This window comes from Micromonospora sp. NPDC007230 (assembly GCF_042869115.1).
Classification (GTDB): Bacteria; Actinomycetota; Actinomycetes; order Mycobacteriales; family Micromonosporaceae; genus Micromonospora.
Genome location: NZ_JBIAFE010000007.1, coordinates 1 through 114,199, shown reverse-complemented (window position 1 = coordinate 114,199; position 114,199 = coordinate 1). Strand labels below are relative to the sequence as shown.

General features: G+C 71.5%; 102 protein-coding genes, 6 tRNA genes and 1 pseudogene (1 of these 109 cut by a window edge). 58 read left to right on the top strand and 51 right to left on the bottom strand.

Annotated elements, in window-relative coordinates; all coding sequences use genetic code 11:
• On the bottom strand, positions 1–241 hold the 5' portion of the coding sequence (locus ACFYML_RS12455; RefSeq protein ID WP_387420662.1) for an LPXTG cell wall anchor domain-containing protein. The gene continues 572 nt to the left of window position 1, outside the view; 241 of the gene's 813 nt are visible here — the first part of the coding sequence; the start codon lies at positions 239–241; the stop codon falls past the left edge of the window.
• Positions 242–471: 230 nt separating this feature from the next.
• Between ACFYML_RS12455 and ACFYML_RS12450 the strand changes: the two genes are divergently transcribed.
• The gene (locus ACFYML_RS12450; protein WP_387420661.1) at positions 472–993 is read left to right on the top strand and encodes a DUF488 family protein; all 522 of its coding nucleotides are present in this window, start codon (positions 472–474) and stop codon (positions 991–993) included.
• 1 nt (position 994) lies between these two features.
• Here ACFYML_RS12450 and ACFYML_RS12445 read toward each other — a convergent pair whose 3' ends face one another.
• The 4 genes from ACFYML_RS12445 to ACFYML_RS12430 are packed head-to-tail and all read right to left on the bottom strand — an operon-like array spanning position 995 to position 2,911.
• Positions 995–1,501 carry a GNAT family protein gene (locus tag ACFYML_RS12445; RefSeq protein ID WP_357433231.1) on the bottom strand — a complete coding sequence of 169 codons (507 nt, stop codon included), beginning with the start codon at positions 1,499–1,501 and terminating at the stop codon, positions 995–997.
• Between the two features lies 1 nt (position 1,502).
• Positions 1,503–1,712: a hypothetical protein gene (locus tag ACFYML_RS12440; RefSeq protein ID WP_073836389.1), complete on the bottom strand. Its 210-nt coding sequence runs from the start codon at positions 1,710–1,712 to the stop codon at positions 1,503–1,505.
• A 22-nt stretch (positions 1,713–1,734) separates the two neighbouring features.
• Positions 1,735–2,730 carry a biotin synthase BioB gene (gene bioB, locus ACFYML_RS12435; protein WP_387420659.1) on the bottom strand — a complete coding sequence of 332 codons (996 nt, stop codon included), beginning with the start codon at positions 2,728–2,730 and terminating at the stop codon, positions 1,735–1,737.
• A 10-nt stretch (positions 2,731–2,740) separates the two neighbouring features.
• Positions 2,741–2,911: a hypothetical protein gene (locus tag ACFYML_RS12430; protein WP_387420658.1), complete on the bottom strand. Its 171-nt coding sequence runs from the start codon at positions 2,909–2,911 to the stop codon at positions 2,741–2,743.
• A 132-nt stretch (positions 2,912–3,043) separates the two neighbouring features.
• On the opposite strand from ACFYML_RS12430, the gene ACFYML_RS12425 reads away from it, so the two are divergent.
• From ACFYML_RS12425 to ACFYML_RS12410, 4 genes are all read left to right on the top strand, one after another.
• Positions 3,044–4,180 (top strand): 8-amino-7-oxononanoate synthase, encoded by a 1,137-nt coding sequence (locus ACFYML_RS12425; protein WP_387420657.1) that lies wholly within the window; start codon positions 3,044–3,046, stop codon positions 4,178–4,180.
• A gap of 175 nt (positions 4,181–4,355) precedes the next feature.
• The gene (bioD, locus tag ACFYML_RS12420; protein WP_387420656.1) at positions 4,356–5,084 is read left to right on the top strand and encodes a dethiobiotin synthase; all 729 of its coding nucleotides are present in this window, start codon (positions 4,356–4,358) and stop codon (positions 5,082–5,084) included.
• A gap of 54 nt (positions 5,085–5,138) precedes the next feature.
• Positions 5,139–6,776, top strand: coding sequence for a sensor histidine kinase (locus tag ACFYML_RS12415; RefSeq protein WP_387420655.1), 1,638 nt, complete (start codon positions 5,139–5,141; stop codon positions 6,774–6,776).
• The gene (locus ACFYML_RS12410; protein WP_387420654.1) at positions 6,773–7,450 is read left to right on the top strand and encodes a response regulator; all 678 of its coding nucleotides are present in this window, start codon (positions 6,773–6,775) and stop codon (positions 7,448–7,450) included. The genes ACFYML_RS12415 and ACFYML_RS12410 overlap by 4 nt, the downstream gene beginning before the upstream one ends.
• A gap of 16 nt (positions 7,451–7,466) precedes the next feature.
• On the opposite strand, the gene ACFYML_RS12405 is transcribed toward ACFYML_RS12410, so the two are convergent.
• The 5 genes from ACFYML_RS12405 to ACFYML_RS12385 form a co-directional block, all read right to left on the bottom strand.
• Complete coding sequence (locus ACFYML_RS12405; protein WP_387420653.1) at positions 7,467–8,291, bottom strand: ABC transporter permease; 825 nt, start codon at positions 8,289–8,291, stop codon at positions 7,467–7,469.
• Positions 8,288–9,223: an ABC transporter ATP-binding protein gene (locus tag ACFYML_RS12400; protein WP_387420652.1), complete on the bottom strand. Its 936-nt coding sequence runs from the start codon at positions 9,221–9,223 to the stop codon at positions 8,288–8,290. The genes ACFYML_RS12405 and ACFYML_RS12400 overlap by 4 nt, the downstream gene beginning before the upstream one ends.
• Before the next feature lie 127 nt (positions 9,224–9,350).
• Positions 9,351–10,520, bottom strand: a complete 1,170-nt coding sequence (locus tag ACFYML_RS12395; protein WP_387420651.1) for a cytochrome P450 — start codon at positions 10,518–10,520, stop codon at positions 9,351–9,353.
• A gap of 1 nt (position 10,521) precedes the next feature.
• The gene (locus tag ACFYML_RS12390) at positions 10,522–11,190 is read right to left on the bottom strand and encodes a class I SAM-dependent methyltransferase (RefSeq protein WP_387420650.1); all 669 of its coding nucleotides are present in this window, start codon (positions 11,188–11,190) and stop codon (positions 10,522–10,524) included.
• Between the two features lie 161 nt (positions 11,191–11,351).
• Complete coding sequence (locus ACFYML_RS12385) at positions 11,352–11,954, bottom strand: TetR/AcrR family transcriptional regulator (protein WP_073836381.1); 603 nt, start codon at positions 11,952–11,954, stop codon at positions 11,352–11,354.
• Positions 11,955–12,221: 267 nt separating this feature from the next.
• On the opposite strand from ACFYML_RS12385, the gene ACFYML_RS12380 reads away from it, so the two are divergent.
• The 3 genes from ACFYML_RS12380 (at position 12,222) to ACFYML_RS12370 (ending at position 12,485) form a co-directional block, all read left to right on the top strand.
• A tRNA-Gly gene (locus ACFYML_RS12380) sits at positions 12,222–12,294 on the top strand.
• A gap of 35 nt (positions 12,295–12,329) precedes the next feature.
• Positions 12,330–12,400, top strand: a tRNA-Cys gene (locus tag ACFYML_RS12375).
• Between the two features lie 13 nt (positions 12,401–12,413).
• Positions 12,414–12,485 (top strand) — tRNA-Val (locus ACFYML_RS12370).
• 74 nt (positions 12,486–12,559) lie between these two features.
• Here the strand turns inward: ACFYML_RS12370 and ACFYML_RS12365 are convergent.
• Positions 12,560–13,540: a helix-turn-helix domain-containing protein gene (locus ACFYML_RS12365; protein ID WP_387420649.1), complete on the bottom strand. Its 981-nt coding sequence runs from the start codon at positions 13,538–13,540 to the stop codon at positions 12,560–12,562.
• A gap of 69 nt (positions 13,541–13,609) precedes the next feature.
• On the opposite strand from ACFYML_RS12365, the gene ACFYML_RS12360 reads away from it, so the two are divergent.
• The gene (locus tag ACFYML_RS12360) at positions 13,610–14,428 is read left to right on the top strand and encodes an isocitrate lyase/phosphoenolpyruvate mutase family protein (RefSeq protein WP_387420648.1); all 819 of its coding nucleotides are present in this window, start codon (positions 13,610–13,612) and stop codon (positions 14,426–14,428) included.
• A 94-nt stretch (positions 14,429–14,522) separates the two neighbouring features.
• Here the strand turns inward: ACFYML_RS12360 and ACFYML_RS12355 are convergent, their stop codons facing one another.
• Positions 14,523–14,762 carry a DUF6458 family protein gene (locus ACFYML_RS12355; protein ID WP_387420647.1) on the bottom strand — a complete coding sequence of 80 codons (240 nt, stop codon included), beginning with the start codon at positions 14,760–14,762 and terminating at the stop codon, positions 14,523–14,525.
• A gap of 174 nt (positions 14,763–14,936) precedes the next feature.
• Here ACFYML_RS12355 and ACFYML_RS12350 point away from each other — a divergent pair.
• Together ACFYML_RS12350 and ACFYML_RS12345 are read left to right on the top strand one after the other, a co-directional pair.
• Positions 14,937–15,009 (top strand) — tRNA-Gly (locus ACFYML_RS12350).
• A 58-nt stretch (positions 15,010–15,067) separates the two neighbouring features.
• A tRNA-Val gene (locus ACFYML_RS12345) sits at positions 15,068–15,142 on the top strand.
• Positions 15,143–15,164: 22 nt separating this feature from the next.
• On the opposite strand, the gene ACFYML_RS12340 is transcribed toward ACFYML_RS12345, so the two are convergent.
• Positions 15,165–15,728, bottom strand: a complete 564-nt coding sequence (locus tag ACFYML_RS12340; protein WP_387420646.1) for a hypothetical protein — start codon at positions 15,726–15,728, stop codon at positions 15,165–15,167.
• A 90-nt stretch (positions 15,729–15,818) separates the two neighbouring features.
• The gene (locus ACFYML_RS12335; protein ID WP_387420645.1) at positions 15,819–18,062 is read right to left on the bottom strand and encodes an MMPL family transporter; all 2,244 of its coding nucleotides are present in this window, start codon (positions 18,060–18,062) and stop codon (positions 15,819–15,821) included.
• Positions 18,063–18,962: 900 nt separating this feature from the next.
• Between ACFYML_RS12335 and ACFYML_RS12330 the strand changes: the two genes are divergently transcribed.
• On the top strand, positions 18,963–19,970 hold the full coding sequence (locus ACFYML_RS12330) for an NAD-dependent epimerase/dehydratase family protein (RefSeq protein WP_387420644.1): 1,008 nt from the start codon (positions 18,963–18,965) through the stop codon (positions 19,968–19,970).
• 63 nt (positions 19,971–20,033) lie between these two features.
• On the opposite strand, the gene ACFYML_RS12325 is transcribed toward ACFYML_RS12330, so the two are convergent.
• Complete coding sequence (locus tag ACFYML_RS12325) at positions 20,034–21,008, bottom strand: Acg family FMN-binding oxidoreductase (protein ID WP_387420643.1); 975 nt, start codon at positions 21,006–21,008, stop codon at positions 20,034–20,036.
• 188 nt (positions 21,009–21,196) lie between these two features.
• Here ACFYML_RS12325 and ACFYML_RS12320 point away from each other — a divergent pair, with 188 nt between their 5' ends.
• Positions 21,197–21,835 carry a response regulator gene (locus ACFYML_RS12320; protein WP_387420642.1) on the top strand — a complete coding sequence of 213 codons (639 nt, stop codon included), beginning with the start codon at positions 21,197–21,199 and terminating at the stop codon, positions 21,833–21,835.
• Positions 21,836–21,883: 48 nt separating this feature from the next.
• Here the strand turns inward: ACFYML_RS12320 and ACFYML_RS12315 are convergent, their stop codons facing one another.
• From ACFYML_RS12315 to ACFYML_RS12290, 6 genes are all read right to left on the bottom strand, one after another.
• On the bottom strand, positions 21,884–23,557 hold the full coding sequence (locus tag ACFYML_RS12315) for a GAF domain-containing protein (RefSeq protein ID WP_387420806.1): 1,674 nt from the start codon (positions 23,555–23,557) through the stop codon (positions 21,884–21,886).
• 80 nt (positions 23,558–23,637) lie between these two features.
• Complete coding sequence (locus ACFYML_RS12310; RefSeq protein ID WP_387420641.1) at positions 23,638–24,645, bottom strand: Acg family FMN-binding oxidoreductase; 1,008 nt, start codon at positions 24,643–24,645, stop codon at positions 23,638–23,640.
• 177 nt (positions 24,646–24,822) lie between these two features.
• Complete coding sequence (locus tag ACFYML_RS12305; protein ID WP_387420640.1) at positions 24,823–25,749, bottom strand: universal stress protein; 927 nt, start codon at positions 25,747–25,749, stop codon at positions 24,823–24,825.
• Complete coding sequence (locus ACFYML_RS12300; RefSeq protein WP_387420639.1) at positions 25,701–28,103, bottom strand: phosphoketolase; 2,403 nt, start codon at positions 28,101–28,103, stop codon at positions 25,701–25,703. Before ACFYML_RS12300 ends, ACFYML_RS12305 begins: the two co-directional genes overlap by 49 nt.
• Positions 28,104–28,229: 126 nt before the next feature.
• A complete protein-coding gene (locus ACFYML_RS12295; protein ID WP_387420638.1) occupies positions 28,230–29,057 on the bottom strand; it encodes a universal stress protein in 828 nt (275 codons plus the stop codon).
• 122 nt (positions 29,058–29,179) lie between these two features.
• Positions 29,180–29,977, bottom strand: a complete 798-nt coding sequence (locus tag ACFYML_RS12290) for a PP2C family protein-serine/threonine phosphatase (RefSeq protein ID WP_387420637.1) — start codon at positions 29,975–29,977, stop codon at positions 29,180–29,182.
• Between the two features lie 111 nt (positions 29,978–30,088).
• On the opposite strand from ACFYML_RS12290, the gene ACFYML_RS12285 reads away from it, so the two are divergent.
• The 7 genes from ACFYML_RS12285 to ACFYML_RS12255 all read left to right on the top strand — a co-directional run bounded on the left by ACFYML_RS12285 (position 30,089) and on the right by ACFYML_RS12255 (position 36,492).
• Positions 30,089–30,325, top strand: a complete 237-nt coding sequence (locus ACFYML_RS12285; protein ID WP_073836364.1) for an HTH domain-containing protein — start codon at positions 30,089–30,091, stop codon at positions 30,323–30,325.
• On the top strand, positions 30,325–30,903 hold the full coding sequence (locus tag ACFYML_RS12280) for a Clp protease N-terminal domain-containing protein (RefSeq protein ID WP_387420636.1): 579 nt from the start codon (positions 30,325–30,327) through the stop codon (positions 30,901–30,903). Before ACFYML_RS12285 ends, ACFYML_RS12280 begins: the two co-directional genes overlap by 1 nt.
• A gap of 125 nt (positions 30,904–31,028) precedes the next feature.
• Complete coding sequence (locus tag ACFYML_RS12275) at positions 31,029–32,036, top strand: diacylglycerol kinase family protein (protein ID WP_357433179.1); 1,008 nt, start codon at positions 31,029–31,031, stop codon at positions 32,034–32,036.
• Entirely contained in the window at positions 32,029–33,018 is a 990-nt protein-coding gene (locus ACFYML_RS12270; protein ID WP_387420635.1) for a YihY/virulence factor BrkB family protein, read from the top strand. The genes ACFYML_RS12275 and ACFYML_RS12270 overlap by 8 nt, the downstream gene beginning before the upstream one ends.
• Positions 33,019–33,099: 81 nt before the next feature.
• On the top strand, positions 33,100–34,590 hold the full coding sequence (locus ACFYML_RS12265) for a phosphatase PAP2 family protein (RefSeq protein WP_387420634.1): 1,491 nt from the start codon (positions 33,100–33,102) through the stop codon (positions 34,588–34,590).
• Between the two features lie 10 nt (positions 34,591–34,600).
• A complete protein-coding gene (locus ACFYML_RS12260; RefSeq protein ID WP_387420633.1) occupies positions 34,601–35,404 on the top strand; it encodes an endonuclease/exonuclease/phosphatase family protein in 804 nt (267 codons plus the stop codon).
• Positions 35,405–35,445: 41 nt separating this feature from the next.
• Positions 35,446–36,492, top strand: coding sequence for a hypothetical protein (locus ACFYML_RS12255; protein ID WP_387420632.1), 1,047 nt, complete (start codon positions 35,446–35,448; stop codon positions 36,490–36,492).
• Positions 36,493–36,654: 162 nt separating this feature from the next.
• Here ACFYML_RS12255 and ACFYML_RS12250 read toward each other — a convergent pair whose 3' ends face one another.
• Positions 36,655–37,617, bottom strand: coding sequence for a TIGR03557 family F420-dependent LLM class oxidoreductase (locus ACFYML_RS12250; protein ID WP_387420631.1), 963 nt, complete (start codon positions 37,615–37,617; stop codon positions 36,655–36,657).
• Between the two features lie 289 nt (positions 37,618–37,906).
• On the opposite strand from ACFYML_RS12250, the gene ACFYML_RS12245 reads away from it, so the two are divergent.
• On the top strand, positions 37,907–39,265 hold the full coding sequence (locus ACFYML_RS12245; RefSeq protein WP_387420630.1) for a cellulase family glycosylhydrolase: 1,359 nt from the start codon (positions 37,907–37,909) through the stop codon (positions 39,263–39,265).
• A gap of 197 nt (positions 39,266–39,462) precedes the next feature.
• Here the strand turns inward: ACFYML_RS12245 and ACFYML_RS12240 are convergent, their stop codons facing one another.
• From ACFYML_RS12240 to ACFYML_RS12215, 6 genes are all read right to left on the bottom strand, one after another.
• Positions 39,463–40,704 carry an RNA polymerase sigma factor gene (locus tag ACFYML_RS12240; protein WP_387420805.1) on the bottom strand — a complete coding sequence of 414 codons (1,242 nt, stop codon included), beginning with the start codon at positions 40,702–40,704 and terminating at the stop codon, positions 39,463–39,465.
• Between the two features lie 12 nt (positions 40,705–40,716).
• Entirely contained in the window at positions 40,717–41,109 is a 393-nt protein-coding gene (locus ACFYML_RS12235; RefSeq protein WP_198940385.1) for a YciI family protein, read from the bottom strand.
• Positions 41,110–41,221: 112 nt separating this feature from the next.
• Positions 41,222–43,441, bottom strand: coding sequence for an alpha-galactosidase (locus ACFYML_RS12230; RefSeq protein WP_387420629.1), 2,220 nt, complete (start codon positions 43,439–43,441; stop codon positions 41,222–41,224).
• Positions 43,438–44,346 carry a carbohydrate ABC transporter permease gene (locus tag ACFYML_RS12225; RefSeq protein ID WP_387420628.1) on the bottom strand — a complete coding sequence of 303 codons (909 nt, stop codon included), beginning with the start codon at positions 44,344–44,346 and terminating at the stop codon, positions 43,438–43,440. Before ACFYML_RS12225 ends, ACFYML_RS12230 begins: the two co-directional genes overlap by 4 nt.
• Positions 44,343–45,299, bottom strand: a complete 957-nt coding sequence (locus tag ACFYML_RS12220; RefSeq protein ID WP_387420627.1) for a carbohydrate ABC transporter permease — start codon at positions 45,297–45,299, stop codon at positions 44,343–44,345. The genes ACFYML_RS12225 and ACFYML_RS12220 overlap by 4 nt, the downstream gene beginning before the upstream one ends.
• A gap of 22 nt (positions 45,300–45,321) precedes the next feature.
• Positions 45,322–46,650: an ABC transporter substrate-binding protein gene (locus tag ACFYML_RS12215; protein WP_387420626.1), complete on the bottom strand. Its 1,329-nt coding sequence runs from the start codon at positions 46,648–46,650 to the stop codon at positions 45,322–45,324.
• Between the two features lie 274 nt (positions 46,651–46,924).
• On the opposite strand from ACFYML_RS12215, the gene ACFYML_RS12210 reads away from it, so the two are divergent.
• The 3 genes from ACFYML_RS12210 (at position 46,925) to ACFYML_RS12200 (ending at position 50,883) form a co-directional block, all read left to right on the top strand.
• Positions 46,925–48,985, top strand: coding sequence for a beta-galactosidase (locus tag ACFYML_RS12210; RefSeq protein ID WP_387420625.1), 2,061 nt, complete (start codon positions 46,925–46,927; stop codon positions 48,983–48,985).
• Positions 48,986–49,014: 29 nt separating this feature from the next.
• A complete protein-coding gene (locus ACFYML_RS12205; RefSeq protein WP_357433154.1) occupies positions 49,015–49,791 on the top strand; it encodes a DeoR/GlpR family DNA-binding transcription regulator in 777 nt (258 codons plus the stop codon).
• Between the two features lie 132 nt (positions 49,792–49,923).
• Positions 49,924–50,883 carry a sporulation protein gene (locus tag ACFYML_RS12200; protein ID WP_387420804.1) on the top strand — a complete coding sequence of 320 codons (960 nt, stop codon included), beginning with the start codon at positions 49,924–49,926 and terminating at the stop codon, positions 50,881–50,883.
• A gap of 60 nt (positions 50,884–50,943) precedes the next feature.
• Here the strand turns inward: ACFYML_RS12200 and ACFYML_RS12195 are convergent, their stop codons facing one another.
• Complete coding sequence (locus ACFYML_RS12195; RefSeq protein ID WP_387420624.1) at positions 50,944–51,321, bottom strand: hypothetical protein; 378 nt, start codon at positions 51,319–51,321, stop codon at positions 50,944–50,946.
• Between the two features lie 168 nt (positions 51,322–51,489).
• On the bottom strand, positions 51,490–51,801 hold the full coding sequence (locus ACFYML_RS12190; RefSeq protein ID WP_387420623.1) for a glycerophosphodiester phosphodiesterase family protein: 312 nt from the start codon (positions 51,799–51,801) through the stop codon (positions 51,490–51,492).
• A gap of 230 nt (positions 51,802–52,031) precedes the next feature.
• Between ACFYML_RS12190 and ACFYML_RS12185 the strand changes: the two genes are divergently transcribed.
• Positions 52,032–52,454, top strand: coding sequence for a hypothetical protein (locus ACFYML_RS12185; RefSeq protein WP_387420622.1), 423 nt, complete (start codon positions 52,032–52,034; stop codon positions 52,452–52,454).
• 84 nt (positions 52,455–52,538) lie between these two features.
• On the opposite strand, the gene ACFYML_RS12180 is transcribed toward ACFYML_RS12185, so the two are convergent.
• A complete protein-coding gene (locus ACFYML_RS12180; RefSeq protein ID WP_387420803.1) occupies positions 52,539–54,758 on the bottom strand; it encodes a HelD family protein in 2,220 nt (739 codons plus the stop codon).
• 289 nt (positions 54,759–55,047) lie between these two features.
• A complete protein-coding gene (locus ACFYML_RS12175) occupies positions 55,048–56,196 on the bottom strand; it encodes an outer membrane lipoprotein carrier protein LolA (protein ID WP_387420801.1) in 1,149 nt (382 codons plus the stop codon).
• 95 nt (positions 56,197–56,291) lie between these two features.
• Here ACFYML_RS12175 and ACFYML_RS12170 point away from each other — a divergent pair, with 95 nt between their 5' ends.
• Positions 56,292–56,948 carry a response regulator transcription factor gene (locus ACFYML_RS12170; protein ID WP_387276748.1) on the top strand — a complete coding sequence of 219 codons (657 nt, stop codon included), beginning with the start codon at positions 56,292–56,294 and terminating at the stop codon, positions 56,946–56,948.
• Positions 56,949–56,995: 47 nt separating this feature from the next.
• Entirely contained in the window at positions 56,996–58,414 is a 1,419-nt protein-coding gene (locus ACFYML_RS12165) for a sensor histidine kinase (protein ID WP_387420799.1), read from the top strand.
• A gap of 1 nt (position 58,415) precedes the next feature.
• On the opposite strand, the gene ACFYML_RS12160 is transcribed toward ACFYML_RS12165, so the two are convergent.
• Both ACFYML_RS12160 and ACFYML_RS12155 read right to left on the bottom strand, forming a co-directional pair.
• Positions 58,416–59,954, bottom strand: a complete 1,539-nt coding sequence (locus tag ACFYML_RS12160; RefSeq protein ID WP_387420621.1) for a tetratricopeptide repeat protein — start codon at positions 59,952–59,954, stop codon at positions 58,416–58,418.
• A gap of 57 nt (positions 59,955–60,011) precedes the next feature.
• Entirely contained in the window at positions 60,012–60,473 is a 462-nt protein-coding gene (locus ACFYML_RS12155) for a MarR family winged helix-turn-helix transcriptional regulator (protein ID WP_387276752.1), read from the bottom strand.
• Between the two features lie 50 nt (positions 60,474–60,523).
• Between ACFYML_RS12155 and ACFYML_RS12150 the strand changes: the two genes are divergently transcribed.
• Entirely contained in the window at positions 60,524–61,045 is a 522-nt protein-coding gene (locus tag ACFYML_RS12150; RefSeq protein WP_387420620.1) for a VOC family protein, read from the top strand.
• Between the two features lie 25 nt (positions 61,046–61,070).
• A complete protein-coding gene (locus ACFYML_RS12145) occupies positions 61,071–61,967 on the top strand; it encodes a hypothetical protein (RefSeq protein ID WP_387420619.1) in 897 nt (298 codons plus the stop codon).
• Here the strand turns inward: ACFYML_RS12145 and ACFYML_RS12140 are convergent.
• Both ACFYML_RS12140 and ACFYML_RS12135 read right to left on the bottom strand, forming a co-directional pair.
• Entirely contained in the window at positions 61,939–62,454 is a 516-nt protein-coding gene (locus tag ACFYML_RS12140; RefSeq protein WP_387420618.1) for a potassium channel family protein, read from the bottom strand. The two genes, ACFYML_RS12145 and ACFYML_RS12140, sit on opposite strands and share 29 nt — an antisense overlap.
• 110 nt (positions 62,455–62,564) lie before the next feature.
• The gene (locus tag ACFYML_RS12135; protein ID WP_073836337.1) at positions 62,565–62,744 is read right to left on the bottom strand and encodes a DUF4236 domain-containing protein; all 180 of its coding nucleotides are present in this window, start codon (positions 62,742–62,744) and stop codon (positions 62,565–62,567) included.
• Positions 62,745–62,986: 242 nt separating this feature from the next.
• On the opposite strand from ACFYML_RS12135, the gene ACFYML_RS12130 reads away from it, so the two are divergent.
• Together ACFYML_RS12130 and ACFYML_RS12125 are read left to right on the top strand one after the other, a co-directional pair.
• Positions 62,987–63,064, top strand: a complete 78-nt coding sequence (locus tag ACFYML_RS12130; RefSeq protein ID WP_355097166.1) for a putative leader peptide — start codon at positions 62,987–62,989, stop codon at positions 63,062–63,064.
• 185 nt (positions 63,065–63,249) lie between these two features.
• A complete protein-coding gene (locus tag ACFYML_RS12125; RefSeq protein ID WP_387420617.1) occupies positions 63,250–63,804 on the top strand; it encodes a flavin reductase family protein in 555 nt (184 codons plus the stop codon).
• Positions 63,805–63,847: 43 nt separating this feature from the next.
• On the opposite strand, the gene ACFYML_RS12120 is transcribed toward ACFYML_RS12125, so the two are convergent.
• Positions 63,848–64,303, bottom strand: a complete 456-nt coding sequence (locus ACFYML_RS12120; RefSeq protein WP_387420616.1) for an RrF2 family transcriptional regulator — start codon at positions 64,301–64,303, stop codon at positions 63,848–63,850.
• Positions 64,304–64,310: 7 nt separating this feature from the next.
• A complete protein-coding gene (locus ACFYML_RS12115) occupies positions 64,311–65,183 on the bottom strand; it encodes a helix-turn-helix transcriptional regulator (RefSeq protein ID WP_387420798.1) in 873 nt (290 codons plus the stop codon).
• 202 nt (positions 65,184–65,385) lie between these two features.
• Here ACFYML_RS12115 and ACFYML_RS12110 point away from each other — a divergent pair, with 202 nt between their 5' ends.
• Positions 65,386–66,162 carry a RhlG family 3-oxoacyl-ACP reductase gene (locus tag ACFYML_RS12110; RefSeq protein ID WP_387420615.1) on the top strand — a complete coding sequence of 259 codons (777 nt, stop codon included), beginning with the start codon at positions 65,386–65,388 and terminating at the stop codon, positions 66,160–66,162.
• Between the two features lie 87 nt (positions 66,163–66,249).
• On the opposite strand, the gene ACFYML_RS12105 is transcribed toward ACFYML_RS12110, so the two are convergent.
• Complete coding sequence (locus tag ACFYML_RS12105) at positions 66,250–66,681, bottom strand: SsgA family sporulation/cell division regulator (protein WP_007457244.1); 432 nt, start codon at positions 66,679–66,681, stop codon at positions 66,250–66,252.
• Between the two features lie 273 nt (positions 66,682–66,954).
• Here ACFYML_RS12105 and ACFYML_RS12100 point away from each other — a divergent pair, with 273 nt between their 5' ends.
• The 3 genes from ACFYML_RS12100 to ACFYML_RS12090 all read left to right on the top strand — a co-directional run bounded on the left by ACFYML_RS12100 (position 66,955) and on the right by ACFYML_RS12090 (position 69,174).
• A complete protein-coding gene (locus ACFYML_RS12100; protein WP_387420614.1) occupies positions 66,955–67,521 on the top strand; it encodes a TIGR02611 family protein in 567 nt (188 codons plus the stop codon).
• A gap of 51 nt (positions 67,522–67,572) precedes the next feature.
• Positions 67,573–67,644 (top strand) — tRNA-Val (locus ACFYML_RS12095).
• A 522-nt stretch (positions 67,645–68,166) separates the two neighbouring features.
• Complete coding sequence (locus tag ACFYML_RS12090) at positions 68,167–69,174, top strand: RNA polymerase subunit sigma-70 (protein ID WP_387420613.1); 1,008 nt, start codon at positions 68,167–68,169, stop codon at positions 69,172–69,174.
• Between the two features lie 317 nt (positions 69,175–69,491).
• Here the strand turns inward: ACFYML_RS12090 and ACFYML_RS12085 are convergent, their stop codons facing one another.
• Entirely contained in the window at positions 69,492–70,055 is a 564-nt protein-coding gene (locus tag ACFYML_RS12085; protein WP_387420612.1) for a dihydrofolate reductase family protein, read from the bottom strand.
• A gap of 904 nt (positions 70,056–70,959) precedes the next feature.
• On the opposite strand from ACFYML_RS12085, the gene ACFYML_RS12080 reads away from it, so the two are divergent.
• Complete coding sequence (locus ACFYML_RS12080) at positions 70,960–71,694, top strand: phosphotransferase enzyme family protein (protein ID WP_387420611.1); 735 nt, start codon at positions 70,960–70,962, stop codon at positions 71,692–71,694.
• Between the two features lie 225 nt (positions 71,695–71,919).
• Positions 71,920–72,843 carry a phosphotransferase gene (locus ACFYML_RS12075; protein WP_387420610.1) on the top strand — a complete coding sequence of 308 codons (924 nt, stop codon included), beginning with the start codon at positions 71,920–71,922 and terminating at the stop codon, positions 72,841–72,843.
• A 235-nt stretch (positions 72,844–73,078) separates the two neighbouring features.
• Here ACFYML_RS12075 and ACFYML_RS12070 read toward each other — a convergent pair whose 3' ends face one another.
• Complete coding sequence (locus tag ACFYML_RS12070; protein ID WP_387420609.1) at positions 73,079–73,216, bottom strand: hypothetical protein; 138 nt, start codon at positions 73,214–73,216, stop codon at positions 73,079–73,081.
• A gap of 1,429 nt (positions 73,217–74,645) precedes the next feature.
• Complete coding sequence (locus ACFYML_RS12065) at positions 74,646–75,149, bottom strand: hypothetical protein (protein ID WP_387420608.1); 504 nt, start codon at positions 75,147–75,149, stop codon at positions 74,646–74,648.
• Positions 75,150–75,470: 321 nt separating this feature from the next.
• Between ACFYML_RS12065 and ACFYML_RS12060 the strand changes: the two genes are divergently transcribed.
• The 3 genes from ACFYML_RS12060 to ACFYML_RS12050 all read left to right on the top strand — a co-directional run bounded on the left by ACFYML_RS12060 (position 75,471) and on the right by ACFYML_RS12050 (position 78,438).
• Complete coding sequence (locus ACFYML_RS12060; protein WP_387420607.1) at positions 75,471–75,875, top strand: ribonuclease E inhibitor RraB; 405 nt, start codon at positions 75,471–75,473, stop codon at positions 75,873–75,875.
• A gap of 422 nt (positions 75,876–76,297) precedes the next feature.
• Positions 76,298–77,401, top strand: a complete 1,104-nt coding sequence (gene mraY / locus ACFYML_RS12055) for a phospho-N-acetylmuramoyl-pentapeptide-transferase (protein WP_387420606.1) — start codon at positions 76,298–76,300, stop codon at positions 77,399–77,401.
• Positions 77,402–77,787: 386 nt separating this feature from the next.
• Entirely contained in the window at positions 77,788–78,438 is a 651-nt protein-coding gene (locus ACFYML_RS12050) for a hypothetical protein (RefSeq protein WP_387420605.1), read from the top strand.
• A gap of 18 nt (positions 78,439–78,456) precedes the next feature.
• Here the strand turns inward: ACFYML_RS12050 and ACFYML_RS12045 are convergent.
• Positions 78,457–78,614, bottom strand: a pseudogene (locus tag ACFYML_RS12045) (site-specific integrase); the annotation flags it as partial.
• Positions 78,615–78,896: 282 nt separating this feature from the next.
• On the opposite strand from ACFYML_RS12045, the gene ACFYML_RS12040 reads away from it, so the two are divergent.
• From ACFYML_RS12040 to ACFYML_RS12015, 6 genes are all read left to right on the top strand, one after another.
• A complete protein-coding gene (locus ACFYML_RS12040) occupies positions 78,897–81,845 on the top strand; it encodes an ATP-binding protein (protein ID WP_387420604.1) in 2,949 nt (982 codons plus the stop codon).
• A gap of 80 nt (positions 81,846–81,925) precedes the next feature.
• Positions 81,926–82,159 carry a hypothetical protein gene (locus tag ACFYML_RS12035; protein ID WP_387420603.1) on the top strand — a complete coding sequence of 78 codons (234 nt, stop codon included), beginning with the start codon at positions 81,926–81,928 and terminating at the stop codon, positions 82,157–82,159.
• 15 nt (positions 82,160–82,174) lie between these two features.
• Positions 82,175–88,348, top strand: a complete 6,174-nt coding sequence (locus ACFYML_RS12030; protein ID WP_387420602.1) for a S8 family serine peptidase — start codon at positions 82,175–82,177, stop codon at positions 88,346–88,348.
• Positions 88,349–88,906: 558 nt separating this feature from the next.
• Positions 88,907–89,413 (top strand): low temperature requirement protein A, encoded by a 507-nt coding sequence (locus tag ACFYML_RS12025; protein WP_387420601.1) that lies wholly within the window; start codon positions 88,907–88,909, stop codon positions 89,411–89,413.
• Positions 89,298–90,197 carry a low temperature requirement protein A gene (locus ACFYML_RS12020; protein WP_387420797.1) on the top strand — a complete coding sequence of 300 codons (900 nt, stop codon included), beginning with the start codon at positions 89,298–89,300 and terminating at the stop codon, positions 90,195–90,197. The genes ACFYML_RS12025 and ACFYML_RS12020 overlap by 116 nt, the downstream gene beginning before the upstream one ends.
• Positions 90,198–90,502: 305 nt before the next feature.
• Positions 90,503–90,808 carry a hypothetical protein gene (locus ACFYML_RS12015; RefSeq protein WP_387420600.1) on the top strand — a complete coding sequence of 102 codons (306 nt, stop codon included), beginning with the start codon at positions 90,503–90,505 and terminating at the stop codon, positions 90,806–90,808.
• Between the two features lie 101 nt (positions 90,809–90,909).
• On the opposite strand, the gene ACFYML_RS12010 is transcribed toward ACFYML_RS12015, so the two are convergent.
• From ACFYML_RS12010 to ACFYML_RS11995, 4 genes are all read right to left on the bottom strand, one after another.
• On the bottom strand, positions 90,910–91,053 hold the full coding sequence (locus ACFYML_RS12010; RefSeq protein ID WP_387420599.1) for a hypothetical protein: 144 nt from the start codon (positions 91,051–91,053) through the stop codon (positions 90,910–90,912).
• 76 nt (positions 91,054–91,129) lie between these two features.
• A complete protein-coding gene (locus tag ACFYML_RS12005; RefSeq protein ID WP_387420597.1) occupies positions 91,130–92,164 on the bottom strand; it encodes a Brp/Blh family beta-carotene 15,15'-dioxygenase in 1,035 nt (344 codons plus the stop codon).
• Positions 92,161–92,859: a bacteriorhodopsin gene (locus tag ACFYML_RS12000; RefSeq protein ID WP_387420596.1), complete on the bottom strand. Its 699-nt coding sequence runs from the start codon at positions 92,857–92,859 to the stop codon at positions 92,161–92,163. The genes ACFYML_RS12005 and ACFYML_RS12000 overlap by 4 nt, the downstream gene beginning before the upstream one ends.
• A gap of 433 nt (positions 92,860–93,292) precedes the next feature.
• Entirely contained in the window at positions 93,293–93,754 is a 462-nt protein-coding gene (locus tag ACFYML_RS11995; RefSeq protein WP_387420595.1) for a hypothetical protein, read from the bottom strand.
• 507 nt (positions 93,755–94,261) lie between these two features.
• On the opposite strand from ACFYML_RS11995, the gene ACFYML_RS11990 reads away from it, so the two are divergent.
• From ACFYML_RS11990 to rph, 10 genes are all read left to right on the top strand, one after another.
• Positions 94,262–94,705, top strand: coding sequence for a hypothetical protein (locus ACFYML_RS11990; protein ID WP_387420594.1), 444 nt, complete (start codon positions 94,262–94,264; stop codon positions 94,703–94,705).
• Positions 94,706–95,435: 730 nt separating this feature from the next.
• Complete coding sequence (locus ACFYML_RS11985) at positions 95,436–96,875, top strand: LVIVD repeat-containing protein (RefSeq protein WP_387420592.1); 1,440 nt, start codon at positions 95,436–95,438, stop codon at positions 96,873–96,875.
• A gap of 85 nt (positions 96,876–96,960) precedes the next feature.
• Positions 96,961–98,127 carry a branched-chain amino acid ABC transporter substrate-binding protein gene (locus tag ACFYML_RS11980; protein ID WP_387420591.1) on the top strand — a complete coding sequence of 389 codons (1,167 nt, stop codon included), beginning with the start codon at positions 96,961–96,963 and terminating at the stop codon, positions 98,125–98,127.
• A gap of 5 nt (positions 98,128–98,132) precedes the next feature.
• Positions 98,133–99,926 carry a copper resistance protein CopC gene (locus ACFYML_RS11975; RefSeq protein WP_387420590.1) on the top strand — a complete coding sequence of 598 codons (1,794 nt, stop codon included), beginning with the start codon at positions 98,133–98,135 and terminating at the stop codon, positions 99,924–99,926.
• Between the two features lie 73 nt (positions 99,927–99,999).
• Positions 100,000–100,695, top strand: a complete 696-nt coding sequence (locus ACFYML_RS11970) for a hypothetical protein (protein WP_387420589.1) — start codon at positions 100,000–100,002, stop codon at positions 100,693–100,695.
• Between the two features lie 101 nt (positions 100,696–100,796).
• Positions 100,797–102,602 carry an LVIVD repeat-containing protein gene (locus ACFYML_RS11965; RefSeq protein WP_387420588.1) on the top strand — a complete coding sequence of 602 codons (1,806 nt, stop codon included), beginning with the start codon at positions 100,797–100,799 and terminating at the stop codon, positions 102,600–102,602.
• Between the two features lie 138 nt (positions 102,603–102,740).
• Positions 102,741–103,949 carry a branched-chain amino acid ABC transporter substrate-binding protein gene (locus tag ACFYML_RS11960; protein ID WP_387420587.1) on the top strand — a complete coding sequence of 403 codons (1,209 nt, stop codon included), beginning with the start codon at positions 102,741–102,743 and terminating at the stop codon, positions 103,947–103,949.
• Positions 103,950–104,023: 74 nt separating this feature from the next.
• On the top strand, positions 104,024–104,734 hold the full coding sequence (locus ACFYML_RS11955) for a hypothetical protein (protein WP_387420586.1): 711 nt from the start codon (positions 104,024–104,026) through the stop codon (positions 104,732–104,734).
• Positions 104,735–104,821: 87 nt separating this feature from the next.
• Positions 104,822–105,538, top strand: a complete 717-nt coding sequence (locus ACFYML_RS11950) for a YcnI family protein (RefSeq protein ID WP_387420585.1) — start codon at positions 104,822–104,824, stop codon at positions 105,536–105,538.
• A 394-nt stretch (positions 105,539–105,932) separates the two neighbouring features.
• Positions 105,933–108,530, top strand: coding sequence for a rifamycin-inactivating phosphotransferase (gene rph, locus ACFYML_RS11945; protein WP_387420584.1), 2,598 nt, complete (start codon positions 105,933–105,935; stop codon positions 108,528–108,530).
• A gap of 106 nt (positions 108,531–108,636) precedes the next feature.
• Here the strand turns inward: rph and ACFYML_RS11940 are convergent, their stop codons facing one another.
• Together ACFYML_RS11940 and ACFYML_RS11935 are read right to left on the bottom strand one after the other, a co-directional pair.
• Positions 108,637–109,386 carry a DUF6069 family protein gene (locus tag ACFYML_RS11940; RefSeq protein WP_387420583.1) on the bottom strand — a complete coding sequence of 250 codons (750 nt, stop codon included), beginning with the start codon at positions 109,384–109,386 and terminating at the stop codon, positions 108,637–108,639.
• 5 nt (positions 109,387–109,391) lie between these two features.
• The gene (locus ACFYML_RS11935) at positions 109,392–110,405 is read right to left on the bottom strand and encodes an RNA polymerase subunit sigma-70 (RefSeq protein WP_387420582.1); all 1,014 of its coding nucleotides are present in this window, start codon (positions 110,403–110,405) and stop codon (positions 109,392–109,394) included.
• Between the two features lie 525 nt (positions 110,406–110,930).
• On the opposite strand from ACFYML_RS11935, the gene ACFYML_RS11930 reads away from it, so the two are divergent.
• The gene (locus tag ACFYML_RS11930) at positions 110,931–111,116 is read left to right on the top strand and encodes a hypothetical protein (protein WP_387420581.1); all 186 of its coding nucleotides are present in this window, start codon (positions 110,931–110,933) and stop codon (positions 111,114–111,116) included.
• 83 nt (positions 111,117–111,199) lie between these two features.
• On the opposite strand, the gene ACFYML_RS11925 is transcribed toward ACFYML_RS11930, so the two are convergent.
• Both ACFYML_RS11925 and ACFYML_RS11920 read right to left on the bottom strand, forming a co-directional pair.
• The gene (locus tag ACFYML_RS11925; RefSeq protein ID WP_387420580.1) at positions 111,200–112,276 is read right to left on the bottom strand and encodes a sensor histidine kinase; all 1,077 of its coding nucleotides are present in this window, start codon (positions 112,274–112,276) and stop codon (positions 111,200–111,202) included.
• Between the two features lie 10 nt (positions 112,277–112,286).
• Entirely contained in the window at positions 112,287–112,982 is a 696-nt protein-coding gene (locus ACFYML_RS11920; RefSeq protein WP_387420578.1) for a response regulator transcription factor, read from the bottom strand.
• A 75-nt stretch (positions 112,983–113,057) separates the two neighbouring features.
• On the opposite strand from ACFYML_RS11920, the gene ACFYML_RS11915 reads away from it, so the two are divergent.
• Positions 113,058–113,687 (top strand): D-alanyl-D-alanine carboxypeptidase family protein, encoded by a 630-nt coding sequence (locus ACFYML_RS11915; RefSeq protein ID WP_387420577.1) that lies wholly within the window; start codon positions 113,058–113,060, stop codon positions 113,685–113,687.
• Positions 113,688–114,199: the final 512 nt, after the last annotated feature.

Below are 114,199 nucleotides of genomic sequence, written 5' to 3'. Positions count from 1 at the left end.
CGCCGTTGCCGGGCCAGATGAAGACCCAGATGTCCTCGCCGGCTGCCTGCTGCTCCGCGCCGGCGCACTCGCCGAAGCCCTGGTTGAAGCCCCCGGCTGAGGCCAGGATGTGCTGGCCGGCCTGACGCAGGGTGGGGTTGGTGACGGTGGCCGACGCCCAAGCCGGGGTGGCCAGTGCGAGGCAGGCCGCGGCCGCGGACGCGGTCACAGCCGCGCGCGCCACGTGCCGACGCTGTGGCATGAGGAATCCTCCGAGATGGGGAGAGGTGACGGCACATGATCGCACGCCGGCCCGGAACCGGCGACATCGGACGTTCGGCCTGAGCTGCAAGACCACTTCGGGCGCGTGTCGAGGTAACGCGGATCGAGGCTCCGGCGCAGGACCAGCCACCGCTCCCAGCCACCGATTTCGGACACCTGCCGTTCGTGTTCGAACGGTAAGCGCCCAAGATTCGGGGCAACCTGGGGTACGTGTTGCTGACGGTGGGGCACGGGGCGGCCGACCGGGAGCGGTTGGGGGAACTGCTGACCGGCGCGGGGATCGCCCTCGTGGTGGACGTCCGGCGGTACCCGGCCAGCCGGACCAACCCGGACGTCCGACGGGAGGCGCTCGAGCGCTGGCTGCCGGAGCGGGGCATCGCCTACCGCTGGGAGCCCCGCCTCGGCGGTCGCCGGCACGTGCGCGCCGGGGAACCGGAGCCGGACACCTGGTGGACGGTCGCCGCGTTCCGGGCGTACGCCGCCTACACCCGGACGCCGGAGTTCGACGCGGCGCTGGACGAGGTGCTGGCCGACGCGGCCCGGCGGACGACGGCGGTGATGTGCAGCGAGAGCGTCTGGTGGCGCTGCCACCGGCGGCTCATCGCCGACGTGGCGGCACTCGGTCGGGGGGTGCCGGTGCGGCACCTCATGCCGGACGGCCGGCTCAGTCCGCACCGCCCCGCGGCGGGTGCCCGCCGCCTACCCGACGGCCACCTGGTCTGGGACGGCTGACTCAGTCGGGCAGTTCGTGGGCGAGGAGGTCCATGAGGAGACCGTCGTGCCAGCGCCCGTCCGCGCCGCGCTCGTACCGCCGCATGATGCCCACCGGGCGGAAGCCCACCTTCGCGTACGCGCGGATCGCCGCCGTGTTCGCCGCCGCCGGGTCGATGGTGAACCGATGATGGCCGTATTCGTCGACCAGGTGCCGGGTCAGGGTGCGGATGGCGTCCCCGCCGAGGCCGGCACCGCGTACCGCCGGGTCGAGGAAGATGTCCAGGCTGGCGTGGCGGTAGTCGGGGTCCGTCTCGGCGTACCACTGGATGGCGCCGACCACCCGGCCGTCGTGCTCGATGGCATACACGGTCAGGTCGTCGTCGGCCAGGTCGGCGCGGACCGCCTCGGCGAGGTCGTCGCCGCCGCGCCACCAGCGCCTCACCTCGGGGGTGGCGCGGATCGCGGCGAGGGCGGGCACGTCGGCGTCCGTCGCCGGTCGTAACGTCACCGCCCGCCCCTGCAGCACGTCAGCCCCGGCTCTCGCCGTGTTCGACGCAGACCGCCGACCAGCCGGTCGGCACGACCTGCACCTTCATCCGGCGGCGGCAGTGGGCGCAGTAGCGCGGCGGCTCCAGCTCGCGCGCCGCCTGGCAGGCCGCGTGCGCGCCGGCGTCGGCCGGCTCACCACAGCGGTCGCACCAGCGCCGCGCCGTCGCGGGCTCGACAAGCTCGGTCACGTCGTCCTCACCGGGTGGGTCTCTACAGGGTCGCCGACAGCGCCTTGACCGGCATCTTCAGCTCGTCCAGCAGCTTCAGGTCGTCGGTCGCCGACCGGCCCAGCGTGGTCAGGTAGTTGCCGACGATGACCGCGTTGATGCCGCCGAGCAGGCCGTCCCGGGTGCCCAGGTCGCCGAGGGTGAGCTCCCGGCCGCCCGCGTACCGGAGGATGGTGCGCGGCATGGCCAGCCGGAACGCGGCGATGGCCCGCAGTGCGTCCTTGCCCTCCACCACCGGACGGTCGCCGAGCGGGGTGCCGGGGCGGGGGTTGAGGAAGTTGAGCGGGACCTCGTGCGGGTCCAGCTCGGCGAGCTGCGCGGCGAACTCGGCCCGCTGCTCCACCGACTCGCCGAGGCCGAGGATGCCGCCGCAGCAGACCTCCATGCCGGACTCGCGGACCATCTTCAAGGTCTCCCAGCGCTCCTCCCAGGAGTGCGTGGTGACCACGTTCGGGAAGTAGGAGCGGCAGGTCTCCAGGTTGTGGTTGTAGCGGTGCACGCCCATCTCGACCAGCTCGTCGACCTGCTCCTGGGTGAGCATGCCCAGCGAGGCGGCGACCTGGATGTCCACCTCCGCCTTGATGGCGGCCACGCCCTCGCGCATCTGCTTCATCAACCGGGCGTCCGGGCCGCGCACCGCGGCCACGATGCAGAACTCGGTCGCCCCGGTCGCCGCGGTCTGCTTCGCCGCCTCGACCAGCGCCGGGATGTCCAGCCAGACCGAGCGGACCGGCGAGGTGAACAGTCCGGACTGGGAGCAGAAGTGGCAGTCCTCGGGGCAGCCGCCGGTCTTCAGCGAGACGATGCCCTCGACCTCGACCTCCGGGCCGCACCAGCGCATCCGTACCTCGTGGGCGAGTTGGAGCGCGGCGGGCAGGTGCTCGTCGGGCAGGTTCAGCACGGCGAGGACACCGGCCTCGTCGAGGCCGACGCCGTTCTCCAGCACCCGGGTGCGGGCCTGGTCGAGGATCTCTGGCATGGCTCGTACCCTACAAGGCCGGTGGTCGGGGAGAAATCGGCTCCGCGTCCGGGCTGACCAGCGCGTCAACCAGCAGCGCCCGGGCCGGCGGTGGCAGGCTCGGGTCGGCGGCGGCCAGCGACAGAGCAACTTCGACCCCGCGGCGCAGCAGTGCGGCCATCCGGCGCGTCGGATTTCTCATCCGAGGAGCATCGAAGCTGAAGCGAGGTTGAAGTCAACCGCGGAGCGGATCCGCCGGGGCCGCCGAGCCGGGTGGTAATTTCGCCCGGCGGAAGCGCCCGAGGGGCGACGAACGGCGGGAAGGGGCGGGACGGTGGCGGACTGGCTGGCGGCGCTCGACCGCCGCGCCGAGCTGCGGGCCAAGGCGGGGCTCACCCGTACGCTGCGCCCGCGCGCGGCCGACGACGCGGTGGTCGACCTGGCCGGCAACGACTACCTCGGCCTGGCCACCCACCCGGAGGTCACCGCCGCCGCCGCGGCGGCGCTGACCGCGTACGGGCTGGGGGCCACCGGGTCCCGGCTGGTGCGCGGCTCCACCGACCTGCACCACGCGCTGGAGGACGCGCTGGCCGACTGGCTCGGCGCCGACCGGGCGCTGGTCTTCTCCTCCGGCTACCTGGCCAACCTCGCCGCCGTCCGGGGCCTGGTGCAGCCGCGTACGCTGCTCGTCTCCGACGCCCACAACCACGCCTCGCTGATCGACGGGTGCCGGATCTCCGGCGCAGAGACCGTGGTGACCCCGCACGCTGACGTCGACGCGGTGGCCGCTGCGCTGGCCGCCGCCCCGGGCCGGCCCGCAGTGGTGGTCACCGAGTCGGTCTTCTCGGTCGACGGCGACCTCGCCCCACTGGCCGCGCTGCACACCGTCGCCCGCCGGTACGGTGCCCTGCTGCTGGTCGACGACGCGCACGCGCTCGGCGTCACCGGTCCGGCCGGGGCCGGCGGGGTGGTCGCGGCGGGGCTGGCCGGCGAGCCCGATGTGGTGGTGACCGCCACCCTCTCCAAGGCGCTCGGGGGCGCGGGCGGCGTGGTGGCCGGGCCGGCGGAGTTCGTCCGGCACCTAGTGGAGACCGGCCGCACCTTCATCTTCGACACCGCGCTGCCCCCGGCGGTCGCGGCCGGCGTGCTGGCCGCGGTGCGGCTGGCCCGGGCCGGCGACGAACTGCGCGCCGAGCTCGCCGAGCGGGCCGCCCTCGCGGTACGCCGGCTGGGCGGGGCCGGGCTGGAGGTCTCCGCGCCCGACGCGGCGGTGGTGTCGGTGACCGCGCCCGGCCCGGAGGCGGCGACCGCGTGGGCGGCCGACTGCCGGGACCGGGGCGTGGCGGTGGGCTGCTTCCGGCCGCCGTCCACGCCGGACAGCCGCTCCCGGCTCCGCCTGACCATCGGCGCCGGGGTGGCGCGGGCGGACTTCGGCCGGGCCCTGGACGTCATCGTGGAGTGTGCACCGTGAGCGCGAGGAGTGAGCCGGTTTTGCGAGCCCCGCAGTCGCGAACGAAGAGTGGCACCGTGAGCGCGAGGAGTGAGCCGGGCTTGCGAGCCCCGCAGTCGCGAACGAAGAGTGGCACCGTGAGCGCGAGGAGTGAGCCGGTCTTGCGAGCCCCGCAGTCGCGAACAGAGGTGGCCTCATGACGAATGGTTGGACCGGGCCGGTGCTGGTGACCGGGACGGACACCGAGGTGGGCAAGACGGTGGTGACCGCGGCGATCGCGACCGCCGCGCAGGCCGCCGGGCTGCGGGTGGCGGTGGTCAAGCCCGGCCAGACCGGCACGGCCACCGGTGAGCCCGGCGACGTGGACTCGGTGACCCGGCTGGCCGCCCCGCTCACCGGCCGGACCCTGGCCAGCTATCCGGACCCGCTCGCCCCGCTGGCCGCGGCCCGGGTCGCCGAGCTGCCGCCGCTGGAGCTCTACACCGCCGTCGACGCGATCCGCGAGGAGACCGACAAGCACGATCTGGTGCTCGTGGAGGGGGCCGGCGGGCTGCTCGTACCGATGGGGCTGCGGCCGTCGGGTGAGCCCTGGACGGTGGCCGACCTGGCGGTTTCGCTGGGCGCGCCGGCCGTGGTGGTGGCCCGCGCCGGGCTCGGCACGCTGAACCACACCGCACTCACCCTGGAGGCGCTGGACCGCCGGGCGGTCCCCGCCGGAGTGGTCATCGGGGCCTGGCCGGCCGAGCCGGAGCTGGTGCACTGGCTCAACCTGTCCGACGTGGTGCCTAACCTGCTGGGGGCGGTGCCGATGGGCGCCGGCGCAATGGACCCGGGGGTGTTCCGCCGGTCCGCCCCGGGCTGGCTCACCCCCGCCCTGTACGGGGTGCTCGACGACTGGCGGGCCTGGGCCGAGGACGCGAGCTGACCACCTGACTTTCGTCGGTGCCCGGCCCGGCCGGCCGTCGGTACCGTGGCCGCCGTGGAACTGCGCTGGTGGTGGGCGGGACGCCCGGACCCCGACCGCGGGCCGACCGGCCGGCGGTGGCTCGGCGACCTGCTGCTGTGGGCCGCGGTGTCGGCGCCGGTGGCGTACGCCGGGGTCACCCCGCCCTATCCCCGGTACGCGGTGCCGCTGCTGGTCGGGTCGCTGGCGCTGCTCGCCCTCGCGGTGGCGCTCGGCCGGCGGCTGCCCCTGGCGGCGTTGGTGGCGGTGGTGTTCGGCTCGCTGCTCGACGGCAACTTCGTCTTCGCCATCCCGGTGTTCAGCTTTCTCGCGGGGCGGCGCAGCACCGGCACGGGGCGGCCGGCAGCGGTCTTCGGCGCCATCGCGGTCGGCGGGAGCGCGCTCAACCTCGGGCTGCTCGGCACCGAGCCGGAGACCTGGTTCCTGCTGGCCTCGGTGCTGCTCTTCGCCGGGGTGTTCCCCTGGCTGATCGGGCGGCACCGGCGGCAGCAGCGGGCGCTGGCGCAGGCGCAGCGGCGGCATGCCGAGGCGGAGGAGCGTGAGCGGCGCAGCGCGGTCGACCGGATCCGGCTGCGGGAACGGGCCCGGATCGCCCAGGAGATGCACGACTCGCTGGGCCACGACCTGAGCCTGATCGCGTTGCGCGCCGCCGGGCTGGAGGTGGCATCCGACCTGCCCCCCGCGCACCGGGCCGCGGCCGGGGAACTGCGCGTCAGCGTGGCCGCGGCCACCGAGCGGCTGCGCGAGATCATCGGCGTGCTCCGGGAGGATCGGCCGGGCTCGCTGCGACCGGCCGGCGAGACCGTGGCGGAGCTGGTGGACGGGGCCCGCGACGCCGGGATGACGGTCGCGCTGCGGGCCGCCGGGGAGGTCGGCGCGCTGCCTCCGCTGGCCGCGCACACCGTCCATCGGGTGGTGCGCGAGGCGCTGACCAACGCCGCCCGGTACGCGCCCCGCGCCGCGGTGGCCGTCACCGTCGAGCGGACCGGCGACGAGGTGGTGGTCGGCGTGGTGAACGCGGCACCGCCGGCCGGCCCGCTGCCGGGGCCGGCGTCCGACGGCAGCGGTCTGCTCGCCCTGCGCGAGCGGGTCCGCCTCGCCGGCGGGGCGCTCGACGCGGGCCCCCGGGACGGCGGCTTCCAGGTGTCCGCACGGCTGCCGCTGACCGCCGACGCGACGGCCGGCGCGGACACCCGGCCCCCGGCCGCGGAGCCCGACGATGCGGCGCCCGGAGCAGGCGGTGTGGCGTGCCGGACCGACGGCGGGCCGGACGCGAGCGGCCCCGGCCGAGCGTCGGGCGAGCAATCCGGGGAGGCGGCACGGCGGCTGCGGGACGCCCGCCGCCGGGTGCGGCGCAGCCTGCTGATGGCGTTCGGCGCGCCGGCCGTTCTCGGGCTCGTGCTCGCCCTGGTCTACTACCCGCTCGCCACGGCGGGTGCCGTGCTCGATCGGGCCGGGTACGAGCGACTGCGGGTCGGCGATCCACGGGACGGACTCGGGTTGCCCCGCCGGCAGGCGGCCCCGCCGACGGCGGACGACGACCCCGGGGCATGTGAGTACTACACCGACGGCAACTTCCCCTTCGCGGAGCCGACCTGGCGGCTCTGCTTCTCCGACGGCCGGCTGGTCAGCAAGGAGCGGATCGCGCAGTGACCGACGACCACGGGCACCCCCTGCGGGTGGTGCTCGCCGACGACGAGGCGATGGTCCGCGCCGGGGTGCGCGCCATCCTGGCCGCCGACCCGGCGATCGAGGTGGTCGGCGAGGCCGGCGACGGCCACGCGGCCGTGGAGCTGGTCCGCGCCCGCCGGCCCCGGGTGGCGCTGCTGGACATCCGGATGCCCAGGTGGGACGGGATCAGCGCGGCGGCGGAGATCCGCCGGCTGGTGCCGGAGACCGCCACGCTCATGCTGACCACCTTCGGTGAGGACGACCTGATCGCCCGGGCGCTCGGCCAGGGGGCGAGCGGGTTCCTGCTCAAGTCGGGTGATCCCCGGGAGTTGCTCGCCGCGATCCGGGCGGTGGCCGACGGTGGGGCGTATCTGTCGCCCCGGGTGGCGCGCCGGGTGATCGAGCTGAGCGGCGGGCGGATGGCGCGGGGGCCGCAGGCCCGGGACCGCCTCGCCGGGCTGACCGACCGGGAGCGGGAGGTGTTGGCCCTGGTCGGGGCGGGACTGTCCAACGCCGAGATCGGCCGCCGGCTGCACCTCGTCGAGGGCACCGTGAAGAGCTACCTGACCAGCATCTTCACCAGACTGGACGTACGCAACCGGGTGCAGGCGGCGATCCTCGCGTACGAGGCGGGGCTGGTGCCGCCGGCCGGTTGACCAGCCCCGCCCTCGCTCACGCGTCCCGGCGGCCCAGCGCGTACCGGCCGAGCAGCAGCGCGGCCACCGCCCAGCCGGCGAGCAGCAGCAGCCCCACCGCGGCCGGGTACGGCTCGGTGTCCCCGGCCAGGAAGTGGCTGCCGGCGACGCCCGGGAAGCCGTCGGCGATCCGGGTCAGCACGGTGATCCCCGGTTCCTGCAGCGACAGCGGCACGATCATCAGCAGGGCGAAGAGCACGGTCAGGGTGAGCACCGCGCCGCGCAGCGCCGCCGCCAGCCCGAGCGCCAGCACGCCGACCAGCGCGAGGTACGCGGCCGAGGCGGCCACGTCGCCGAGGGTTCCGCCGAGCGGGGCGCGACCCCACTCGCCCAGCACCGGCCGGGCGACCGCCGCGCCGACGCCGCCGAGCAGCAGCCCGACCAGGAACGTCACGACGCCGACCACGACCGCCTTGGCCAGCAGCATCCGGCTGCGGGACGGGGTGCAGCGCAGTGTCGTGCGGATGGTGCCGGTGGCGTACTCGCTGGTGACGGCGAACAGCCCGAGGGCGAGGACGACGTACTGGGTGAGTTCCAGCGAGCCGGTCACGATGTCGCCGACCGGCAGGATGCCCGGGTTGACTGTCGGGTCGTCGTCGGTGTTGGCGTTGACGGCGTAGATGGCCAGCTGGGCAGCGGTGGCCGCCATGGTCAGCGCCGCCGCCAGCAGCGTCCACCAGGTGGACCGGACGGACCACAGCTTGGTCCACTCGGCGGCGACGGCACCGGCGAACGGGCCGGTCGTCGGGGCGGTCCGGGACGCCGGCCGGGCGGTCGGCGGGACGGTGGGCAGGGTGGTCATCGGGCCTCGTTTCCGGCCGGGCCGGCGGCGTACTCGACGCTGTCGGCGGTGAGTTCCAGGAACGCCTCCTCCAGCGAGGCGGCCACCGGGGTCAGCTCGTGCAGCCGCACCCCCAGCTCGTACGCCAGGTCACCGACCCGGTCGACGGAGGCGCCGGTGACGGTCAGGCCGTCCGTGTCGTACGCGGTCACGGTCGCCCGCTCGGCGGTCAGCCGGGCGCCCAGCGCCGCCAGGCCGGCCGGTTCGGGGCCGCGTACCCGGACCGACGCGGCCGGGCCGGCGGCGATCAGCTCGGCCAGCGGCGCGTCGGCGACGAGTCGACCCTTGCCGAGCACGATGACCCGGTCGGCGGTCTGCTGCATCTCGCTCATCAGGTGGCTGGAGAGCAGGACGGTCCGTCCCTCGTCGGCGAGGGTCCGGGTGAGCCGGCGGATCCACCGCACCCCGTCCGGATCGAGGCCGTTGACCGGCTCGTCGAGCAGCAGCACGGGCGGGTCGCCGAGCAGTGCGCCGGCGATCCCGAGCCGTTGGCCCATGCCCAGCGACAGTGCCCGCCCCGGCTTGTCGGCGGCGCGCCCGTCCAGCCCGACCAGGTCGAGCACCTCGGCCACCCGGCGGGCCGGGATGCCGTTACTGCGGGCCATCGCCCGCAGGTGGGACCGGCCGGAGCGGGTCGGGTGGATGCCGGTGGCGTCCAGCAGCGCGCCCACCTCGTGCAGTGGGTGCCGCAGTTCCCGGTACGGCCGGCCGTTGACCAGGGCCGCACCGGCGGTCGGCCGGTCCAGCCCGAGGACCATCCGCATGGTGGTGGACTTGCCCGCGCCGTTGGGGCCGAGGAAGCCGGTCACCTGCCCCGGTCCGATGTCGACGGTCAGGCCGTCGACCACGGTCGCCGTCCCGAACCGTTTCGTCAACCCACGTAGTGTGATCATGCTCCGACGCTAGGCAACGGGCGGGTGGCGGCACCGCTGCCGATCGGCGTCGACCTACCCTGACTTTCGTCAGGTCCGGACCCGCTGCCTCGGGCGGCTCAGGCCCGGGCTCGCACCCTCGGGCGGCTCAGGCCCGGCGCACCACGAACGCGTCCGGTATCCGGAAGGTGAGGTTGTCGGGGCACCACGGCGGGCGGACCACGGTCACCCCGTCGAGCAGCGGCGCCGCCTCGGCGACCACCACCGCCGCCTCCATCCGGGCCAGCTGCGCCCCCACGCAGCGGTGCGCCCCGGCCCCGAAGGCGAGGTGCCGCCGGGAGCCGCGCTGCCCCGGCCGGAACTCGTCCGGCGCGGCGACCACCTCCGGGTCCCGGCCGGCCCGGGCCAGCCAGGCGACGATGCTGGTGCCGGCCGCGACGGGCGTGGCGCCCAGCGTGGTGTCCACCGCCGCCACCCGTCGCCAGGTGACGATCGGCGGCTCCAGGCGGAGCGCCTCCTCGACCACGTCGGCGACCGGGATCTCACCGGCGCGCAGCCCGGCGCGGACCGACGGTTCGTCGGTCAGCCGGTGCAGCAGCAGGGTGAGGAACTGCGAGGTGGTCTCCTGGCCGGCGACCAGCAGGAAGAAGAGCGCGCCGACGACCACGTCGGGGGAGTGCCCGGCGTCGCGTAGCCGGGCGGCCAGCCCGCCACCGGTCGCGGCGAACGCCCGCAGCACGGTGTGGAACCGGCCGACCTCGGCGGCGAGCGCGAGCTGCCGGTCCTCAGCCAGCGGGGCCCAGAACAGCTCCAGGGCGGCCCGGGCGAAGTCCTTGACCGCGCCGACCGGGGCGTCCGGCAGCTCCACCAGGCGGGCCAGCACCAGCAGCGGCAGGTCGGCGGCGAGTTCCGCGTACAGGTCGACCTGCTCGCCCGCGGCGAGGGCGGTGGCGAGCCGGGCCACCCGCCGCCGGACCAGGTCGGTCAGCCAGGGCTGCTGCGCGGCCACCCGGGTGGGGTGCAGCGCGTCGGCGACGATGCCGCGAATCTCCGGGTGGCTGGCCCCCGAGTTGTTGGCCAGGGTCGGGGGGAGCCGGAACCGGTGGCCGGCGAGGACCCGCAGGGCGGCCACCGGGATCGGGGTCACCGCGTCGAGGGCGTTGTCCGGCCGGAACGTCGCCGGGTCGGTGAGCAGCTGCCGGACCAGGGCGTGCCGGGTCACCACCAGATGCGGCACGCCGACGTGGTCGAGAACCGTGGCCACGTCGGGCCACCGGCCCTCGACGGACTCCCAGCCCCGGAACAGCACGGGCGTCACGCTAGTGGGCGGCTCCCGGCGGAGCCGGGTTCAGCTCCCACACCGTGGTGTGCTTCACCCGTACGCTCTCCAGCGCCTCCGGCACCGGCACGTCGTAGGCGGCCAGCTGGTGGAAGCGTTCGCGGGGCAGGAACGCCCGGCCGGGGTCGCCGACCAGCACCCGGGCCCCGGACCGGGCGGCCCGGAGCAGGAAGCGCAGCATCCGCCGCGCCATCGCCTCGCTGTAGAAGACGTCCCCGGCGAGCACCACCTCGGCGCCGTCGGCATCGTCGTCGAGGATGTCGCCGAGTTCGGCGTCGACGCGTACCCCGTTGGCCTCGGCGTTGAGCGCGACGGCCGCGACCGCCCGCTCGTCCACCTCGACGGCCCGCACGGACGCCGCGCCGGCGCGGGCGGCGGCGATGGCGACCAGGCCGGATCCGGTGGCGAGATCGAGCACCCGCCGCCCGGCGACCAGGTCGGGGTGGTCGGTGACGTGCCGGGCGAGCGCCTGCCCGCCGGCCCAGGCGAAGGCCCAGAACGGTGGGGGTTGGGCGCTGTGGAACTCGCCCTCGGTCAGCTCCCAGAGCCCGATGGGCTCGTCGGCCTGGTGCAGCCGCACCTCGGGGACGAAGGCGACCGGGGCGAGCCGGGCGTGCAGCCGGACGAAGGCCGCGGACAGGTCGGACACCGGCTGATTCTGTCGTACGCCTCGGCGCCGCCCGCCGGCGCTCCCGGGCGGGTCGCGGCGCGGCGTGACCGGTTCACCATGGTCCGTGAGAGCTGCCCCCGCGATTGGCGATCCGTGCGAACCCGCCCGTCCTCCGCCTGATCGCGGACCGGATGGTCGAGTCAGTCGAGCTGGGCCGGCTCCAGGCCCAGCTCACGGGCGGCCACCAGCCGGACCCACTCGGCGATCTGCCGCCGGGTGATCACGCGCTCGTGCACGGACAGCTGCACGGCGAGGCCGTCCATCACGGCGCTGATCCGCCACGCCGCGCCCGCCGGGTCGGGGCAGTCGAAGGTGCCGTCGGCGACCCCGTCGGAGATCACCGCGGCGAGGTCCTGCCGCCACCGCAGGTCGAGCCGGCGGGAGAGCTTCTCCAACTCGGGGGTGCGCAGCGATTCCGCCCAGCCGTCGATCCAGATGGACCAGGAGGTCGACCGGCCGGTCGGGGCGTAGAGGCGCAGCATCCGGCGCAGCTTGGTCAGCGGCGGGGCGGAGGAGCGGAGCACCGCGTCGAGCCGGGCCAGGTCCTGCTCGACGGCGTACGCGAACGCCTGCGCGAGCAGCCGGTCCTTGGTGGCGAAGTGGTAGAAGACCAGCGCCTGGCTGACGCCGGCGGCCTCCGCCACGTCGGCCGTGCGGGTGTTGGCGATTCCACGTTCCGCGATCACGTCACAGGCCGTGCGGAGCAGGGCATCCAGGCGGATCTCGGCGGCGCGTCTCGTCACGATCGCTACCGTAGCCCATCGATATGACCACGGGGAGTTACCGACGCGGCCGGTCGTGCGGCCAACAGTCGGAAGCCGGACAGTCCCGGCCGGCGTGTCGCCGGGGCGATCCTTCCGCCCGGCCCCGACGCGGGCACCTGCCTCCTAGGAAGCTTTGCGGGCGGGGTGGGTCGTCACCCGGACGCGCCCGGAAAACGGACCCGATTTGGCAACCGTTCCCCGGCTCGGCTAAAGTTCTCATCCGTCGCCGGTTAACACCGGGGGCACGCGGACGTAGCGCAGCTGGTAGCGCATCACCTTGCCAAGGTGAGGGTCGCGGGTTCGAATCCCGTCGTCCGCTCGGAGCTGCCGCCACGCATGATCGGGGGCAACCTCGGTGGAGTGGCCGAGAGGCGAGGCAACGGCCTGCAAAGCCGTGTACACGGGTTCAAATCCCGTCTCCACCTCGGCAGTAGACGAGGGCGATTGGCGCAGTGGGAGCGCGCTTCCTTGACACGGAAGAGGTCACTGGTTCAAACCCAGTATCGCCCACTTCGATGAGCAGATGGTTCGTCACCGGACACCGGTGACGAGCCTTCCTGTTTCTCCGGCCCGTCGGCCACCGCTCATGCCGACGCGGTCAGCAGCGCCTCCGCCACCGCCGTCCGGCTGCTCAGCAGGGACCGGCCCTGCCGGTGCGTCACCACCAGGCCGGCCGCGCGCAGCGCGGTGAGGTGCTGCGACACGCCGGCCGGGGAGAGGCCCGTGTGTCGGGCCAGTTCGGTGGTCGACCGCGGCGCGTCCAGCGCCGCGAGCAATCGGGCCCGCCCCCGCCCGAGCACGGCGCCCAGCGCGTCCGGCGCCGTCGGCGGGCAGGCCCACAGCGCGCCGAGGCCCCGGGCCGGGTACGCCAGCTGCGGCACGTCCCCGGCGGCGATGCTGAGCACGGACGGCCAGACGAAGACCGACGGCACCAGGACCAGCCCGTTGCCGTCGGGCACGTCCGGAGCGGTGCAGTGCCGCTGGCTGATCAGCAGGGCGTCGCCCTCCCAACGGACCCGCTCGTGCAGGTCGTTGAGGAGCCCGGCCGCGCCGTCCTCGGCCAGCCGGCGGGCCCGCCGGAACACCTCCGCCTCGAGCAGGGCCCGGACCCGGGGCCAGTCGCCAGCCAGGGCCAGCCACCAGTACGCCTCGATCTCGTCGGCGAGCCGGTGCAGCCCGTCCTCCGGGTCGGCGTAGAGGGCGGACAGCGCCGCTGGCCGGGGGCCGGGGTACAGGTCCAGGTGGGCGCGGACGGTCCCGGGCGGGGTGCCGCGCAGCGCGGCCAACTCCTGCCCGAGGTCGGGGGTCAGGCCGGCGGGCGGCGGGGTGAGGAAGTCGGCCAGGTAGCCGGGCGCGGGCGGGATGAGGTGCCAGAGCAGGCCGCGGTCCGGGCCGATCAGGTGCGCCTCGGCCAGGCGCGGCCGGACCCGGTTCACCCAGGGCAGGTGGATCGCGTGCTGGCCGGGGTCGCGGAGCACCCGCACACTGGCGACGGCCTCCCAGAGGCAGGAGAGCGCGAACCGGACCCGCGCCACGGCGCCCGCCGACAGGCCGATCGCGACCATGCCGCCTCCTTCGTTTCAGCTGGGACTGAAACATTACGGCGGCCGGCGGCCTGGCCCCAGACTGGTCGGGTGAACGATCACCACAGTCAAGCGCTGCACTTCCGTACCCTGCATGTCCCCGGCGAGCCGCTGGTCCTGGTCAACGCCTGGGACGCCGCCAGCGCCCGGATCGTCGCCGCCGCCGGCGCCCGGGCGGTCGCCACCACCAGCGCCGGCGTCGCCTGGAGCCTCGGCGCCCCGGACGGCGACGCGCTCGGCCGCGCGGCCGCCGTCGACCTGGTCCGCCGGGTCGTCGCGGCGGTGCCGCTGCCGGTCACCGCCGACATCGAATCCGGGTACGGCGACACCGCCGACGAGGTCGCCGTGACCGTCGAGGCGGTGATCGCGGCGGGCGCGGTCGGGGTGAACGTCGAGGACGCCCGGCACGACGGGGAGACGCCGCTGCGCGCGGTCGACGAGCAGTGTGCCCGGCTGGCCGCCGTCCGGGCCGCCGCGGACCGGACCGGGATCCCGTTGTACGTCAACGCGCGCGTCGACACGTTCCTGCGGGGCGCCGGTGGCGTCCCGGAGACGGTGGCGCGGGCCAAGGCCTACCTGGCCGCCGGCGCCGACGGGGTGTTCGTGCCGGGCACGGTGGACCCGGCGACGGTGGCCGCCCTGGTCGAGGCGATCCCGGCCCCGCTGAACGTGCTGGCCGGGCCGGGAGCCCCGGCGGTGCCGGAGCTGGCGAAGCTGGGGGTGGCCCGGGTCAGCCTCGGCTCCTCGGTCGCCGAGGCCGCGTACGGGGTGGCCCGCCGGGCCGCCGTCGAGGCGTTGGCCACCGGGACGTACGGCGCGCTGGCCGACGCCCTCGACTACGGCACGCTGAACGAGCTGATGCGCGGCTGACCGGGCCGGGAAGGGGTGCCGGCCGCGCTGGCCGGCACCCCTGTACGCGTACCTCATGTCCCGGGACCGACCGGTTCCCTCGGCCCCTCGACGGTCACAGCGGCGGGGCGACGTCCCGGCGCTCCTCGACCCGCCGGTACTCCGCCGGCTCGGCCGTGGTGACCACCTCGCGGCGGCGACCCCAGACCAGCGTGGTCATGATCAGGCCGAGTACGCCGGCCGCCATCAGGATCCAGCCCACGATGTCCAGGCTGACCCCGCCGATGTGGGCGTTCAGCGCGAAGGTGAGGATCGCGCCGACGGCGATCAGGAAGATGCTGGTACCGATTCCCACGACAGCCTCCTTCGGGGGGACGGGTTGTGCTGTCGAGTGCAGTCAGTACCCCGACGGCGACCAGCGCAATCACCAGGCGTGGCGACCCGGCCGCGCGGGTGGGTGGGGCCTCCCGCGCGGCGATCTTGTCATCGGGTACAGTTCTACTCGTCGCCGACGCGAGCCGGTGACAACGCGGACGTAGCGCAGCTGGTAGCGCATCACCTTGCCAAGGTGAGGGTCGCGGGTTCGAATCCCGTCGTCCGCTCGCGATCCACCCCTCGCGGGGTTGGCCGCCGCCGGTGTGTGAACCCCGGCGAGCGCTCGGGCGATTGGCGCAGTGGGAGCGCGCTTCCTTGACACGGAAGAGGTCACTGGTTCAAACCCAGTATCGCCCACCAACGGTTGTCAGCGGACCCGGCGTCAGTCGGCGCCAAGCACGATGATGCTGCCCTCGCCCGCCCGGTAGCTGTCCAACAGCTCCGGCAGGGTGGCCGGGCCCGCGTGGTCCAGGCACAAGACCGGGCGTAGCCCACCGGCCTCGCCGTCCTCAGTCATCGCGGGGCGATGATCCGGCCCGGGGAGAAGCCCCGGGTAGGCGGCGAGGGCGTCGACATCGATGTCGATCTCGCGGTAGAGGACGGTCACCTGGCCCCCGTCGATCGTCTCGTTGGCGACGTCCGCGGCAGACCGCCGGAACTCCACACCGTGTTCGGCGAGGCTCTCGGCCATCCTTTGTGGTCGGGTCACCAGTCGGACACCCAGGCGCGAGCCGGTCAGCTCGACCGTGGCCCGCAGGTCGTCGGGCAGCAGGTAGAAGACTCCCTCCTCGCCCTCGTGCCCGTAGCCGAACAGGTCACACGCCACCCGTTCGTCGGGGCCGCCACGGGTGTCGAGGCCGAGGACGATGTTCAGCTCGTCGGGCCCCGCGGGCGGGACCGCGGCGATCCACATCCGCGCCGAGTCGTCACCGCAGACAATGTTCATGCCGGAAGTTAACCACCGGCCCACCCGGTGACAGTCGGCACCGCGGCGGACCCGCGCCGCGACGCCGTGGCGCGGGTCCGCCGCCACCCTCTAGCTCACCGGGACCGCCTCGCGGGCGGGCGCCGGCTGCTCCTCCTTCTCCTCGGCCACCTGGCCGTGCGACAGCGTGGGCAGCCAGTTGAGCCAACTCGGCAGATACCACGCCCGGTCGCCGAGCAGCTTCATGGTGGCCGGCAACAGGACGGCGCGCACGATGGTGGCGTCGATCAGGATGGCCACCGCCAGGCCCACCCCCATCTGCTTGAAGCTGAGCAGCGACATGGTGCCGAACACCGCGAACACCGCCACCATGATCAGCGCGGCGTTGGTGACCACGCCCGCCGATGCCTTGATGCCGTGGGTGACCGCGCGCTCCGTGGACATCCCGCTGTCGTACGCCTCGCGGATCCGGCTGAGGATGAAGACCTGATAGTCCATCGACAGTCCGAACAGGATGACGAAGAGGAACAGCGGCAGCCAGTTGACGATCGCCCCCGGCGTGAAGCCGAGCAGGTCCGCGCCGTGCCCGTGCTGGAACACGAGGACCAGCACGCCGTAGGCGACGGCCACCGACAGCAGGTTGAGCACGATCGCCTGGATCGCCACCATGATCGACCGGAAGCTGCTCAGCAGCAGGAAGAACGCCAACAGCAGCACGAACACGAGGACCAGCGGAGCGGTGCGGGACATCTGCCGGTTGAAGTCCACGGTGGCGGCCATGGCGCCGGTGACGTACGCCTGCGTGTCCGGCTGCGCGCCGACGGTCTCGGGCACGATCGTGTCCCGCAGCGCCGCCACCGACTTCCGGCCCTGCTCGCCGTAGCCGATGCTCAGCGAGACGGTGGCCACCGTCTTCGCCGGATTCACCTGCACGCTCACCGGTTCGTGCGCCACGCCCGTGGCCAGCGCCCGATCCTTCAGCCGTCCGATCGCCTCCTGCATCGCGGGGCTGGACACGTCCGGCGCCTGGACCGCCACGGTGGCCGGCTCGTTGCCGCCCGGGAAGGCCCGGTCGATCGCCTTGAACGTGGCCGCGATCGGATAGTCGCCCTGCAGGTCGTCGATGCCGGGCTGGCCGAGCCGCATCCCGACGGCGGGCACCGCCAGCGCGACGAGCACGCCCACGGTCAGCACGGTGGACAGCCATGGACGGCGCAGCACGCCGGTGAGGATGACGTTCCACGCCCGGCCGCCGCCGGCCCGGCCGCCCAGCCGCCGCGCCCAGGTGACCCGGCCTCGGGTGACCACCCGGACGATCCCGTGGATCACCCGGGCGTCGACGGCGTCGCCGAACACCGCCAGCGTCGCCGGGAGCACGGTCACCGAGGCCACCATGGCGGTCAGGACGACCAGGATCGTGCCCTGCGCGAAGCCCATGAACACGCCGTGGTCGGTGAGGAACATGCCGGCCATCGCCACGATCACGGTGACGCCGGAGATCAGCACCGCCCGGCCGGAGGTGGCCGCGGCGATCTCCAGCGCCCGCTCCTTCGACCGTCCCTTCGCCCGCTCCTCCCGCTCCCGCCGTACGTAGAACAGGGAGTAGTCCACGCCCACGGCCAGCCCGATCAGCAGCATCAGGTTGGTCGTCGTGTCGGCCACGTGCAGCACCTTGCTGGCCAGGGCGAGCAGGCCGGTGGCGGCGAAGAACGCGGTCATCGACACCCCGAGCGGGATGAGCATGGGCAGCAGGGTGCCGAAGGCGATCAGCAGGATGATCGCGGTGATCGGCAGCGACAGCGCCTCGGCCCGCTGGAAGTCCTCGTTGACCGCCACGCCGGCCAGCCGCTGCATGCTGGCCGCGCCCGCCTGCTCCACCCGCAGGTCGGCGTGCCGGGCCTGGACGCCGGCGACCGCGTCGAGGACCGGCTGGACCCGCTCGTCCGCGGTGTCCCCGGCGCCGGTCATGTCGAACAGCACCAGCGCCGTGATCCCGTCGGCGGTCCGCGGCGCCGGCGCGGCCGGGTCGTACGGCGTGCGCAGGTGCTCCACCTGGCCGGTGGCCTGGACCGCGCTCGCGACGTCCCGCACCGCTTGGCGGAACTCGGGGCTGTCCACGGTGATCCGCCCGTCGCGGGCCTGGACCAGCACCATCTCACCCGCCACGTCCGGGAAGCCGGCCTCGTCGATGATCTGCTGGGCCCGCCGCGAGTCGCCGTTCTGGCCCTCGTAACTCTTCATCGGGGTGGTGCCCACCGCGTTGCCGACGACCGTGGCGAGCACCACGAACGCCAGCCAGAGCAGAATCGCCCACCACCGGTGACGTGCGCTCCACCCGCCGACACGGGCAGCCACGCTCTTCGTTTCCCTGGCCCGTTCCCTGGTCAATGTCGGCCTCCGCCGTCTTTGATGAACGCCTGTTGTGGTCCGCGCGCCCCACCACGCGCCTCGTCGCCAGTTCGACCGCCGCTCGTCCTCGTGGCGTACGCCGTCGAGCTCCGGCGATCGACTGAAGCAACCGGTCCTCGAGGCCGCCTCGACGCCGTCCACAGCAGCCGCCGTCCCGGGACGCACGGAGGCCTGCGCCGGTCAGCCCCGCCGTGCGCCCGGCCCGCCCCCGTTGATCCACTCCAGATCCCGCAACCGGCGGCTCCATCGCCCACGGCACAACCACACGCCGCACACGAAGTCGATCACCGCACCCCGCGCACCAACGACGCGACACCGCACCTCCTGCATCAACGAGGCGACACTTTCGGGGAAGGTGGCCGCTCAGAGCGCCGCGAGGGCGCACTTTCGGCCAAAGTGCGCCCTGAGCACCCACCCGGCGGACCGAAGGCAGGCCCGCCAGCAATCCACCCACTCCGCCGGACATCGCGGCGTTGGAGGAGAGCCAGTGGCAGTTGCGCTTGGAATGACGGCCCAGCTTGTTGATCCACTCCAGGTCGCGTACCCGGCGGTATCCCACATCGTCGATACCGCCACGTCGCGTAAACGGAGTCGAATAGGGCCCAGCCGCAGCTTGGGAGGTCGGGCGGGGCTGGGCAGTCGATCAGTGCAAGGGGCCGCCGGGAGGCCGGAAGCGCCCGGCCAGAGCCCAAGGGGCCAGGCCACAGGGGCCGGGCAACGGGGGCGAGGCAGGGATCTCCAGGAGCGCCGGCTTCGGCCGGCCGGCGGAGGGTTTCTGCCGTGGGCAGATCCGCTCACCGTGAACGTTGCTCACTGACGGGTCGAGCAGGGGGCAGGGTGGGGCGTATGAGACTGCTGGTGTTGGGCGGGACGGGATTCGTGGGTGGGGCCGTGGTGGCCGAGGCGGCACGTCGGGGCTGGTCGGTGACGGTGTTCAACCGGGGGCTGCACGGTGACGTGCCGGTGGGCGTACGCCGGTTGCGGGGGGACCGGACGGCGCCGGACGGGTTGGCGGCGCTCGCCGGCGGTGAGTGGGACCTGGTCGTGGACACCTGGGACGGCGCGCCCCGGGCTGTGCGGGACGCGGCCCGGGCGCTGGCCGACGCGGCGCCGCACTACGCCTACGTCTCCAGCGGGTCGGTCTACGCCGAGCCGGTGCCGCCCGGCGTGGGCGAGGAGGCGCCGACCGTCGACGCTGCGGCCGACGCGGTCGACGGCGACTATCCGCAGCTCAAGGCGGGTGGGGAGCGGGCCGCGGTCGAGGTGTACGGCGAGCGGGCGTTGCTGGCCCGGGCCGGGTTGATCCTCGGGCCGGGCGAGGACATCGGGCGGCTGCCGTGGTGGTTGCAGCGGATCGCCCGGGGCGGGCCGGTCCTGGCTCCGGGGCCACGCGACCTGCCGCTGCAGTACGTCGACGCGCGGGACCTTGCGATCTGGCTGCTGGATCGAGGTGCCGAGGGCGTCGGTGGGGCGTACAACGTGGTGAGCCGGACCGGGCACGCGACGATGGGTGAGCTGCTCGACGCGGCCGTCGTGGCGACCGGCGCGGACGCCAGCCTGCACTGGACGGACCCGGCGCCGATCCTGGCCGCGGGCGTGGAGCCCTGGAACGACCTGCCGATCTGGATTCCGTCGGGCCACCCGTACCGATGGTTGCAGGAGCGGGGCGTGGAGCGGGCGTACGCGGCGGGGCTGGTCTGCCGGCCGGTGGCCGAGACGGTCGCCGACACCTGGCGCTGGCTGCGGGCGGTGGGCCAGGTGCCGCCCCGCGCCGGGCGGCCGGCCCGGGCGGCGGTCGGGCTCGACCCGGAGCGGGAGGCGAAGCTGCTGGCCGGGTTCACCCCGACGGCCTGACCAGCGCCGGACTTGCTGGCCGCCGCGCTGCGCAGGCCAGAACCCGGACCGGGCGCGGCGGGGTCAGGCCGGCACCACCGGCAGGTCGAGCACTTCGTCGACGGGGCGGCGCGGGGTGGCGGTGCCGGGCTGGCCGTAGCCGATCCGCATCACCATCTGCGGGGTGCCGAACCGGCCCAGGGACAGCCGCAGCGCCTCCCGCGCCCCGGGCACCTCGATCGGCTGGGAGATCAGCGACACGCTGAGCCCGGCGTCGGTGGCGGTGAGCAGCACCCGTTGCAGGGCCTGGCCGGCGATGACCTGGTCGGCGGCGGTGTTCCCGGTCGAGCCGAGCACGGCGACCAGCGGCTCCGGTTCGAAGTCCCGGCCGGGTGCCCGGTTGCGGCCGCCGAAGCCGCGCTGCGGCAGCAGGTCCTGCGGCTCGCTCGGCGGCCCGCCCGCGGCGGTCGGTACGCCGTCGGGCGAGGGCTCGGCGCGCATCCACTCGGCCCGCTCGGCCGCGTACGCCGGATCGCGTTCCAGGACCCGGTGGGCGCTGCGGGCGACCTCGGCGAGCGCGTTGACCGCGCCGGTGCCGATCACCAGCTCCAGCCAGCACTGCTCGGCCCGGGCGGCCTCACCGAGCCGCCAGCGGGCCTCGGCGGGGACCGGATCGGGCCAGAACGGAGCCCGGTTGCTGAACCGGCGGTGGATGGCCGCGGACAGGCTCTGCTCGGCGGGAGTCGGGCGGCGCGGCAGGTCCGGGACCAGCCGGGCGACCACGTCCGGGTCGGCGGGGTACGGGCGGAGCCGGACCGTGGCCGGCGTGCCCGCCACGGCGAGCGCCAGCCGCAGGTTGAACAGGGCCGCCCCGCAGGCGATCCGGGTGCCCCAGCCGCTCGGGTCGGTGACGGGCAGCCGGCGCAGCGGGTCGACGGAGAGTTCGATCCCGCCGTCGCGCAGCCGGAACCGCCACGGCTGGGTGTTGTGCAGGGAGGGCGCCCGGACGGCGTCGGTGGCGGCGGCCCGCAGCTGCTCGACGGTGAACCCCGTGGTCATGGTGGTGCTCCTTCCGTGGCAGGTCGTGCCCACCTTCCGGTTGGTTCCCTCCCACTGTGCGGCAACCAGCAGCCTCGCGAGCAGGGCCGGAGGTCCCCACCTGGGCGGGCCCGTCCGCCTGCGGCGACGCGGCACGGTAGGGACCTTCGGCCCGTGCCGAGCCGGGGCCGGCGGGGTAGAAAGGACGGATGATCCGGGTGTTCCTGCTCGACGACCACGAGGTCGTCCGTCGTGGCCTTGCCGACCTGCTCACCAGCAGCGGCGACATCGAGGTGGTCGGCGAGTCCGGCTCCGCCCAGGAGGCCGCCCGCCGGATCCCGGCGCTCCACCCCGACGTGGCGATCCTCGACGCCCGGCTGCCCGACGGCAACGGCATCGACGTGTGCCGGGACATCCGGGCCGTGGACTCCTCGATCAAGGGGCTGATCCTCACCTCGTACGAGGACGACGAGGCGCTCTTCGCGGCGATCATGGCGGGTGCCGCCGGCTACGTGCTGAAGCAGATCCGGGGTACCGACCTGGTGGACGCCGTCCGCCGGGTGGCGGCCGGGCAGTCGCTGCTCGACCCGGCGATCACCACTCGGGTGTTGGAGCGGATCCGCAGCGGTGTCGAGCAGCCGCGCGAGCTGAAGTCCCTCACCGAGCAGGAGCGGCGGATCCTGGAGTACGTGGCGGAGGGGCTCACCAACCGGGAGATCGCCGGCAAGATGTTCCTCGCCGAGAAGACGGTGAAGAACTACGTCTCCAGCGTGCTGGCCAAGCTCGGCCTGGAGCGGCGTACCCAGGCGGCGGTGCTGGCCACCCGGCTGCTCGGCCAGCGGCACTGACGGCGCCGGCCGCCCGGCCCGCGCGCCGCGGTTGAGCTGCCCCGCGGCTCAGTCGAGCAGCGGGACGCTCCAGCGCACCTCGGTGCCGTGCGGGACCACCCGGCTGAGCTGGAAGTCGCCGCCGAGCCGATCGGCCCGCTCGCGCAGGTTCACCAGGCCGCTGCGGGCCGCCTCCGGGTCGCAGCCGACGCCGTCGTCGGTGACGGTGACGGTCACCCAGCCGGCGTCGACCCGTACCGTCACCGACACCCGGTCGGCCTGCGCGTGGCGTACCGCGTTGGACAGCGCCTCCCGCAGCACGGCGGTGAGCTCGGGTCGCAGCTCGTCCGGGACGGCGCTGTCGATCGGGCCGCTGAGTTCCAGGTGCGGGCGGTGGCCCAGCGACTCGGCGGCCACCTCGATCGCCTCGCGGATCTCGGTGCGCAGCGCGGCGCTCATCGGCGTGCGCAGCTCGAAGATCGTGCGGCGGATGTCCCGGATGGTGGCGTCCAGGTCGTCGACCGCCTGGTTGATCCGCTTGGCCACCTCGGGCCGCATCGCCACGGGGGCGGTGCTCTGCAACTGCAGGCCGGTGGCGAACAGCCGCTGGATCACCACGTCGTGCAGGTCGCGGGCGATCCGTTCGCGGTCCTCCAGCACCACCAGCAGTTCCCGTTCCTCCTGGCCCCGGGCCCGTTCCATGGCCAGTGCGGCCTGCCCGGCGAAGCTGTTCAGCAGCGCGGCGTCGTCCTCGCCGACGGGACCGTGGTCCGGCCGGTGGGCGATCACCAGCACGCCGTGCAGGGCGTCCGCCGCGGCGAGCGGGGAGACCACCGCCGGCCCGGCGACCACCGGCCGCGGCCAGGGAGCGGCCTCGGCGAGGCTCGCCAGCAGCTCGTGGCGGCGCTCGGTGACCGAGCCGGCGAAGCTGGTCTCGGCGGCGGGCAGCACCACACCGACCAGGTCCCGGGCGGCCCCGTCGGTGCCGTCGACCACCTCGACGGTGAACTGGCCCTCGTCCTCGTCGTAGAGCAGCACCAGGGCCAGTTCCGCCTCGGCGACCTCCCGGGCCCGCCGGGCCACCAGGGTCAGCGCGTCGGTGCGCCGGACCTCGCCCAGCAGCACCGAGGTGATCTCGGCGGTCGCGGCCAGCCAGCGTTCCCGCCGGTGGGCCAGCGCGTAGAGGCGGGCGTTCTCGATCGCGACGCCGGCCGCGGCGGCCAGCGCGACCACGATCTCCTCGTCGTCCTCGGTGAACTCGGCCGCGCCCTGCTTCTCGGCGAGATAGAGGTTGCCGAAGACGTGGTCGCGGATGCGCACCGGCACGCCGAGGAAGCTGTGCATCGGCGGGTGGTGCGGTGGGAAGCCGTACGACAGGGGGTGCTGGGTGATGTCCGGCATGCGTACCGGGCGGGGGTCGTCGATGAGCAGGCCGAGCACCCCGCGGCCGTGCGGCAGCTCGCCGATCTTCGCGTGCAGCTCCTCGCTGATGCCGTGGATGATGAAGTCGTGCAGCAGCCGGTCCGGGCCGATCACGCCGAGCGCGCCGTACTTCGCGCCGACCAGCTCGCACGCCGACTGCACGATCCGCTGCAGGGTGCTGCGCAGGTCGAGGTCGGTGCCGATGCCGACCACCGCATCGAGCAGGGCGCGCAGCCGTTCCCGGCTGGTCACCACCTCGCCGACCCGGTCGAGCATCTCCTGCAGCAGCTCGTCGAGCCGGACCCGGGACAGCGGGGTCAGCCCCAGGGACGGGGTGACGTGCTCGTTCCGGGGAGCCGGTGCGCTGGCCACCGGGCGATGTTATCGCCGGGACGAGATCGCTAGGCGCCGGCGCGTACCGCGGAGGTGTCGACGATCTCCTCGGTGGGCAGGCGCGGGGTGTGCGGCGGCCCCGCGTGCGCCGGGTCCGCGAGCCCCAGCCGCAGCGCCAGGTACGGGAAGCCGAGTCCGGCCAGCAGCCGGCGCACGGTCTGCCGGGTGCCCGCCACCTCCACCACGCCGCTGAGCGGCACCATCGACGCGCCGAGCCGGGTGGCGGTCAGCCAGGCGGCGGAGAGCCCCTCACCGGCGCGCAGCCAGTTGTCCGGCTCGTCCTCGGTGTTCCAGAGGATCCCGTAGACGGCCGCCCGGTCGTGCCCGCGGCCGATCGGCAGCGTGCCGGGACGGCCGAAGTCCCGGGCCGGCACGGTGGTCTGCGGGGCCTGCTCGGGCAGCACCTCGGGCGGTAGCCCGGTGCCGGTGCCGGCCCGGCTGGTCCAGTACTCCAGCTCCTCGCGGGTTTCCGGGTCCTCCGCCGTCACCGTGGCGGCCTGCCCGGCCGCGGCGGCCAGCTCCATCACCTGGTCGGAGTCCAGCACCTCGAGCCGTACGCCCTCCGCGAGGGCCGCCCGCACGATCTCGTCGAGGGCCGGGCCGGGCAGTGGCTCCTCGCGCACCGGCCGGCGGTCGGTGTGCCGGACCTGCATGCACTGCACGAGGCGCATCGCGTCCGGATCCGCCCCGGTGTGCCGGAACCCGGTGAGCCGGGCGAGCAGTTCCGGCTGCGCCGGGTCGGGCAGCCGATCCACCAGCGCCGTCCAGCCCTCGGCGGCCAGCGCCACGCGTGCGTGGTGCAGCGCCGCGCCGCAGCTCAGGGTCACCAGCCGGCCCTCGGGGTCGGTGGCGGTGAGCCGGGCTTCCCGCACCATCCGCAGCTCCAGCGCGTCGGGGAGCACCTTCCAGCGCCATGGCTGGGTGTTGTGCACCGAGGGGGCGCGACCGGACGTTGCGGCGGCCTCGGTCAGCGCGGTGGTCAGCGCCCGGTCGGTGGTCGGCGTCTCGTGGCTCATCGTCACGACCTTTCCGTTTCCCTCATCGTGCCCCACCCCGCCCGGGTCCGGGCGGCCTTGCCGCCCCATCCTCTGGCCTCCGGCGGGCGGTCGCACGGGCCGCACGACCCGCCTACCCGGGCCCTTCGACCGACGCCGAGCAGCCTCGTTGCCCGGTCCGGCCACCCGCGTCGCCGCTCAGCGTTCCCGGACCACCGCCACCGGGCAGCTCGCATGGTGGATGAGCTGCTGGCTGACCGAGCCGAGGAGCATCCCCCGCAGCCCGCCCCGGCCCCGGCTGCCGACCACCACCAACTGCGCCGCACGGCTCGCCTCGACCAGCAGCGCGGCCGCGTTGCCCGGGCTCGACTGGATCTCGACCGGGACGTCCGGGAAGGTCTTCCGCCACGGGGCCAGGCTCTCCTCGGCCGCTGCCCGTTCGGTGGCCCCGGTCTCCTCCGGCCCGGAGCCGGGATCCACCCACCGCTCGGCCGGTGGCGCCCAGGCCCGCAGCAGCCGCAGCGGCACGTCCCGCTGGGCGGCCCGCTCGACGGCGAAGCCGAGCGCCCGCAGGGAGGACTCGGAGCCGTCCACGCCGACCACGACCGGCCCGGAGATGGCCACCTGCCCCTGCCGGACCACCACCACCGGGCAGTGCGCGTGGGCGGTGACGGAGACCGCGGTGGAGCCGACGAGCAGGCCGCCGAAGCCGCCGTGGCCCCGGCTGCCGAGCACCAGTAGCCCCGCGTCGGCGGAGCGTTCCTGCAGCACCAGGGCGGGCGGGCCGTCGAAGACCTCGCCGGTCACGGTGAGGCCGGGCCGTTCGGCGACGGCGTCCGCCGCCGCCTTGCGGACCAGCTCCTCGACCTTGCGCCGGGCGGTCTCGTCCGGCCAGATCCCCGGGGCCACCCCGGGTCCGATCCAGCCGGTCACCGTCAGCCATTCGAAGACGTACGCCAGCCGGACCGGCCGGCCGGAGCGGCCCGCCTCGTCCAGTGCCCAGTTCAGGGCCACCGTCGAGTCGGCGGAGCCGTCGTAGCCGACCAGGATCTCGTCGCGGCTGACGTCGACCGGGTTCACTGCCCGCCTCGCAGGCCGAGCTCGGTCTCCCGGATCCAGCGCCACTCGGCGACCTTGGGGTCGTCCTCGCCGTACTCGCGGGTGTAGTCGCGAGCGGCCTGCCGGGCGTCGACCATGTCCTGGCGCAGGTGGGCGGCGCGCGAAGCGAGCCCGGGAACCCGGTCGATGACGTCGATGACCAGGTGGAAGCGGTCCAGGTCGTTGAGCATCACCATGTCGAACGGCGTGGTGGTGGTGCCCTCCTCCTTGTAGCCGCGCACGTGCAGGTTGTCGTGGTTGGTCCGGCGGTAGGTGAGCCGGTGGATCAGCCACGGGTAGCCGTGGTACGCGAAGATGATCGGCTTGTCGCGGGTGAAGATGGTGTCGAACTCGAAGTCCGGCAGGCCGTGCGGGTGCTCGGAGGGCGGCTGCAGCCGCATCAGGTCGACCACGTTGACCACCCGCACCTTCAGCTCGGGCAGGTGCCGCCGGAGCAGGTCGGCCGCGGCCAGCGTCTCCAGCGTCGGCACGTCACCGGCGCAGGCGAGCACCACGTCCGGCTCGGTGCCCTGGTCGGTGCTGGCCCAGTCCCAGATGCCCAGGCCGCGCCGGGCGTGCTGGATGGCCTCGTCCATGCTCAGCCAGTTCGGCGCCGGCTGCTTGCCGGCCACCACCACATTGATGTAGTGCCGGCTGCGCAGGCAGTGGTCCATGGTGGAGAGCAGGGTGTTGGCGTCCGGCGGCAGGTAGACCCGGACGACCTCCGCCTTCTTGTTGACCACGTGGTCGATGAAGCCCGGGTCCTGGTGCGAGAAGCCGTTGTGGTCCTGCCGCCAGACGTGGCTGGAGAGCAGGTAGTTCAGCGAGGCGAGCTGCTCCCGCCAGGGGATGCCCCGGGTCACCTTCAGCCACTTGGCGTGCTGGTTGACCATCGAGTCGACGATGTGGATGAACGCCTCGTAGCTGGTGAAGATGCCGTGCCGGCCGGTGAGCAGGTAGCCCTCCAGCCAGCCCTGGCAGAGGTGCTCGGAGAGCACCTCCATCACCCGACCGTCGGGCGAGAGGTGGTCGTCGCCGGGCACCGTCGCACCGACGAACGCCCGATCGGTGACCTCGAAGGCGGCGCCGAGCCGGTTGGAGGCGACCTCGTCGGGCCCGAACAGGCGGAAGTTCTGCGGGTTGGCGGTGATCACGTCGCGGATCCACGGGCCGAGGACGCCGGTGGAGCCGGCCACCGGCTCGCCCGGATGCTCGACGTCGACCCCGTAGGCGCGGAAGTCCGGCAGGTTCAGGTCGCGCAGCACCACGCCACCGTTGGTGACCGGGTTGGCGCTCATCCGCCGGTCCCCCTTCGGGGGCAGGTCGAGCAGTTCGGCGACCGGGGCGCCGGTGGCGTCGAAGAGTTCCTCCGGCCGGTAGCTGCGCAGCCAGCGCGCCAGCTCGGCCAGGGCCTCCGGGCTCTTGCGTACGCCGTCGATGGGCACCTGGTGGGCGCGGAAGGTCCCCTCGACCGGTTTGCCCTTGACCTCCCGCGGGCCGGTCCAGCCCTTCGGCGTACGGAGGATGATCATCGGCCAGCGGGGGCGTTCGACCCGGCCGCCGGAGCGGGCCCGGCGCTGGATCTCGGCGATCTCGTCGAGCGTGCGGTCCAGCGTCGCGGCCAGGCTCTGGTGCACCCGGGCGGGGTCGTCGCCGGCGACCACGTAGGGCTGGTAGCCGTAGCCGCGCATCAGGCCGAGCAGGTCGTCCTCGGGGATCCGGTCCAGCACACTCGGGTTGGCGATCTTGTAGCCGTTCAGATGCAGGATGGGCAGCACCGCCCCGTCGCGGGCCGGGTTGAGGAAGACGTTGGACAGCCAACTGCCGGCCAGCGGACCGGTCTCCGCCTCGCCGTCCCCGATCACGCAGGCCACCAGCAGCTCCGGATTGTCGAAGGCGGCGCCGTAGGCGTGGCTCAGCGCGTATCCCAGCTCGCCGCCCTCGTGGATCGAACCCGGCACCTCCGCGGCGACGTGGCTGGGGATGCCGCCGGGGAAGGAGAACTGGCGGAACAGCCGGGCCATCCCCGTCTCGTCCCGGGTCACCGAGTGGTAGAGCTGGCTGTAGGTGCCCTCCAGCCAGGTGTTCGCCACGATCGCCGGCCCGCCGTGGCCGGGACCGGTGAGGTAGATGACGTTCAGGTCGCGGTTGACGATGACCCGGTTGAGGTGGGCGTAGATCAGGTTCAATCCGGGGCTGGTGCCCCAGTGCCCGAGCAGCCGGGGCTTGACGTGCTCGGGCTTGAGCGGCTCGCGGAGCAGCGGGTTGGCGAGCAGGTAGATCTGCCCGACGGTGAGGTAGTTCGCCGCCCGCCAGTAGGCGTCAAGCCGGCGCAGCTCGTCTTCGGTCAGTGGGCTGTGCAGGTCGAGAGCGGTGTCCATGCTGCAATAGCCTCTCGCGGCTCGGGGACTTCTGCAGCCCGTAGGCGGATATCCCGCCTGGGCGGGTCCAGCTTGGCCCCGTGGAGGTCGGGCGGTCAGGGCCGGAGGTCCCGGGCCGGGCGGGCGTCATGGCCCGTAGGCGTCCGGGGGGAGTCCACGGACGACGATCACCGGGGCCGGCGAGTGGTAGAGCAGCGACTGGCTGACCTCGCCCAGCATGCCCCGCCAGGCTTCGTCGCCGCGCGCGGCGACCAGCGCGACCTGCGCCGAGCGGGACTGTTCGACCAGGACGGTGCCGGGGTCGCCGCGGACGGTGTGGCATTCGGCGGCCACCGTGGGGTGCCGGGTGGCGTACCGGGCCACCGTCTCGACGAGCAGGTCGTCGCCGTCGCCGGCGCGGCCGGACTCGACGACCCGGATCGCCAGCAGCCGGGCCCCGCGGCGCTCCGCGCAGTCGAAGGCGTAACCGAGGGCGGTGTGGGAGGACGTCGACCCGTCCACGCCGACCAGCACCGGTCCGGGCGGCGGCGGCTCGGCCCGGCCGACCAGGACCGGGCAGCCGGCCCGGGCGGCGAGCTGCACGGCCGGCGCGTCGGTCGGTACGCAGTCCGTGCAGCCGGCCATCCCGCCGTCGCCGAGCGCCACCAGGAAGGCCGACTCGGAGGCCCGGATCAGCGCCTCGACCGGGGAGCCCTCGACGATCGCACCGCTCACCGGCACCGCCGGTTCCGCCTCGGCGACCACCTGTCCGGCCTGTTCCAGCAGGTCCTCGGCGGCGGCGCGGGGCCCGCCCGGCGCGGACGTCGCGGCCTCCGCCGCCCAGTTGAAGGCGTGCAGCAGGTGCAGCGGGCGGTCGTGGGCGGCGGCCTCCACGGCGGCCGTCCGGACCACCTGGAGGTCCTCGTCCGACCGGCCGACACCGACCACCACCGCGTCCTCGGTGGGTGCGGCCATCCCGCCTCACCTCCCGACCGCGCACTCCTCACCCACGGTAGTCGTGGCGGGTGCCCGCCCGGACCGGGTCGGCGGAACTGGCCCGGTCACCGCGCCGGGGGAGGCGCGGGTGCGGCCGGCGGTCAGCGCGGGGTGGGCACGGTGGGCAGGACGCGGACCACCACGGCGGTGGCGTTGTCGTCGCCGCCCTCCTCCAGGCTGGCCGAGAGCAGGGCGCGGGCCGCCCGGGCCGGGTCCCGCTCGGCCAGCAGGTCCCGCAGCCGGTGGTAGCCGAGCTGGTCGCTGACCCCGTCGGTGCAGAGCAGCCAGGTGTCCCCGGTGCGCAGCGGGACGGCCAGCACGTCCGGCTCCGGCCGGTCCGGGTGGCCGACGTAGCGCAGCAGCTGGTAGCGGGCCCGGGCCGCCTCGGGCGAGGTGGCCGGCCACCATCCGTGCACCACGCCCAGCCAGGCCATGGTGTGGTCGACCGTCACCAGCTCCAGCAGCCCGTCGCGCAGCCGGTAGGCCCGCGAGTCGCCGAGCTGGACGAGCCAGCCCTGCCCGCCGTCGGGCTCGACGGCCAGCGCGGTCAGCGTGCAGCCGGTGAGCCCGGCCAGTCCCGCCCCGGCCTGGCGTACCCGCAGCTGGGTCTCCGCGGTCGCGGCGCGCAGCTCGCGCGCGCCGACGGCGGGCCAGGTGGCGCGGACCCGCTCGACGAAGGTGCTCGTCGCGGTGGCGCCGGCGATCCGGCTGCCGTCACCGTCGCCCATCCCGTCGGCCACCGCGAACAGTGGCAGCTCCGGGTCGACGTGCAGCACGTCGAAGTTCTCCGGGTAGTGGTGCCCGACCACGCTGCCGCCGGCCATCTCCAGCGTGAGCCGCCCGACCGTCAGCCGGCGGGCGGCCTCGACCGGTCGGTCCAGCGAGCGGCGGCGGAACACCAGCGGACCGTAGCACCAGGTGGGGCTGCGCCCGGCGCGTCGCGGTCGTGTCGGCCCGTCGAGTGTCAACCAGGGTTGACAAGGAGCATGCTGTCAACCTATGTTGACAGCATGAGTCAGGCGACGGAACTCGCGGCGGCCGCCGGCAGCACCGACCCGAAGGTCGGGCTCCGCGCGGTCCTCGCCCTGCGCCGACTGCTCGAGCGGCTCGAGGTGGTCCAGGTGGACAACGCCCGACGACAAGGCTGGTCCTGGCAGGAGATCGCCGACGCGCTCGAGGTCAGCCGGCAGGCGGTCCACAAGAAGCACGCCGGGCGACCGGCGGTGCCCGGAAGCTGGGAGGCGTGATGTTCGAACGGTTCACCGACCGGGCCCGGACGGTGGTGCGGCACGCGGTCGACGAGGCCCGCGCCGAGGGCCGGCGCCCCGTCGGCACCGAGCACCTGCTGCTCGGCGTGCTCGCCGACGGCGACAACCTGGCCGTCCGGGTGCTGGCCCAGGCCGGCGTCCGGGCCGAGGACCTGCGCGCCGCGGTGGCCCGGCACACGGCCGGCGGCGTCGACGGCCTCGGCGAGGCCGACGCGGCGGCGCTGCGGGAGATCGGCATCGACCTGGCGGCGATCGTCGCGCGGATCGAGGAGTCCTTCGGACCCGACGCGCTGCGCGAGGCGGCGCCCCCACCCCGCCGGCGCTGGGGCCGGCGCCGGCCCGACGACGGCCGGTTCTCGCCCCGGGCGAAGAAGGTGCTGGAACTCGGCCTGCGCGAGGCGATCCGGCTGCGCCACCACCACATCGGCACCGAGCACATCCTGCTCGGCCTGCTCCGCGAGGGCAACGGCCTGGCCGCGCTGGTGCTCACCGAGGCCGGCGCCGACCTCGACGACCTGCGCCGGCGGGTGGAGGCGGCGCTGCGGACGGCGGCCTGACGCCCGACGACGCGGACCATCGGCGGCGCCGACCGGCCACTGCGGTCCTGAAACCTGTTTGCGGTCCATGCAACGTCCGTCTCCGTCGACTCGCTGACCCGTCGGAGTTGCTGCACACTGACGCCGTGAACGGTGGAGCGGACCAGCGGCTGGTGACCGCCGGCAACGCCGCGCCGCGCTCAGCGGTGGTGGTCAACCCGGTGAAGGTGACCGATCTCGACCAGTTCCGCCGCACGGTGGACGGCGCCCTCGACGCCGCCGGTTGGCCCCCGCCGACCTGGTACGAGACCACCGTCGAGGACCCGGGCCGCGGCCAGACCGAGGCAGCCGTCAAGGCCGGCGCGGAGGTCGTCCTCGCCTGCGGCGGCGACGGCACCGTACGCGCCTGCGTGACCGCGCTGGCCGGCACCGACGTGGCGCTCGCCGTGCTGCCCCAGGGCACCGGCAACCTGCTCGCCGCCAACCTCGGTCTCTCCGGCGACCTGGCCGCCGGGCTGGAGGTCGCCGTCGAGCGGGGCAGGCGGCGGCTGGACGTCGGGGTCGTCGGCGACCAGTGCTTCGCCGTGATGGCCGGGATGGGCTTCGACGCGCAGATGCTCGACGCCACCTCGGAGACCACCAAGGCACGGATCGGCTGGCCGGCGTACGTCGTGGGCGCCGTGAAGCACCTGCGGGACCGGCCGATGCGGGTCTGGATCCGGATCGACGACCACCCGCCGCTGCGCCGCCGGGCCCGCTCGGTCCTGGTCGCCAACGTCGGCCGCCTCCAGGGCGGCGTACGCCTGCTCACCGACGCCGAGCCCGACGACGGCTGGCTCGACGTCGCGGTGCTCACCCCCCGGACGCTGGGCCACTGGCTGGCCATGGGCTGGGCGCTCGTCCGCCGGCGTGGCCAGGTGCCCCGGATGGAGATCCTCCGGGGCCGGAAGGTCGAGATCACCAGCAACCGGGCCCAGCCACGGGAGCTCGACGGTGACCTGATCGAGCCCGGCCGCTCGCTCACGGCCGAGATCCGGCCCGCGGCGCTCTGGCTCTGCGTGGCCCGGCCGGAGCGCCACCCCGACCTGTCGGTGGACGCCGACGCCGCCGGTCAGCGCGGTGAACGCCTGGTCGAGGACGCCCGCCGTGAGTAGCACCAAGCTGGTCCCCGAGACCCGGCTGATGTCGGCGGACGAACTCTCCGCCGACGACGCCTGGCACACCCTGCGCCGGCACGGCGGCTGGTGCCTGCTGCGGGACGCCTTCGTCCGGTTCCGCTACGGCGACGGGTTCAGCCACTCCCGGGCCCTCGCCCTGCAGCTCTGCCTGGCCGTGGTGCCGTTCCTCATCGCGCTCACCGGCCTGATCACCGACCTCGGCGCCGACGAGGGCGGCAAGGTGGTCGCCGACACCGTGCTCGCGCTCACCCCCGGCCAGAGCGAGTCGGTGGTGCAGCAGCTGCTGGCCGACGGCGAGCACAGCGAACACGCCGGTGAACTGGCGTTGACCCTCGGCCTGCTCACCGGCCTCGTCGCGCTCGCCACCACCATGGCGCAGATCGAACGGGGCGCGAACCGGATCTACGGCGTCGAGCGGGACCGCCCGGCCCTGGCCAAGTACGTCCGCGCCGCCGCCCTCGCGGTGACCGCCGGCGTGCCCGCGCTGGCCGGGTTCCTCATCCTGGTCGGCGGACGGGCGATGGGCGAGTCGGTGCAGCGGCACTACGCCTGGGGCAGCGTCGCCAACGCCGCCTGGGACGTGATCCGCTGGCCGCTCAGCCTCGGGCTGACCGTGCTGGCCGTGGCGGTGCTGTTCCGGCACGCGCCCCGGCGCCGGCAGCCCGGCCTGTCCTGGCTGTTCTTCGGTGCCGGCATCGCCACCGCGCTCTGGTGGCTGGCGAGCCTGCTGCTGGCCGCGTACGTCAAATACAGCGACGGATTCGGGCAGACCTACGGCGCGCTGACCGGGATGATGGCCCTGCTGCTGTGGGCCAACCTGACCGGGATGGCGCTCTTCGGCGGGCTGGCCTTCGCCGCACAGCTGGAGGCGATGCGGATCGGCGTGGCGGAGCCCGCCCAGCCCGACCTCTGGGAGCCGGCGGCCGAACCCGCGGCGGTCCTCGACACCGGCGGATGACCGCGCTCTGACCGGCGGCCGCGTGTACGCGGAGCGCGAACCGGGTACAGCGCGCCTCGGCAGAACACAAGGGAGGTGCGGGTGACCGCGGTCAAGGAGACCCACCGCCGGCCCCTCGGCCGGTTCGCCGAGCGCAGCGTCGTAGGGCTGCTCGCGGTCGCCGGGGCGGGGGTCGCGTTCGGGGTGCTGCTCATGCTCGTCCGGTTCCACTGGGACCCGCTGTACCGCGCGGACCACGAGGCTGCCGAGTGGTTCAACCACCTCGTGGCGCCGCACCACCCCCTGGTCACCGCGCTCCAGGCGGTCACCGACCTGGGCGGCCGGCCGGTGCTGATCTGGCTGGTCACCATCGCGGTGGTCGGCCTGCTGATCCGCCGCCAGCCCCGACTGGCGGTCTACCTGATCATCAGCGGGGTGGGCGGGCTGATCCTCGACCCGTCGCTGAAGGCGCTGGTCGGGCGGCTGCGCCCGGTGGTCGACGTGCCGATCACCCACGCGCCCGGCAACAGCTTCCCGAGCGGGCACGCGCTCGGCTCGTTTGTCGCGTACGGGGCGCTGCTGCTGGTCTTCCTGCCGGCCATGCCGCCCCGGTGGCGCAGACCGGCCATCGTCCTGGTCGCCGGGCTGGTCCTCCTGATCGGGCTGACCCGGATCGCGCTCGGCGTGCACTTCGTCTCCGACGTGCTCGGCGGCTGGCTGCTCGGCGCGACCTGGCTCGGCGTCACCGCGTACGCCTTCCGGCTGTGGCGGCGCGACCGCGGCCGCCCGGTGCCGCCGATCAGCGAGGGCCTGGAGCCGGAGGCGGGGGAGGAGATCACCCCCGCGCCGGACGAGAAGCACGTGCTGGAGCATCCCCGTTCGGCCGTCGCCGAACTGCTGGTCGGCTGGGTGCTCGTCTTCGGCGCCCTCTACGCGTTCGGCATGGTGGTCAGCTACCACGCCAAGGGCACGTTCCTGGACACCCTCGACAGCGAGGTGCCGCAGTGGCTCGCGGCCCGGCGTACCGACTCGCTGAACAACCTGAGCTGGTGGTGGAGCAAGTTCGGCGACACCCACGCCATCCTGCTGATCTCGCTGGTCTTCTGCCCGCTGGTGCTGGCGATCTGGAAGCGCTGGCGGCCGGTGCTCTTCGTGGCGCTGGCGATGTTCGGCGAGCTGAGCCTCTTCCTCGCCTCCTCCGGAGCGGTCGACCGTCCCCGCCCGCCGGTCGACAACCTGGACGGGCACCTGCCCACCTCGTCCTTCCCGTCCGGGCACATCGCGGCCACCATCTGCCTCTGGACCGCGATCGCCGTCATCGTGCTCGCCCGCACCGACCACTGGTGGCGGTGGCTGTTCGTGGCCATGGCGGTGATCATGCCGGTCGGGGTGGCCGTCTCCCGGATGTACCGGGGCATGCACCACCCGACCGACGTCATGGGCGCGATCCTGCTCAGCGGGCTGTGGATCGGGCTGCTCTGGTGGGTGGTCCGCCCCAACGCCGACGTCCGGCGGGGCAACCGTCCGGCCATCGAGTCGGAGCAGGTGCCCGAACTGCCCGACGAGTTGGCCAGGGCCGGCCGGGAGGAGTGACCGGGCGCCGATGCTACGGGTGATGACCTGGAACATCCGGACCGGCGGGCGGGACCGCGACGGGCCCGACCGGAGCGACGGGATCGTCGCGGTCGTCAGCGGCCAGCGGCCCGACGTGCTGGCCCTACAGGAACTGCGCGGCCTCGACCGGGGCGGGCGGATGGCGGACCTGGCCGGCCGGCTGGGGATGGTGCCCCACCTGGCCCGGTCCTGCTTCGGGCAGCCGGTGGCGGTGCTGGTCCGCGCGCCGCTGCGGGTGCTGCGCTCCGCTCGGGTACGCCGACCCTTCCACCACGCCGCCGCCCGGGTCCAGGTGTCCACCGGGGCCGGGCCGCTCACCGTGTTCAGCACCCACCTTGATCCGTACTCCGGCGGCCGGCGGCGGATGGAGGCGGAGTGGCTCGCGGCGGCGGTCCGGCGTACCGGGGGCGAGTTGGCCCTGCTCGCGGGGGACCTGAACACCCTCGAGCCGACCGCCGACCACACCGCCCGGCTGGCCGGCCTGTCCGACCGGTACCGGCGCCGGCACCTGCGCCGCGACGGCCGTACCGTCGACACCCGCGCCGTGTCCCGCCTGCTCGCCGCCGGCCTGGTCGACCTGTGGCCGGACCGGGGCGGGAGCGAGCCAGGCGGGCTGACCGTGCCGACCCGGCACGGCGGGGCGGAGTTCGCCGGGATGCGCCTGGACTACCTGCTCGCCACGCCCGCGTTGGCCGCGCTGGCCCGCCAGGTGCGGGTGGTCCGGGGCGGCGACGCGGACACCGCCTCCGACCACTATCCGGTGGTGGCGGACCTGGTGCTGGACCCGGCCTGACCGGGGCGGCGGTCGTTGCCGCGGCTGACTACCGTGACGCCGTGACCGGCCCGCCGCCCCCGCGTCCGTCCGACCCGTACCGGCCGCCCACGCCGCCCCGGCCGGACGCCGCCGCGTCGACCGGCCCGCGCGCCCCAGCCCCGGCCGAGCCGCCGCCCCGGCTGGTCGCGGCCGTCGCCCGCGCCGTCGCCCTGGTCGTGGTCCTGCCGGTACGCCTCGCCTGGGAGTTGGCCGTCGCCGCCGGCCGCCTGCTGGACCGGTATCTGGTCAGGCCCAGCGGCCGGTTCCTGCGCCGCTGGCTGCTGCGCCCGCTGGCCTGGGCCGCGCGCACCCTGCTGTGGCTGCCGCTGGTCTGGCTGGCGCGTGGGGCGGCCTGGGTCGCCGTGCATCTGCTGTGGCGTCCGTTGGCCTGGGCCGTGCGCACGCTGGTGTGGCTGCCGCTGGGGTGGCTGGCCCGGGGCCTCGCCTGGGTCGCGGTGCACCTGATCTGGCAGCCGTTGGTGTGGTTGGCGAGAGGCGCCGCCTGGGTGGGGGTGCGGGTGCTCTGGCGTCCGCTGGCCTGGGCGGCCCGGCACCTGGTGTGGGTGCCGCTGGCCTGGCTGGTCCGGGAGTTGGTGGTCCGGCCGCTGCGCTGGCTGGCCCGGGTGCTCGCCCCGGTGGGACGGTCGCTGTGCGCCGGGCTGGCGCTGCTCGGCCGTGGGCTGGCTGCCGTCGGTCGGGTAATCGCCGCCGGGGTCGTCGCGGTCGGCCGGGTGCTGGCCGCCGTGGCCCGGGTCATCGCCGGGGTGCTGGCGGACGCGGTCGTCGGCGCCTGGCGGCTCGCCGGACGGATGCTCGGCTTCCTCTACCGGGTGCTGCTGCGACCGCTGGGTCGGGTCCTGCGCTGGCTCTGGCGGCACACCGTCGTACCGCTGGGCCGGGCCGTCCGGGCCGGCTGGCGGGCCACCGTCGTCCCGGCGGTGCGGGGCATGCGTACGGCGTGGCGGGCCATGGTCGGGCCGACCCGCCGCTGGCTGCGCCGGGCGGTGCTGGACCCGGTCCGGGTCACCAGCCGGGAGTTGCTCACCGCCCTGGGCCTGCGCCGCTGACCCGCCCGGCCCGGCGGTCAGATCAGCAGGTTCAGCACCACGGTCAGCACCACCGAGACGAGGATCGAGAAGAGGATCATCAGCAGGCAGCCGACCCCGCCCCCGAGGGGTCGGATCTCGGTGTTCCCGATACGCATGGACCCACCATCGCAGGTCGGGTGGTCACAGCGTGCGGAGCCGGGGCAACAGCTCCTCCTGCGCCCAGTTCAGGAACATCGGCTGGCTGTCCGCGCCCACCTGGACCAGCGCCACGTGGGTGAAGCCCGCGTCGACGAACTGCTTGAACGCCGCCACGTGCCGGTCCACGTCCGGGCCGCACGGGATCGACCCGGCCACGTCCTCCTCGCGCACGAACTGCGTCGCCGCGGCGAACGACTCGGGCCCCGGCAGGTTCGCGTTGACCTTCCAGCCCAGGCCGAACCAGCGGAACTGGTCGTGCACGATCTTGCGGCACTCGGCCTCGTCCGGGCCGTAGCAGATCGCCACCTGGCCGTAGCGCGGCCTGCCGACGCCGCCGGCGTCGTCGTACATCTGGATCAGGTGCGCGTCGGGTTCGGTGGCGATCATGCCGTAGCCGTACTCGGCGGCGAGGGTGGCGGACTGCCGGCCGGAGGCGGCGACCGCCATCGGCACCGGGCGCTCGGGCCGGTCCCAGACGTACGCGTCGGGGACGTCGAAATGGTTGCCGGAAAAGGTCAACGTCTCGCCGTTGAGCAGGGGCCGGATGATCTGCAACGCCTCCTCGAACATCTCGTGGCGCTGCTCCACGTGCGGCCAGCCGCCGACCACGTGCTCGTTGAGGTTCTCCCCGGCGCCCAGCCCGAGGGTGAACCGGCCGTCCGAGAGCACCCCGACCGTGCTGGCCTTCTGCGCCACCACCGCCGGGTGGTAGCGGCGGATCGGGCAGGTCACGAAGGACATCAGCCCGACCCGGCTGGTCGCGTGCGCGACCGCGCCGAGCACCGACCAGGCGTACGGGGAGTGGCCCTGCGCGTCGAGCCACGGGTAGTAGTGGTCGGACATGACCAGGTGGTCGAAGCCGGCGGCCTCGGCGCGGACGGCGTGGTCGACCAGGTGCTTCGGGCCGGCCTGCTCGCACAGGAGGGTGTAGCCGACGTTGACCATGGCGCATCTCCTTCCGGCGGATCCTCACCAGATACCCCGCGCTGCGCCGGTCAACCGTGCCCGTCCGCTTGCCGTCCAGGCACTTGCTGCCGGCGGCGGCGCTGCTGCCCACCGTCCGGTCGCCACCCTTGTCCATCGATCAGCTTCACCGGTTGCCTCCGGTGTTCCATCGTCCTACGCTGATGCCTGCGTCCGCCGGGAGTCGGGCGGCGGCTGTCGGGCTCAGCCGCCCTTGTCACCACCACCGCACCCCCACCAGGGCACGGGGGAGACCTCCCTGAGGACAGCCATGAAGAAGTTGCTCTCCGTCGCGGGTGCCGCCCTGCTGACGGTTCTCGCCGCCGTCTTCGCCGTCGGGCAGCCGGCACACGCCGCCGCCGGCTTCTCCGTCTCGAACGGGCGGCTGTACGACGCCAACGGCACCGAGTTCGTCATGCGTGGGGTCAACCACGCGCACACCTGGTACCCGCAGCAGACCGGCTCGTTCGCCAACCTCAAGGCGCTCGGCGCGAACAGCGTACGGGTGGTGCTGGCCAGCGGTGACCGCTGGGCGAGGAACAGCGCCGCCGACGTCACCAACGTCATCTCCCTGTGCAAGGCCAACAAGCTGATCTGCGTCCTGGAGGTGCACGACACCACCGGCTACGGCGAGCAGAGCGGCGCCATCACTCTGAGCCGGGCGGTCGACTACTGGCTCAGCATCGCCGGGGCCCTGGTCGGGCAGGAGAAGTACGTCATCGTCAACATCGGCAACGAGCCGTACGGCAACCAGGGCTACGCCACCTGGGCGACGGACACCGCCAACGCGATCAAGCGGCTGCGCGCCGGCGGCATCAACCACACGATCATGGTGGACGCCCCGAACTGGGGTCAGGACTGGTCGTTCACCATGCGCGACAACGCCGGCACGGTCTTCACCGCCGACCCGGCGAAGAACACCGTCTTCTCGATCCACATGTACGGCGTCTTCGACACCGCCGCCGAGATCACCGACTACCTGGGCCGGTTCCGCACCGCCAAGCTGCCCATCGTGGTCGGCGAGTTCGGCTTCAACCACTCGGACGGCAACCCGGACGAGGAGACCATCATGGCGTACAGCCAGGCCAACGGGATCGGCTACCTGGGCTGGTCGTGGAGCGGCAACGGCGGCGGCGTCGAATACCTGGACATGGCCACCAACTTCGACCCGAACAACCTGACCAGCTGGGGCCAGCGGATCTTCAACGGCGCCAACGGCATCCGGGCCACCGCCAGGGAGGCCTCGGTCTACTCCGGCACCACCCCGCCGACCACGACCCCGCCCACGACGACCCCGCCGAGCAGCCCGCCGCCGACCACCCCACCGGCCGGCGGCTGCACGGCCGGCTACACGATCGTCAACTCCTGGCAGGGCGGCTTCCAGGGCGAGGTCAAGGTGACCGCCGGCCCCTCGGCGATCACCGGCTGGACCGTGCGCTGGACCTTCGCCAACGGCCAGACGGTCAGCCAGACCTGGAACGCCACGATCAGCAACAGCGGCGCGGAATACGCCGCGCGCAACGTCGACTACAACGGCCGGCTGGGCGCCGGTGCCAGCACCAGCTTCGGATTCCTCGCCAGCTGGAACGGCACCAACACCACCCCATCCATGACCTGCACGGCGAGCTGACCCACCCGGCGGGCGGGCCCGCCCCGGATCGGCGACGTGGCGATATTCCTGCCGCCCGATAACGCCACCTCCCCGATCTGAAGTGGGTCAACAGCAGGTCGGCGACTTGGCGGTGTTGCGCCGCCCGGACACCGCCACCTCGCCGATCTAGTGTGGATCTTGGAGCCGTCGACAGCCGATCGGGAATGGATCAACGATCAGCGCTGGGCCAGCCGGGCGGCCCGCATCTGCAGGTAGCGCTGCTCGGGGAGGCTGGTGGTCTGCCCGGCGGCGGCCCGGTAGTGGGTTACCGCGGCGTCCCGGTCGCCGGCCATCTCGTACAGGTGCGCCCGGGCCGCGTCGAGGCGGTGGTGCCCGACCATCCGGGGGTCGGCGTCCAGGGCGGCGAGCGCGTCCAGCCCGGCGGCCGGGCCGTGCACCATGGCGGCCGCCACCGCGCGGTTGAGCGACACCACCGGGTTCCCGGAGAGGCGTTCCAGCACCTGGTAGAGCGCGAGGATCTGCGGCCAGTCGGTCTGCGCGGCGGTGGGCGCCTCGTCGTGCAGCGCGGCGATGGCGGCCTGGAGTTGGTACGGCCCGACCGGCCCGCGGGCCATCGCCCGGGTGACGAGCGTGGTCCCCTCGGCGATCGCGGCGGCGTCCCACCGGCTGCGGTCCTGGTCGGCCAGGGAGATCAGCTCACCCGACGGACCGGTCCGGGCGGCGGCGCGGGCCTCGGTGAGCAGCATCAGGGCGAGCAGCGCGGCCACCTCGCTGTCGTCCGGCAGCAGCGCGTGCATGGCCCGGGTCAGCCGGATCGCCTCCTCGGACAGGTCCACCCGGCGCAGGTCCGTGCCGAGGCTGGCGGTGTGCCCCTCGGTGAAGATCAGGTACAGCACGTGCAGCACCGCCGCGAGGCGAGACTCGCGCTCGCCCTCGTCCGGCATCCGGAACGGCAGCCCGGAGGTCCGGATGCGCTGCTTGGCCCGGCTGATCCGCTGCGCCATGGTGGGTTCCGGGACGAGGAACGCGCGGGCGATCTCGGTGGTGGTGAGCCCGCCCACCGCGCGCAGCGTCAGCGCGATCGCCGAGGCGGTCGACAGCGTCGGGTGGCAGCAGAGGAAGAGCAGGACCAGGGTGTCGTCCCGGTCCGAGATCAGCGGCTCGTCGGCGGCCGGCGCGGTCTGCCGGTGGTCGCCCTCCCGCCGGGCGGCGCGGTCCTCCCGGTCCCGCCGGGCGGCCTCGGCCCGGACCAGCTCGATCATCCGGCGGTACGCGACCTGGACGAGCCAGCCGCGCGGATTGTCCGGCAGCCCCTGGGCCGGCCACTGGGTGGCCGCGTCCAGCAGCGCCTCCTGCACCGCGTCCTCGGCGGTGGCGAAGTCACCGAACCGGCGGGCGAGCACGCCGAGGACCTGCGGCGCCAGCTCGCGCAGCAGGTCCTCGACGGTCCGGTCCAGGGTGCCCAGCGGTCAGATCTCCTGTGGCGGCGCGGACATGATCGGGTGCACCTCGATCGGCATGTTCAGCGGTCGCCCGCCGGGCCCGGGCGCGGTGGAGATGTGCGCGGCGATCTCGACCGCCCGCTCCGGCGTCTCGCAGTCGACGATCCACCAGCCGGCGAGGAACTCCTTGGTCTCGGCGAACGGCCCTTCGGTGACGACCGGGGCGCCGCCCTCGCCCGCCCGGACGATCCGCGCCTGCTGCGGCCCGCCCAGGCCCTCCGCCTGGACCCATTCCCCGTCGGCGGTGAGCTTCGCGTTGACCTCTCCCATGAACCCGATGTGCGCCCGGATCTCCTCCGGCGTCCAGGTGTCGATCGACGGGAAGTCGGCCCCGGCGGCGCTGAACTGCATCAGCAGCATGTATTTCACGGTTCGCTCCTCACCCCTGTGCACCGATTCTCGGTGCTTCCACCCTCAGGTAGAAGCTGCCACTCCGGTTCTCGACATCCGGGCGGAGAAATTCCAGGAAATCTCAGCCGACGGCGGTGACCTCCAGCAGCAGCGCCTGCTCGGGGTGCAGGGCCGGCAGTTGGAGCCCCACCGAGGCGAGCACCGACCCGCCGAGGGTCACCCCGTCGGCCGAGGCCAACCAGGCCGGCGGGGCCAGCTCCAGCAGCGCCGGCTCCGGCACCCCGGCGGGCGGGCGCACGGCGTAGCGCCGCGCCGGGTCCAGCCCGGGCAGGCGTACCGGGCCCGGCACCTGCGCGACCGAGGTGGTCAGCCGGGATATCGCGTACACCGCGTGGGACCGGTCGTGGGCGACCACGCCGTGCGCCTGGACGGCCGGGTCGGGGTGGTCGACCCGGACCACCCGGCCGCCGTGCAGCAGCGGACGCAGCCGCTTGTGCAGGGCGACCCAGGCGGCGAGCTCCGCCCGCTCGGCGGCGGTGATCCCGCTGATGTCCCACTCGATGCCGTGGTGGCCGAAGAGCGCGGTGACCGCCCGGAAGCCGAGGTCGTGCACGCGGTGGGTGGTGTGCGAGCGTTCCGGCCCGATGTGGGTGCCGACCAGTTCGGGTGGGAGCAGCAGGCCGGTCCAGCGCTGGATCGACAGCCGTTCCAGGGCGTCGTTGCAGTCGCTGGCCCACACCCGGTCCGTGCGGCGCAGGATCTCCAGGTCGACCCGCGCCCCGCCGGACGAGCAGCTCTCGATCTCCACTGCGGGGTGGCGGCCCCGCAGCTCGTCGAGGAGGCGGTAGACCGCCACGGTCTGCGCGTGCACCCCCGGCCGGCCGCCGTGCCCGGCCTCGGTGAGGTCCCGGTTGTGGTCCCACTTCAGGTACACGATCCCGTCGTGCTCCGTCAGCACCGCGTCCAGCCGACCCAGCAGGTGGGCGTACGCGTCCGGGTGGGCGAGGTCGAGCACCTGCTGGTGGCGCCACTCCGGCGGCAGCCGGCCGGGCGCCTGGAGCAGCCAGTCCGGGTGGGCCCGGAACAGGTCCGAGTCCGGGTTGACCATCTCCGGCTCGACCCAGAGCCCGAACTGCATCCCGTGCCCGCGGACGTGGTCGATGAGCGGTTGCAGCCCGTCCGGCCAGACGTCGTCGTCGACCCACCAGTCGCCGAGCCCGGCCCGGTCGTGCCGGCGGCCCCGGAACCAGCCGTCGTCCAGCACGTACCGTTCCACGCCCACCTCGGCGGCCCGGTCGGCGAGGTCCCTGAGCCGGTTCAGGTCGTGGTCGAAGTAGACCGCCTCCCACACGTTGAGGGTCACCGGGCGGGGTGCGCGCGGGTGCTGCGGGCGGGCCCGCAGGTGGGTGTGCAGCACGTCGCTGAGCCCGTCCAGCCCGTCGGTCGAGTGGACCGCGTAGAGCAGGGGAGTGGCGTACTCCGCGCCGGGGGCGAGCACGATCTCGCCGGGGGTGAGCAGTTCGCCGCCGCCCAGGGTGGCCTCCCCGGTGGGGCGGCGCTCGGCCACCGTGACGTGATCGCCGCTCCACGCGGTGTGCACCGCCCACACCTCGCCGTGCCCGAAGCCGAAGCCCGGCGTGCCGGCGACGAGCAGCAGCGTGGCGTCGTGGCCGGTGCGGCCGTGCCGGCCCTCGCGTACCCAGGTGCCCATCGGCCACGGGTGCCGCTGCGGGGCGCGTTCCCGGCACCAGCGCCCGGTCAGGTCGAGCAGTTCGGTGGCGACCGCGGGCACCGGCAGCACCGGGGTCAGCTCCCGCACCTCGTAGGGCCGGTCGCCGTCGTTGCGCAGCCGGTGCCGCAGTGTCAGCAGTCCGGTCGGGTCGAGCGTGAGCTCGACGGTGAGCGACAACCCCGCGCCCGGGTCCGCCGCCCGCACGGTCACCCGCGCGGCACCGGCCCCGTCGGGCTCCCGCTCATCCCCGGATACGCGCACCGCCGCCCCGCCCCCCGCCACCCGGCTCGGCTCTGGGGCGACGTCGGCGACGTCGGCGACGTCGAGCCCGTCGAGGCGGAAGGCGGTGGACCAGTCCCGGCCGTCACGGTGGCCGGCCAGGCCGGGCCGGCCGCTCCAGCCGGCGCTGGGTTCCGGCAGCAGTGACAGCACCGTCGGCGCGTCGAAGCTGCTCGGCACCACCGGCGCGATGGTGGCGTCGACCAGGGCGGGCAGGTCGTCGGCGGGGAGCGGGCCGAGGTCGGTGCCCCAGTGCACGATCCGGGGCAGGCCCGGGCCGCGCGCGTCGAGCACCAGGCTGGTCCGGGCGCGGCGCAGGTGGAGGATCATCCCTTACTTGCTCCCAGCGTCAGGCCCCGGACGAACTGCTTCTGCAACAGGAAGAAGATCACCAGGGTGGGGATCGCGACCAGCACCGAGCCGGCCGAGACCAGGTTGTTGTCGGTGAAGAACTCGCCACGCAGGTTGTTCAGCGAGCTGGTAACCGGGAACTTGTCGCCGGTGCGCATCAGCACGGTGGCCCAGAAGAACTCGTTGTAGATCCAGGTCACCTCGAGGGTGGCCAGCGCGGCCAGGGCCGGCCGGCACAGCGGCATGGTGACCTGCCAGTACTGCCGCCACACGCTGGCCCCGTCCACCATCGCCGCCTCGTACAGGTCGTGCGGCAGGGCCTTCATGTAGTTGCTCAGCACGAAGACGCAGAAGCCGCACTGGAAGGCGACGTTGACCAGGATCAGCCCCCAGTAGCTGTCGTAGAGCAGCTCCGAGTCGCTCATCCAGGCCGGCAGCGGGATCTCGGTGAACATCCGGAACAGCGGGATCAGCAGGGCCTGCTGCGGCAGCAGGTTCGCCGCGGTGAACAGCCCGAGCAGCACGAGGTTGAGCTTCCAGCTGAACCGGGCGATCACGAACGCCACGCAGGAGGCGAGGAAGAGCGTCAGCAGCACCGCCGGCAGCGTGATGTAGACGGAGTTGAGGAAGTGCTTGCCGAATTCCGCGGTCCGCCAGGCGGTGACGTAGTTGTCGATGGTCCAGCCGCCGAGGGAGACGTAGCCGTGGGTGGCGGTGTACTCGTAGGACCGCAGCGAGGTCAGCGTCGCCCAGAGGATCGGGAAGAGCCAGCCGACGGCGACCGTACCCAGGAAGAGGTGCAGGACCACCCGGGCGGGCCGCAGTGGCCGGCGGCGCCCGGCCGGTGCGGTGGCCGTGGTCTCGCGGGTCAGCACTGTGGTCATCGCCGGCCCTCCCGCATCACGGTGGCCAGATAGAGGGTGATGAAGACCAGGGAGACGACCAGCATGATGGTCGCCAGGGCGGAGCCGAAGCCGATCCGGCTGGCCTCGCCCACCACGTTCGCGGTGACCAGCGCGGAGATCAACTCCAGCCCGTTGCGGCCCTTGTTGATGACCCACACGAGGTCGAACGCGCGCAGCGACTCGATCACCGTCACCACCAGCACGATGATGTTGATCGGCCGCATGACCGGGAAGACCACCCGGAAGAAGGTGCTGGCCTCGGAGGAGCCGTCCACGGCGGCCGCCTCGCGCAGCGACGGGTCGACGCCCTTGAGGCCGGCCAGATAGAGCAGCATGATGTAGCCGACGTGCCGCCAGCCGGCGGCGACGAGCACCGCCCAGATGTTCACGTGCGGGTCGCCGTACCAGTCGGTCTGGGTGCCCAGCAGTGCGTTGAGCAGGCCCTGGTCGCGGCTGTAGATGAGCTGCCAGACGAAGCCGATCAGCGCCAGGGAGAGCACCACGGGCAGGTAGAGCGCGGTCTGGTAGAACCGGCTGCCGCGCAGTTCCTTGTCGAGCAGCACGGCGAGGAACATCCCGAACGGGGTGGCCACCACGAAGAGCGCGGCCAGCCAGAGCAGGTTGTTCTGGATCGCCGGCACGAACGGCGGGTAGATGTTCACCACGTCGTCGTAGTTCTTCAGGCCGACCCAGTCGATCTCGCTGAGCGGGCCGATGCCGTCCCAGTTGGTGCCGGAGAGCAGCACGGTGGCCACCGCCGGCAACCAGACTAGGCCGACGACGAGGAGCATGGGTACCAGCACCATCAGCGTGATCACCACGCGGTCGGTGCGGGACAGGAGCCGTAGCCGCCGGCCGCGACCACGCGTGGTGGTGGTCGCGGCCGGCGGTGGTACGGCGCGATCCGCTTGGATCAGGGGCAGGTCGGACATGGTGTCCTCCTCCCTTCCGCCGTCAGCTGGTGAAGATCGACTTCTTCTGGTTCTCGATGCTGGTGAGCAGCCCGCTGATGTCCTTCGGGTTCTTGATGAACTGCTGGAACGCCGGGATGATCACCGTGGAGGCGAAGTCCGGCCGGGTGTCCCGGTCGAGGAACTGGGCGATCTCCGTGGCCGCGCCGACCAGTTCGGCGGCCTTCTTCTTCAGCGCGGTGTAGCCGCTGGTGTCCCCGCCGCTGTTGGCCACCAGGGTGCCGGGGTCGCCCTTCACCATGATGTTCGCGGCGTCGACGCCGCCGATGTATTCCAGCAGCTTCTTGGCGTTGGCCTCGGACTTCGGCTTGCGGGCCATCATGTAGCCGTCGATCGGCGCGTCCAGGGCCTTGGCCCCGATGGTCGAGTCGATCTCGGGGAAGGTGAAGAAGTCGATGTCGTCCTGCTCGTTGTCGTTGAACTGCTGGGCGACGAAGAGGCCGAGCAGGTACATGCCGCTCTTCTTCTGCTGCAGCGATTGGGCGGCCTCCTGCCAGGTCCGGCCCAGGGCGTCCGGCTGGTGCAGCGGCAGCAGCCCGGCCCAGGTGTCGAAGACCTTCTTCACCTTGTCGGAGGTCCACGCCTCCTTGCCGGCCATCAGGTCGACGTGGAACTGGTAGCCGTTGATCCGCAGGTTGAGGATGTCGAAGGTCCCCATCGCCGGCCAGCCGTCCTTGTCGGCGAAGGCGATCGGGATGAGGCCATCCTTCTTCATCTGCCCGGCGAGTGTGGTGAAGTCGTCGAGCGTCGTCGGCACCTGGTAGCCGTGCTGCTGCCACACCGACTTCCGGTAGAAGACCGCCCACGGGTAGTACGACGCGGGCACGAAGTACTGCTTGCCGTCGTCGCCGGTGGACGCCTTCTTGAACGCGTCCGAGAAGCCGGAGAGCTTGCCCCAGACGTCGCTGACGTCGCCGGCCAGACCCTTTGCGGCGAAGAACCGCATCCGGTAGCCGGCGAACCAGGTGAACACGTCGTCCGGCTTGCCCTGCAGGTAGTTGTTGATGTTCTCCTGGAACGTGTTGTGGTCAACCGTGTTGATGTTGACCTGGACCCCCGACGAGCTCTGGAAGCCGGCCGCCAGCTTGGCGAGGACGTCCTTCGGCGTCGGGTCCGAGGCGTTCGAGCCGACGGAGACGGTCTTCGAGCCTGCGCCCGAGTCGGAGCCGGAGCCGCAGCCGGCGAGCAGTCCCGTGCCGAGCAGCGCGCCCGCGCCGGCCGCGCCGGCGAGCAGCGAGCGGCGGTTCAGGCCGGCGACGGACGGGGGCACGAGTCGGGCGAGGTATTCGGCTTGTGATCGGGGACGGGACATGGTGCCTCCTGCGTGGAAGAGGTGCGCTGCGTCCAAAAGCCGTGGTGGTGGGATCGGTGTTCGCGCCGGCGGCGGTGGATCCACCGCGAATCCACATGTCCGAACACAAACAGCCGGTGGCGGTTGAAGCTACCCCCTGGTTCCGCGCTGTCAAGGGGGGAAGCGGACAGCGATAACCCAGTTGTGACATGGCCGAGGCCGGCCAACGGTGGTAATCCCTGTCGATGTTGGAAAGTGTTGACTTGATGGCCGTTCGGGGGCACCCTCTGCACTCATGCGGACCTGGCACGGTGAGCGGATCTGGTACGGCGCCGACTACAACCCGGAGCAGTGGCCCGAGGAGACCTGGGTCGAGGACGTCGCGCTGATGCGCCGGGCCGGGGTCAATCTGGTCTCCGTCGGGATCTTCTCCTGGGCCCTGCTGGAGCCCGCCCCCGGGCGCTACGAGTTCGGCTGGCTCGACCGGGCGCTCGACCTGCTGCACGACGGCGGGATCAGCGTCGACCTGGCCACCGCCACCGCCAGTCCGCCACCCTGGCTGGCCCACCGGCACCCGGAGACGCTGCCCCGACGCGCCGACGGCACGGTCCTCTGGCCGGGCGGGCGGCAGGCGTACTGCCCCAGCTCACCGGTCTTCCGGCGGCGGTCCCTCACGCTGGTCGAGGCCGTCGCCGGCCGGTACGCGGACCACCCGGCCGTGGTGATGTGGCACGTCTCCAACGAGCTGGGCTGCCACAACGTGCACTGCTACTGCGACGTCAGCGCCGAGGCGTTCCGCCGCTGGCTGCGCGAGCGCTACGGCGACCTGGACGCACTCAACGCCGCCTGGGGCACCGCGTTCTGGAGCCAGCGCTACCACGACTGGGCCGAGATCAACCCGCCACGGACCGCCCCGACCTTCGCCAACCCCACCCAGCAGCTGGACTTCCTGCGTTTCTCCTCCGACGAGCAGCGCGCCCAGCTGCGTGCGGAGCGGGAGGTGCTGACCCGGCTCACCCGGCAGCCGGTCACCACCAACTTCATGATCGGCACCGGCGTCAAGCACCTGGACTACCACTCCTGGGCGTCCGACGTGGACCTGGTCGCCAACGACCACTACCTGATCGCCGCCGACCCGCGGCCGCAAGTCGACCTGGCGCTCGCCGCCGACCACACCCGGGGCGTCGCCGGTGGCGGGCCGTGGCTGCTGATGGAGCACTCCACCAGCGCGGTCAACTGGCAGCCGCGCAACGTCGCCAAGACCCCGGGCCAGCTGCGGCGCAACAGCCTCGCCCACGTGGCGCGCGGCGCCGACGGAGTGCTCTTCTTCCAGTGGCGGGCCTCCCGGGCGGGCGCGGAGAAGTTCCACTCCGCGCTGGTCCCGCACGCCGGGCCGGACACGAAGGTGTTCCGCGAGGTGTGCCGGCTCGGCGCCGACCTGAAGGCCCTGGCCGAGGTACGCGGCAGCCGGGTCGAGTCCGAGGTGGCGATCCTGTTCGACTACGCGGCCTGGTGGGGCGTCGAGCTCGATTCCCACCCCAGCACCGACGTCACCTACCTGGACCGGCTCGCCGCCCTGCACGGCGCGCTCTGGCGGGCCGGGGTCACCGCCGACGTGGTGCACCCGTCGGCCGACCTGTCCCGCTACCGGCTGGTCCTGGTGCCCACCCTCTACCTGGTCCGCGACGCCGACGCCGAGGCCCTGCGCGCGTTCGTGGCCTCGGGTGGCACCGCCCTGGTGACCTACTTCAGCGGCATCGTCGACGAGCACGACCACATCCGGCTCGGCGGCTACCCGGGCGCGTTCCGCGAGCTGCTCGGCGTCCGTACCGAGGAGTTCTTCCCGCTCCGCGAGGGCGAGCGGGTACGCCTCGACGACGGCGCCACCGCCGCCGTGTGGACCGAGTGGCTGCACGCCGAGGGGGCGGAGGTGCTCGCCTCGTACGCCGACGGGCCGCTGCCCGGGGTGCCCGCGCTGACCCGGCACGCGGTCGGCGCCGGTGCCGCCTGGTACGTCGCCACCCGGCTGGACGCGGACGCCACCGACCGGCTCGTCGCCCGGCTGCTCGCCGAATCCGGCGCCCGCCCGCCGGTGGCCGCCCCGGCGGGGGTGGAGGTGGTCCGCCGCCGGTCCGCCGACCGGAGCTGGCTGTTCGTCATCAACCACACCGACGCCGAGGCCCGGCTGGCGGTCACCGGCGTCGAGTTGCTCGGCGGCGGCCGCTGCGACGGTGAGCTGGTGGTCCCGGCCGGCGAGGTGGCGGTGGTCCGCGAAACGCCGGCCCGCGCCGCCGAGGTGCCGGCCAGGGTGGGGGCCGGCGATCCGGCGACGGACCGGACGGCCGAGGCCGCCTGACCGTGGCCCCTGCACCCGAAGGAGGATCCATGCTCGCCCAGCAGCGGCAGAGCGCCATCCTGGAGCTGATCCGCCAGCGTGGTGGTGTCCGGGTCAGTCACCTGGTCAGCCGCTTCGGGGTGTCGGACATGACGATCCGGCGGGACCTGGAGGTGCTCGCCGAGCGGGGGCTGGTCGACAAGGTCCACGGTGGCGCGACGCTGGCCGGTCCCGGCTCGGCCGAGGAGCCGGGCTTCGCCGCGAAGTCGATCCGGCAGCAGGCCGAGAAGCGGGCCATCGCCGAGCGGGCCGCCGGCCTGGTCGAGCCCGGGATGGCGATCGCGCTCTCCGCCGGCACGACCACCGCCGCCCTGGCCGCCCGGCTCGCCGACGTCCGCGGGCTCACCGTGGTCACCAACTCGGTGCCGGTCGCCGACGCCCTCTACCAGAACCCCCGCCCCGACCAGACCGTCGTGCTCACCGGTGGCATCCGTACGCCCTCGGACGCGCTGACCGGGCCGGTGGCCGAGGCGGCCATCGCCGCCCTCAACGTCGACCTGCTCTTCCTCGGCGTGCACGGGATGAGCCCGCGGACCGGGTTCACCACGCCGAACCTGCTGGAGGGGGCGGTCAACCGGGGGCTGATCGCGGCCGCCCGGCGGCTCGTCGTGCTCGCCGACCACACCAAGTGGGAGACCATCGGGATCGCCACCATCGCCCCGCTCGCGGCGGCCGACGTGCTCATCACCGACGGCGGGCTGCCCGCGGAGGGACGGCAGCAGATCGGCGAGCAGGTCGGCGAGCTGATCGTCGTGCGGGTCGACTGACACCGCGACGAGCGCCGTGCCGGCGGAGGCCTCGTGCTCACAGCCACTTCACAGCGCTGCAGGTTAACGTGCCTTTGGTGGTCCCGTGCGCGCTCTGTCGTGGAGCGTGCCGAAGGTGGAAGCGGAGTGGCGATGGTCTTCAAGAAGATGCTGAGCGCGTTCGGCGTCGGCGGCCCGAGCGTCGACACGGTGCTGACCAACCCGAACACCCGGCCCGGCCTGGCCCTGGACGGGCACGTCAACCTGGTTGGCGGTGACGTGCCGGCCAGCATCGAGCAGATCAGCGTCGGCCTGGTCACCCGGGTGGAGGTCGAGAGCGGCGACTCCGAGTACGCCGGCATCATGGAGTTCCACCGGATGTCGGTCAGCGGCCGGCTGGAGCTGGCGCCGAAGCAGCAGCTCTCCCTCCCGTTCCAGCTCCCGGTGCCGTGGGAGACCCCGGTCACCGACGTGTACGGGCAGCGGCTGCGCGGTATGACCATGGGGCTGCGTACCGAGGTCGCGGTGGCCCGCGCGGTGGACAAGAGCGACCTGGACCAGGTGGCGGTGCACCCGCTGCCGATCCACGAGCGGATTCTCGAGGCGTTCCAGACGCTCGGCTTCCGGTTCAAGCACGCCGACCTGGAGCGCGGCCACATCTACGGCGTGCAGCAGACGCTGCCGTTCTACCAGGAGATCGAGTTCTTCGCCGCGCCGCAGTACGCGCAGGCCGTCAACGAGGTCGAGCTGACCTTTGTGACCAGCCAGCGTGGCGTCGAGGTGATCCTGGAGTGCGACAAGCGGGGTGGGTTCTTCACCGCCGGGCACGACGTCTTCGGCCGGTACACCGTCCCGCACAGCGACGCGGGCCGCACCGACTGGGCCCAGGTGGTGGACGGCTGGCTGCGGGAGACCACCTCGCGCTACGGCAACCTGCGGGCCCAGGGCTTCGGACCGCACGGGCACCACGGCCATCACGGGCGCCGTGGGCCGGGGGTCGGCGGCATGGTGGCGGGCGCCGCCCTGGGGGTGGCCGGTGGCCTGGTCGCCGGTGAGCTGATCGAGGACGCCTTCGAGGGCGACTTCGGGGACTTCGGCGGGGACTTCGAGTAGTCCACGCACGACGGTGGCCCCGGGAAAACTCCCGGGGCCACCGCCGCTCTCAGGTGTTGCTCACTGGCGCCGGGCCGCCCGGCGCTCCGCGATCGAGTGGCGTTCGCTACCAGCCTTGGCCAGACCACGGCTGAACAGGTAGGCGCCGGTCAGGACCGTCAGGAACCACCACGACAGGTTCGGGTTGGCGAGGTTCAAGCCATTGCCGCTCCCGCCGGGCCAGTACGCGGCGACGATGACGCCCGCGACGGCGATCGCGTACACCCAGAACTCTGTGGTGAGAAGGGCGTGCTTGGTCTCGGTGCCCGGAGTCGGCTGCCGGCGACCATCCTGGATCATCGGCATCTGACGGGTCTGGACGTCCTGCATGGCCATCCGGTTGGGCGCCTCCTGCGCCGGCCGGTTCATCGGCCTGGTGGACGCAGCCTGCGTGCTCATCTTGTCCTCCTCGGATGCGATGAGTTGCACACCCGCCCCGCTACCGCGTTTCGGCCACGGCACGGTTCGCGTTTCGTGGCGGGGGCACCCCGCGTCTACCCGAGGGCCCCGGAGAGGTAACACCCGATCGGCGGTGGATGTGGTCTCCCCGGGGCTCCTGCCGGTCGGTCAGCGCAGGCCGTTGCGCACCGCCACCGTGACCAGCAGGTCCGGGTCGTCGGTGATGAGGCCGTCCACGCCGAGGTCGATGACCCGCTGCATCACCGCCGCGTCGTTGACGGTGTAGGGGACCACGGTGAGCCCGTACCGCCGCTGCAGGGTCGGGACGTCCGGTCCGTGGAAGTATGCCGGGTTCTGCCGCAGGTAACAGTCGGCCGCGGCCACCGTGCCCTGCCCCAGGCCGCCGCGGTGGGCCTGGAGGTCGAAGGTCCGGCCGGGCCGCGGGGCCGCCTCGGCGGCCGCCGGGAGACCGGCGGTCACGGTCGCCGCCAGGAGCGCGGCGAGGGTGGTACGGCGTACGGTGCGCCCGCTGTCTTCCCTTCGGGGCGGGCGGGTCCCGCCAACCCCGCGGCTCAGCATGGGCAGCCCGGGCGGCGGCAGGCGAGCAGCGGGAGACGCGCCGGTGAACCCGGGCGGACGACCAGCGTGGGTTTGGACCGCCGGTCGTCGGGCACGCAACAAAGATCCGAGAACGCTGCGAGGTGGTTGACGTGCGTGAGGACGACATGCGGCAGGAGGCCGCCCGGCGGGCCGAGGACCGGATCGCCGGCGGCGTGTACGGCAAGGGCGCGGTGGAAGAGGTCACCGTGCCGCAGACCGATGTGCTGCGGGTGATCCAGGAGGAGGATCCGGACGACCCGGCGCACGTGCCGGTCGACCCGAACGTGCTGCGCGACGGCGGCCCGACGCGCGGTCAGGGCGCGGTCACCACGACCGGGGGCACGGCCGGCCCGGCCAGCGCCCGCAGGCTGGCCCGCCAGCCGGAGCGGCACCGCGGGAAGGTGGCCCCGACCACCACGGGTGACGCCACCACTGGTGGCCTGAGCACCCCGGCCGGCGGCTCCACGAGTGACGCGTCGTCGAGCGGCAGCCAGGTCGGCAACTTCACCGACGAGCGGCCCCACCCGGGCTGACCGGCGGGATCCCCGCCCATCGATCATGAGGTTGGCGGCACTCGTGGAGATCGAGATCGCCGTCAACCTCATGATCAGCCGGGGTTAGGGGGCGCGGAGGATGCCTAGGCGTTGGGTGGCGCGGGTGAGGGCGACGTAGAGGTCGCTGTGGCCGCGCGGGGACTCGGCGACGATGCGGTCCGGGTCCACCACCAGGACCGAGTCGAACTCCAGGCCCTTGGCCTGCTCGGTGGTGAGCACCACCACCCGGCTCGCCAGCTCCGGCTGCTCCCCGACGGCGGCCTCGGGCAGGGCGGCGGTGACCGCCCCGCCCAGCTCCGGCATCCGGCCGGCCGGCACGATCACGCCGAGCCGCCCGTCGGTCAGCCCGGCCGCCTCCCGCGTTGTCGTGGCGACCAGCTCCGCGGCGAGCCGGTCCGCGTCGACGGTCCGGTCCCACGGCGGCACGCCGCTGGCGCGTACGGAGCGGGGCGGGCGCAGCGCCGGGTCGATCTCGGCGAGCACGTCGGCGGCGACCGCCATGATCTCGGCCGGGGTGCGGTAGCTGACGGTCAGCTCCTCCAGCCGCCACCGGTCCGCCACGTACGGCGCCAGCGCCTCGGACCAGGACGGCGTGCCGGCGAGGGCGCCGGTCTGCGCCACGTCCCCGACGATGGTCATCGACCGGCTCGGGCACCGGCGCATCAGCAGCCGCCACGCCATCGGCGACAGCTCCTGCGCCTCGTCGACGATCACGTGCCCGAACGCCCAGCTCCGATCGGCGGCGGCGCGCTGTGCGGTGGTCAGCCGGTCGGACTCCTCCTGCCGTTCCAACAGCCGGTCGGCGTCGATGAGGTCGGTGACGCCGAGGATCTCGCCGCCGTCCGCCTCGTCCTCGACGTCGATCGACCGGGAACCGCGGGCGATCTCCAGCACGCCCTCGGCGTACTCGCGTTGCAGCGAGCGGATCCGCTCCCGGCGGGCCGCGGCGGCGCGCTCGTCCTCGCCCAGCAGCTCGGCCGCCTCGTCCAGCAGCGGCACGTCGGCCGGCGTCCAGCCGCCCGGCTCGCGGTGCAGCATGGTCCGCTCGGCGTCGGCGAGCATCGGCGCGGCGGCGGCGATCCGTTCCGGCGCGCCGTACAGGTCGGCGAGCAGCCGCTGCGGGGTGAGCACCGGCCACAGCTCGTCCAGTGCGGCCCGGACCTCGGGCTCGTCGCGCAGTTCCCGGCGGATCTCGGCGCGGTCGGCTTCGGACAGCAGGTTCTCCCCGCCGAGCGGGTCGGCGCCGATCCGTTCGGCGACCTGGTCGGCGAGCGCGTGCACGATCTCGATGTCGAACAGCGCCCGGGCCAGGTTGTGCGGGCGGTCGGCGCGGCGGACCCGCTCCCGGGCCTCCCGGACCACGGCCGGGTCGAGGGTGAGGATCTCCCGCTGCGGCAGCTCGATCTCCAGCGGCTCCTCGGGCACCCACTGCCGGTCCCGTACCGCGTTGGCCAGCACCTCGGCCATCACCGCGCGTCCCTTCAGCGCGGCGGTCTCCGCCGGCTCGGTGCGCCGGGCCTGCACCCCGGGAAAGAGGTCGGCCTGGGTACGCAGCAGCACACCCGTCTCGGCCAGCGCGGGCAGCACCTGGGAGATGTAGCGCAGGAAGGTGGCGTTCGGGCCGACCAGCAGCACGCCCCGGGTGGAGAGCTGCTGCCGGTGCGTGTAGAGCAGGTAGGCGGCCCGGTGCAGCGCCACCGCCGTCTTGCCGGTCCCGGGGCCGCCCTGCACCACCAGCACGCCCGGCAGGTCGGCCCGGATGATCCGGTCCTGCTCGGCCTGGATGGTCTCGACGATGTCGCGCATCCGGCCGGTGCGGCCGGCGTTCAGGGCGGCGAGCAGCGACGCCTCGCCGGTCAGTTCCTCGTGCGCGGTGGGGGAGGCGGCGGCGATGTCCAGCACCTCGTCGTTGATCCCGGTGACCTTCCGCTCCCGGGTGCGCAGGTGCCGGCGCCGGCGTACGCCCTGCGGGTTGGCGGCGGTGGCGAGGTAGAACGCCCGGGCCGCCGGGGCCCTCCAGTCCATGAGCAGCGGGTCGTAGTCGCCGCTGGTGTCGAAGATCCCGATCCGGCCGATGTAGCGGCGGGAGTCGTCGTCGCCGTCGAGGCGGCCGAAGCAGAGGCCGGTCTCCACCGCGGAGAACTGCTCGACCTGGTCGGCGTACATCCGGACCGTGGAGTCGCGCTGGGAGCGGGCCTGCTGCGTGCCGCCGGTGTTCCGCAGCTCCTCGGTGAGCCGCCGGCCGGCCTGCTCGCGCATGCCGTCCAGCCGGTCGTAGAGCATCGAGACGTACTCCTGCTCGCGCCCGATCTCGTCGTCCTGGTGCAGCTCTACGTCGGAGTGCGTTGACAAGCCGGCTCCTCATTGGCTAAAATCGCTGCAGGAATGGCTTTTATGAGCCGTTCCTTTTTGTGTTTGAATTGAGAAAGATACCGCCTGGCCCGCTTCCGGGCCAAGTGAACCAGGCCGTCCGTGGCCACCTCACACCGCCGCGCCGCGCTTCCTCCGCATACGCATCAGGGGCCCGGCCGGCTTCCGCCGTCCGGGCCCCTGATGAGGCTCGCTCTCCGGGTCAGCCCTTGGCCGCCTGGTAGAGCCGCTCCGGCGTGACCAGGCCGGCCAGCACCCGGCCGTCGTCGGTGAGCAGCACGCTGAACAGCTTCCCGGTCAGCAGCCGGCCGCTGCCCCAGTCACCGCTCACCTTCGGCAGCCCACCCAGCAGCCCGGCCACCGCGTCCGCGCCGGCCCGGCCCGGGTCGCCGGCCGGCCCCGCCGACTCGCCCGGCCTGGCACCCCGGGCACTCGGGGCGCCGCCACCGGTCAGGCCGGCCGCGTCCAACTTCGCCACCAGCACCGTCGTCCAGCCGGTCCCGACCGTACGCACGTCCGGCCGCTGCTCGGCGTCCGGCCGGTGCTGCCGGGTCGGCCCGGGCGCGCTCGCCTTCTCCTCGGTGACCGTCACCCCCGGCGGCGGGTTGAACCGGAACTGGTCCGCGTCCGGCGTGCGGAAGTCGACCTGGGTGAAGGCCACCTCGAACGCCGGCTGGTCGGCGCCGTCGGCGAGCACCTCGAACCGCAGCGGCACGTGCTCCTTCGCGTCCAGCGCGACCCGCACCTGATGCACCAGCGAGTCCTTGTCGCGCGGCGTCAGCACCAGCTCGTACACGTCCCGGCCGGCGACCTTCGCGGTGCGCCCCACGGTGACCGCGGTGCTCGGGTCGATCGCCGCGAGCGCCTTGTCGGCGGCCTCGACCGGGGTGGCCGGCGCGGACGGCATCGTCTTGTCGGTGGCCGACAGCGTCCGGTGCGACGCGGTGTTGGTCCGGCTGCTCCACGTCCACACGTCGCGGCCGTTGCGCAGCATGTCCCGCTCACCGAGCGTGTCGACCAGGGCGATCCGCTGCCGGTCCGGGCCGCCGTACCAGACCCGCACGGTGTGCGTTCCGGTGACCAGGCTGGCCAGCTCGTTGCCGCCGGCCGCGCCGGCCAGGTCGGCGATCGGCGGCAGCCCGAGATCGGCGCGCTGCACCACGGTGCCGGAGAGCCCGTCCAGGCGGGACGAGCGCAGATCCTCGAGCAGTTGCGCCGCGGTGCGCGGCGGCAGGGCCGGGTCGGCCCCGGCGGCCAACGTGCCGATCGCGGCGCCGCCGCCGACCACGGCGACCCCCGCGGTCACCGGGACAAGCCAGCGCAGCACGGCACGGTTCTTCAGTACGGACATCATGGGCACCTCCTGACCGTAATGGTGCAGGAGGGTCGCTGTGAGGCCGCTGAGGAGATTCCCTAGGGGTGTCACCCGGGTGGCACCCTGGACGGGTGCGGTTGCTGGTGGTGGAGGACGAGACGCGGCTCGCGTCCGCGCTGCGGCGCGGCCTGGCGGCGGAGGGGTTCGCGGTGGACGTCGAGTCGACCGGCCCGGCCGGGCTGGACGCCGCCCGGCACGGCGGCTACGACGCGATGATCCTCGACGTGATGCTGCCCGGCCTGTCCGGGTACGAGGTGGTGCGCCGGCTGCGAGCCGAGGAGCACTGGCTGCCGGTGCTCATGCTCTCGGCCAAGGACGGCGAGTACGACCAGGCCGACGGGCTGGACTGCGGGGCGGACGACTACCTCACCAAGCCCTTCTCGTACGTGGTGCTGCTGGCCCGGCTGCGGGCGCTGCTGCGCCGGGGCGCGCCGGAACGCCCGACCGTGCTCACCGTCGGTGACCTGCGGCTGGATCCGGCCCGTCGGCGGGTGACCCGGGCCGACGCCGAGGTGGCCCTGACCACCCGCGAGTACGCCCTGCTCGACTACCTGATGCGCCGGGCCGGCCAGGTGGTGTCCAAGACCGAGCTGCTGGACCACGTCTGGGACGCCAGCCTCGACACCGCCCCCAACGCCGTCGAGGTCTACGTCGGCTACCTGCGCCGCAAGATCGGCCGGGAACGTCTGGAGACCGTCCGGGGCGCCGGCTACCGGCTTGCCACATGACCGGCCCGCGCCGCTTGCTGCCCAGCCTCGGCCTGCGGGCCCGGCTGCTGATGATCGGGGTGGCCGGGCTGAGCGTGGGGCTCGCGCTCGGCGGGGTGCTGCTGCTGGGCGCGCTCGGCTGGACGCTGCAGCGCACGGTCGACGCCGAGGCGTTCCGGACCGCGGACGCCGTGGCACTGCTCGGCGCCTCCGACGCCCTGCCCGACCCGCTGCCGGTCGCCGGCGGGCAGCTCCGGGTGCAGGTGGTGGACGGGCAGGGCCGGATCCGGGCCGCGTCCATCGACGCCGACCGGCTGGTGCCGATGCTCCGCTCCGACCAGCTCCGCGCCGGGCAGCGCCAGCGTCTCGTCGTCGACGGCCGGCGGGTCGGGCTCACCGGTCCGGTACGGGTGGTGACCGTGCCGGCGGGCACCCCGGCCGAGCCGCTCACCGTGCTGGTCGCCAAGTCGATGAGCGACGTCCGGCACAGCCTGCACATGGTCCGGACCCTGCTGCTGGTGGGCTTCCCGCTGCTCGTCGCCGGGCTCGCCGTGGTCGCCTGGCGGGTGATCGGCGCGACGCTGCGCCCGGTGGAGTCGTTGCGCCGCGGCGCCGCCGAGATCACTGGCCGGGCCGGGCCGGGGCGGCTGCCCGTACCGGCCGCGGCGGACGAGATCCAGCGGTTGGCGATCACTCTCAACGACATGCTCGACCGGCTGGAGGCGGCCCGGGCCCGGCAGCGGGCGTTCGTCGCCGACGCCGCGCACGAGCTGCGCAGCCCGCTGACCAACATGCGTACCGAGCTGGAGGTGGCCCGCCGGCTGGGCGACGGGACGGACTGGCCGGCGGTGACGGAGAACCTGCTCGCCGACACCGACCGGCTGAGCCGGCTCGTCGACGACCTGCTGCTGCTGGCCCGGGTCGACGAGCAGGCCACCCGGCCGGACGGGTTCCCGGCGCGGATCGTGGGCCCGGTGGAGCTGGGCGAGCTGCTCCGCGCGGTCGCCGACCGCTACCCGTCCCCGCCGGTCCGCCTCGCGCCGCCGTCCGGGCCGCTGTGGACCGAGGGTGACCCGGCCGAGCTGCGCCGGGTGCTGGCCAACCTGGTGGACAACGCGCTGCGGCACGCTCGCGGCGAGGTGCGGCTCGAGGTCACCGGCCCGTACCCCGACCCGCCGGTGCCCGGGCAGCGCGGGGCGGGCCCGGGGCAGGCGTACCACCTGGTGACGGTCACCGACGACGGGCCGGGCATCCCGGCGGCCGACCGGGAGCGGGTCTTCGCGCGGTTCACCCGGCTGGACGACGCGCGGGCACGCGACGCCGGCGGCGCCGGCCTGGGTCTGGCCATCGTCCGCGAACTGGTCCGCCGGGCGGGCGGCGGCGTCGACCTCGCCGATGCCGCGCCGACGGACCCGGCGACCGAGTCCGGGCCGGGGCTGCGGGTGACCGTGCGGCTGCCGGCGCTGGTCGACCCGGAGGCGGACTGACTCAACCGCGGCGGGTGCAGACCGAGGGGGCCCGGGCCACCGTGTCGGTGGACCACACCAGCGCCACGGTGAAGCAGTAGTCGGTGCTGCGGTTGAGCCCGTAGGCGATGTAGCTGTCGGTCCCGGCGGGCAGTTCGAGGAAGGTGTGCTGCGGCTGACCGGCGCGGCCCCCGGCGACCACCACCGGCCCTTCGGCGCCGGCCGGGTAGGTCCAGCTCAGCAGGATGCTGTCCCGCCGGTCGGTCAGCCGAACCTGCTGGGGCGGGGTGCCGGGGGAGGCGGCGGGCGCGGCGTTCGGCGTACCGGAGGGGGTGCCGGTCGCGGTGTCGCCGGTGGTGGGGGAGGGGCCGGGCGTCTCCCGGGACCGGTCCAGCCGGGACACGCCGGCGACCACCGCGATCGCGCCGATCAGCAGCACCACGATCACCCCGGCCACCACCAGCGGCAGCCGTGGTCCGGTCCGGCCCTCGGGCGCGGGCGGCCGGGGCACGTGCACCGGCAGGTGACGCGCCGGCGCCTCGGGTTCGGCGGGCTGCGCCACCCGACGTACGCCCTCGGGTTCGTCGTCGGTCAGCCCGACCACGGTCGGGGGCAGCGCGCTCTCCCCGGGGCGCCAGGGTTCCTCGGCCGGTTCGTCCGGCGGCCACGGGTGGTCGTCGAACGGCTCGTCGGCGGCCTCGGGTGGCGTCCGGGGGGCGGGTACGCCGGGGCGCCCGCCGTCGGCGCGGTCCGGTGGGTGGTAGAGCGGCGGCTCGGGGAGGGTCGGCTCGGGCGGCCCCTCGGCGGGCGGGGGGACCCGGGCGGCCGGTACGACCGGCGCCGGCCGGGCGGGTGGCTCCGGTTCGGCGCAGACGTGGTCCGGGTCGGCGGCGGCTCGGGCCAGCCCAGCCACCTGGGCGGTGAGCGGGTCGTCGGTGGGCAGGTGCTGCCGGCACAGCTCCTCGGCGAGGGTCAGGTGCTCGTGGGACTCGGCGTACCGGCCGCAGCCGCGCTCCATCGCGCCGAGCTTGGCCAGCATCTTGATGCCGCTGGGGTGGTCGTCGCCGTATACCTCGCGGTGCAGCTCCCAGGCGGTCTGCAGCCGGTCGCGGGCGATCTCGCACTGGCCGCGGGCGTACTCGACGGTGGCCAGGTCGGCGTGGGCGGCGAGCACCCGCTGCGACTCCGGTCCGTCGCGGGCGGTCAGTTCGATGATGACGTTGGAGTAGAGCCGGGCGGCGCGGGCCTCGCTGCCGACCCGGTGCAGCACGGCGGCCAGGGTGGCGGCGGCGGTGACGGTGCGTTCGTCGGAGCGCCCGTACAGCCGGGCGGCCGCGGCGTACGCGAAGGCGGCCCAGCCGCGTGCGGAGTGTGGCTCGCCGAGCGCGATCAGGACCCGGGCCTGGAGGCCGGCGGCCTCGGCCAGCTCCGGGGAGGCGTTGGCGGGACGCGGATCGGCGTCGATCAGCGCGTCGGCGAGCAGCCGCTGGGCACCGGCGAGGTCGCCTTCGGACACCAGGTGGTGCGCCTGGACAGTCAGGTCAGCGAAGCCGGAGGTCACGCCCCATCGTGCTCATCCGGCGACGGTAAGTACAAGTCCCGGAGTGGATCAGTTTGGTCAGGATCCGGTCAGGTGGTCGGCCAGGGTTTCGCTGATCCGTCGCAGTTGGTCGACCTGGGCGGGGCTCAGCGCGTCGAACAGGTGCCGGCGTACGCCTTCGACGTGGCCGGGTGCGGCGGCGGCGAGGGTGGCGAAGCCGTCGTCGGTGAGGACGGCGATCTGCCCGCGCCGGTCGGTGGGGCAGTCCTCGCGGCGGATCCAGCCGGCCGCCTCCAGCCGGGCGGCGGCGTGCGAGAGCCGGCTGCGGGAGGAGCCGGTGGCGTCGGCCAGCTCGCTCATCCGCAACCGCCGGTCGGGGGCCTCGGAGAGCCGGACGAGGATCTCGTAGTAGGCGTGCGGCATGCCGGCGTCGCGTTGCAGTTCGCGGTCGAGGGTGTCCATCAGCGCCCGGGAGGCGGTGAGGAAGGCGCGCCAGGTCCGTTGCTCGTCGGGGTCCAGCCACCGGGTCATGACGGCCATCATACCGCTAGTTGTTGAGCGCTCAACAAAACCGCGCTACCGTCGAGGTCATGGGAATCCACCGCCTCAACCACGCCGTCCTCTACGTCCGCGACCTCGGGCGCAGCGTCGCCTTCTACCGCGACGTGCTGGGCTTCCGTCCGGTCCCGATGACCCCGGACGGGTTCCGCGGCGCCGCCTTCCTGCAGGCGCCCGACTCCACCAACGACCACGACCTCGGCCTGTTCGAGATCGGCGCGGCCGCCGGCCCCTCCCCGGCCGGTCGGGCCACCGTCGGCCTCTACCACCTGGCCTGGGAGCTCGACACCCTCGACGAGCTGGCCGCCACCGCCGAGCGGCTGGCCGCCGCCGACGCCCTGGTCGGCGCCTCCGACCACGGCACCACCAAGAGCCTCTACGGCCGGGACCCGGACGGGCTGGAGTTCGAGATCGTCTGGATCGTTCCCGCCGACCTGCTGGACGAGGCTGCCCTGGCCGCCCGCAAGCGGATCGGCCGGCTCGACCTCGACCGGGAGCGGCAGCGCTACGGCGGCCAGACCCGCGGCGGGGTGGGTATCTCCGTCCCGGCCTGAGTCGGCCATGCGGTAGAACGGCAGGATGTCGACCGACGCCGTCCTGCGCGAACTGCTCGTCCGGCAGCTCGACCACTGGCTGCCGGCAGCGCTGCACCGCTCCCGGCGGGCCACCCTCGCCCTCGCCTCCGCCGGCCGCGACACCGGCGACGCCGAGGAGGCGCTGCGGGTGGTCGCCGAGTTCGCCGACCGGCTGCGCGGCCGGCGGCTGACCGTGCTGGTGCTCGCCGACGGCGGCGCGGAGCTGCCGGCCCGGCTCGGCACCGTGGCGGCGGCCCTGCCGGCGGACGTGGCCGTGCACGTGGTGCCGGGCCATCCGGACCGGCTGCCGGTGGCGCTCAAGGCCGCCGGCGCGGCCGGCGCTCCGCTGCTGACCGTGGTCGACGGCGGCGACCCCGACCCGGCCGTGCTGGCCGCCGCAGCCTCCGGCCGCCCGGCCGAGCTGCTGCTGGTCACCGCCCCCGGGCGGCCCCTGCGGCCGGCGCTGACCGCGGCTGGGTTCCCGCTGGTCACCGAGGTGGAACTGGTGCCCGCCGACGGTGCGCCGGCCCGGCTGCTCGGCTACGCCACCGGTTCGGACCGGAGCCTGGAGGCGCTCAAGGACGCGCTCTGGGCGGTCGACGAGTACGCCGGAGTGCGCTACCGCGACCCGGCCGATCCGGCGGGGCGACTGCTCGACATCACCCTCGAACCCGATCCGGGCCCGCTGCGCCGCGAGCTGCTCGCCGAGCTCACCCGCTCCGGCCCGCGTACGGTGACCGAACTGCGCCGCTTCGCGGCCACCTCGACGGTCTACCGGGCCGCTGACGCGAACCGGGCCTTGGCCTCGCTGCTCGCCTCCGGGGCGGTGACCCGGCAGCCCGAGCACGGCCGGCTCGGCGGCGACGTGCTGATCACCGCTTCGGCTGCCGCAGCTGGGTGACCTGCCGGACCACGATGGACGCCCCGGTGGCGATCACCCCGATGCTGAACAGCATCTGGACGCAGACCACCACCCGGGCGACCTGTCCCTGCGCGTGCACGTCCCCGTAGCCGATGGTGGTCAGCGTGGTGAGCGCGAAGTAGAGCGCGTCCACCCGGGTCGACAGACCGGAGAACTGGTGGGGCGCGTTGTCCGCGATGATGAAGTCGGCGAGGGCGAAGACGAGCAGGCCGGCGACCAGGCCCACGACCAGGTTGGCCAGCGAGCGGGCCGGCGTGCTGCCGGCCGGGGCGGTGAGCTGACGGCGTACCTGGCGGGTGACCAGGGCGGCGACGACGCCCACCACGAGCAGGGTGCCCACCGCGCGCAGCGTCAGCCGGGCCGGGTTCGGGTCGGGGGCCAGCGGCACGAGGAAGTACGCGGCCACCAGCAGCAGGCAGGCGAGCAGCGCGCGCAGTCGTTCCCGCCGGTACACCCCGTTCGCCACGCCGCGATTCTCCGCCGGGTCGGGCGGCCGGTTCGCCCGGAAAAGAAAAGTCGCCCGGACGCCGGGCGGGGCGCCGGCGGTTCACCGGCACCCCGACCGACCTCAGGGCGTCACGCCCGCGACTTGTCCTGCTTCCACGACAGCGGCCCCGGCAGGTCCACCCGGTGCGCCCGGGTACGCGAATTCCAGGACCATCGGCCGACCTTGATGCTCCACGAGGAGAAGCCCTTCTCGGTGAAGTTGAGGATCAGCGGGCCGAACTTCTTCCGTTTGCGGAACATGATGCCCATCGCCTGACTCCTTCCCGTCTGCCTGCCTCTGCGGCCTCGAACATGCCCGAAACGGTGGCTTGCGAAACCGGGTCGGATCCGCACTGGACGGGCCGCTCCACCCAGCGGAATCTCTATCCAGCAGGTAGGCGCTTCGGGGATGCTAAATGCTGGTAGGAGCGGCAGGTGGCGATGTAATGGATGCAGGTCTCACTTTGTGGTAGGCCGTTGACCGGCCCGGAGAACGCCGGCAACATGAGATCATGTCGCAGCGGAACGAGCTTCTGCTCACCGCTCGCGTGCACGTCGACCTGGTCCGGCACGCGAGCGCGCTCTGTTGAGCTGACCCGGCTGCACCGGCTCGGCTACCCGTCCGTATCTCCCCCGCCCGTCCGCTCCCGCGCCGGCGCACCGTGGCCCGGCCCGCCCGGCGCGGCCGGTTCCGACCCGCCGGTCGCACCCGGCGCGAGCACTACCGGGTGCCCCGCCCGGCCAGCGCGTACAGCCCCCGAGAGCTGGTGACCGCATGACCACCGTGGACCGTCCCGGCGCCGCCGAGCTGCGCCCCGTCGACGAGCACTCGTTCCGTGCCCTGCTGCGCCGCCAGGCGTCCACCGTCACCGTGGTCACCGCGCCCGGCCTGTCCGGCGGCCGGCACCTGCCGGCGCTGCCGCCCGCCGGCTTCACCGCCACCTCGTTCGCCTCGGTGTCCCTCGAACCGCCGCTGGTGTCGTTCTGCCTCGGGCGGGAGTCGTCCAGCTGGCCCACCGTGGCTCACGCCGAGCACGTGGCCGTGCACCTGCTCTCCGCCGAACAGCAGGAGGTGGCCCGGATCTTCGCGACCAGCGGCATCGACCGGTTCGCCGCCCACCCCGGCTGGGACACCGGCCCGTTCGGGGTGCCGCTGATCGGCGACGCCCTCGCCGTGCTGCTCTGCCGGGTGACCCGCCGGATCAAGGCCGGCGACCACACCATCGTGCTCGGCACGCCGCTGGCCCTCGCCACAGGGCCGGACGGCGACCCGCTGCTGCGCCACCGCGGCGGCTACACCACCTTCGGGCCGCAGCAGGCCCCGTGGTGACCCCACCCGCCGCCGAGCCGCCGGCGCTCGACCGGGTCGCCGGTCAGCGAGGTTCCCAGGCGTCGGGGCGGGCGATCAGCTTGCGGACGTGCCCAGGCAGCTTGCCGCTGGCCATCTCGGCCAGGCTCACCTCGTCGACGACCTGCCGCACGGCGGCGCGGACGGCCACCCAGAGCCGGGGCAGGTTCTCCGCCGCGCCCTCGTATCGGGTCTCCTCGGGGCGCAGCCCGCGTACCCCGGCGAGGGGGCCGTCGACGGCGCGCAGCACCTGCCCGATGGTGACGTCGCGCGGCGGCCGGGCCAGGGTGTAGCCGCCCTCGGCGCCGCGCTGGGCGCGGACGATCCCGGCCCGGCGCAGGTCGGCCAGGACGGCCTCGAGGAACTTGCGGGGCATGTCCTGCTCGGCCGCGATGGCCTGGGTGGACAGCAGGGCGGGGTACGCGGTGGCCAGACTCAGTGCGGCCCGGACCGCGTAGTCGCCGCGCGCGGAGATCTGCACCCTGCCATCATGCCCGGCGCGGCTGGGCGGGGGAGTCGACGGGCGGGCGGGGGCGCACCACGCGGACGGGCAGTGGTCGTTCCCGGGCGGCCCGGAACGCGCCGGGGCTCACCCCGATCTCGCGGGTGAAGAAGCGGCCGAAGTTGGTCGGCTCGGGGAAGCCGAGGCGCCGGCCGATCCGGGCGATCGGTTCGTCGGTGGCGGCGAGCAGGCGGCTGGCCTGCAATGCCACCCGCTCGTCGATCACCTGTTTGGCGCTTCGGCCGGTCACCGCCAGGCAGGCCCGGGTGAGGGTACGCACGGAGCAGCCGAGCTGCGCCGCGTAGTCCTCCACCCGGCGGGTGTGCCGGTAGCCGCGCTCCACCTCCCGGCAGAGCCGGTGGAAGGTCGCCGTCTCCGCGCGGGTCGTCTGCCGCTCCGCTCCGCCGGGAAGCAGGCTCAGCCGCAGCAGCAGCACGGCGAGCTGGTGGCGGAGCAGCACGGCGGCGGCGGGCACCCCGACGTGCCGTTCGGCGTCGACCGCCAGCTGGGTCACCTCGCTGATCACGGCGTCCTCGTCCTCCCCGGCGAGCTGCCGGTAGGCCGGCACCGCGTCCGGGTCGACGTCGAGGCCGCGCAGCGTCCCGGCCCCCCAGCAGACCACGGTGGCGTCGAGGTGCGGGCCGAGGCAGCGCAGCACCTGGCCGGGGCGGACGTACAGCAGGGTGCCGGGCCGGCAGGGCCGGGCCCGGAAGTCCAGTTCGGCGGTGCCGTGACCGCTGGTGACCAGGATCAGCAGGTCCGCGTCGAGCAGGACGGGGCGGGGCCAGCCGGGTCCGGGCGCGAGGTCAGCGAGGGCGCCGGTGGTGATGTCGTCGTTGTCGTATCCGGGGGCGGACAGGTCGGTGCGGGTTGCCGGGGAAAGCTGACCGTTAGTGACCATCGTCTCGACGTTAACCCTGCCCGGCGCACCTTGCACCTTGGCAGTTTCACCCGACCGGGCGGGTCTTGTCGCCGGGAAGGCGAGCCGGTTAGGTTACCGATCGGTAGCGCATGGGTCGTCCGACCGACCCGCGGCCCCGCCGACTCGCGATGGGATGGGCATGACGGATCTGTTCTCGGTCGAAGGCAAGACGGTCCTGGTCACCGGCGGTTCACGAGGGATCGGGCTGATGATCGCCCGGGGCTTCGTCGAGGCCGGCGCCAAGGTCATCATCTCCTCGCGCAAGGCTGACGTCTGCGAGACAGTGGCCAAGGAGCTGTCCGACATCGGTCGCTGCGAGGCGATCCCCGCCGACCTGAGCCACGACGAGGGCGCGCTGGGGCTGGCCGCCGCCGTGCAGGAGCGCACCGACCGGCTCGACGTGCTGGTCAACAACGCCGGCGCGACCTGGGGCGCGCCGCTGGAGGCATACCCGGAGAGCGCCTTCGACAAGCTCTGGGCGGTCAACGTCAAGGCCGTGTTCCGGCTCACCACCGCGCTGCTGCCGGCGCTGCGCGCGGGAGCCAGCGCCGACGATCCGGCCCGCGTGATCAACATCGGGTCGATCGACGGCCTCCGCGTGCCCTGGATGGAGGTGTACGCCTACTCGGCGACCAAGGCGGCCGTGCACATGCTCACCCGCAGCCTCGCCCACCAGCTCGCCGGCGAGCAGATCACCGTCAACGCGATCGCCCCCGGGCCGTTCGAGAGCAAGATGATGGCCTTCGCCCTGGACGATCCGGCATCCCGGGCCGCGATCGAGCAGCAGGTGCCGCTGGGCCGGATCGGCCGCCCCGAGGACATGGCGGGCACCGCGATCTACCTGTCGTCCCGGGCCGGCGCGTACCTGACCGGCGCGGTGATCCCGGTCGACGGCGGAATCACCACCCACGGCTGAATCGGGCAGCAGGGACGGCGTACCCGAATTGGTGACGGACCGGGGCCGCGCGGACTCGGCAGATCCGCACGGCCCCGGTGTGCGTCATCAGCGGCCGGCGAGCAGCCGGTTGACCGCCGTGTCGACGTCCAGGTGCTCGGCCTCCCGGCCGCGCGGGACGACGACGTAGGTCCGGCGCAGGAAGCGCACGAGGACGCTGCGTGGGACCTCGAACAGGGCGTTGCCGTCCGGGGACGACAGCGCGAGCGCGACGAAGTCGCCGCGCGGCGTGGCCCACGGCCAGACCCGAACGTCGCCGATGCCGGCCGGCTCGTCGAGCCCGGTGACCAGCAGTTCGCGAGCGAACGACCAGCTCACCGCCTCGCCACCGGCGGATTCGGCGTGGAACAGGACATGGACCGCATACGGGTCAGCAGGGTCGTAACGCAAGCTGGCACGCACCGGCAAGGCGGTGGCGTCAGGCGCGACGAGCCTTAGCGACGTCTCGACCTCTACGGTCGTCGGTCGGATGACACTCATGGACGTTCTCCCCCCGGCACCGCTGCGGAACGCGCGTGTCCCGCTTTTCCCATACTCAGCCGCTACTCCTGGCTACGCTCCGCCATACGCTGACTTCACCCAGTGGTGGGAAGGGGGTCGGAACGCCTCCGAGAATGTGAAAATTCTTGTAGGATTCCCTCTTCTGCCCAGTCCGTCGTCCCGCCCGGCAACGGGTGGTTCAGTCGTCGACTTACTCCGGTAACGTCCAGTCCTCAGCAGGGGTGACGGTCGCGCGCGACACTGGGGGTGGAAATGGTCACGAAGGGTTCCTCGGTGGAGCCGAGGGCCACGGCCGACCCGCCGAAAGGAGCGGCCCGAGCAGCCGAAAGGCGGGTGTACGAGGTGCCGGTGGAGAGCGGTCCGCGGGGTGCCGACGGCACCCCCCAGGGCGGTGCCGGCAGCGCCGTCGCCGAGCGGCGCCGCGGCGGCTGGCGGACCCGGGCGCAGACCACCCTCGACCTGATCCGGGCCAACCCCACCGGCCGGGTCGCCCTCAAGATCTTCATCGCCATCGCCGGCGCGATCATCGTCACTGTCGGTATCGCCCTCATCCCGTTGCCCGGCCCCGGCTGGCTGCTGGTGATCGCCGGGCTGGGCGTCTGGGCCGTCGAGTTCATCTGGGCCCGCCGGCTGCTCACCTTCACCCGGCGCAACGTGCAGGCCTGGACCCGTTGGGCGACCAGTCAGTCGCTGCCGGTGCGGTTCGTGCTCGGTGCGGTCGGGCTGGTGTTCGTGAGCGTGGTGGTGTGGCTGTCGCTCAAGTACAGCCTCGGCATCGACCTGGTCGCCCGGGCCCTGCACTACCTCGCGACGCACTGACCCCCGGGTTTTTGGTCCGCAGTGTCGATCAGGTAGAGTCATCGGCGCTGAGGGCGATTAGCTCAGCGGGAGAGCGCTTCGTTCACACCGAAGAGGTCACTGGTTCGATCCCAGTATCGCCCACCGTAAATATCCGCAGGTAGCGAGCCCGTCACCGGAACCACCGGTAACGGGCTTTCGCGTTGTTGCCCCTTAAATTGGGAGCAGATTGAGAGCAGCGGCAACCGGCTCCCGATCCTGACCTCGGGAAACGCGGCACTCCTCCACGGCCCAGAGCTGCTGGACGAGTTCCTACAGCGACGCGCCGGGCACGGAGGCGTGGCGAAGATCTTCGACGAATACTGGCGCTGGCGGAGAGAGCAGCCCTGGTCATGATCAGGTCGCAGCGAGCCGGCTGAGTGCGGAAGGATTCAACCAGTTCCGGACCCTGATGGCCTTGAGTAGCAGGCGCCGGAAAACAACGCTTAGCCGTGCTGGCCCCACCTCGACCTCGAAGGCGTTCCCGACCCCGAAGCACCTCCCATGGATCGACCCCACCCATCCGGCCTGGCGAACGGCCCGGTGTCCGTGGCTTCGCCGATCAGAAATCCTCCGCCACGTCGTCAGTTCAGTTAGCACTCTCGCAGCGGTGGAAGGATTAACGACATGACCGACGCCAGACGGCTTGGCGCCGCCGAGGCCACATTCATCGCGGCGGTCCGCGCGGACGATACCGCCCGGTTCGCGCTCCTGACCGAGCGCCACCGGCGTGAGCTGCAGGTGCACTGCTACCGGATGCTCGCGAACTACGAGGACGCCCAGGACATGACGCAGGAGACGTTCCTGCGAGCGTGGAACAAGCGGGAGTCGTTCAAGGGCCACGCGGCCCTGCGGACCTGGCTGTACCGGATCGCGACGAACGCCTGCCTCGACTTCCTGAGGAAGCGCGACGACCGCACACCCGTACCGTCCGAGCTGCCGGACCCCGACTCCGAGGTGCTGTACCTGCAGCCGTACCCCGACCGGATGCTCCCCGAGGACCCACAGGAATCGGTGGTGGCGCGGGAGACGATCGAGCTGGCGTTCATTGTCGCCGTCCAGCACCTGCCGCCGCGGCAGCGGGCGGTGTTCATCCTGCGCGACGTCCTCGGCTGGCCGGCGTCGACAGCCGCCGAAGCCCTCGAGCTGACCGTCGCATCAGTGACCAGCGCATTGCAGCGGGCCCGTGTGACGATGCGCGAGCAGCTGCCCGACCGCCGCCTCAACTGGCGGAGCCCCGCCACCCACGAGCTGTCGAATGACGAGCGCGGCGTGGTGAAGTCGTACATCGAGGCCCATGAGCGCAACGACCTCGACAGGCTGATGTCCCTGCTGCGCGACGACCTACGCTTCGCGATGCTGCCCGATCCGGGCACCGTGACCACGACGGCCAAGGACGCGGTCAACGGCTGGCTCTCCGGTGGGCTCTTCCAGCGCGGCCACGACGACTGGCGCGGTATCACCACGACGGTCAACCGCATGCCTGCCGCCGTGCTGTACCTGCGCAACCCCGGCGACCCCGAGTACCGGCTCTTCGCCATCGCGGTCCTGCACATCGTCGACGGGAAGATCGCCGAGCTCACCGGATTCGACGCCGCCGACAAACCCTGGCTGGACCTGCCACCGACACTGTGATCACACCTGTCCCCATCGTCGACAAGTCCAGCGCACGCTGTCACCGAAGTCACCGCGGAATGAGCACCCCAACTGCCTGAACACCACGCGACAACGCGAACACCACCGCCCCGCCGGCGTTGCCGGCGGGGCATCTTCATGCCCGAAGAACATCGTCACGATCAACGACGCCGTCGCCCTCATTTCCAGCAAGTCGGTCAACAGCTCATCGGAACGCAAGGAAGGGCCGGGGAAAGTTCCCTCAAGGTCGAGGGGCACGGTGAGCATGCCAGGAAGGATTTCGTCCTGGCCTCACGAGCCCAGGAACTGGCCGGTGCTCATCGCCTCGTCTCGTATCGGGTCAGTACCACGCCGCCGGGAAACGTCCGCGTCTCCACCAGGTTCAGGTTCACCCAGCTGTCCAGGGCCGTGAAGAACGGCGTGCCGCCGCCCAGCAAGGTCGGTGTGGTAACCAGCACGTACTCGTCGATCAGGCCGGCCCGCATGGCCGCTGCGGCAAGTGTGGCGCCGCCGATGTCCATGGGGCCGCCGTCCTCGGCCTTGAGCCGGGTGATCTCGGTGACCGCGTCCCCGGTGACCAAGCGGGTGTTCCAGTCCACCGTGCTGATCGTCGAGGAGAACAACACCTTCGGCATGTCCCGCCAGCGACGGGCGAACTCGATCTGCGCCGGTGTGGCGCCGGGCTGCTGGTCGGCGGTCGGCCAGTGGGAGCTCATCGTCTCCCACAGTCTGCGCCCGTACAGCGCCAGGCTGGTCGCCCCCACCCGGTCGGACCACCACTGGAACAGCTCGTCGCTCGGTACGCTCCAGCCGAGGTCGTCGCCGGGCGCGGCGATGTAGCCGTCCAGGCTCAAGTTCATACCGAAGATCAGTTTCCGCATCGTGCCAGCCTCCCGTAGGTCGATCTCACACGTGCAGACGGGCACGGCGCGGAAACCTAATCGGTGCGCGATCTGCGTCCGCAGGTAGTCCTCGCCATCGGACTCGGCACGGCGCACTCAGCTGGGCTCGAGCACTACCCACCGGATCTCAACTTCACCCTTGTACGGGCGGCGGCGCACCCATGGCCAGCGCTCCCCGACCGCTGCTGCCGTTTTGCCCCGACGGGAAGGCCTTCCACGGCCACCTGCAACAGAGGCTGTCTACTTTTCACAGAGGCGTTGCGGTAGCGCTCGACGCGCTCGCTGCGCGAACAGGAGTGTGAGCGATCTGGGTCCCCGAACGCCTGATCACACAGCTATAGCGCCAGCCAGGCCCCCTCGCCACGCTGGAGATCGCCAACCAGTTCCCGACGCTTGGGCATCTCGCTCGGCGACCAGCGGCCGCACGTGCCCGGCAAGATCCGCAAGTACCTACCTCTCCCAGCGCCGACGCAGCTAAGCGTTGTTATTCGGCGCCTACTACTGAAGGGGCCTGATCGGCGACGATGCGTATACCTAACGCACAGGCACCCTATTGAGTTCTACGGCAGGCCCGGGTGGGGCCAAACCGAGCCGTCATGCCACCGCACACCTCGATCAGGGTGGGGCCACTTCAAGCCGTCCGGGTGGGGCCAACGGAAGGCGTCAGAATCAGCTGGAGGCTGACTTACGCCAGCGCCCTGCGCCGTGGCTTCATGTGCCGCCCGCTTCGCAGTCGGCTGGGTCGCAGGGTCGCGTCACAACGCGCCATGAAGGTTCACTCTCATAGCCGCGATTAGCGCGCTACGAAACGTTATGACGAGTTCCGCCCAACTCCCGGATCTGCCGGAAACAGTGATGTTCGGAACCCCGTAAGATCTGGCCAGTGGGGTGGGAGGCACTCGGGCAATGGGGTGAAGACGTCGCTCGCATCGAACCGCTCGCTGGCGGAGTCGCCAACGACGTGTGGAGCGTGCGCGTCAACGGGCACCTCGCGGTCGGTCGTCTCGGCACCGGGAGCGACGCTGATCTTGCGTGGGAGACAGAGCTCCTCCAACACCTCGACCGTGAAGGTCTGACCGTGCCGGTCCCGATCCCGACTACGGACGGCCGGCTGTTCGCCGACGGTCTGGTGGTGATGACCTACCTGGATGGCGGACCGCCCGAGACGCAGGCCGACTGGCGTCGCGTGGCCGGCACGCTCCGCGAGCTGCATCGGCTGACGCAGGGCTGGCCGCAGCGCCCAGGCTGGCGATCGTCGACCGACCTCCTGCACGCCGAGACCGGGACGAAGATCGACCTCGGCGCGATGCCCCCTGAGGGCGTTGCTCGATGCCGAGCAGCGTGGGCGCGGCTCACCGGACGTCGGACATGCGTCGTCCACGGCAACCCCAACAACCCTGGCAACGTCCGCATGACCGCGAGTCAGGTCGCGCTGATCGACTGGGACGAGTCGCACGTCGACGTTCCCGACCTCGACCTCGTGCTGCCCGACAATGCCGCCGGCCTCGACGACGACGCGCTCGACATCGCCGGGCAAGCGTCGGCCGCATGGGAAGCCGCCGTCTGCTGGGACGACGAGTACGCAGTCAGGCGGCTCGCCGAAGTTCGAGCGGTCTGAGTGGGCGATACAGCAGTGGGCTCATGGTGCACCAAGATCATCCATGAACCCCCGGCCCTGGCCGGGTGTTACACCCGGGAACTGGTGCAGTTTGTCAGACACACCTCGGCCGCGGCGGCCACAGGGGCAGCAGCGATGGTGTGATGCTCTGGAGCTTGCGCATCGATCGCACGTCGGAACTGTCGGACAGCGTTGTCGTGGTCGAACCCAGTATGGTTGCTCCGCATGACCGGGAGCGAAACCGAGATCACCGCGGATCTCATCCGCGACCTGCTGCGGGACCAGCATCCGGACCTGGCCGAGTTGCCGCTGCGCGAGGTGGAGGGCGGCTGGGGCAACCAGATGTGGCGCCTCGGGGACGAGCTGGCCGTGCGGATCCAGCGCATGGACACCGACCCCGATCACCAGCTCAAGGAGCGTCGGTGGCTGCCGCTGCTCGCCCCACGCCTGCCGCTGCCAATCCCTGTCCCGGTGCGGAGTGGTGCGCCCTCCGAGCGTTTCCCGAAGATGTGGACGGTCATGACGTGGGTGCCGGGCCTGCCACTGGACCACGGGTCGATCACCCGCGGCGAGCACGCGGCCGACACCCTGGCGGCGTTCCTCCGAGCGCTGCATGTGGCAGCGCCCGCCGACGCACCGGTTGATACGGGCCGCGGCGCGCATCCCAAGGACTGCACGGACGGCTTCGACCAGTTCTTCGACTCCGTCGACGCTGGCACGATCGGCTCCGACGCCGCCGACGTCCGGGCCGTCTGGGACGACGCCGTCGCGGCCCCCGCATGGGAGGGTTCGCCGGTGTGGGTGCACGGCGACCTGCATCCCGCGAACGTCGTCGTCGCGGACGGGACGCTGGCGGGCGTTGTCGACTTCGGCGACCTGTTCGTCGGCGACCCGGCGTCGGACCTGGCGGCCGCCTGGGTGCTGCTGCCGGCGGGCGCGGCCGCACGCTTCTTCGCCGCGTACGCGGAGGCTGACGAGGCGACGGTCCGGCGCGCCCGCGGGCTGGCCGCGCTGAAGAGCCTCTTCCTGATGCTGATGGGCCAGAACGGGGACCGCGGTCTGCCCGGCGGCAAGCCGGCGTGGGGTCCGGCGGGACGGGCGGCGCTCGACCGGGTCCTGAGCGAGCGTCTGACCCGATTCCACGAGTAGATCGGCGGCGCTTCGACTGTTTCACCTAGTGACTGCGGCGTTGAGCTGCATCTGGCTGCGGCCACCGGACCCTTCGACGAAGGCGCGGCCGGCTATTCCGTGGCAGTGAACCAGTCTGTTCCGGCAGCGTCCGTCGTGCGTCAAGGGTCCGCGACGTGGCGGACCGGGCGGCGCCCCGCTCCCCGGAGGGCGGGTCGACGGCAGACAGGTGGGGCTTGGACGGTCAGTTCAGCCGTCAAAAGATCAAGGTCCCGAGGAAGAGCCCGGCCAGGGCAACGACGATGACGACCAGGGCCTTGCCAAGCAGGTCGTTGGCCTGGCTGACCCGGGCGGGTAGCCGATCCTTCAAGCGGTCGAGGACGTGATGGGTCACGTTTGCGGGCAGAAAGAACGCGAGGACGGCCGTCTAGCCGCTGCCGATCGAGCTGTAGCCGGCGAGGGATGAGACGAGCCAGATCAGCACAAGGAGATTTGCGACCACGCCCGCCAGGACGGCACGAGGGATCGAGGCGGAGGGGCGCGGCTGAGTTTCGGTCACTGTCTCAGGATGACCGGTAGGTACCAGCCCGTCGATGTCGACGAGCGTTGCGCTTCAACGTCTGACACCGGGGGCTGGGTGACGATGGGGGCGGCCAACGTCGGACGCCTACGGACGATGACGGACTGTTTCAGCAGCTCACCTCGGCTACTCGCCCAGCTCATCAACGATTGATCATTCTTTCACGCCGAACAGGTCGCGTCGCCAGTCTTCTGGGCAGCGGCATCAGCGAGAATGGTTTGGTGGCTGGCCCTGAGGTTCTGACGTCTGCCGAGCGATTCGTGCTGGAAGAATCAAACGGGCACGTCTTGCTCTGGGAGATCGCCGCAGGCTGGACGGACAACGGCGCCCAGGACCAGCGCGTCGAGGCCGTACCGCTTCTCGCCGACGCGCTTGTTCTCCTGCCCGCCGTGGCTTGGTCGAGGTGCACAGCTTTCCCTCATGGCCCTCGAACCCCGAGCAGGCCATGGCAATCCCCGTCGACCAGCTCGCATGTGAGGTTGGCGGGGCTGACAAGTGGATGTGGCGCGACGAGGTAACAAGCCTGATCATCGTCAGCCTGACCGATATCGGCGTTCGTTGGCTGTAACTGCGCGCTCCTGGCAGGTGAGGCTGTGGCCAGCGATCGTGTCCGACGCGTGCCCGATCGGGCGGTCAACAAGGGCCAACAACGGACGCGTCGAACTGACGGTGTGTGTCACGCTCGAAGAGGGACGGGACCTACCACCACTTTGGATACCATCTGAGGACCTTCTCCGCTGGCTCTGACGCCCTCTGTCCTAGGGATGACTCACCTCGGCCAAAACCACGGGACCACTGGATAGCGAGCATGGCTGCGCCCGTGAGGAGCCAAGCTACGAAGCCCCTGTGCAGCAATGGCCCGACGACGCCCGCTGCGAGGAAGAGCGCCCAGCCAACGAAAGCCGAGATCCTGCGAAGGCGGGCGGGCGTCACGAGTTGATCCTAGGGCAGTCAACTTGAGACGCCATGGCCTGCCGGTCCTCCCTGTAACAGCGTGAGGTGGGTGACTACCTGGGTGACGACGGGCACGAGCGGTGGTGGACGTCCACGGACTCTGGTAGATGGTTGCCGCAGCTAGATCCATTTGGCGATGCCGGTCAGCGAGCCGTGTTGGTTGCCTGGGGGTCAAGGAGTCGCCGGGCTGACATCCATAGCAGCATCGGGATGGCTGACCCTCGGGGATAAAGCCCGCGCGATTTCCGGCAGAGGTTGTGTGCCTATGCGTCCGAAAGAGCCACCGAACTTATTGAGCGACCCGCAACACCAGGGATCCTGTTCCGCTGGTTCGCGTCGCATTGATCGTCCAGCAACCAGGAGTGGGAAAGACCCAGCCGGTGCCCCACTCGTCGCCCGGCCGATTCCAGTTGCTGCCGCCATGCGGCTCGGGACCCCAGACAGGCTTGACGGCTTTTCCATCGGGACCTGTGGCGCTGATCGAGAAGTCGCCACTGCCGGTCATGCGCCAGACCACCTTGATTTCCGTGCCGGTCCTCAGTGCAGTTGAAAACAGCATCGCCCACAGCGTTGCGCCGTCACCGGTGCCCTGTAGATCCTGGGATGTGTACTGCGCGGTCGGCGGGCAGACCGAACCGGTAGGCGGTGCAGACGACTGAGTTGCCTGCCGTTGCCCAGAGGTCTGCGGCAAGGGCTCGGATGCGATCTCGCGGGTGGAATCGCACCCGGTCATCGCGATCGCTGAGATCAGACCAAGCCACCAAATTCGGTTGGCGAAACGAGGTAACGGCATAGACAACCATATCGCGTGTCCGCCGCCAGCGTGGTCCGCATAACCGTGAGGTACGCCCGCTTCCTGAGCCATCAACGATGTGAGCCCAGAGGGGTCGACGAGGACCAGGTCCAGGCCGTCACCAGGCCGTCGGAGGCCGATCGTGACCGACTAAGGGACGACCACTGGTGACGACGTCTGGCCAGGCGACATGGCGTGGCCGGCTCGATGACCAGGCGGGCCGGAGGCCTCCTACCTGTAGTTGGTGAACTGGCGGCCCACCAGGGCAGCATTGTGGCCGGTGTACGTGTACGGTCATGCGGCCCGCAGGGAGACCAGTAGGTGGAGCAGTCGATGGGCCTGTTCAGCAAGTTCAAGCGCGGCCGCGGCGACGAGCCTGTCGACTTGGACGGGCGCTCGCCGAGACTTGGCATCAAGTATCGGGATCTGCTGCTCATGAATGAGGTAGCCAAGAGGGCAGCGGATCTGTCGCAGCCGCGACATGTCATCTTCTACCTCTACGCCCCTTCCGAAGACATCGGGCGGCTCATCGCCGCCGCAGCCCGCACCCACGGGTTCGACGCTGAGGTGCGTGAGCCTCTCCCGGAGTATCCGGGCAGCTGGACTGTGGCGTGCGAGACCCACACCGTGTTGACGCCAGAGTTCGTCCGCGAAAGCGTCGACGTTTTCGAAGCCCTGGCCGAGCACCATCACGCCGACTACGACGGCTGGGAAGCCGCCGCATAGCCCGACGCCCGTGCCCGTCACGTGCCCGATCTAGCGGTCAACCCGGCCAACGCGACCAGGGCACGGTATCGATCCGGGACCGCCGGTAGGAGTCGGCCGATCAGGTCAGCCCGGGTCAGGACATGTTCATTGGTGTCCTTCTTCCGCCGCGATGGCACCTTCCCGCCCTCGCACGGATTGGCGCCGAGCAGCCGGTCGCGGACGGCCGCCCGGAGAACTGGATTCGTGTCGGCGAGTTACGAACCACGGCGCTGTGAGGTCCAGGGCTGCTCCGCTCGCCGTCGGATGGCAAGCTCGTGTCTCGTGATCGATGATTTCGCTAGGGACTGTCTGCACGGCCAGCTCAGGTCGATACGTCAGGCGCTGATCTGGAAGCTCGGTGGGGACGCCGTCAGAAATCCGGATCTCGTGGAGGTTCGCCCGTGAGGGCGGTCATCGTCGCGGCCGCGGTCGCGTTCATCATCTCCCTGTTCGGCACGCCGGTGGCGATTCGCGTCTTCACCGCGCTCAAGGCCGGCCAGCCGATCCGATCCATCGGGCTCGCTAGCAACCAGGGCAAGCACGGCAGGCCCACGATGGGCGGCGTCGTCTTCATCGTGGCCACCGTCTTCGCGTACGTTGCCGGGCACATCGCCCTGATGACCCTGCCCGAGCGGCAGATCGCGCAGGAGGGGCCGACGATGACGGCCCTGGTGCTGCTCGGGCTGTTCGTCTTCTGCGGCGTGGTCGGCTTCTTCGACGACTTCCTCAAGGTGCGCCGGCGCAACTCCGACGGACTGTCCGCCAAAGGCAAGCTGCTCGGCCAGGCGATCGTCAGCGGCGGGTTCGGCATCGCCGCGCTCTACGTGCCGAGCACCAACGGCCAGACCGTGGCCAGCGAGCACATCTCGCTCATCCGCGACATCAGCTGGCTCGACGTCGGCAAGGTCGGTGCGGTCATGGTCATCGTCTTCGTGATCACGGCGATGTCGAACGGCGTGAACCTCGCCGACGGCCTCGACGGCCTGGCCACCGGCGCGTCGATCCTGGTGCTCGGCGGGTACGCGCTGATCGGCTTCTGGCAGTACCGGCACTGGTGCGCCGACGAAGGGTACGCCCGGGTGAACGACTACTGCTACCAGGTCCGGGATCCCCTGGAGATCGCCATAATCGCGGCGGCGGCGGCCGCCGCCTGCGTCGGCTTCCTGTGGTGGAACACGTCCCCGGCGCGGATCTTCATGGGTGACGTGGGCTCGCTCGGCCTCGGCGCCCTGATCGGCGGGCTCGCGGTGGCAACCCGCACCACGCTGCTTTCGATCATGATCGGCGGGCTCTTCGTCATCATCACGACGACCTGGGTGATCCAGATCGTCTCGTTCCGGACCACCGGGAGACGTGTCTTCCGGATGGTGCCGTTGCACCACCACTTCGAGTTGGCCGGATGGAGCGAGGTCAATATTGTGGTCCGGTTTTGGATCGTGGCCGGCGTCTGCGTGGCGGTCGGCCTGGGCCTGTTCTACTCGGATTTCTTGGCGGTCGTTGGATAAAGCCACGCGACAAGCCTGTGTCGTGCCACCGACGGTGATCCGCCGGGCAGCCTGGTTCCCCACCGGAGTGCCAGCGTCTGGCAGCAGCATTGCCTAAGCCGGTCGCGGCCAGACCCCACGGTCGCTGTGTCAGCAAGAAGTCAGCAAGAGGTCTGGCGTCATTCATCACGGGGCGACCTCCGGCGGCGGCTGGAGCCCACGCGCCGACATCACGTGGTATCGGCTGTGAGCTGGCGACAGGCGAGATCGACGTTCACACCGAAGAGGTCACTGGTTCGATCCCAGTATCGCCCACGCAGGTCAAAGGCCACCTCCCGGGTTCGGGAGGTGGCCTTTCTGCTGTCGTACAGCAGCGGTCAGCGGGCGGGTGACGAGCAGGCGAGGAGATGTCTGCCGGTGCTGTTATTTTGCCGGCCGTGAATGATCAGTTGATGTGGATCGACCGGATCATCGACGTGACCGGGTGGCGCCACGAGCCTGAGGGCGGTGCCGGCTGGGGGCAGGTGGAGGCGGAGCTGGGCGTCGCGCTGCCAGGCGACTTCAAGGAGTTGTGCCGGCGGTTCGTGCCGGGCCTCTTTATGGTGCACCTTGGCTTACTGCGACCGACCACAGATCACGACTCGACGTCGCTGGTCGGGTGGTGGGACTCCATGCGGCGTTCGGTGGGTGAGCATGACGACTTCACAGCGGGCTTGTACGTCCCGTACGAGCTGTACGGCCCCGACACGGGTTCTGGGCTGATCGAGTGGGGTCACGACTCGGCCGGAGGCGGATACTACTGGCTTGCGGACCGCTCGGTGGAGCCTGAGCGGTGGCCGGTGCTGGCTCGGCACGACCCTCCCTCCCCGTGGCACCGCTTCGACATGTCCATGACGGAGTTCGTCTACCGGATGCTCGCGGACCCGGAGTTGGAGTCGTTTTCGATGGTCACGCCGACGTGGCGGCCGTTTTATCTGCCGTACTGGCAGCCTTTTCCCACCACTGCTGAGGAGTGGGACGCTCTCGGCGACTCGAACCCGCGAGAACTGAACCAGTAGCGTCTCTGCCCGTCCAGGTCAGATGCCGAGGGAATCGCCGAGGCGTTTGAGGGCATCCCGCGTCGCCTTCGATGAGACCTGGGTGTAGATCTCATGGTCACGGAGAAGCGGGCGTGCCGGAGGACCTGCATGACGACTCTCGGGTGGACGTCGAGGTCGGCCTGGAGCGTGGCGCAGAGGAGTACGCCGGCCCGCACTGCGGTGTCGGTAGCAGGGAGTCGCGGACGCCCGGCGCGCGGAGGCCAGTCGACGCCTTCCGCCCGCCCGGATCATGCTGCTCGGCTGCGCACCGTCCGGGTCGGCGGGCGTAGTCAGATGATCTTGCGAAGATTGGTGAGGGTGCGATGGCGTCCAGTCGCCATTACCGGTGGACATCGCTCACTCCGGCTGAGGATCCCGCAACGCGAGTCGCCGCGATGGTACTTGCGCCCGAGCAGCGAAAAGCGAGATCATCACGCATGCTCGACCCCTCGCCCGACGGGACTTCACCGGCGGTTTCTACGCCGGATTTCGTGGGTCGTGATCGGGAGATGGCGGCGCTCCGGGGCGCCTTGGCCCGGCCACCGGCGATCGTGCTGGTAGAGGGCGAGGCGGGGATCGGGAAGAGCCGACTGCTGCGAGAGTGGTTGGCCGCGCCGCACCAGCGCACTGCCCTGGTCTCGGTGTGCCCACCGCTTCGAGAGTCGCTGACGTTGGGGCCGATCGTCGACGCGTTCCGTGGGATAGACCGGCCGGCGTCGCGATTGCGGCTCACCGATCTTGCGGGTGCGTTACGGCCCCTGTTCCCTGAATGGTCCTCGGACCTGCCGCCCGCATTGGAGCCCTTGGACGATGCGAAGGCGGCACGGCATCGCCTGTTCCGCGCCCTGGACGAGCTGCTCCGGGCTCTGCGTGTCGACGTTCTCGTGCTCGAGGACGCTCACTGGGCCGACGAGGTGACCTTGGAGTTCCTGCTGTTCGTCACCTCCCGACAGCAGTCGGACGGGCCAAGCCTCGTGATCTCCTATCGGCCGGAGGAGGTGGACGCCGGATCGCTGTTGCTGCGGCTGACGTCCCGGCTGCCTGCTGGCGTGACCCAGCTGAGGATCGCCCTGGCGCCGATGCGACCCAACGACACGGCAGCGCTGGTGTCCTCGATGCTGGACGGCAACCCGATATCGCAGGAGTTCACGACGTTCATGCACGAGCGGACCGGTGGCGTTCCGCTGGCGCTGGAGGAGTCGGTTCGCCTCATGTGCGACCGTGCCGACCTCGTCTTCCGCGACGGGCAGTGGGTCCGGCTGAAGCTGCGCGAGCTACAGGTGCCGCCAACGGTGCGCGACTCCACCCGGGAGCGGGTGGGCCGTCTGTCGCCGATGGCACAGCAAGTGTTGCGAGCCGCGGCGACGTTGGCTGAGCGGTCATCGGTGGCCACGATCGCGGTGACCGCCGGTCTGTCACCAGATGCGTGTCGAGGCGCTATCGCGGAGGCGGCCGATGCCGGCGTCCTGGACGGAGACGACCGCGACCAGTGGCGATTCCGGCATGTGCTGGCCGCCACGGCTGTCTACGAAGCGATCCCGTTGACCGATCGCAGACACTTCCACCTGCTGGCCGGCCGGGCGTTGGAGGACATCCATCCGCCGCCTGTCGCACGCCTTGCCCGCCACTTCCGTGAGGCGGGCGAGACGGAGTCCTGGGCGCGGTACGCCGAGCAGGGCGCCGAGCTGGCCATGGCCTCGGGTGACCACACCAAGGCGGTCGCCTTGCTGGTCGATCTGTTGTCGTGGTCCGAGCTGCCGCCGTCGGATCGGGCACGAGTTGCGCGCATCACCGGAGTAGCCGCACTGGGCCGTCGTGAACCGGTCGACGAGGTCTACCACCGCGTGATCCGTACCTTGCGCTCGGTGCTGGAGACCCCCGGTCTCTCCGCACGCCAGCAGGCCGAGATCCGCAACCCGCTGGGTCGGCTCCTGATCACCGGGGGTGAGGCGCAGGCCGCACTCGGCGAGCTCGAGCAGGCGGTGGCCAACCTCGACCATGACCCGATCGAGGCGGCTCGGGCGATGACCTATCTTGGATGGGCCTATGCGGGACCGTGGCCGGCGTCGACTCATCGGCGTTGGCTGGATCGCGCCGCTGAGCTCACCGCCGCAGTCGATTCTCACGCAGAGCGGCTGAACCTGGCCGGCAACCGTGCCGCTGCGTTGCTCATGCTCGGCGAAGAGGAGGCCTGGGACGTCGTCGCCGACCTGCCCATCGACGGTGCGACCTCGGCGGAGCGTCTCGACGTGGCCCGCATCCACGCAAATGTCGGGACCGGTGCACTGATCTGGGGTCGGTACGCCGAGGCGGAGGGACATCTCGTCGTGGCCCTGCGCCTTGCCGAGGCCGAGCAGGCGTCCCGGTTGCAATACAACGTCCGACTCGAACAGGCCAACCTGGCGTGGCTCACCGGTCGGTGGGAGGGGCTCGCGGAGCGAAGCGCGACACTCGCCGATGCCGACCGAGACCGGCCCGCGCTCTACCTCGGCAGCATTCGGCTCGCGGCCCGGCTGGCAGCCGCGGCCGGACGGCGGCGCGTTGCGGAGGAGCAGTTCCGGCTGGTCCTCGAGGAGTCTGCCCGTCTCGGCGCAGCCGACGACACGATGGAGGCCGCCGCTGCGCTGGCCAGACTGTGGCTGACGGACGGAAACAGCGGCCGGGCGCTGCAGATCACGAACGAGCCGATGGACACGGTCCGGAGAAAAGGCATCTGGGTCTGGGCGACGGACCTCGTCCCCGCTCGGATCGAGGCGCACCTCGCCGCGGGCGACCTTAAGGCCGCGACACGCCTGGGCGACCAGTTCGCCAGAGGACTGCGTGGCCGTACGGCGCCTGCGCCTCGCGCGGCGCTCACCGTATGCCGTGCCCTGCTGGTCGCCGCAGCCGGAGACCACGCCCGCGCGGCGACGGCATACGACCGGGCGGCGCGCGCCTGGAGCGCGTTGCCGCGCCCCTACGACGCCATGCTCGCCCGCGAGCGTCAAGCCGAGGCGCTCATGGCGCAAGGCCAGATCGAACAGGGCCGAGAGCTGCTGGCCGCACAGTACGAGCAACTGTTCAGGCTCGGAGCCCGCGGTGATGCAGACCGTGTCGCACAGCGGCTTCGCGAACACGGCGCCGAGGTTCCGCGATTGTGGCGCGGCGGTCGACGGGGGTACGGCGACCGGCTCTCACCTCGTGAGCTCGACGTGGTCCGACTGGTTGTCGCCGGCAAGACGAACCGGGAGATCAGCCGGATTCTGGCCAAGTCGCCGGCCACCGTGGATCAACAGCTGCGTGCGGCGATGCGCAAGTTGAAGGTGGCCTCTCGGACCGCGCTCGCGGTCAAGGCAGTAGAGGCCGGAGTGTTCGCAGAAGAGGATTCCCTCGACGACCCGTCGTGAAAATTGACGTATCCGCTGGATAGCGAAGGTCGCTCGGCCGCCCGAGCATGACTCCATGATCCATGGCCCTGGGGCAGTGCATGCCTGAGCGACCTATCGCGCGTGACGACTCCGTCATCGAGCACCAGCCACCACTCGAGCTGTCGCGCGAGCCGCGCGTCAGCGCCCGCGACCCCCGCGACCCCCGCGACCCCCGCGACCCCCGCGACGCGCGCGACCCCCGCGACGCGCGCGATGCCCGCGACGCGCGCGATGCCCGCGACGCCGGCGATGCCGGCGACCACAAAAGCCACGACCCCTACCAGCCCCTGTAGGCGGAGGACCCCCACATGAGACTCAAAGCCCTCGTCGCTTCGCTGGCCGTAGCGGTCGGCCTGAGCATGATCGCGCCACCATCGGCGTCGGCCGCTGAGCCGGATCCCGGTGCGGCCGCCAGCAAGATCGAGTCGGACCTGAAGGACCGCTTCCGCACAAAGCCGGTCTCCGACTTCTGGATCACGTTCGACACCAAGGCCGACCTCGCGCCGGCGAAGAAGATCGCCGACTGGACCACTCGGGGTCAGTTCGTCTACGACGCGCTGACCGCAGCGGCGAAGGACTCCGTCGCATCCGTCTCCACCGAACTCGACGGGGCAGGCGTCAAATACACCTCCTACCCGATCGCCAACGCTGTGCTCGTCAAGGGCGGCACCGAGAAACTCGCCCTCGACGTGGCCTCGGTGCGGCAGGTCGCCGAAATCCACGCGACACCGCAGGTCGCGCTGGTCGAGCCCGTGGACGAGAAGAGCCCGGCTGACCAGGCCGTCCGCCCCGCCGCCGCGGAGGCGGGCACCGTCTCGTGGGGCCTGGACGCCATTCACGCCCCCGAGGCCTGGGCCATGGGCGCCACCGGTGCGGGCATCACCGTGTCCAACCTCGACTCGGGCGTCCAGTTCGACCATCCGGCGCTGGTGGACTCCTACCGCGGCAACAAGGGCGACGGCACGTTCGACCACGACTACAACTGGATGGCCACCCGGGGCACGTGCGCGGGCGCGCCGTGCGACGACAACGGGCACGGCACACACACCATGGGCACCATGGTCGGCGACGACGGCACCAACCACGTCGGCGTCGCCCCGAACGCGCAATGGATCGCGACGAACGGGTGCTGCTCGTCCAACGGCCCCGAATCGCTGCTCGAGTCCGGCTGGTGGCTGCTCGCCCCGACCGACGTCCACGGAAACAACCCGGACGTCTCCAAGCGCCCTCACGTCATCAACAACTCGTGGGGCCAGAGTGCGGAGCACAACTTCGACGACTTCTTCCAGGCCATCGACGAGGCCTGGAGTGCCGCGGGCATCTTCAGCGTCTGGTCATCGGGCAACACCTCGCCGTACGCGGCCTGCGACACCGTCTCCTCGCCCGGCTCCGCCGAGAGCGCCTACTCCGTCGGCGCCTACGCGTCGAACGGCACACTCGCGTCGTTCTCCCGCAAGGGCGAGGGTGAAGGCGGCCGGATCAAGCCCGAGATCTCCGCCCCCGGCGTGACCGTTCGGTCGTCCTACCCGAACAACAGCTACACCGAGATGTCCGGCACCTCGATGGCGGCCCCCCACGTTGCCGGCGCCGTCGCGGCGCTCTGGAGCTATGACCCGACCCTCATCGGGCAGGTCGAGGAGACCCGCCGCCTGCTCGCCGAGTCGGCCGTCGACGTCGACGACACCGAGTGCGGCGGCACCGCCGCCTTCAACAACAAGTACGGCGAGGGCCGGCTCGACCTCGTCCGCCTGCTCGAGCTCGCGCCGCGCCAGGGCGGCACCCTGACCGGTGTCGTGACTGCCAACGGCGCCCCGGTCCCCGCCGCCGAGGTGACGATCAGCGGACCGTTCAGCCGGTCCATCGGGACGGACAAGGACGGCCGGTTCACGATGAACCTCCCGGTCGGCGACTACCAGATCAGCACCAAGGTCTTCGGCTACCTGACCGCGACCGCGAGCGCCACGATCACCCTCGGCCGGAACACCTCGCTCGAGGTCCCCCTCACCGCCGCGGCGCGCCACGACATCAGCGGCAGGGTCGTCGACGACAAGAAGCAGCCCGTCCGGAACGCCGACGTCTCCGTCAAGGACACGCCGCTGGCCGCGGTACGCACGGATGCCAACGGCGCGTTCACGATCGCCGCTGTCCCCGAGGGCGGGTACACGTTGAACATCAAGCCCAACGCCTGCTTCTCGCCCACGACCGTCCCGCTGACCGTCGGCGCGCAGAACGAGTCGCCCGAGATCCCGGTCGCGCTCGTCGTCGACGAGGGCGGCTACACCTGCTCCGTCTCCGAAGGCGAGTACCTGCGCGGCACGGACCCGGTCGCGTTCCCGAGCGGCGTCTGGGCCACGGTGAAGCTGCCGTTCCCGGTCGCGCTCTACAACGGGAGCCACGACACCCTGGGTATCAGCCTGCGCGGCGTGATCGCCCCGGACGCCGCCACCGGACCCGGCACCGGCGGTGCGGGCATCTTCCCGTTCTACGTCCAGACCCCCGTCCAGTTCGCCCCCGGCGGGGGAGTCTTCACGGCGGCCACCAAGGTCGACGGCGAGGACGCGTTCGTCATCGAGTTCCGCAACGCCAAGATCTGGGCCTACCCGATCCGGTCGGAGTACACGGAGCCGGTCAGCTTCTCGGCCACGCTCACCCGCTCGGGCAAGGTGATCTTCGGGTACGGCGACGGCATCGGGACCGACGACCCGGTGACCGGCGGCGCCCGCGCCATCACCGGCATACAGGGCTGGGCCGGCGTCGACGGCATCCGATTCTCCGACAACGCTCCGGTGCTGCACGACGGGATGATCGTCACCTACGACCTTCCCGACTGGGGCTACCTCGACGCGACCGTCGTCGACCAGAACGACGGGCTATCGGTGGCCGGGGCCAAGGTCTCCTTCACGAACAAGAATGGGCTCGTCGAAACCGTCACGACCAACGGGACGGGCATCGTGCATCGCCAGCTTCCGGTCGGCGACTACACCATGACGGTCGACGCGCCGAATTACACGACCGGGGCATACCCCTTCTCCCTCGACAAGCTCTACGCGAAGGCCAAGATCGACGCACGGCTGACCACGGGTGTCGCCGGCCTGAAGGCCGAGGGCCTCGACGCGGTGCTGGGTACCGATCAGAAGGGCGTCGGCACGCTGACGCTGACCAACACCGGCTCGGCACCGCTGACGTACGACCTGGGCGAGGCGGGGCGCCACCCGGAGCTCGACGCGACCGGAGCCACCGAACGCACCGGGACCGGAGCCGACAGCACCATCGACCTCACCGCCTGGAACACGACGTCGACGGGCATGCAGCCGTCGTCCTTCGACGGCACGAGCACCAAGATCGATGCCGCTGCAGCGCGAGCCGCCGACAAGATCGGCACGACCTCCGGCGGCGACGTCATCACCCGGATCGCCATCCCGGGCAAGATTGAGGAGAAGGAGCCCGCCGGCGTCGGGTACGACGGCGACGTCTGGGTCCACGACTACGACGCGAGGACCAACACCGCCTACACGGTGACCGGCAAGCCGACCGGCAAGGTCTTCGACGCCGCGTGGAACCCCGCCTACCGCGCGTTCGACCTGGAGCTCGACACTCGGACCGGCGACATGTGCCAGATCGAGGACAGCCCGCGCTCGGTGATCCACTGCTTCAACCGGGAGACCGGTAAGGAGACCAGGGTCATCAAGGGCACGTGGTCCACGGTGCAGCTGACCGGGCTCGCCTACAACCCGACGCTCGACGTCTTCTACGTGGGCGGCCGCCAGAACGGCTCCATCGGGACCGTCGCCGGCACCTCGTGGGAGAACCCGGGCGAGTTCCTCTCCTACTGCGCCGCGCCCAAGCCCGAGGTGATGGGGCTGGCCTACAACCCCGCGTCGAACACACTCTGGTACAGCGACCTCGCCAGCAGCGGACCGACCCGGCTGATCCAGGTCAACCCCAGCACCTGTCAGCTCGTCAACGCCTGGTGGTTCCCGGGCATGAAGCCGCGCCAGGGCGGTGGCCTCGCGACTGACGTGACCGGCGCGCTCTGGGCCGTGGATCAGATCGCCGATGACGTCGTGCTCGTCGACGTCGAGGACGACCTGCTCACCGACCTGCCGTGGCTGTCGCTTTCCTCGACCGGCGGCACCCTGGCCCCGGGTGAGTCGACGACCGTCAAGGTCTCGGTCTCCTCGAAGGACGCCAAGCCAGGAGTCCTCGGCGCGAACATCGTGGTGAGGTCCGACTCCGGACGCCAGTCCAAGACCTACGTCCCAGTGACGCTCACGACCACGAAGTACCAGGTCGGCGTCAACGCCGGCGGCCCTTCGGTCACCGACGGCTCCGGCTACACCTGGTCCGCTGACCAGGCCTCCGGCGACGGGGCGTGGGGCTACGAGGGGAAGACGAAGGTCACCTCCACGCAGGCCGGGATCGAAGGCACGACGGACGACGAGCTGTTCCAGTCGCAGCGCACCACGCCACTCAAGGACCTGACCTACACCTTCCCCGACGCGCCCAAGGGCACCTACGCGATCGATCTCGGGTTCGCCGAGATCGAGAAGGTGGCCAAGGGGAAGCGGGTGTTCGACGTCCTCGTGGACGGCTCGCTGACGGAGTACGCGTACGACGCGGCCGCGGCCGTGGGGTCGAACGCCGCCGACTGGCGCACTGCCGTCGTGAAGCACGAGGGCGGTCCGCTGACCGTGGAGCTGCGGGGTTCGAAGGGCCTGCGCGCCCCGAGCATCGCCGCGCTGCGCGTGACGCTCGACCCGCGCGCAGACCAGGTTGAGCAGGAGCCCGTGCCCGAGCAGCCGAAGCCGGGCGAGGTGCCGGTGGCTCCCGCCGGTCGCTCGTACTCGTTGAAGGTGACCAGCGGGCTCTACCGCCAGGGCACCGAGAACTCCGGCTGGATCGGCGACGACCTCTGCGGAGTGCTGTGGTTCGACTCCAGCTTCCGCTTCCCCTTCTACGACACGACCTGGGACGGCGTGTGCGTAAACACCAACGGCTCGTTGGTCTTCGACCGTGCCAGCACGCTGGGGAACAACACGGCACTGCCGTCGCGGAGTCCGATCGACGCGATCTATCCGTTCTGGGACGACCTCATCGTCGACGCCCAGGCAGGCATCTACCTCGGCACGACCGAGGTGGACGGGCTGGCGGCGCAGGTCATCGAATGGCGCAACGTCACCTTCTACAGTGACCGGACGGCCCGCGTCAGCTTCTCGGTCACCCTGATCGCGGACGGACGGATCCAGATCGGGTACGGCGACGGGATCGGCGGCGAGAAGCCCGTGACCCGCGGGTCGTCGGCCACGGTCGGCGTGGAGAGCCTCAAGCGAAACCCCGCGAGCCAGTACTCCTTCAACCAGCCCGTCCTCACGGCCAACCTGGGGCTGCAGTACACCCTCCCGGCCGCGGGCACGATCGGGGGCACCGTCACCGACGCGAACGACAGCAAGCCGATCGCGGGTGCGGTCGTCACGCTGAAGTCGCCGAACGGCGACCGCGTCATCACGGCCGACGCCGCGGGTCGCTGGAAGGCCCAGGCGCTGGTCGGTGAGAACACCGTGGAGGTCTGGGCGCCGAACTACGTCACGGCCAGCCGTCCGGTCACCATCGCCAAGAAGGACCAGGCCGAGGTGGTCGACACCGCGCTCACCACGGGCGTCGCGACCATCACCGGAGCAGACCTCGACTGGTTCCTCAGCTCCGACCAGGCGGCGAGTGCCGAGGTGACCGTGACCAACACCGGCTCCGCGCCACTGCAGGTCCAGCTGAGCGAGCAACTCCGTACCAAGGGCGGACACGAGGCTGCGGACCTTCCGTGGCTGACGCTGACGGGTGAGGCCGCGACCGGCACGGTCCAGCTCGCGGTCGGTGAGTCCACCACGGTCACGGCGATCGTCGACAACACCGGGTTCCAGCCCGGCGTCCTCGTCGGTGACGTGCTCGTGGCGTCGAACGCCGGCAAGGGCGGGGCCCAGTACACGCCGGTCCGGCTGGCGACCTCGGCCTACTGGCAGGGCGTCGATGTGGGCGGGTCCGGGCACGTCGGTGCCGACGGCTTCGTCTGGTCGCCCGACCAGCCGCTGGGCTCGGGACCGTGGGGGTACGTCGGCGGCGACGCGCGCGCCACCAAGGCGGACATCGCCGGCACCGAGGACGACGCGTTGTTCCGGACCCAGCGGACCGGGAAGACGTTCGCCTACGTGTTCAAGGACGCGCCCGCCGGCACGTACCAGATCGGCCTCGACTTCGCGGAGATCGAGAAGGTCAAGGCCGGCATGCGCACCTTCGATGTCCTGGTCGACGGCAAGGCCGTGCTCCACGACCACGACGTGCAGGCGAAGGCGGGCGCGCTGACCGCGGACATGAACACGGTCACCGTCAAGCACACCGGCGGCGACCTGAAGATCGAGCTCCGCAGCGAGATCGGCGAGCGCGACCCGATCCTCAACGCCCTGAAGGTCCAGGAGGACCCGCGCCTATGAGATAGCCGAACCGGTCCACCAGCAGTGGTCAGAGCCTCCTCGGAAAGGATTGCCGTGGAGGCTCTGACCGCGACTAACGAGTTTGCGGCTTTGGTCCTCATTCACGCACTTGATGGCAAAGAGGTCGAGTTTCTCGTCGGTGGCGAAGTGCCGGACGACGAAGGCGCGTTGCCCGACGCACCAGAGCCCTTCGCCTTGTTGCCGATCCGGCCGAGTGCGCACATCTGCCGCGCTCCGCGTGCCACGCAACGTCACGTCCGCTCGTGCCGAACGGGCGAGCGTTGTTCCCGGTGGGAGGCGGGCTGGGGACTACTCAGCGTTGGACCAGGAGCGGCTACAAGGCCCTCGCCTCGACACGCCAAACACCATGATCAAACATACCCATTTGCCGCCGACCGTGCGCGCGTTGTCTCAGCACGCCGGTCACGCTGAGTGAACGCCGGCCTCGGTGCTGTTCTTTGAGACGGTCGGTCAGCTGGCCGTTGCCTGGTTGGGAGAGCACGACGCTGGGCGCGGCAGCAGCCCTCGCTGGCGGTCAGGCCCTTCAGCACTCGGGAGGTGCGTCTGATCCGTGGGCGGCGCGGCGACGTGGTACGACTGCTTCAGCGAGAAGCCGACGAAGTGGGCGGGCCGGTGACGACGAACAGAGTGACCAATCTGCTGCGTAAGCGTGGGAGTCCGCAGCGGCCGACCTTCCTGGAACTGTTCTTCGATCTGGTGTACGTCTTCGCGCTCACCCGGATCGTGAACGAGTTGGTGCTGGACTACACCACCGGCCGCGTCGCCGAGACGTTGACCACCACCCTTTCGGAAAACGGCGAGACTCTGCTGCTGTTCCTGGCCATCTGGTGGATCTGGACCCAGACGGCGTGGATGACCAGCCGGTTCGACCCCGTTGCAGCCGGCGATCCAGTTCGTTGTCCTCGCGACGATGCTCGGGAGCCTGTTCCTGGCGGTCGCGATATCCGGGGCTCTCGCGGAGACCGGTCTGCTCTTCGCGAGCACATACGTGGCGATCCAGGTGGGCCGCACCCTCTTCTTCGTACTCACCTTGCGGGGCCATGATCTGCGCCGCGTCAACATGCTGGCGCTCGTCTGGTTCGGCGCGTCGGCCGTACCGTGGCTCGCCGGAGCTATGGCACCGGAGCTGACGCGCAATTTGCTGTGGCTGCTGGCCTTGGCGATCGACTACCTGGGGGGCGTACTCGGCTGGCCGGTACCGGGGCTGGGGCGTGCGCGCGTGTCCCCGTGGGCCGTCGCGGGCGAGCACCTGGCCGAACGCTACTGGCTGTTCGTCATCGTCGCGCTTGGTGAGACGATCCTGACCACCGGATCGACTCTGTTGCACGGTCCGATCGTGGCTGAACGAATTATGGCCCTTGTACTGTCGTTCGTCACCACGGTGTTGCTGTGGCGGATCTACTTCTACCGAGCCGGCCAGATCTTGGGCGAGGCCATCGCGGCATCCGCCGATCCCGGCCGGCTCGGTCGGTCGGCCGAGCTCTCCCACCTGCTCATGGTGGCCGGCATCGTCGCCACCTCAGCCGGTTCCGAGCTCGTCCTCAACGATCCATCCGGACACGCCAAACCGGCCTGGGTCGGCGCCATCCTCGGCGGGCCCGCGCTCTACCTCGCCGGGCGCGCAGTATTCGAGCACGTGGCCTTCGCCCGCGTGTCCCGGCCACGACCGATCGGGATCGTCGTCCTCGCGGCCGTAGCGCCGGTGATGGTCGGCCTGCCGCCACTCGGGGTCGCCGCAGCAGCTGCCGCCGTCCTGCTCGGCGTCGCCGTCTCGGACATGATCCGAGCCCATGGACGCCCACTGGAGCAGGCCTCGCCGCCCCGCTGACGCGTGCCTGTCGCCCCACCAAGTCGAAGTCGATCTAGGGCAAACTCGCGTGATCGGAGATCACCCTGACGCCAATATGCCGACGCTCCTCTCGGATGCCGGTGACGGAGCTACGAGGGCGCGAGTACCAGCTACGGCCGCAGGCCACCGACGAGCGGTCCCCGCAGCGGGTTCAGTTGCGGGGACCAGTCACCGCGCCTGAGAAGGTGGCGGAATAAGCTTCGGCGGCCGGCTCGGGATCATGGGTGGCCTGACGAGGACCTGGTGCCTCGTCTCTTGACCGGCTATCGACCGAGGGAGAGAGGATGCCACATTGCCTGCCTCTGACGGTACAAGCCAGCCTGGCGGCGCAATACAGTGAGCCAGGTTCCACGATTGCGGGACTTGTATTCGGTTCCGTATGGATTGTCGCCGGAATTCTTATAATAAGATTCGCCAGGTTCACCCGTTCGCTTCCATCGGAAGAGCTCCGGTTGCAGCCTGGTTGGCTTTCGATTAACTTTTGGCTTGAGCATCCAAAACTGCTCGGCGTGGCCGGATATTCGGTGGCGACGATCGGGGCGGGTCTTGTCGTGTTGGTGCTCGTGCGTTTAGTTGCGCGTCTGATGTAGCTAGAGACGGCAGGGTGGCCGCCGACGAAACGTCCTGTCATGTCGAGTTGAGTACGCCCCTGCGCACTCCGGAGGGCCGACAGCGCCGGGTTGGGACCAAGTTAGGTGAGGTAGCAGAGCCCGCCGCAGATGGCGCAGAACGCCCGCAAGGCCACCATCTCGATAATGACCGGTGGGTCGTCAGCGGTGAGCGGTACGGTCTCGTCAACGGCGGTCGCCTTGGCCAGGACAAGCCTGTGTGTCATCCCGTTGCGCCCCTCATCGTCCCCGTATGCGGGCAAGACGCGCCGCAGCACGTCAACGAGCTGCCAATTCGGCCCATCATCGGGCGCGGCGGTCCAGCCAGGCCACGACCACGGCGTGTGGCACCGTGACCGCGGCCAGGAGGGCGAACGTCGTGGGCAGGACTCCCGCGGTCCCGGTGTGGTGGGTGAGCAGGGCGAAGGAGATTAGTACGGCCGCGGTGGGGGGCGCGGCGCGCAGGGCGAATCGTCGTAGCGGCGGGCCCAGCCGACCGGCCCGCAGGTGGGCGGCGTTCGCCGGGTCGGCGCAGAGCAGTCGCGCGATGTGCCGGAGCGAATGCCACGCCGCGAAGTAGACCCCGAACGCCAGCGCGGGCGGGACGATCGCGAACACGGTGGCGAGGAGCCCGAGTTGGACGAGGTTGCGTCCGCGTCGACCGCGCACCTCCTGTACGGCGGTGATGGCCACCGCTGACACCGTGAGGACCAGGGCGGTGGCGCGTACCTCGCTGGTGAGCAGCACGGTGGACCCCGCGGCGACGCGCTCCAGCAGTTGGTCTACCTGGTCGCGCCACAGCACGAGTGGGAAGACCACCGGTGGAGCGCCGTAGGCGAGGACGCCGTGCGGGCGTAGCCGCACCCGCCGGCCGTCCCGCTCGGCGTGGAACGCCTCGTCGCCGGTGCCGAAGTGGGCGATGGCGAGGACCAGGAAGCCCAGCAGGACCGCGGCCGGTGCGGCCCGGTAGGCCAGTAGCCCGGTCCCGGCTATGGCGGCATAGCCGAGCAGCAGGCTCACGCGTCGGCTCCACCGGCGTGCCTTCACCGAGAGCCAGGCGGGGATCAGGTGGTCGACGGCACCGTGTGGAAGCCCGAGCAGCAGCCCGAGCAGCGCCGGGAGCGGCGTGGACGCTGCTGCCTCGGCCTGGGTGGGCAGGTACAGGACGAGTACGGCGAGGAGCGCCAGGATGCCCGCGGTATCGGCGCGGCGCAGCACGGCCCGGCGGGGGTCTGCCCGGCCCTCCGGGCCGATGTCGGGTCGGCCGAACGGGCGAGGCCGTCTGCTGTTGCTGGCCGAGCCGAACCCCGCCTCGTGCGCGATGGGCTGGCTGCTCATGCCACCGAGAGTTGGCCACGGTCGGACATCGCGCGGAGCCGGCCCACGTCGACGATGCTCCAGCCAACCTTCATGAGGGCCGACAGGACGACGAAGAGGATCGTACTGGTGTGCTCATCGACCATCTCGACTCCGGGCGGCCCCAAGATCCAGACCAGCGGGAAAGCGAGCCAGAGCAGGGACAGCAGCAGTGCGACGACGATGAAGTGGGCCGCCATCGGGGCGGGCTGCCGCTTGGCGTCGGCCTGTAGCGGCCCCCAGATCAGGCCCAGGACGAGCGCGAGCGCAGCCACCCCGATTCCGTAGATGGTGAAACGGGCCGCAGTGCTCTTCATGGCCTCGGCGACCGGGCCCGCGAGGATCATCGGGAAGGTTGGCACGATGAGCGCCGTCACCAGACCCAGCCGCTTCTCGGCGATGGCGTGCGTGGCCGTGAGGACGAGAGAGAACACCAGCAGCGGTGCGGTGACGATCCAGTCGGCGTAGTGCGACCAGTCAATGATGTGGTCTGCCGTGTTCGTCCGGCTGGCGCCGAGCGCCGCGACGACGTGCCAGATTGCCGACCACGCCAGGATGACGAACACCCCCCGGTATTCGGACTGGGGGAGTCCCTTCGGGTTGCGGCTCCACCGGATGAACAGCAGCAGGGCGGCGGCGCACAGGATGACGTACGACCACAGCCACCACTCGGACACATGTGCTCCTCGACCTCGACGGGCGTACGGCGATAGCGGCATCTGATGGTCAGGCACCGCCGACCCGGCATGTGCTCGCTGGCGGCATGGCCGCTACCAGCGGGTACGCCGACGTCCTTCTCAAGCCGGGTGACTCCGCATTGGCGAGCTTATTCCGGTTTAGGGCTATTGTTGGTAGTTAGTCAGCATTCGAGCGGCCGGCGCCGACCACGAGATCGCCTCGCACCTCGTCGGTGTGCGTGTCTATGTCGTGGCACCGACCGGGGAGCGCCCGTACCGGACGCTGATCACGTCCGGGATGAGTGAGCTGTCGATGACGGTCCGGGAAGGCCACGGCATCAGCCCCTAGCCGAACTGATGCTCAGCCAGCCGGCGGATTGGCCGTTGGCTGAGGTGGCCGGGCTCGATGAGAGGGCCCGGCGTGGCCGTGCGCTCAGAGCAGTGGGCGGAAGTCGGGTCCGTCGGTCGTGGCCAACAGGTCCCACCCGAAGGCCGCCAACGTGATGTCTTTCCGAGCACCGAAGTCCTTCATCAGGGTGGAGATCGGGCCATCTGGGAGACCATCCGCCACCGTGCCGAATACCGTCGCCGGAGATGCCCCGAGCCGCTGTGCCACGATCCACGGCAGCGCCAGAGCCACCATCACGTCTCGTTCATCCTCGGGTTGCAGGCACCAGGCGAGTGCAGTGGCCAGCAAGGAACGGCGCAACAGCTCGATGGAGGTCTCCCGTAGCGCAAGGGTGGCGAGGCGAACGCCGTAGCGTCCGAGGGCGAGCGAGGCGGAGGGGTCGAGGGAGTCGAGAAAGCCCTGATCAACACGTTGCGGCGCCCGTGCCAGGATGGCCTGAGCAACCCAGTCGCGGTTGCCTGGGATCCTCTCCAGGTTCGGCTTCACGTGTTCAGGATGGCAAGGCTAAGCCAGCCTGTTGACGCTCGGGCCCTGGGGTCCCAATGGCGGTCCAATTGGCGATGACCGATTGGTGGCGAGCTGCGGAGGCCCACGTGGTTCAGGGTGCGCGACGGCTGAAGTCACGCGCTGATAGCCTGACGCGTCTCGCGCGAGAGGTGGAGTCCGCCCGTGCTCAGGATGGTGCTGCGTAGGTTAGTCGCGGTGGCGGCCGTCTGCATGGTGAGCGCGTGCGGTTCTTCAACGGCTCATACAGCGGATCGATCAGCGGGCGAAACGATCCCCTCCACGGTGCAGGCGACGGGCTCGGCCACAGCCACGAAACCAGCTTTCCCAGCAGTTCCGGCGACCGGCGGGTCCGGCTACTCCGCGACGCTGTCCGCACGCTTGTTGACCACGGACTCGGTGCCGCCCGGATTCACTGTGGAGATCGCGACAGTCATGCCGTCGGATGCTGGAGATCAACGCCCAAGCGTCGACGTGTCCTGTTCGGACATGATCCCGCTGCTGTCGGCCACGCGGCTGACCGGGACTCCGTCCGCGATGGCCGCAGCCACCCTCAGCTATGACGCGGATCCCGATGGCTGGGGCTGGGTGGGAAACGAATTCCTCAGAACCTACGCCGATGACAGCGCACGACGAGCAATGACCGACCTGCGAGCCTTCATCGGCCGTTGCCCCACCGTCGCGTCGTCCGGCCTCGGCGGCGGCAGGTACCGCTTCGCAGTGGCACCAGGGCCGCGGCTGGGCGATGACAGTATTCACGTCAGCTGCAGCATGACGTCCGGTTCTGGCACGCTGGAATGCGACAGTGTACTCGTCCGGATCGGAACCACTTTGGTGGTCGTCCAGGAGCAGGGCAACAAACCCGGCGGCAACAAATACCTCACCCAGCTCGCCGAAGCGGCGCTCCGCAGATACCAGACGACCGGATCCTGAATGGCCTTACGCGCCCCGAGGCCAGGCCCGTTTCTTCCCCGAGCGGCGTCCGATCGACGTGGTCAGCGGGAAGCTGCGGACCATCCACCAGCGGTGCTCCACGAAGCAGGCGTTGCCGTGCCATCCGGTATCCGGCGACTGCGGTGGCGAGCTACCGGACCGTCAGCATGATGTTGCTGACCTCGGACGAAACCGACCCTGCTGATCGGCGCGACGAACCAACACGGCGACACCCGCCGGGAAGACCCCACCGAAGAAGTACGCCCGCCCCGTCCACCGGTGCGCGGCCGGGTAGCGCCGGCCGCGGCCGGGCCTGGAAACAGCCGGCGAGCAGCGCCACGGAGCCGACCACGATGTGTGCCACCAGCAGCGGGGTAACGCCGTGCGGGCCGTCGGGTGAGCGGTGCGGGGTCCCGCCCTCGCCTTGAGGCCGGCCCTTCCTCGGGTCGGCATCGCTCGGCGAGGAGAGCAGCCCGATGGCGCCGGTGTCATCGGCGGCAACGGCCGGGCTGACCTGCTGCCCTGCATGATCACGACGATTGACGGAGTCGTACCGCGACCTTCTCGACAACTGCACCATGACGGCCTGCTCGTGCCGTCTTTAGTGTCGTGCCACGTGCGCTCTTCGGCCGCGCGGTGCCCAAGCTGCGCTGAGGGTCGCCAAGGGAGAAATGCCAAAGGGAGAAGAGTGGTGAAAACGAAACCCCTCGTGGCGGGTGCCGTCGCTCTGGTGACGGCTGTGGCAGTGCAGCTGGGTGGAGCTGGCGCGGCATCCGCCGCCGAGCCGCCAGGATCGAGCCCGTCGGACAACTCCGCCCATGGCGGCGCGGTCCTCGACGACATCCACAACGTGCCGACGACCGCCGTCGCAAAGAACGTCACGTTCATCGACAACGTCAGGGGAGTCAGCGGCTACTCGGCGCTGAACTTCATCAAGTACGACAAGTACGGCTACGACTTCATGTTCGCCAACGGCACCGGCGGCCTCGCCGTCTGGTCGCTGGAGGACCCCCAGCACCCGGCCCTGGTCTCGAAGATCACGGCGGCCGAGCTGCGCCTGCCGGGGGACACCCAGGACAGGTTCTGGGAAGGCGAGAACATGACCGTCGACCCGAAGCGCAAGCTGGTCTTCCTCATTCGGGACCCGCGGGGCTTCGGCGGCACCGTCAGGACCGGTCAGTCCGGCGTCTACATCGTTGATGTCAAGAATCCATGGAAGCCGGAGATCGTCACCTTCCACCCGATTCCGGCCGGGCACACGTCCACCTGCATCAACGACTGCAAGTACCTGTGGTCGGTCGGTCCGGCCAACACGGGGACGCCAGGCCACGACCCCTCCTGGAACGGCGTGCCGGTGCGGGTGACCGACGTCCACGACATCAAGCACCCGTACACCTTCGACCGGGCGGTCGATCTCGATCGGCTCGACGGGGTCACCGACTATGTGCACAGCGTTGACGTCGACAAGGACGGCATCGCCTGGGTCTCCGGTGAGGGTGGCGTACGCGGCTACTGGACCGAGGGCAACCACTACGACCCGGTGCAGAAGCGCAACCGCGTCGCGACGGCGTACGACCCGGTGCCGTACGCGGGCGGGACCGTCACGCCCATCAACCCGGCGGGCACCGCCTTCTATGACTTCTTCGACCACAACGCCTACCACCCCACGGAGAAGGTCGGCTCCTTCGACAAGGGTGAGCTGCTCTACATCACCAACGAGAACGTCACGTCCTGCGCGCAGGCGGGCGAGTTCAAGATCGCCTCGCTGAAGGGCAGCTACGACGGCGAGAGTTGGCGCTCCACGCCGGAGAACCCGTTCCGGCTGGAACTGATCAGCCACTGGTCGCCGTGGGGCAAGGAAGGGTCGTCCACCACCGGTAGCTGCTCCGCGCACTGGTTCACGGTGAACGGCAACATCGTGGCGCAGGGGTGGTACGGGCAGGGCACCCGCTTCCTCGACGTGTCGGATCCGAGGAACCCGACCCAGGTCGGCTACTTCCGCGTGCCGTCGGGGCAGGGCGTGACCGGCGGTTCGGCGTCGGCCGTCTACTGGCACAACGGGCTGGTCTACGTCGCGGACTACAACCGGGGCGTCGACGTCCTGCGGTTCGACGGCGAGCTGGCCGGCGCGCCGGACGACAAGATCTGTTGGAACTCGTGCGACAAGTAACCGTCTGAGCGAGAGCACCGGCCCGAGCGTGGCGACCGCTGCGCCCGGGCCGGCTTTCGGTGGTGACGGACATGGAGGTAGAACGGTGCGACGCAGAGGTGCCGTGCGCGTGGCCGCGCTGGGCGCGACCGCGCTGGTGGTGAGCGGTCTGCTCGCCGGGTGCTCTGCCTCTGACGAGGGCGGGGGCGCCCCGAGGACGCGGGGCGAGATCACGTTCGGGGTGCTGGCCCCGCTGTCAGGCGACCTGGCTGAGCGGGGGCAGGACCTCGTCGACGGGGCGCAGCTGGCCGCCGCTGAGCTCAACGATCAGGGTGGCGTGCTGGGGCGGCAGGTGAAGGTGGCCGTCGAGGACGGCGGCTGCACGCCGGCGACCGGCGAGCAGGGGGCGACGGGGCTGGCCGCCAAGAAGGTCGTGGGGGTGGTCGGCGGGCTGTGTGAGGACGCGGCGGTGGCGGCGGCGAACGCCGTGGCCGCGGCTGGCACGCCGTTCCTGGTCTCCTCCGCCCGCGCCGACCGGCTGATCGAGGCCGGGGTGCCTTCGGTGTTCCCGCTGGAGGGGACGGTCTACCAGGAGGCGCTGGCCGCGGTGCACTGGATGGGCTACCGGAGCCCGCAGCGGGTGGCGGTGCTCGATGACGGCTCGCCGGCCGCACAACGGCTGTCCGGCCTGGTGACCGACCGGGTCAAGGCAGACGGCCTGACGGTGAGCAGGCAGAGCGCCGAAGCGAACGGCCCTGATCTCGCGAAGCTCGCCGGCACCGTCACCGCTGCCAAGGCGGACTTCGTCTACTGGGCGGGGGCCGCGGAACCAGGTGGACGACTGGTGAGCGCACTACGTCAGGCCGGCTACGCCGGCCATTTCATGGCCTCCTCCGAGTCGGACAGCCCCGAATTTCTGCAGGCGGCCGGCGCGGCGGCCGAGGACGCATACCTCACCATGGCCGCGAGCCCACGGCTCCTCCCGGCGGCGGCGGACTGGGCTGCCCGCTTCAAGGACCGCTACCGACGGGAGCCGGGCCGCGACGCCATGCAGGCCTACGACGCGCTTCGCGCGCTGGCGCAGGCGGTGCGCCAGGCGGGGGACACGGCACCCGCGAAGGTCGTCGACAACCTCCCGCGGCTCGAAAACTTCACCACCTTCACCGGAACGCTCCGCTTCGCCGCCGACCACTCCCTGACGTACGACAACTTCATCATCGCCCAGGTCAGGGGCGGCAAGCTCATCCTGGCCAGCAAGCTGCGTACGGACTAGGTCGGATGACGCACAGCATGCACCCCGTACGCCATCGCTGGGCCCGGCTGGTCACGCGGCTGGCGGTGGTCGTCCTCCTCGCGACCGGCGGCCTGGTCACTGACCTCGCGTCCACCGCGACCACGCATCCGGCGTACGCCCACGCCTACCTGCTGGAGACCTCGCCGGTCGACGGCGAGGTGCTGGCCTCGCCCCCGGCGGAGGTCCGGCTCCGCTTCGACGACGCGGTCAGCTTCAACGAGCGGTCGATCCAGCTGCTCGACACGAACGCGAAGAAGCTGGCGATCGGCACCGCTGGTCACGTGGACGGGAAGGCCAACACGGCGCGGGTCAGCCTGCCCACGGATCTGACCGAGGGAACCTACGTCCTGGCCTGGCGGGTCACCTCCGCGGACTCGCACGTGGTGTCGGGTGCGTTCAGCTTCAGCATCGGCCACCCGAGCGCTACGGCCGCCCCGGTGGAGCAGGACGCCCACCGTGCCGTCCTCGTCGTCGACGCGGTCGGCCGCGCCCTGGCCTTTCTCGGTGTGGCCCTCGCCCTCGGTGGCGCACTGTTCGTGGCCGTGCTCTGGCCCGCCGGCCGTACCGACCGCCGCGGCCGGCGCATCGTGTGGTCAGGATTCGCCGTGCTGACCGCCGGCACCGTGTTGGTCCTGCTCGTACAGGGGCCGTACGCCGCCGGCACGTCGCTGGCCGGAGTGTTCGACCCGGACCTGATCGGCGCGGCGCTGTCCACCCGGTTGGGCCACGCGCTGCTGGCGCGGCTGGTGATCGTGCTCGCCCTCGGCGTGGCCTTCGGGATCGCCGTACGCCCCGGCTCTCCCGCTGCCACGACCGGGACGGCCGGTGCCGGCGCCACCCGCCGGATCGTCGTGCCCGCGGTTGCCGCGGTCGGCGCCGTCGCTCTGACGCTGACCTGGGCGTTGGCGGATCACGCGCAGACCGGCGTGCAGACCTGGCTGGCCGTGCCGGCGACCAGCCTGCACCTACTCGCCATGGGCCTGTGGCTGGGCGGCCTGATCACGCTCGCGGCCTGCGTACTCATCCCGGCCGGGAGGCGGGAGACCAGCCAGGTCATCACCCTGGAGCCCGCGCTGCCCAGGTTCTCCCGGCTCGCGCAGGTCTGCTTCGCGGTGATCGCGGCGACCGGCGTCTATCTGTCCTGGCGGCAGGTGGGGACGTGGGCCGCGCTCGGCGCGACCGACTTCGGTCGGCTGCTTCTCGGCAAGCTCGCCGTCGTCCTCGCCGTGGTGGGTCTCGCCGCCGGGGCGCGGCGGTTCGTGCGGCGGCGCGGCCGCGAACCCGTCGGCCTCGACGCCGCCCCCTCCGTCGCGGTGCGCCGGCTGCGCCGCTCGGTCGTGGGCGAGATCCTGCTCGGGGTCGCGGTCGTGTCGATCACGGCCGTCCTCGTCAACACCGCCCCGGCCCGCACCAGCTACGCGCCGCCGGTGCACACCACCGTCCCCGTTCCCGCCGCCGCGGCCGGCTCGGCCGCCGGGCTGCGGGACGCCTCGGTCGAGGTGAAGATCGAGCCGGCGAGGTCGGGCAGCAACGTGGCCGACATCTACCTCACCGGCCCGGATGGCTCGCTGGTCGCGGTCCCCGAGATCTCCGGCCAGCTCGAATCACCCGACCGCGACGTCCCGGCACTGCCCGTCACCGTCACCGCGGCCGAACCCGGCCACTACGTGGCGAACTCGATGTCCATCCCCTTCCCCGGGGTGTGGGTGCTGCGGCTGGACATCCGAGTCTCCGACTTCGACGAGACACCCGTGCGCGTCCGGTTCACGGCACGCTGAAAGGCTGGTGACACACATGCGAGGCGCTGACCGGAAGGCGTCCTGGAGCCGATCGACCGCGGTGGCCGCCGGCTTGCTCGCCCTCGGCGTCCTGGCCGGCTGTTCCAGCGGGAGTCCGGAACCCCTGACCAAGCCCCCCTACACCGTGGACTCCATCCGCTTCGGCCTCGTCAGCCCCAGTGACCTGGGCGAAGGCGCGACCGAGATCAAGGACAACGGCCACTCCTCGCACGTCGTCTACACGCCCCCGAACAGCATCCCAACCTGCCCGTACGTGCAGCGTTCCGAGGACGTCGAGGTCAGTGTGGAGCCAGCGATCGAGCCGGTGGGTGGGAATCCGACCGGACGGATCATCGTCGCACCACAGCTCGCGGGGCCGTCGTCCCTGCCAGTGGTCACTCAGGGCGCGGTGGTCTTCGAAAGTCCCTCACTCGCTGACAGCACGATGAACACCGTCGTGGCCGAGGCCACCAAGTGCCCGGCGACGTTCAGCGTGCTCGGCGGACCGCCGTCCGTGGTGGGCGAGTACAAGGTCGGCAGCCGATCGATCGAAATCAACGGATGGAAAGGGTACGCCCAGCATCTTGTACACACCTCGCCGCCCGACGTGAACCCGGACACTTACGACGACCTGGTCACCGTCGTGGTGCACAAGGAGAACGCCATCGTCTACGTCGGCTACGCCCAGATCAAGGCCGTGGGCAAGCGCGCCGACTCCGACGAGAAGGTCAAGGCCTTGATGAAGACCACGCTGGGCCGCCTCGGCTAGCGCGAATATCACCTATTGAAAGTGGAGGAAGGGTGAGAGTGATACCCGTTGGAAGAGCCAGGAGGGGCAGAGCCCTCCTGAGGGGCGCGACCGTGCTTGCGATGGCGGCCGCGCTGCAGATGTCGAGTGTCGGCGCGGCCCACGCGGACCCGTCCGGTCCGGTCCGCCCCGGCACGGTCGGGTCGGCCGAGGCTGAGGCGACCAGCCTGCAGAACCAGGCGGACGCGGCCGCGAAGGACGCCGCCAGGGCAGCCGCCCGCCTGGACGAGGCCAAGGCCAGGGCGGAGGAGGCGGCGCAGAAGGCCGCTGACGCCGCCGCCACGGCCGAGCAGTCGGGCAAGATCTCCGACAAGAACAAGGCGGATGCCGCCGCCGCCCAGGCCGCGCAGGCATCCGCGCAGGCAGCGCAGGCGCAGCTGGAGTACAACGACAAGGCGGCTGCGGCGGCGCAGGCGGCTGCGGCCGCGGCGGAGGCGGCGACCAACGCCGAGCGCGAGGCCGCGTCGCTCGCCGGCATCACGGACGGCACCGCCACCGAGGGGACGCAGACCCTGCCGGACACCGGGGTGTTCCCGGACAACGCGACGCACAGCGACAACGTCGAGGTCGTCGGTCACGTGCGCGGCCTGCTGTCGAACAATGGGAGCTGCCCCGCGTTCAAGGCGACGAAGTGCCCGGCGTTCTCGTCGCTGAACTTCGTGCACTACGAGAAGCTCGGCTACGACGTCATGGTCGCCAACGGCACCGGCGGCCTGGCCGTCTGGTCGCTGAAGGACCCCGAGCACCCGGAGTACATCGCCGCCGTCACCGTCGACCAGCTCAGGCAGCCGGGCGAGACCATGACCCAGTTCTGGGAGGGCGAGAACCTCACGGTCGACAGCCGGCGCAAGCTCGTCTTCCTGACCCGCGACTCGGGCACCAAGGGCCTGTTCATCATCGACATCAAGGACCCGTGGCACCCGAAGCTGCTGGGCTTCCACCGGGTCCCGCTCGGCCACACCGCGACGTGCATCAACGACTGCCGGTTCATCTGGTCGGTGGGCTCGGGTGTGCGCGGTGTGAGCTCCCCCGTCTACGTGACCGACGTGCGTGACGTCAACCACCCGTTCACCTACAGCCAGGCCGTCGTCTCCGACGTCCGGCGCACCGGCGTGACGAGCGGCTCCACGCACAGCGTCGACGTCGACTTCGACGGCGTCGTCTGGGTCTCGGGCAGCGGCGGCGTCCGCGGCTACTGGACCGACGGCAAGCACTTCGACCCGGCCACGCAGACCAAGCGCTACGCGACGGCCTACGACCCGATCCCGTACGCGGGTGGGAGCGTCAGCGGCTCGGAGAGTGCCTTCCTGCACAACGCCTACCGCTTCCCGAACGCCCTCGGCGACCGCCCGAAGGGCGACGTGGTGCTCATCACCAACGAGAACAACAACCAGAACTGCGCGAAGGCCGGCGTGTTCATCCTGGCGTCGCTGGAGGGGACGCACGACGCCGAGGGGATCACCTCCACGCCGGAGAACCCGGTCAAGATGACGCGGCTCGCCACCTACAGCCCCGGCGGCAAGCCCGGCCACTACGTCGACCCGACGGGTAAGGCGGGCGACTGCTCCGCGCACTGGTTCACGGTGAACGGCAACATCGTCGCCGCCGGCTTCTACGAGCAGGGCGTCCGGTTCCTGGATATCTCCGACCCGAGCAACCCGCAGCAGGTCGGCTGGTTCCGGGTGCCCGACCGCGCCGCCAGCCCCGACGGACCGGCGATCATCGGGAGCAACGCCTCCTCGGCGTACTGGCACAACGGGTACGTCTACGTCCCCGACTACGGTCGAGGCGTCGACATCCTGAAGTTCACCGGCGACATCCCCGGTAAGCACGAGAAGAAGGTCTGCTGGAACTCCTGCGAGAAGTAGTCTTCCGCGGACCTTTCGTACGTGGAGGGACCCCGCGCCGCTACCGGCGGCGGGGGTCCCTCCCCGTCACCCGCCCCCGGGGCGGACCTGCCTCGACCACCCCATTCACCACCACCGGAGCCGAGAGAGAAGCACCGAATGCAGCTCCTGACCACCCTCGGCGGCCGTGGCCGGACCTGCCGCAACCGCTGGCTCGCGCCGTTGGCCCTCACCGTCCTCACGCTCCCGGCCGTGGCCGCGTGCACCTCGACCGACGACGCGCCGGCCGCACCGCGGGGGGAGATCGCCTTCGGTGTGATCGCCCCGCTGTCCGGGCCGGACAAGGCACGCGGGCAGGATCTGGTCGACGGGGCGCGGATGGCGGTCGACGACCTCAACGTCCGCGGCGGGATCATCGGGCTGCACGTCTCCCTCGTCACCGTCGACGACGAGTGCCTCGACGACGGCGGCAAGGAGGCGGCGAAGCAGCTCCACCTCACCGAAAACGTCGCCGGCGCCCTCGGGGGCGTCTGCGACGGCGCCGCCGAGGCCGCCGCGCGGGTCCTCGGCGGCAACGGGCTGCCGTTTCTCATCACCTCCGCCAACTCGCCCACGCTGGTCAGCGCGGAGGACACTCCCACGGCCTATCTCACCAACGGCACGCCCTACCAGGAAGCGCTCGCGGCGGTGCACTGGATGGCCTACCAGGCGGCCCAGCGGCTCGCGGTGATCGCTGACGACAACCCGCAGTCGGCATACCTGGTCAACCAGGTGATCTCAGTGGCCTCGCCCGTCCCCAAGGTGGTCAGCAAGCAGACCCTGCCCGCCGGGCAGCGGGACATGGCCGCGGCCGCCGCCACCGCGCTGGCCGCCGACCCCGACGTCGTGTACTGGGCCGGCCCGGCCCAGGAATCCGGCCAGCTGGCCGCAGCGCTCCGCAAAGCCGGGTACAAGGGCAAATACATCGCCTCCGCAGCGTCCGAAAGCCCCGATTTCCTCTCCGCCGCCGGCAGAGACGGCGCCGAGGGCGCGTATGTGATCACAACGGCGAGCCCGCAGAACCTCCCCGCCGCCAAGGCATGGACCACGCGGTTCACCAAGGCCTTCGGCCACCCGCCGGGCCGGGACGCCCTGCAGGCCTACGACGGGCTGCGCGCCCTCGGCCAGGCCGTGACGCAGACGGGAAAGATCGACCCCGCGCTGAACAGCGAACAGCTGACCAAGCTGGAGGACAGCTTCACCACATTCCTGGGTGAGCTACGGTTCGCCCCCGACCACACGGTCAAGTACGACAACCATCTCGTGCTCACCGTCAAGGGCGGTGCCTTCACCCTCGCCAACACCCTGCGTTCGGACAACGGCTCCTGACGGCCCGTGGTCGAGTGCCGCCTCTCCGCCCCCGATGAAGTGAGCCATCCGTGATCTTGAGCTCCCGTGCCACCGTGACCCTCGCGCTGGCCGCCGTCTGCGCCGCCGTCACCGGCTGCTCCAGCGCGGCCGGCCCCACGGCGAGCAAGCCGTCCTACACAGCCGACGACGTCAAGGCCGCGTTCTACAACGCAAAGGACGCCGGCGAAGGCGCGCGCGACTACTGGTACGACCGGGACTTCCACTCGCACAACAACTACGTGCCGCCGAGCGCCATCCAGACCTGCCCGTACGTCCAGCGCTCCGACACACCCAAGGCGCCGTCCAACGTGGTTCAGCCCGTCGGTGGCCAGCCGGTGGGGCAGTTCGCCGTGGAACCCATCCGGGCGACCGACTCCCGCGTGCCATACGTGACCCAGAACGCCCTCGTCTTCGCCTCGGCCGCCATCGCCGACAACGCGATGAACGAGGTCGGTTCCGGGCTGGCCGCCTGCCCCGGATCGTATGAGGTCGATGGGGGACCGCCGGTCATCCTCGGCGCCTATCGCGGGACCAGTCGTCCGCTTGAGGTGTTCGGGTGGAAGGGATATGTGCAGCAGGTCGCCCACACGTACCCGCCAGGGCAGGACGACGTCTATTTCGAGGACATCGCCATCGTGGTGCTCCATCGGGCGAACCTCATCCTCTACCTCGATCTCACCCAGAAGAAGATCGTCGGAGACCGCGCCGACTCGGCCGACAAGGCCAAGGGGGCCACGGAGAAGGTGCTGCGGCGGCTGGGCTGATCGCGACCTGCGCCGGAGCACGCACGCGACCGTGGCTCGCATGTTCAACGTCATGATTGTCGATCAATTGAAAGCTGGAGAATGCACATGCTTCGCCGAGCCGTACGTGGCCTCGTAACCGTAGGCGTGGCGGCCTGCCTGGTCGGCGTCCTACCGACGGCGGCGTTCGCGCACGTGACGGTGAACCCGGGCACGGCCACCCAGGGCGGCTACGCCGCCCTGACGTTCCGCGTTCCCACCGAGAGCGACGACGCGAGCACCACCAAGATCGAGGTGCAGTTCCCGACCGAATCCCCGCTGGCCTCGCTCTCGGTGAAGCCACACCCCGGCTGGTCGTACGAGATCACGAAGAAGAAGCTGGCCACACCGATCGAGGCGCACGGCGCGCAGATCAGCGAGGTCATCGACAAGATCACCTGGACCGCGGCGAACCCGCAGTCGGCGATCAAACCGGGTGAGTACGACGAGTTCTCGGTGAGCGCCGGACCGCTGCCCGCAGCCGACCAACTGGTGTTCAAGACGCTCCAGCACTACAGCGACGGCGAGGTCGTGCGCTGGATCCAGGAGCCAGCCCCCGGCGGCGACGAGCCGGAGCGGCCCGCGCCGGTGCTCCGGCTCGTGCCCGAGGCGAACCCGGCATCCTCTCCGGCGCCGGGCACCGAGCAGGCGGCGCTGGCCGTGGACAACGCGCCCACGACCCAGTCGGATGCGGGGGTCTGGTGGGCGGTCGGACTGTCCGTGGCCTCCCTGGTGATCGGCCTCGTGTGCGCGGCGATCGTCGTGCGCTCGCGCCGGACGCGATAGGCCACCTCGAATTGGGGACTGCCGATCCCCTCGAATCCTGGAGGACTCGAGCGGGCCCGGGCCTCCAGGGCGCCGGTCGTTAATCGTTCGTAGTCGATCGGTGAGCCTCAGTCGCCGACGGAGTGCCTGCGGCGGACGACAAAAGCAAAGGCAAGGAGATGTAACTCCCTGCCACTTCTAACGTATAGCGCGCCGGGGGGCTTGCGGCAAGACCCGGGTCTTGCCGCAGAATCGGCGGCCGGACCAGCACCGACGAGGAATTGGGGGGCCACGACGTGGGTGTGTTGCCGATGTACGGGGGACGCAGCGAGCTCGAACCAATGTTGCTCGAGGCGCCGGTGATTCGATCGGCCAGTGCGGCGCAACAGAGCACGGCTGACTCGGAGGTGTCGCAGTGACCGAGCAGTACGTGTTGGATCTTCAAGAGGTTGACGAGACGCAGGTCGCGGTCGTTGGTGGCAAGGGCGCGCACCTGGGCGGGCTGTCGCGGATCGAAGGCGTACGCGTGCCGGCTGGCTTTTGCGTGACGACGGACGCGTTCCGGCGGATCATGGCGGAAGCGCCGTCGATCGACGACCGGCTCGATCAGCTGTCGCGCCTGAACCCGGATGACCGGGAGGCGATCCGCACGCTCAGCGCGGAGATCCGCCGGACCATTGAAGGGATTGCCGTCCCGGGCGATCTGGCGGCGGCGATCACCCGCGGGCTCGCCCGGCTCGGCGAGCAAGCTGCCTACGCCGTCCGATCGAGCGCGACGGCGGAGGACCTGCCGACGGCCTCGTTCGCCGGCCAGCAGGACACGTACCTGAACGTCGTGGGGCCGGCCGCGGTCCTCCAGCACGTCAGCCGGTGCTGGGCGTCGCTGTTCACCGAGCGGGCCGTTACCTACCGCCAGCGCAACGGCATCGACCACCGCACGGTCCACATGGCCGTGGTCGTGCAGCGGATGGTCTTCCCGGACGCGGCCGGCATCCTGTTCACGGCCGACCCCGTCACGTCCAACCGGAAGGTCGCCACCGTGGACGCCAGCTTCGGCCTCGGCGAGGCCCTGGTTTCCGGCCTGGTGAACCCGGACGTCTTCAAGGTGCGCGACGGCGAGGTCGTCGCCAAGGCGGTCGCCGCCAAGCAGCGTGCCGTTCACGCCCTGCCGGCTGGCGGTACGCAGGAAGTGGCGATCGACCCGCAGCGGCAGGAGCGGCCGGCGCTGACGGATGCGCAGGTCGTGCGGCTGGTGCAGCTCGGCCGGCGGATCGAAGCGCATTTCGGCCGCCCGCAGGACATCGAATGGTGCCTGGTCGACGATGACTTCCAGATCGTGCAGAGCCGGCCGATCACCACGCTGTTCCCCATCCCCGCGGCCGGCGACCAGGAGAACCACATCTACCTCTCCGTTGGTCATCAGCAGATGATGACCGACCCCATGAAGCCCCTGGGGCTCTCGTTCTGGCAGCTGACGGCCATGGCGCCGATGCACGAGGCCGGCGGCAGGCTGTTCGTCGACGTCACCCAGCGCCTGGCCTCGCCCGCGGGCCGCGCCGGCTTCCTGGAGATGGCGGGGAGGTCCGATCCGCTGACCAGGGACGCGCTGGAGACCGTCCTCGACCGTCAGGACTTCGTCCCGGCGCTCCCGGACGGCGGTCCCGGCGGGCCGCCGGTCGGCGGTGCGTCCGCCCCGATCGAGAACGATCCGGCCATCGTCACCGAGCTGATCGAGCGCAGCCAGGCGTCCATCGCCGCCCTGCGGCACGACATCCAGACGAAGACGGGACCGGCGCTGTTCGACTTCCTGCTGGAGGCGTTTCAGGAGCACAAGCGGGTCCTCAGTGATCCATTGAGCATTCAGGCGATCATGGCGGGGATGGAGACAACCTGGTGGCTCAATGACCGGCTGCGGGAATGGCTGGGCGAGAAGAACGCGGCCGACATCCTCACGCTGTCCGCCCCCGGTAACGTCACGTCGGAGATGGGCCTGGCGCTGCTCGACGTCGCGGACGTGATCCGTCCGCATCCGGAGGTAGTGGCGTTCCTGCAGGGCGTCGAGGACGACGGCTTCCTGGACGAGCTGCCGAAGTTCGCGGGCGGGACCGAAGCGCGCGACGCCATCGAGGCCTACCTCGACCGGTACGGCATGCGCTGTGTCGGCGAGATCGACATCACGAGGCCGCGCTGGAGCGAACGCCCCGCCACGCTCGTGCCCGTGATCCTCGACAACGTCAGGAACTTCGAGCCGGGCGCCGCCAAGCGGCGCTTCGAGCACGGGCGCCAAGAGGCGCAGAAGAAGGCGCAGGAGGTGCTCGAACGCCTGCGGGCACTGCCGGACGGGGAGCAGAAGGCAGACGAGACCAAGCGGATGATCGACCGGGTCCGGACCTTCATCGGCTACCGGGAGTACCCGAAGTACGGCATCGTCAGCCGCTACTTCGTCTACAAGCAGGCCTTGCTCGAAGAGGCCGAGCGCCTCGTGCAGGCCAACGTGCTCGCCGAGAAGGAGGACGTCTTCTACCTGACGTTCCAGGAGCTCCACGACGTCGTGCGCTCGAACCAGGTGGATGACAAGCTGATCCAGCAGCGCAAGGAGGCGTTCCGGTCGTACCAGGCGCTTACGCCACCCCGGGTGCTGACATCGGATGGCGAGGTCATCGCCGGGTCGTACCGACGCGACGACGTGCCGACCGGCGCCCTGATCGGCCTACCGGTCTCCGCCGGGACCATCGAAGGGCGCGCCCGGGTCATCCTGGACATGGCCCAGGCTGATCTCGAACCGGGTGACATCCTCGTCACGGCCCACACGGACCCGAGCTGGACGCCCCTCTTCGTCGCCATCGCCGGCCTGGTGACGGAGGTCGGAGGATTGATGACGCACGGCGCGGTGATCGCACGGGAGTACGGCCTGCCGGCTGTCGTCAGCGTGGTGGATGCCACCCGGCTGATTCCCGATGGGCAGCGGATCCGCGTGCACGGAAGCGACGGGTACGTCGAGATCCTGCCTTGACTGACCACTGAGCCGTTTCCAACCTCCCACGTCACGAACAGCGCTCCCTGCCCCGCCGGCTACGGCAGCACGCCCGTGCGCCGTGCGTTGTCCCGTTGCGGGATCGTCAATCGGTCCGGGTGCGGAGGCCCCGCGCCAGGGTGGGGATCATCACCGCCGCAGGGACGAGGTGTAGCCCGAGGAGGGCGGTGGTGGTGGCGGTGTTTGCCCCGGAGAGGAGGGGCGGGACAAACGAGATCGCGGCCAGCGACACCGCCGTCCACACGAATCGCTTGGCGGGGCGAGCGCTCCAACGAAGAAGAGCGACGGCAATGACGACGCCCACGACCGAGAAGAAGCCGGTCACCACGGCGAACCCGGGCAACGGGATCGTCTCGCCACCATCGGGCACCTCGAAGTCGACGCCAACGGCCTGGGCAAGCGCAGCGGCGAGGGTGGTGGCCACCATCGCCGCGAGCGTGGCAATGACGCCGGTGACGGCGAGCCCGCGGAGTCGGTGGGTGCGGCTGGTCTGGCCCGATGCCGGGCCTTCGACGACCCCGGTGTCATTCATGCGGTTCATGTCCTTCCTCCATCTTTCGGTAACTGGGGCGTACGGGATGTGTTGACTGGCATGTGACGTCCTGGCCCTGGGCGTGACGATGCGCACCCTCGCCGTGCGACGGCCGGGGTTCCGCAGGGCGCGGACGCCGGTGCCACGGAGCCAGAACCCGGCCTCTCGTCCGAGGACCGGCCCGGGCTCGCCGTCGCGCAGCTCCAGCTGCACCCGCCCGCGGGTGACGACCCCGAACGCGTCGCGCCACTCCGCCGCGACCACCGCGACACGCGCACCACCGCGCAGCGCGAGCGTCCACACCGCGCCTACTCCGTGCCGTCCGCCGGCAGGCGCTCCGGCAGCCCGAGCCGCGGGAACTGGTCGTCGTGGAACGTGACGATCTCGGTGATCGCCCCGCCGCTGATACGCAGGACGTCGATCGTCAGCGGCAGGTACGCGCCCTCCCGCTTCCGCCACAGGTAGAAGGCGGCGGCGGGCTGCCGGTTCACGGAGGTGAGGACGGCGCGCATCTGCTCCATGCCCTCGAAGCCGTCCTCGACCCAATCGTTCACCACCGCGTCGCGGCCGACGGACAGGCCCGGCGTGGGCGGCATCGAGCACCGGACGTCCTCCCGCAGCAGTGCGGCGAGCCCGTCGATGTCCGTGGCCACGCTGGCGTCGGTGTAGCGGCGCACCAGCTCGCGCGTCCCGGCGTCCTCCTCGCCGCCGGTCCAGTCCTGCCGCTCGGCGGGCAGGTGCTCCCGCATGCCGGCGCGGGCCCGCTGCAGCGCGCTGTTCACGGAGTTGACGGAGTCCCCGAGCAGCTCCGCGACGTCCTTCGCCGGCCAGCCGAGCACGTCCCGCAGGATCAGCACGGCCCGCGGGCGCGGCGCGAGGTGCTGGACCGCGACCAGGTACGCCAGCTCGATCGTCTCCCGCGCGACGGCGACGGTCTCCGGCTCGTCCGCGTCGCCCGCGGGCAACTCGTCAAGTAGCCGGTCGGGGTAGGGCTGCAGCCACAGCACCTCGCCGCCGGTCGCAGGCTCCGGGCGGCACTTGGCGAGCAGGTCCAGGCAGGCGTTGGTGGCGATCCGGTACAGCCAGGCCCGGAACGTCGACCGCCCCTCGAAGGTCTCCCGCCGCCGCCAGGCACGGAGAAAAGTCTCCTGCACGGTGTCCTCGGCGTCCTCGAACGACCCGAGCATCCGGTAGCAGTGCACGTGCAGCTCCCGCCGGTGCCGCTCCGCCAGCCCCGAGAACGCCGGCTCGTCGACCTCGCCCAGACCGCTCCCGCCCAACCCGCTCACCCCCAGCTTCTCCAGTCGCGTGTCCGCACTCATCACGTCATCCTTCCGCCTCGTCGTGTCCCGCCGTACATGTGACGGGTGCGGGCGCGACAACTCATCACTCGGTCGGCACGGCTGATCCAGTGACGGATCCAGTGACGGTTGGTAGGTGGGCCAGTGCGAGCAGGGCTTGGCGACTCGGTGCGAGGCGCCTCCCTCTAGTGAGGGAGAAATTCCCCTCGGGATGGGAGGCGTCATGGCGCCCGAGGCGACGATCTTGGTGGTGTGAGAGTTCACGGCAGCCCGCGTTGGGCGTACGGCACGTTCGCGTGGCTGATCTTTTTCGTCGTGTCCCACGTGGTAGCGGTGTTCCTCCCCGGTGACGATCCGACCAGCGACGGACCTTGGGGCCGAAGGGCGTACGTGATCTTCAACATCACTCTCATCCTCATGTCGGCAGTCGGGGCGGCTGTCGTTGTAGCCACCGTCCGGCCGTGGGGACGACGGGTCCCTCGAGGGGTGCTCCTCACGCCGCTGTGGTTTGGCAGCGCGCTACTCGTCGTCCGAGGGGTTCCCGGGATGGTCGAAAACCTGCTGATGGTCACAGGCATCCGCCGAGGCGGCTTTGTGGGGGCGGAAAACATCTCCACGGCTGAGCTCTGGGCCGGCCTTGGGATCAACACCTATTTCTTTGTCGGCGCCGTGCTGCTCGCCGTGGCCACGGTTTCCTACTACCGCCCATCACGGGGAGACAGTCTCGGCTGACTTCCACACCTCCCACAGCCAGGTCATCCTCAACTGCCGCCCAGATGGCGTCGAGCAGGGTGGTGACGCACCGTCAGGTATGACTACCTGTCCTGCTCCTGGTCTGGCGCGACCGGGAGTTGCACCGTGACGCAGAGCCCCCCAGCGGGGCGGGGGATGAGGGTGAGGATTCCGTCGTGTGCCTGGGCGATGCTCTTGACGATTGCCAAGCCGAGGCCGACACCTGAGTGGTCACCGCGGATGCGTTGGGTGCCGCGCTGGAACGGTTCGGTGAGTGTCGAGACCAACAGCGGGCTGAGCTTCTCGCCGGTGTTCTCGACAGTGAGCACCACAGTCTTGGGATGAAGGCTGGTCGTGACCCACACGGTGCCCTGCTCAGCCAGGTTGTGGACGATCGCGTTGTGCATGAGGTTAGTGGCCATCTGCAGCAGGAGGGCGTATGAGCCGATGGTGGGGGTGATGTCGCCGGAGGTCTCGATGGTGAGGCCGCGTTTTTCTGCGAGCGGGAGAAGTGTTTCAGTGGCCTCTTCCGCGATGAGGGACAGGTCGACGTGTTCTCGGGTGAAGGACCGCTGGTCGGCGCGGCTGAGCAGGAGCAATGCTTCAGTGAGTTCGATCGCTCGGGTGTTGACGAAGTGGAGGCGGTCGACAAGTTCGCCGGTGTCGCGGTTCAGATCGTTGCGGGCCACGTCGAGAAGGGTCTGCGTGATCGCCAGCGGGGTGCGCAGCTCGTGCGAGGCGTTGGCTGCGAATCTCCGCTGTTCGGCGACGTGCGCTTCGAGCCGCGCGAGCATGGTGTCGAACGCGTCGGCGAGTTCGCGGAATTCGTCTTTGCCGCCTTCCAACTGGATCCGGTGGGAGAGTGATCCGTTCGCGGCCAGGCGGGTGGCATGTGTGATGCGAGCCAGGGGCGCGAGCATGCTGCCAGCGAGGATCCATCCTCCCAGGAGGCCGAACACCAGCAGGAACGCCAGCACTGCGGCCGCCGCCGGGGCGAAGGCCCGCACCAGGTCAGCCTTGAGGGTTCGAATCCCACCGATAGTGTCGATCACCTCGGGTACGTAACGCAGCAGGAACACCCACACCGCGGCGAGCAGCAGGGCACCTGCAAGCATGAGGAACCCCGCGTAGCTGAGGGTGAGTTTGAGGCGAACGCTCAAACCTGGCGCCCTATCCACGGCCCCCTCCCGCACGCCCGATGCCGGATGCCGTGTCGATGCGGTAGCCGACGCCGGCCACGGTGGCGATGATCCCGGGTTCGCCGAGCCGTTTGCGCAATGCCGAGACAGTAATGCGCACGGCATTGGTGAAGGGGTCGGCGTTCTCATCCCACGCCCGCTCCAAGAGTTCTTCGGCGCTGACTACCCCGCCTTCAGCAGCGACGAGGACCTCGAGCACGGCGAACTGCTTCCTGGTCAGCGCGACGTAACGGCCGTCCCGGTAGACCTCCCGGCGGAACGGATCCAGACGCAGACCTGCGATCTCCCGCACCGGCGGCCTGTTGTGCGCGCGTCTGCGGTCGAGCGCCCTGAGCCTGAGCACGAGTTCTCGGAGTTCGAAGGGCTTCGTGAGGTAGTCGTCGGCGCCGAGCCCGAACCCGGAGGCCTTGTCGTCGAGCCGGTCGGCAGCAGTGAGCATCAGGATCGGCATGCCGCTGCCGGAGGCGACGATGCGTTCGGCGATCTCGTCACCGGAGGGCCCGGGAATGTCGCGATCGAGGACGGCAATTTCGTAGGTGTTGATGCTCAACAGCTCAAGAGCGGTGTCGCCGTCACCGGCGATGTCAGCCGCGATCGCTTCCAGGCGCAGCCCATCGCGGATGGCCTCTGCCATGTAGGGCTCGTCCTCAACGACCAACACACGCATGCTCACGATGCTACGAGCCGGCGCATATCGTCGGCATACCGAAAACCACATACGGGCTGACAACACGACGCTGCCTTGACTGACAGCATGAGTCAAATCACAGCAGCACGAACAAAGGCCCGTAGGCGGCCCATCGCCGTCGGCCTGATCGCCGTCGCGGCTGCGATCATCGGAACCCTCGTATACCAGTCAACATCATCAACGGCGCCCTCGCTCGGCGAAACCCTTCCCGGCGACCACGGTCGTACCGCAACTGAAGCTGACGGCGTCCTCCCCGACGCCGCGACAGTATTTGATGACGAGTATCCCGGCGTAACCAACCTCGACCCGGATCTGCTCCAAGCCCTGCGTAAAGCGGCAACGGATGCCGCTCACGACAGCATCGAGTTCTACATCAACAGTGGCTGGCGTTCCCCCAAATACCAAAAACAGCTTCTTCGTGAGGCGGTCTCGAAATACGGCTCGGAAAAGGAAGCCGCCCGATGGGTCGCCACCCCGGACACCTCTCCGCACGTTTCCGGCGACGCGGCCGACCTTGGCCCCTTAAAAGCCACAGAGTGGCTGTCAGAAAACGGCGCCGAATACGGACTGTGCCAGATCTACGGCAACGAGCCCTGGCACTACGAACTGCGCCCCCAGGCGATGGATCGCGGCTGCCCTCCCATGTATGCCGACCCCACACGTGATCCGCGTATGCGGCAGTAACCGGCGCTGTCGCCCGGCCCCGTGGAACACGTCGCGGACATCGTCGAGCACTCGACGCAAGTGTCCACAAGGGCTACCAGCCCCCGGACGGCGCGGCTGGACGGTCTACGTCTGCCCGACGACGAGATCTGCGAGCGTGCCCCTACCTAGTCTTGTTTTTTAACCTTCGGCTCTCTGGCCTGATGTTTCGCGCTGTCGTGGGTGGACACGAAGACGGCCTTCGGTGATCATGTCGTCTCGCCAAAGAAGAACATGACTCACAACCGAAGGCCGTGATGAGCAGTGTGCCCGACCCCGCTGGCCGCGTCGAGTCGCTGCGGCGGCTCGCAGGGTTCCGGGAAGAGTTTTACGGCTGTCTGACCCGTCGGGCGTGAATCGGCCTGGGTTTCCCGGAGGGCATGATCTAACAGGGAGAGGATCATGCCAGCACCGAAGAAGTATGACGATGAGACGCAGGCGCGTGCGGTCCGGATGTATGCCGACCGGATCGCCGGTGGTGATGTTTCGCAGGT

Coding starts and splice junctions, on each gene's coding strand:
- bioB (WP_387420659.1), bottom strand. CDS start 2,730: ATGCCAGAGATCCTCGACCAGGCCCGCACCCGGGTGCTGGAGAACGGC.
- ACFYML_RS12430 (WP_387420658.1), bottom strand. CDS start 2,911: ATGAGAAATCCGACGCGCCGGATGGCCGCACTGCTGCGCCGCGGGGTC.
- bioD (WP_387420656.1), top strand. CDS start 4,356: ATGACGAATGGTTGGACCGGGCCGGTGCTGGTGACCGGGACGGACACC.
- ACFYML_RS12405 (WP_387420653.1), bottom strand. CDS start 8,291: ATGACCACCCTGCCCACCGTCCCGCCGACCGCCCGGCCGGCGTCCCGG.
- ACFYML_RS12400 (WP_387420652.1), bottom strand. CDS start 9,223: ATGATCACACTACGTGGGTTGACGAAACGGTTCGGGACGGCGACCGTG.
- ACFYML_RS12365 (WP_387420649.1), bottom strand. CDS start 13,540: ATGGTCGCGATCGGCCTGTCGGCGGGCGCCGTGGCGCGGGTCCGGTTC.
- ACFYML_RS12340 (WP_387420646.1), bottom strand. CDS start 15,728: ATGAACATTGTCTGCGGTGACGACTCGGCGCGGATGTGGATCGCCGCG.
- ACFYML_RS12330 (WP_387420644.1), top strand. CDS start 18,963: ATGAGACTGCTGGTGTTGGGCGGGACGGGATTCGTGGGTGGGGCCGTG.
- ACFYML_RS12325 (WP_387420643.1), bottom strand. CDS start 21,008: ATGACCACGGGGTTCACCGTCGAGCAGCTGCGGGCCGCCGCCACCGAC.
- ACFYML_RS12320 (WP_387420642.1), top strand. CDS start 21,197: ATGATCCGGGTGTTCCTGCTCGACGACCACGAGGTCGTCCGTCGTGGC.
- ACFYML_RS12310 (WP_387420641.1), bottom strand. CDS start 24,645: ATGAGCCACGAGACGCCGACCACCGACCGGGCGCTGACCACCGCGCTG.
- ACFYML_RS12300 (WP_387420639.1), bottom strand. CDS start 28,103: ATGGACACCGCTCTCGACCTGCACAGCCCACTGACCGAAGACGAGCTG.
- ACFYML_RS12295 (WP_387420638.1), bottom strand. CDS start 29,057: ATGGCCGCACCCACCGAGGACGCGGTGGTGGTCGGTGTCGGCCGGTCG.
- ACFYML_RS12285 (WP_073836364.1), top strand. CDS start 30,089: ATGAGTCAGGCGACGGAACTCGCGGCGGCCGCCGGCAGCACCGACCCG.
- ACFYML_RS12280 (WP_387420636.1), top strand. CDS start 30,325: ATGTTCGAACGGTTCACCGACCGGGCCCGGACGGTGGTGCGGCACGCG.
- ACFYML_RS12260 (WP_387420633.1), top strand. CDS start 34,601: ATGCTACGGGTGATGACCTGGAACATCCGGACCGGCGGGCGGGACCGC.
- ACFYML_RS12250 (WP_387420631.1), bottom strand. CDS start 37,617: ATGGTCAACGTCGGCTACACCCTCCTGTGCGAGCAGGCCGGCCCGAAG.
- ACFYML_RS12245 (WP_387420630.1), top strand. CDS start 37,907: ATGAAGAAGTTGCTCTCCGTCGCGGGTGCCGCCCTGCTGACGGTTCTC.
- ACFYML_RS12235 (WP_198940385.1), bottom strand. CDS start 41,109: ATGCTGCTGATGCAGTTCAGCGCCGCCGGGGCCGACTTCCCGTCGATC.
- ACFYML_RS12230 (WP_387420629.1), bottom strand. CDS start 43,441: ATGATCCTCCACCTGCGCCGCGCCCGGACCAGCCTGGTGCTCGACGCG.
- ACFYML_RS12225 (WP_387420628.1), bottom strand. CDS start 44,346: ATGACCACAGTGCTGACCCGCGAGACCACGGCCACCGCACCGGCCGGG.
- ACFYML_RS12220 (WP_387420627.1), bottom strand. CDS start 45,299: ATGTCCGACCTGCCCCTGATCCAAGCGGATCGCGCCGTACCACCGCCG.
- ACFYML_RS12215 (WP_387420626.1), bottom strand. CDS start 46,650: ATGTCCCGTCCCCGATCACAAGCCGAATACCTCGCCCGACTCGTGCCC.
- ACFYML_RS12210 (WP_387420625.1), top strand. CDS start 46,925: ATGCGGACCTGGCACGGTGAGCGGATCTGGTACGGCGCCGACTACAAC.
- ACFYML_RS12205 (WP_357433154.1), top strand. CDS start 49,015: ATGCTCGCCCAGCAGCGGCAGAGCGCCATCCTGGAGCTGATCCGCCAG.
- ACFYML_RS12200 (WP_387420804.1), top strand. CDS start 49,924: ATGGTCTTCAAGAAGATGCTGAGCGCGTTCGGCGTCGGCGGCCCGAGC.
- ACFYML_RS12195 (WP_387420624.1), bottom strand. CDS start 51,321: ATGAGCACGCAGGCTGCGTCCACCAGGCCGATGAACCGGCCGGCGCAG.
- ACFYML_RS12180 (WP_387420803.1), bottom strand. CDS start 54,758: ATGCTCTACGACCGGCTGGACGGCATGCGCGAGCAGGCCGGCCGGCGG.
- ACFYML_RS12175 (WP_387420801.1), bottom strand. CDS start 56,196: ATGTCCGTACTGAAGAACCGTGCCGTGCTGCGCTGGCTTGTCCCGGTG.
- ACFYML_RS12155 (WP_387276752.1), bottom strand. CDS start 60,473: ATGGCCGTCATGACCCGGTGGCTGGACCCCGACGAGCAACGGACCTGG.
- ACFYML_RS12150 (WP_387420620.1), top strand. CDS start 60,524: ATGGGAATCCACCGCCTCAACCACGCCGTCCTCTACGTCCGCGACCTC.
- ACFYML_RS12145 (WP_387420619.1), top strand. CDS start 61,071: ATGTCGACCGACGCCGTCCTGCGCGAACTGCTCGTCCGGCAGCTCGAC.
- ACFYML_RS12135 (WP_073836337.1), bottom strand. CDS start 62,744: ATGGGCATCATGTTCCGCAAACGGAAGAAGTTCGGCCCGCTGATCCTC.
- ACFYML_RS12130 (WP_355097166.1), top strand. CDS start 62,987: ATGTCGCAGCGGAACGAGCTTCTGCTCACCGCTCGCGTGCACGTCGAC.
- ACFYML_RS12125 (WP_387420617.1), top strand. CDS start 63,250: ATGACCACCGTGGACCGTCCCGGCGCCGCCGAGCTGCGCCCCGTCGAC.
- ACFYML_RS12110 (WP_387420615.1), top strand. CDS start 65,386: ATGACGGATCTGTTCTCGGTCGAAGGCAAGACGGTCCTGGTCACCGGC.
- ACFYML_RS12105 (WP_007457244.1), bottom strand. CDS start 66,681: ATGAGTGTCATCCGACCGACGACCGTAGAGGTCGAGACGTCGCTAAGG.
- ACFYML_RS12100 (WP_387420614.1), top strand. CDS start 66,955: ATGGTCACGAAGGGTTCCTCGGTGGAGCCGAGGGCCACGGCCGACCCG.
- ACFYML_RS12090 (WP_387420613.1), top strand. CDS start 68,167: ATGACCGACGCCAGACGGCTTGGCGCCGCCGAGGCCACATTCATCGCG.
- ACFYML_RS12085 (WP_387420612.1), bottom strand. CDS start 70,055: ATGCGGAAACTGATCTTCGGTATGAACTTGAGCCTGGACGGCTACATC.
- ACFYML_RS12075 (WP_387420610.1), top strand. CDS start 71,920: ATGACCGGGAGCGAAACCGAGATCACCGCGGATCTCATCCGCGACCTG.
- ACFYML_RS12065 (WP_387420608.1), bottom strand. CDS start 75,149: ATGCCGTTACCTCGTTTCGCCAACCGAATTTGGTGGCTTGGTCTGATC.
- ACFYML_RS12050 (WP_387420605.1), top strand. CDS start 77,788: ATGTCTGCCGGTGCTGTTATTTTGCCGGCCGTGAATGATCAGTTGATG.
- ACFYML_RS12040 (WP_387420604.1), top strand. CDS start 78,897: ATGCTCGACCCCTCGCCCGACGGGACTTCACCGGCGGTTTCTACGCCG.
- ACFYML_RS12035 (WP_387420603.1), top strand. CDS start 81,926: ATGCCTGAGCGACCTATCGCGCGTGACGACTCCGTCATCGAGCACCAG.
- ACFYML_RS12030 (WP_387420602.1), top strand. CDS start 82,175: ATGAGACTCAAAGCCCTCGTCGCTTCGCTGGCCGTAGCGGTCGGCCTG.
- ACFYML_RS12015 (WP_387420600.1), top strand. CDS start 90,503: ATGCCACATTGCCTGCCTCTGACGGTACAAGCCAGCCTGGCGGCGCAA.
- ACFYML_RS12010 (WP_387420599.1), bottom strand. CDS start 91,053: ATGACACACAGGCTTGTCCTGGCCAAGGCGACCGCCGTTGACGAGACC.
- ACFYML_RS12005 (WP_387420597.1), bottom strand. CDS start 92,164: ATGAGCAGCCAGCCCATCGCGCACGAGGCGGGGTTCGGCTCGGCCAGC.
- ACFYML_RS11990 (WP_387420594.1), top strand. CDS start 94,262: ATGATCCCGCTGCTGTCGGCCACGCGGCTGACCGGGACTCCGTCCGCG.
- ACFYML_RS11975 (WP_387420590.1), top strand. CDS start 98,133: ATGACGCACAGCATGCACCCCGTACGCCATCGCTGGGCCCGGCTGGTC.
- ACFYML_RS11965 (WP_387420588.1), top strand. CDS start 100,797: ATGGCGGCCGCGCTGCAGATGTCGAGTGTCGGCGCGGCCCACGCGGAC.
- ACFYML_RS11960 (WP_387420587.1), top strand. CDS start 102,741: ATGCAGCTCCTGACCACCCTCGGCGGCCGTGGCCGGACCTGCCGCAAC.
- ACFYML_RS11950 (WP_387420585.1), top strand. CDS start 104,822: ATGCTTCGCCGAGCCGTACGTGGCCTCGTAACCGTAGGCGTGGCGGCC.
- ACFYML_RS11935 (WP_387420582.1), bottom strand. CDS start 110,405: ATGAGTGCGGACACGCGACTGGAGAAGCTGGGGGTGAGCGGGTTGGGC.
- ACFYML_RS11930 (WP_387420581.1), top strand. CDS start 110,931: ATGGTCGAAAACCTGCTGATGGTCACAGGCATCCGCCGAGGCGGCTTT.
- ACFYML_RS11920 (WP_387420578.1), bottom strand. CDS start 112,982: ATGCGTGTGTTGGTCGTTGAGGACGAGCCCTACATGGCAGAGGCCATC.